The sequence below is a fragment of the Pseudomonas sp. IT-P258 genome, from assembly GCF_949767825.1.
Classification (GTDB): Bacteria; Pseudomonadota; Gammaproteobacteria; order Pseudomonadales; family Pseudomonadaceae; genus Aquipseudomonas; species Aquipseudomonas monachiensis.
In genome coordinates, this window is sequence record NZ_CATKPU010000054.1 from 57,672 (window position 1) to 173,014 (window position 115,343).

The window sequence follows — 115,343 nt, forward strand, 5'->3', positions numbered from 1 at the left end:
GCCGCCTGGACGTGCTGCCCACCGGTCGCAACTTCTATTCGGTGGACGTGCGCAACCTGCCGACCACCACGGCGTGGCGCATCGGGTTCCAGTCGGCCAACCTGATTCTCGAACGGCACCTGCAAGACCACGGCGATCATTTGCGCCAGCTCGGTCTGTCGGTGTGGGGCACCGCGACCATGCGCACCGGCGGCGATGACATCGCCCAGGCCATGGCGCTGATGGGCGTGCGTCCGGTGTGGGCCACCGGCAGCCAGCGGGTCGATGATTTCGAGATTCTGCCGTTGAGTTTGCTCGACCGTCCGCGGGTGGACGTGACCTTGCGCGTGTCCGGTTTCTTCCGCGATGCCTTTGCCAATCTGATTCGCTTGTTCGACGCGGCAGTGCAAGCGGTGGCCGACCTCGATGAACCGGATGACCTCAACCCGTTGGCGGCCAAGGTACGCGCCGAACGCGCAGCCTTGCTGCAGTCAGGGCTCGATGAAGTGGCTGCGCGGCGTCAGGCCGGCTGGCGGATTTTCGGGGCCAAACCCGGTGCCTACGGCGCGGGAGTGCAGGGCGCCATCGACGGTCGCCTGTGGCAGAGCCGCGAGGACCTGGCCGAGGTCTACCTCAACTGGGGCGGCTACGCTTACGGCGGGTCCGACGAAGGCACCGCCGCCCGTGAACAGTTCAGCCAGCGCCTGAGCCAGGTACAGGCGGTGCTGCAAAACCAGGATAACCGCGAGCACGATCTGCTCGACTCCAACGATTACTACCAGTTCCAGGGCGGCATGCTCGCGGCGGTGGAAAGCCTGAAAGGCGAGGCGGCGGCCAGCTATCATGGCGACCACAGCCAGCCGGACCTGCCGAAGATTCGCACCCTGAAGGAAGAGCTGAACCGGGTTATCCGCTCCCGGGCGGCCAATCCGAAGTGGCTCGAAGGCGTCAAGCGTCACGGCTACAAAGGTGCCTTCGAGATGGCCGCGACGGTCGACAACCTGTTCGCCTTCGATGCCACCACGCAGTTGATCGACGATCACCAGTACGCGTTGCTGGCCGATGCCTACTTGCTCGACCCGGACACCCGGGATTTTGTCCGTGAACACAACCCCCATGCCTTGCGCGACATGACCGAGCGCATGCTTGAGGCGCAACAACGGGGGATGTGGAAGGAGCCCGGCGAGTACCGCGAGGCGCTGGAAAATCTGTTGCTGGATATAGAAGAAGACGGCTAATCACCGCAAACCCTGTGGGATTGGGGCGCCAGTGAGATCATCGACCATGACCGAGATAAAACAATGACCGACACCCCGCATTTCCCGCTCTCCGCCGTGGTCGGCGCCGACGATTTGAAGCTGGCCCTGTACCTGACCGCCATCGACCCGAAAATCGGCGGCGTGCTGATCGAAGGCCCGCGGGGCATGGCCAAGTCGACCCTGGCCCGTGGTCTGGCGGACCTGCTGGCCAGCGGTCAGTTCGTCACCTTGCCGCTGGGCGCCACCGAGGAACGCCTGGTCGGCACCCTCGATCTCGACGCGGCGCTGGGCGAAGGTCGCGCACAGTTTTCCCCCGGTGTACTGGCCAAGGCTGACGGTGGCGTGCTCTATGTCGACGAGGTCAACCTGTTGCCCGATCACCTCGTCGACCTGCTGCTCGATGTGGCCGCCAGCGGCACCAATCTGGTGGAGCGTGACGGTATTTCCCATCGGCATTCGGCGAAGTTCGTGCTGATTGGCACCATGAACCCGGAAGAGGGTGAACTGCGTCCGCAATTGCTGGACCGTTTCGGCTTGAATGTCGCCCTTGGTGGCCACACCGCGCCGGTCGAGCGCGGTCAGATCATCCGCCGTCGCCTGGATTTCGACAGCGATCCGCAAGGTTTCTGCGCCGAATGGGAGTCCGCGCAGGCGTCTTTGCGCGAACGTTGCCAGAACGCACGCAACGCGCTGACAAACATTGCCCTCGACGATCAGGCGCTGGCGCACATCACCGAGCGCTGCTTTGCCGCCGGCGTCGATGGTTTGCGCGCCGACCTGGTCTGGCTGCGCGCCGCCCGGGCGCACGCCGCCTGGCGTGGGGCGAACGCCATCGCCGAGGAAGATATCGACGCCGTGGCCGAGTTTGCCTTGCGCCATCGTCGTCGCGAGCATTCACCGCCGGCACCTCAGCCATCCCAGGCTGCGCAACCCTCGGCGCCGCAGAACACCAACCCGAGCGAAGGGCAGGGCCAGTGGGGCGAGTTGCCTGCCCAGGCGCTGGCGGTCGGCGCACGACGTGAAGTGCCGAGCTGGCCAAAAAAGCCCTAGGCATTCGCCTTCGCCGCGACGCGGGGGCGAATGCCAGACCCCGGGCCGGGCGGCTGGACCACGGCAAACAGGGCAAGCGTCATGCAGCCCCCAACGGCTCGGTCAACTGGCCTGGCACATTGCTCAATGGCCGACCGCGTCAGTGCGAAGACCTGTTGTTTCACCTGCGCACTCGCTCGCCCCATGAACTGTGGCTGGTGATCGTTGATGCCTCCGCATCGACCCGCCGTCATCATGCATTGAGCGATGCCAAGGGGTTGCTGGCACAGCTGTTCGACGATGCCTATCGCCAGCGCGCCCGACTGGCTTTGCTCACGGCCAGCGGTGCAGTACCGAAGTGGCAGGTGCAGGGATTGAAGGCCTCGACCGGGTTGCGCCAGTGGCTCGAGGGTCTTGGTGCCGGTGGTGGTACGCCGTTGCTTGCGGCATTGGGCGAAGCCGGTCGATGGCTCGCCGCACGGCAAAAGCGTTTCCCGGCGGAGCAACAGCGGTTGCTGCTGGTGACCGATGGCCGGCTCAAGGACTGGTCGTTGTTGCCCGTGCTGGAGTGCCCGGGGCTGTTGATTGACATCGAGCGCGGGCCGATCCGGCTTGGGCGCAGCAGGGTGTTGGCGGCGCAGTTGCAGGCTGAGTATCGGCACATTGACGAGCTGCTTCCTGGCTGAATTCCGGGTTGCCTGGACTGGCCTCTTCGCGAGCAAGCCCGCTCCCACATTTGGAATGCGTTCCCCTGTGGGAGCGGGCTTGCTCGCGAAAGCGGTGGGTCAGTCACCATCCATTTCGGATCACTTACCCATCGCCTGCCGATACTGCCGGGTGCGCTTGCCAATGTATAACTGGTCGAGAATCAACGCCCATAGCGCCGAGACTTCAGGTCGGGTTTTGCGCCCACGGCTCAAGCGATGCAGCTGGAACTTGACCACCGCCATGCTCGCCAGCGCCACCAGGGGCTTGCGCTTCCAGCGGATTGGCGGCAGTTGCGGATGGCTGTCCTGGCCTTCGCGCCAGTGCTTGACCAAGTGCGGCTCAACGGCCAGCGCGGTGCCGATGCCGGCCATGGCAAGGCCGCTGTCGAGCACGTGTTCGACGATCGCCAAACGGCGGATCCCGCCAGTCACCATCACAGGCATGCGCGCCACGCTGGCCAGTTCACCGGCCATTTCCAGAAAGTACGCCTCCCGTGCCAGGGTCCGGCCGTCGCGCGCTTCGCCTTGCATGGCCGGTGCCTCGTAACTGCCGCCGGAGAGTTCCAGCAGGTCGATCGCTTGTTCGTTCAGCCACTGGATCACTTGCCGCGCATCCTCGGCATCGAAACCTCCGCGCTGGAAATCCGCCGAGTTGAGCTTTACCGACACACAAAATTGCGGCGACACCGCCTGGCGAACTGCCTCGACAACGGACAACAGCAGGCGCGCACGGTTTTCCAGGGAGCCACCCCACTGATCGGTGCGCCGATTGGTGAGCGGCGAAAGGAACTGGCTGAGCAGGTAGCCGTGGGCGGCGTGGATCTGCACACCGGTAAAACCGGCTTTCTCGGCCAGTGCGGCGCTGCTGGCGAAGCGTCGGATCACCTCCTGGATGTCGTCCTCGGTCATGGGCTTGGGTTCGGCGAACATCTTCGAGAATTGGCCCAGATCCAGCGCAACCGCCGACGGTGCCAGGGCTTGCTGGCCAAGGTTGGCCATGGTCTGGCGGCCAGGGTGGTTGAGCTGCACCCAGAAGTGCGCACCGCCGGCCCGGCCGACGCTAGCCCACTGGCGGAAGCGCTCCAGGTGGCGCTCGTCTTCCAGTGCTACACCACCGGGGCCGGTCATGGCGCGGCGGTCGATCATCACATTGCCGGTCAGCAACAAGCCGGCCTCGCCCTCGGCCCAGGCCTGATACAGGCGAAACAGCGCTTCATCGGGCACTTGCTCGGTATTGGCGAGGTTCTCTTCCATCGCGGCTTTGGCAATGCGATTGCCGATGGTCTGGCCGTTGGGCAAATTCAACGCTTGAAAGGGCGACATGCTTGACTCCTCGTAGTGATGAGCAGAGGCTAAGCTTAAAGTTAACTTTAATGTCAAGCAGGTAAACGAGGCCGCAATGAAGATTGGTGAATTGGCGCGGTTGAGCGGGTTGACCGCATCGCGAATTCGTTTTTACGAGTCTCAGGGGTTGATCCGCCAGGTCGAGCGCTCATCCAACGGTTATCGACGTTACTCGCAACAGGCGCTGCAAACCCTGCAAATCATCCAGTGCGCGCAGCAAGCGGGTTTCAGCCTGGAAGAACTCAGACAATTACTGCCGGATAATGTGACGGGCGCGTTCAAGCATGATGAGTTGATGGCCGGCCTGCACCGCAAGATCGAGCAGATCGAAGAGATGCAACGGCACCTGGCCCATAGCAAGGCGCAGTTGCTGGGCTGGATCGACACCATCCAGGCCCGGCCCGAAGGCATGAGCTGCGATGAAAATGCCGAGCGGGTGTTGACGTCATTCAAGCACTAGCCCGGTCGGGACCAGGGAGCAAGCCTGCTCGCGAATCGGATGGATCAGTTCATTGATGAAACGTATACCGATCTTTCCCGGTATGTTTTGACTCATACAAGGCCGCATCGGCCTTGATCAGCGCCTGGTTCAGTGTGTCCCCGTCGAGTACCCGGGCCAGGCCGATGCTGATGGTCACCGGGTGTCGAGTGGGTTGCTCGCGCACCACCCGACACAGTTCACCGGCCAGAGTCTCGACGTCTTCGCGGCGAACCCCGGCCAGGTAAATCGCGAACTCCTCGCCACCCAATCGCGCATATTCGTAGTGGGTCATCACCGACTTGATGTCCTGCGCAATGCGCTTGAGCACCTCATCGCCAATGTCGTGGCCGTAGACGTCGTTAACCTTCTTGAAGTTGTCGATGTCGATCATCGCCAGGTAGTGGTCGGTTTCCCGCGGCACGTTGTTCAATTGCAGGTTGGCGCGTGTCATGAACGAACGGCGATTGGGGATTTCGGTGAGCGTGTCGATGTAGGCCTGGTCCAGCAGCAGCTTGGACATGATGAAGTTGTAGAGCTTGGCCTTGCGCAGTGTCAGGAAGCTGTAGATGGTCAGGCCGCCGATAAATGTCGTGTAACTGAGGGCCATCACGCCCCCCAGTTCAAACTGTTCGATACCGGTGTGGTAGAAGGGGTTGAGAAACCACCAGGTCACCCATTGCGCGGCAAAGAATGACCAGCGGCTCAGCGGCAACACCGAAGCCGTGAACAGAGTGGTCGAGGCCGCCAGCAACAGCCAGGCCGGTTGGTGGTCGTTGCCCAGGCCTTCGATGAGCAGCCGCGTGCCGAAGGCAATGGTGAGCACAAACAGCAGGTTGAGTTTCTGGAAGTGCCGGGCGTCGCGGATGAACAGCAGAGTGATGAGGAGAATCGCGAAGACACCGAAAAACACCAGCGAACGCCAGGTGAATGGCTGCCCGCCGATGAAACTCAGGATCAGGTCGTAAGCAATCCAGACCACGATACTGGCGATGTAGATCAGCACGCAAAAGGTGTGCAGCCGTTCGAATTCATGCTGGAGAAACTCGGCCCTGAGCTCAGTCGGCGCCGATTTTTTCAGCACTTCTTCTTCAATGGTTTTGTACATCGCCGACCTTGCCGTTGTGCTGGTTGTCGAGAATCACCTTGCCCCAGGGGCGGTAGCGCAGGGAGAAAACCGATGTCGGGTGGCAACCCGGCGAAGAGGTTTGCGGGGCCATCGCTTCGGCACGGAAGGGTTGCCCGGCAGCGCTGACTTGCCGGAAGGCTTCCCTGACAATGCCGATGGAGCAGGGCAGTGCATTGGCGTAGCCATTGCGAATCAAGGGTGGCAAGCGTCCAGTGCCGGCACCGTCCTGCCACCACACCTGGATTCCGGCGTTCGCCAATTCTCCTAGCCATTGGCCATTTACTTGCGGCGCGAGTTTGCCGACGTTGAACACACTGATGTGCAATGGCGCATCGAGCTTGGCGGAAAAGTCCTTGAGCTGGCGTTGCAACCTTTGCCGGCGATCCAGTGCTAGAAAGTGCAGGTCATCCAGTTCCATGGGCAGATACCAGCCGCTGACCGGGAGTTTCCAGTCCTTGCGCAGCTTCTGCTGCCGGGCCAGCGACTGCCCCAGTTGCGTCTGCCAGTACGTTGCCAGCCCGGCACTGTCCAGCTCATTGATGCGTTGGTAATAGGCCGGGTCCATGTACAGGCCCAGCACCAGTTTCAGGCCCTGGGCCTGGGCCTGTTTCAGGCTGCCGGCGAGCCAGCCGTCGGCGCCGCCGAAGTCCGAATCGCCGTAGGCCGTCCACTGCACGATCACCGTGTGCACACCCTCGCGGGCGCTGTCCTGCCAGATCCGCTGCCATTGCGCCTGGCTCAGGTTGGCATCGACATTGAGCGGTTGATAGAAAATCCGCTCGTCGGCATGGGTCGCCGTGGTGCCCAGCAGCAGGCACAAAGCCAAAAGAAGTCGCTTCATCAGAAATTCAACTCCACGCCCAGCAGCACGCCGTTACCGCCGTCATACAGATTGCCGCCCAACGCTTGTTGATACTCGGTGCGTACTGTCAGGTGCGCGCGATAGGCGTTGTAAATGTCATCGTCGAACCACCATTGCCAACGCAGGCCCAGACCGGTGCGCAGGTCCTGGCGCCAGTCGTTGCTCGGGTCCTGGCTGGCGAATTCGAGGAAACCGTACGGCATGATCGTTTGTGCGCCGTTGAACGGCAGCTTCCAGGTGTGACCTTGCTGGAAGCGCGACAGCCATTGATGGTCGCCGGCCTTGGTCCACCACGCCGCGTCGAGGTAGAGGAAGCGCTCCTCCCAATCGCTTTCATCGACCCGCCAATCGTTGCGGAATCGACCCTGATCAAGGAACGACGCCGTTGTCCGCAGCAGGTAGTCGGTGGTGGTGTGGCCATCATCGCGGTGATCCTCGGCCTGATCGGATACCTTGTCGGGGACCAGCATCTGGCCGAGGCTCAGGCCATGGTTGTCCTGGTCATCGAACTGGCTTTGTTTGTAGATCTCGCCATAGAAGTTGATGTTGGCGGTGCCCCAGGGCTTGTAGCGCAGGCCGACGCCGGTGCCCAGGGATTCGGCATAGCTCGAGCGGCCCACGCCGCCAAGCAACACGCGGCCATAGACCGACAGCGTGCTGCCGGCGCGGCTGGGTTCATCGCCCAATGCGTGGTCCCACATGGCCAGTTGGACGTTCTGCGAACTGGAGCGTCGCTGCGTGCCGGTGCTCTGGTCAGGGCGCACGAAGTCGTTGGTCGATATCCCGGCCGGCGACCAGGTACTGGCGATGGTGACTGAGTCGCGACGGGACAGGCTTTCGTGAGCACGACGCTGGCGATAGCGCCGCGCTTCCATGCTGCCATCCTCGTCATCGGCGGCCACCGGGTTCTGCTCCAGGTCGATCACGCGTTCCAGTTCCTTGCGCGCCGAGGCGCTGTCTTCGACCTCGTCATAACGCCAGGCCAGTGTTTCGCCGAGGCGATAGTCTTCCGGGAAGTCCTGGGTGGCGCGTTGCAGGTACGGGATGGAACTGGCGCGTGCTGCCTTGGTCTCGGCACCGGCCAGGCGTACGCCGTAGTCGGCACGATAACGGGGGTTGTTCGGCTCGCGGCGCACCGCTTCGGCAAGCCATTCGGCACTTTGCTGCAGGTCGCCGGCCTTTTGCGCCGTGACCGAAGCCGCGTAGTAATGCTCGGCATCCGGTACCAGCTGCAGGGCGGAACGCTGGCGTTGCAGCGCGAGCGCGTGATCGCCCCGGGCATCGGCAATCGCCGCGCCCAACGTCCACTCATTGGCGCCACGGGTACGGCTTAGTTGCCAGTAGCGTTCGGCCGTTTGCGTGTCGCCGATATTCAGGGCGCCGCGGCTGGCAGTGAGGCGGGCATTGTCGCTGAGTTCGGCGTCCGGAATGCTGCGCCAGATGGCCAGGGCACCGGCCGAGTCTCCGGACGCTTCCAGGGCGTAGGCGAGTGGCAGGCGAGTGTTCGGGTCACCCATTTTTTCGGCGGTCTGGTAGTACACCACCGCTTCGCCGGGGCGCTCGGGCATTGCACAGCGGCCGAGGGCGCGGTAGTCGCCTGCGACTTGCGGGTGATCGCCAATCGCCTGTTGAACCGCGCCACACTGGCCGTTTTCCGCCAGTTGCGCCAGCAGCTGCCCGCGAGTGGCGGGGTCGACGCGGTTGAGCAACGAAACGATGCGTTGCTGTTGTGCCGCGGTTGGTGTCGATGCGGCATACAACCCCGCCAATCGTTGCAGCAGGGGCGTCGGCAGCTTGCCGCCGTGGCGGTCGAAGGCGCTTTCGAGCAACTGTTGCGCATGTTCCCGCTGGCCGGCTTTGAGCGCCAGGTAGGTCGCCTGATTCAGCGAGTTGAGGTTGCCGGTCTGCTGGTAGTGCCGCTCCCAGAATGCCGCCGCTTCGGTATCGTGATCCGATGCCTGGAGCAGTTCAGCGCGACGCTTGACCACGTCGGCGGTCTGCGGCTGGCTGGCGAGGTAGGCCATGACTTTGTCGTTGCGGCCTTCATCCCGCCAGACGTCGAGCAGCTGTTCGCGGCGTTGCGTGTCCCAGGGTTCCGGCAGACGGGTCGCTTGCAGCAGGTCGGTGGCTTGCAGGCGCTGGGCGAGGACCAGCCATGCTTGCGGATTTTCATCAGGCTGGCAACTTTTCAACTGGGTCAGCGCCGCTTGCGGATCACGACGTGACAGCCAGTCGGCGGTCTCCAGGCACGGCCGCTGCAACTCACCACTCAAGCGTTGTACCGTGGCGCTGTCGCCGGTTTGCCGCGCCAGTTCCCACAGGCGCTGGCGTTGCGCCGGATCGGCAAGATCGGCGGGCGGCAGCGATTGCATCCAGCGCTGCGCCTGCTGGACCTGGCCCATGGCAATCGCCCGGTCGACCATGGCCAGTCGGGTCTTGCGCGCGGCTTCCGCGCTTGGCGCCGTTTGCAGCAGTTGCTGCAAGGGTTGCTCGTCGAGGCGTTGCACGTAGGCGTTGGCCAGGCGTTGCCAGCTTTGGGCATCGAGTTGTTGTTTCGCGGCCAGGGGCGCCAGCTCCTTGATGGTGCTATCCCAATCGTGCAACTGCTCGGACCAGTTGGCCCGGGCCTGTTGCAGCGCTTGCTCATCACCCTTGGCTGGCAGTTGGGCCAGCCAGTCATGGGCCGAGGCCGCGCCACCGCGCTTGGCCAGGCTCGCACTGTAGGCCTGCCACAGGCGCACGCGATGCTCGATATTGCTGGAGGCGATCCATTGCTCCACCTGTTTTCTGTCTGGCGGATCCTGTTCGATCCAGGCCAGGCGCAGGTTGAGCAGGGCTTCGCTGTTGGCCGGGGTATCCTGCAGCGCTTGCACGGCGTCTTCGTAGCGTTGCTGCTTGACCAGCGATTGCACCAGCAGCGCCCGTGCTTCATCGTTTCCTGGTACTTGACCCAGCAGGTGACGCATCAGCCGTTCGACTTCCTTCCAGTTGCCGTTTTTCGCTTCGCGGTAACTGCGGTCCATATAGGGGTAACTGCGGAACTGATCGAAATCGGTCAGGGGTTCGGCTTGCACCCACGCCGGCGTGGTCAGGCAGAGCAACAGGCTACCGGCCATCAGGGTCTGGCGATGGACAGGCTTCATGCGGCCTCCCGGGCAATGCAGTAGGCAGCGTGCTGCTCACTCGCCTGATCGACCAAGGCCTGTTCGAGAATTTCCTGTGTGATCATGCCGCGTTCAATCAAGTGTTCACCTAGAGACATTTTTTCCGCATCGAAATCGATCAGTGCCTGATTGAACAGGGTTGGCGGCACCATGCCGCGTACTTGCAACAGATTGCCCAGCAACACCTGGTGATGGCTGATGCGCTCGATCAGGTCTTCGTCGTCCTGATTTTTTTCCAGCACCTCAAGCATCTGATGTACTTCTTCGCTTTGACGAGGGCTGGCGTACCAATAGCGGATCCCCAGTGTCACCCGGCCTTGCGGTGCAAGGCGGCAACGCACCTTGCGTTTCAGTTGACGGCTGATGGCTCCCAGGGACACCTGGCTCACCGGACCTTCGGAGGCCAGTACCAGGGTTTCGTTTTCCTCGCCGACCGGCAGCACGCCGTAGTGTGTGGCGATTTTGCGCGGCACCGCGTCGATCAGGCGTTTGTCGAGCTTGAACGGATTGAGTGGCGCCCATTCCAGGTCCAGTTGCTCGGCCAGGGCCTGCACCAGTTGCGTGGTGTCGATGTGCCCGCGCAGCAGCAACTCCTGACCCAGGCGTCGGCGCACCGGGTTGGTGATCGCGGCTTCGAGTTGATCTTCAGAAAGCAGGCCTTTTTCCACCAGTCGATGTCCCAGCGGGGTGCGCTGGGCCTCGGCCAGGGCCGGAAACTCATGGGTGGTCTTGTCCCAGGCGACGCGACGCGAATCGCCCATTTCCATCACCTGGCGCAAGGCCCGAAGGTTGGCGAAGAAATTGACGAAATTGCTCCACACCATCCGGGGGGCCGACAGCAGTCCTTCGCCCAGTCCGTAAAAACGGGTGACAAACCAACCGCGCTGGAATAGCCGATTGAGCAGCATGAAACCATTGAGCCAGAGCAGGCCCGCCAACAACGTGCTGTCAGAGAGGATCGAGGGGAACCGCCAGGCGTTCGGTGCGATTACTGTGACCAGCCACATCGCCAGCAACACCACCAGCAGTATGTTCACCAGGAAGCTCAACAGGTACGCAATCAGGCCACGGCGGTCGCGCCACAGAAAATAATTGAGCAGGCCTTTGCTGCTCCAGCCCAGATTCTTGGTGCCCTGGAACACAATGCCGACGATCCAGCGCGACTTCTGCCGGATCGCGTACTGCAAGTCCCGGGGAAAGTGCTCGCGCACGCAGATCACCTGGGAAAAGGCGCGATCCATGCCGAACACCCAGGGTTGTTCCAGTGCCAGTTTCGGATCGGTTACCGAATAGCGGGCAAAGATGCACTTCATGCCTTTTTGCTTGAGGCGGAAACCGATGTCGTAGTCTTCGGTCAGGCTCTGCACGTCGAAAGCGATACCGTCACCGTCCTCGAGCAGGGCACTGATGGCCTTACGGCTGAAGCAGGTGCCGACCCCGGCGCTGGGCACTTGCCCGGTCAGTGCTTCACGCACGATGACGTCCTTGCCATGGTTTTCGGCGAACTCGTCGACGTAGTGCCCGGCGGTGAAGCCATTCCATTGCGGCGCGTAGGGATAGACCGGAATCTGGATCAGGTCCTTGGCCGGCAGCAGGTAGTTGAACAGGCGCAACTCCATCGGCGAAATCACGTCCTCGGCATCGTGCAGGATGAAGCCGGCGAACTGGATCTTTGCGTCGTTTTCAAAGCGCAGGATGGCGTCGATCACGTTGTTCAGGCAGTCGGCCTTGCTGGTCGGGCCGGGGCGTGCGCACACCACTTTGTGCACATTGGGATAATGCCGGCACACCGCATCGACGTCGGCCTGGGTCTCGGCGTCGTTGGGGTAGGTGCCGACGAAAATCTGATAGTTCTCGTAGTCGATGGTCGAGGCGGCCAGGCGCGCCATTTCACCGACCACACCGACTTCGTTCCACGCCGGCACCATGATCGCCAGGGGTTTTTCGCCGATGGAGTACAGCCGTTGCTCATCGGCGCGATCGAATTTTTCATAGATCCGCCAGCGCCGGATCAGTTTGCGGGTCCAGTACACCAGGTCGATGAACAGGTCATCGAGCCCGAGCAGGAACATCAGCAGGGCTAGCGTAATCGCGAGGTATTTGAGTCCGAACAACACATAGGCAAAGAGGTCGACAAACACCAGGCTCATACGGCTTTACCCGCTGTACGGTGTTTGAGCCATACGCCGAGTCGATTGGCGATGCGTTCACTGGCGTGCCCGTCGCCATAAGGGCTGTGGACCCGGCTCATGCGCTCGAAAGTGGCCTCATCATCGAACAGCAGGCTCGACTCATTGACGATGCGGTCGGTATCGGTGCCCACCAGCACCACCGTTCCGCCTTCGAGCGCCGTTGGCCGCTCCGTGACATCGCGCAGCACCAACAACGGCTTGCCAATGGCCGGGGCTTCCTCCTGGATGCCGCCGGAGTCGGTGAGAATGAAATAAGCGCGGTCCATCAGCCAGACGAAGTGCTGGTAATCCTGCGGCGCCACCAGATAGATATTGGGTTTGTCCGAGAGGACGCTGTAGACCGCCTTTTGCACCTGCGGATTGAGGTGCACCGGGTAGACGAATTGCACGTCGGGATAACGTTCGGCGAGGATGGCCAGGGCCTGGCAGATGTTGCGAAAACCGCCGCCGAAGTTCTCCCGGCGATGCCCGGTGATCAGCACCATGCGCCGGTTGTCGTCGAGCACGGCCAGCGGCGAATCGGCGGCCGGGTGCCAGTGGACTTCCTGTTGGTGTTTGCGCATCCATACCAGCGCGTCGATCACCGTGTTACCGGTGACTTCGATGTTGGCCTTGGACACACCTTCGCGCAGCAGGTTGTCCTGGTTGATGAGGGTCGGTGCGAAATGCAGGTCGGCGATGACGCCGGTCAGGTGTCGGTTGGCTTCCTCCGGCCAGGGTGCGCGCAAGTTGCCGGTACGCAACCCCGCCTCGACGTGGCCGATGGGTATCTGGCGATTGAAGGCGGCGAGGGCGGCAATGAAGCTGGTGGTGGTATCGCCGTGCACCAGCACGATATCCGGATGCACCCGCTCGTAGGCTTTGTCGAGATGCCCCAGCAATTGTTCGGAGAGACCGTTGAGGGTCTGGCCCTGGGTCATCACCTGCAAGTCCTCATCAACCGTCAGTTCGAACGAGTCGAGGACCTGCTTGAGCATTTCCCGGTGCTGGCCCGTGGAGCAGATGTTCAGGGTGATACCCGGCCAATTGCGCAGAACCCGTGCCAATGGGGCCATCTTGATGGCCTCCGGACGCGTACCGAAAACCATCATGACTTTAAAAGACATCAACCCTCCTGGGACCGCGCACGCCGATTACGTCGCGGCTGCTAAAACCGGTTATTTCCTGGACATAGAATAAAGCAGCCGGATGGGCGGTTGTCCAATGAAGCTGCTCTGAGTCGCGGGTTTTGCTTCGAATGGGTTCATGAGCAGCCAATTGAGAACCTGATACCCATTGCTCTGATTGAAAACAAATTCCAATCTCCCTCACATTCCCTCCACATCCTGTGGCAAACTTTCTGCTCTCTATTCCGTTGTTGCACACCTAGTTCCGGTATAGCGGAATAAACACTTCCAGTCAGGAGAAACACTCATGAGCATTACTCGTTACGGCACCGGCAGCACCGCCGCTGGCGGTCAGCCTCGTCCATTCGCCCGCGCTGTCGAAGCCGATGGCTGGCTGCACGTGTCTGGCCAGGTGCCGGCGCTGGATGGCGAGATCGTTGTCGGTGGCATCGTCGAGCAGACCCACCAGGCCATGAAGAACCTGATCGCGATTCTCGAAGAGGCAGGTTTCGGCCTGGAAGATGTGGTGCGTGCCGGCGTGTGGCTGGAAGATCCACGGGATTTCACGAGTTTCAACAAGGTTTTCTCCGAGTACTTCAAGCCCGAACACGCACCAGCGCGGGCCTGCGTGCAGGCGAACATGATGGTCGACTGCAAGGTCGAGATTGACTGCATTGCGTACAAGAAGAAGGCTTGAGTCCGCGGTTGCTCTTGTAGGAGCTGCCGAAGGCTGCGATCTTCTGGCGTTTTTTGATGGGTGCAGCCAAGACCGGATCAAAAGATCGCAGCCTGCGGCAGCTCCTACGGGCGACTATGAATGGGAACCACTGAAATGACCGAAGACACCATCAAGCGCCGGGCACGCGGGCTGGACCGGGCGTTCGATATCCTCGATTTCCTCAAGGAGATCGGCCAGCCCCTGCGCCCGAACGACATCGCCAACGGCATCGGCAGCCCCAAATCCACGGTCTACGAACTGGTGGCCTCGCTGCTGGAGCGACGGATCCTGGAACCGGTGGGCAAGGACGGTCATGTCTACCTCGGTCGCCAGTTGTACTTTCTCGGGCAGGCACACCTGCGGCATTTCGACCTGACCCGCGAGGCCGATCATGCCTTGCAGGACATCGTCAGCCAGACCGGTGAAACGGCGCAGATGTGCCTGCTCAACGGGCGCAAGTACACCGTCGCGCTGATGAAGGAGGGGGAGCGGCATTTCCGTATTTCCTCGGACATCGGCGAAAACGCGCCCATCCCCTGGACCGCATCCGGGCGCCTGTTGCTGGCGCACCTGAGCGACCAGGCTATCGTCGACCTGATCGACCACGACGACTTCATCCTGCCCAATGGCGATCGCCTGGAACTTGCGCAGTTTCTCAAGGAAATCCGTCAGGCCGGTATCGATGGTTTCTTTTCCTTCGATAGCGTGGCCGATACTTTTACCCATTGCTTCGCCGCCCCGGTCAAAGACCCCGACGGCGTGGCCATCGCGACCCTGTGCATCGTCGCCCCACGGGCCGATGCCAAGAACAACTACAACGACTACCGCCGGGTGCTGATCGCAAGCGCCAACAGCCTGGCCCGTCGCATCAACGAATAACAGCGGCTACCTGCGGCCGCGTGAACGAGGAGTTCGACCATGTCTTCTGTCCCCAATACTGCCGCCGTGGAAAAAGGCACCGCGCTCAAGGGCGCCAGCCTGGTGCGTGACGTCAGCTTGCCTGCGCTGGTACTGCACCGCGATGCGCTGGAACACAACATTCGCTGGATGCAGGCGTTCGTCAGCGACAGCGGCGCGGAACTGGCGCCCCATGGCAAAACCAGCATGACCCCGGCGTTGTTCCGTCGCCAACTGGACGCCGGTGCCTGGGGTATCACCCTGGCCAGCGCCACGCAAACCCGGGCGGCCTACGCCCATGGGGTACGCCGGGTGCTGATGGCCAACCAGTTGGTCGGCACGCCGAACATGGCATTGATCGCCGACCTGCTGGCCGACCCGACGTTCGACTTCTATTGCATGGTCGATCACCCGGACAACGTCGCCGACCTCGGCGCTTATTTCGCCTCCCGTGGTATGCGCCTGAACGTCATGATCGAATACGGCGTGGTGGGTGGTCGTTGCGGTTGCCGCAGCGAGCAGCAAGTGCTGGATCTGGCCAAGGCCATCGGCGCACAACCGGCGCTGGCCCTGACCGGGATCGAAGGCTACGAAGGCGTGATCCATGGCGATCACGCGGTGACCGGCATTCGTGATTTCGCCGAGTCACTGGTGCGTCTGGCGGTGCAATTGCAGGACAACGCAGCCTTCGCCATTGCCAAGCCGATCATCACCGCGTCGGGGTCGGCCTGGTATGACCTGATTGCCGAGTCCTTTGAAGCACAGAACGCCGCCGGGCGCTTCCTCAGCGTACTGCGTCCCGGCAGCTACGTGGCTCATGACCATGGCATCTACAAGGAAGCGCAGTGTTGCGTGCTCGACCGTCGCAGCGACCTGCACGAGGGCCTGCGTTCGGCGCTGGAAGTGTGGGCGCATGTGCAGTCGCTGCCGGAGCCGGGGTTTGCGGTGATTGCCCTGGGTAAGCGCGACGTGGCCTACGACGCCGGTTTGCCGGTGCCATTGCTGCGTTACAAGGCAGGCACCGTGCCGGCCAAGGGCGATGATGTGGGCGCCTGCAAAGTGACCGCGGTGATGGACCAGCATGCGTTCATGAGCGTGGCGCCGGGGGTTGATCTGCGGGTGGGCGACATCATTTCGTTTGGTACCTCGCACCCGTGCCTGACGTTCGATAAATGGCGTATTGGCTGCCTGGTGGATGAGCAACTGAATGTCATCGAGACCATGGAAACCTGTTTCTAAGACTGAAACCCGCGGCGCGGCTTTCGCGAGCAAGGCCGCTCCCACAGGGTTTTGTGTACACCGAAGATCCAATGTGGGAGCGGGCTTGCTCGCGAAGAGGCCCTACCAGACAAAAGAGAAATCCGCGTATGAACACCATCAACACCCTGGGCCCCCACACTCCACGCATCGCCCTGATCGGCGAATGCATGATCGAGTTGCAGCATCGCGCCGACGGCAGCCTGCAACAAAGTTTCGGCGGCGACACCTTGAATACGGCGGTGTACCTGTCCCGGGAACTGGCAGAGGACGGCTGCGTGGACTACGTCACCGCCCTGGGCGATGACAGTTTCAGCGACGCGATGTGCCAGAGCTGGGCGGCGGAAAACATCGGCCTCACCATGGTTCAGCGCCTGCCCGGACGCCTGCCGGGCTTGTATTGCATCCAGACTGACGCCGCCGGTGAGCGACGTTTTCTGTACTGGCGCAATGAAGCGGCCGTCCGCGATTGCTTCACCACCCCGGCCGCCGCGCCGATCCTCGCGGCGCTGTCGGATTACGACGTGCTGTATTTCAGCGGCATTACCCTGGCGGTACTCGGCGAGCAAGGTCGGGAAAAACTGCTGGAAACCCTGATCGAAGCCCGCCAGCGCGATGCGCGGATCGTGTTCGACAACAACTACCGGCCACGGCTGTGGGCATCGGTCGAGGATGCACAAGCGGCGTATCGCTGCGTGCTGTCACATGTCGACCTGGCGTTGCTGACGGTGGAGGACGAACAGGCGTTGTTCGGTTATGCCGATTGTGACGCGGTGTTTGCCGCGTATGCGCAGATCGGTACGCCGGAAGTCGTGCTCAAGCGCGGTGCCCAGGCGTGCCTGATTCGTTGTGATGGTGAGTCATTCGAGGTGCCGGCGCAGAAGGTCGAGCGGGTGGTGGACACCACGGCGGCGGGGGATTCGTTCAGCGCGGCGTATCTGGCTTCGCGGCTCAAGGGCGGGAGTCCTGCGGACGCCGCCGAGGCCGGGCATCGGCTGGCGAGCCGGGTGATTCAGGTGCCGGGGGCGCTGATCCCAAGGGATTGATGCAAATTCTGTGGCGAGGGAGCTTGCTCCCGCTGGGTCGCGAAGCGGCCCTAAAACCTGCCAGCCATGATCTGCCTGATACACCGCATGCACGACATTTGCGACTGCCGCGCAGCCGAGCGGGAGCAAGCTCCCTCGCCACAGGGGTCTGACCAGCCATTCAATCCCGGTAAAACACCTGCACCAGGTGATACCCGAACTTGCTCTTGATCGGCCCATGCACCACCCGCAGGGGCTTCTTGAAGATCACCGCATCGATCACGCCGACCATCTGCCCCGGCCGCACCTCACCGAGATCGCCGCCGCGCTTGCCCGATGGGCAGGTCGAATACTTCTTGGCCAGCACATCGAATGCTTCACCCTTGGCGATACGTTGTTTGAGCTGCTCGGCTTCTTCCGAGGTTTTCACCAGAATATGGCGGGCTTGAGCTTTCATTGGCGGTACCTTGCAACGGTGGTGGCTATGTGGGTGGCAGCGGGGGCGCGCGATTATGCCTCAACTCAGTCCGGTTGACTGATCATCGTGCGAATCTTGTTGGCCAGCAGGTCGATGGAAAACGGCTTGGCCACCATGTCCATGCCTTCTTCGAGGAAACCCTGGCGCTCGGCGGCGATCTCGGCGTAACCGGTCATGAACAGCACTTTCAGTTCAGGACGATGCTGGCGGGCGATTTCCGCCAGTTGGCGGCCGTTCATGCCCGGTAAGCCAACGTCGGTCACCAGCAGGTCCACCCGCTGGTCCGACTCCAGCAGCGGCAGGGCGCCCTTGGCATCTTCGGCTTCATGGGCGCGGTAACCGAGCTCCTTGAGCAGGTCCAGCACCAGCATGCGCACCGCCGCATCGTCCTCGACCAGCATCACGGTTTCGCCGGCAATCGCCGCCGGTGCCTCGCTGATGACAGGCGACAAAACCTGTTCCGGTTCGGTTGAATGCAGGCGCGGCAGGTACAAGCGCACGCTGGTGCCCCGTCCGGGGAGGCTGAACAGGTTGACGTGGCCCCCCGTTTGCTGGGCAAAACCGTAAATCATCGACAAGCCCAGACCGGTGCCCTGGCCGATGGGCTTGGTGGTGAAGAACGGGTCGAATGCCTTGGCCAGCACCGAGGGCGTCATGCCGGTGCCGTTGTCGCTGACGGCAATCATCACGTAGTCGCCGGCCTTGACCGGTTCCAGGGTCGTGATGTCGCTGCCGTCGAGGTACACATTGGCGGTTTCAATCTGCAACTGGCCGCCATCGGGCATGGCGTCCCGGGCATTGATCACCAGGTTGAGCAGGGCGTTTTCCAGCTGGCTGACATCGGTGCTGACCCGCCAGATGTTCTCGGCCAGTTGCAGGTTGAGCTCGATGTTGTCGCCCTTGGTACGACTGAACAAGTCTACGAGCGAGTGAATCAAGTCGTTGGGGTTCAGCGGCTTGCGGTTGAGCGACTGACGTCGGGAAAACGCCAGCAGGCGATGGGTGAGGGCGGCGGCACGGTTGGCCGAGGACACGGCCGCTTCGGTGAATCGGCCGATCTCGCTGGTGCGGCCGTCGGCAATGTAGCGTTGCATAAGGTCGAGGCTGCCGATGATGCCGGTGAGCATGTTGTTGAAGTCATGGGCGATGCCGCCGGTAAGCTGGCCGACCGCTTCCATTTTCTGCGCATGGCGCAAGGCCTCTTCGGCACGCTCGCGCTCGAACATCTCGCTCTGCAAACGCTCGTTGGCCTCGGCCAATTGGCGGGTGCGGGCGGCAACCCGTTCTTCAAGGGTTTCGTTGAGGTTGCGCAGGGCTTCTTCGGTCTTTTTGCGTTCGGTTTCGTCGATCACGAAGATGTAGAAACCGTTCACCGCGCCATCCGCGCCGTGGCGTGGCAGGTAATTCATCAAGGCCTGGCGGATGCTGCCGTCGCGGTGCGGCGTGCTGATGCTGAAGCAGCAAGGCCGGCCGGACAGTGCCTCAGTGATGTACGGGGCGCGCAGTGCATAGGCTTGTTCGCCAATCACTTCAAGAATGGTCCGCCCGTAAAGCTCTTGCGGCGTCAGCCCATACCAGTCCAGGTACGCCGCATTGTTCAGGCGAAAGCGTTCTTCACGGTCGACGTAGCTGATCAGGATCGGCATGGCGTTGATGATCAGTTGCAGCTCGGTCTGGCTCTGGCGCAGGGCCTGTTCGGTGTGTTTGCGCTCGGTCAGGTCCAGCGCCGCGCCGAGGAAACGCATCGGCCGGCCATGGTGATCCTTGTAGCAGCGTCCGCGGGCGAATACCCAGCGCATCTGGCCGTCGGTTTGCAGCAGGCGATATTCCTCGGCGTATTCGCTGCCTTGGGTGATGCAATGCTTGATGCTGCGGGCGATCAGGGCACGGTCTTCGGGGTGTACGCCGTGCAGGTACTGACTGATCGGCAACTGACTGGCCATGGCCGGGTCGATGCCGTGCAACTGGGCAAAATGCGCATCGGCGATGAAACGGTCCTCGCTGATGTCCCAGTCCCAGGTGCCGACCGCATCGGTGGCGGCAAGGGCCAGTTGCAGGCGTTCCTCGGTTTCACGCTGGGCCTTGAGGCTGGCCGCCGAGCGCTGTTCGAGTTCGAGGGCGATGCGCCGGCGTTCGTTGGTTTCAATGGCGGTGACCAGGATCCCGGCCACTTCGGCACTTTCGTCGCGGATCGGGCTGTAGGTCAGGTCGAGCCAGAAGTCCGACTCCCGGTCCCCGCGTTGCAGGGTAAAGCGCTGCTCACTGTAGGTTCGCACCTGACCTTGCAAGACGGCGTTGTAGATCGGGTCGGTAAAGTCTTGCAACTCTGGCCAGATCAGGTGCGTCGGTTGTCCGAAAGCGTGTGGATGCTTGCTCCCGGCGAGCAGGGCGAAGCCGTCATTGTAGATCTGCGTCAGTTGCGGGCCCCATAGCAACAGCATCGGCATCGGTGAGTGAATGACGATGTCCACGGCGGTTCGCAGGCTTTGTGGCCAAGTGCTGGCAGCGCCCAGCGGGCTGCTGGCCCAGTCGATTCGGGCGATCAAGGCCTGGGCATCGCTGGCGGTTGGTGTTGCGTTCATCAAAGAGTCCTGCACGTGAGTCGCTTTGGCTGACGTCTATTCTTGCACAGGTGGTTGAAACTGGAGGATTCGTCGGCGCGAGTGGTTCAGAGACACCGATTCCACAGGGATTTGCGTGGTGCTTCAAGATTTGAGTTCGGGCCGGTCACGAAATTGCTCCAGCGCTTCGGGATTGGCCAGTGCATCAGTGTTCTTCACCTTCTGCCCATGCACCACATTGCGCACCGCCAACTCAACGACCTTGCCGCTGATGGTCCGGGGAATGTCCGTCACGGCAACAATTTTCGCCGGTACATGGCGCGGCGTGGTGTTGGCGCGAATCGTCTCGCGGATCTGCTGTCGCAGGGCTTCGTCCAGCTCGAGCCCGTCGCGCAAGCGTACGAACAGCACCACTCGCACGTCGTCCTGCCACTGCTGACCGATGGCCACGCTGTCGAGTACCTGGGGGACTTTCTCCACCTGACGATAGATTTCCGCCGTGCCGATGCGTACGCCACCGGGGTTGAGCACGGCATCGGAGCGACCGTGGATCATCATCCCGCCATGGGGCAATTGTTCGGCGTAATCCCCCTGGGCCCAGACGCCGGGGAACAGGCTGAAATAGGATTGGTGCAGTTTCTCGCCATCGGGGTCGTTCCACAGGCCAATGGGCATCGCCGGGAAATGCCGGGTGCAGACCAGTTCGCCCTTTTCACCAATCACCGGGTGGCCTTCGTCGTTCCACACTTCGACGGCCATGCCCAGGCTCTTGCCCATGATTTCGCCGCGGCGCACGGGCGACATCGGGTTGCCATTGACGAAGCACGAGACGATGTCGGTGCCGCCGGACATCGAGGCCAGGCACACATCAGCCTTAAAGTCCCGATAGACGTAGTCGTAACTCTGCGGCGACAGCGCCGAGCCGGTGCAGAGCAATGTCTTGAGGCTGCCCAGGTCATGACTTTCCCGGGGCTTGATACCGCTGCTTTCCAGGGTCGCGAGGTATTTGGGGCTGGTGCCGAAGACGCTGATGCATTCGTCGTCGATCAGGTCGATCAGGCGTTGCGGTTCGGGCTGGAACGGTGAGCCGTCGTACAGCACCACGGAGCTGCCTGTCGCCAGCGCCGACACTAGCCAGTTCCACATCATCCAGCCGCAGGTGGTGTAGTAGAACAGCCGTTCACCGGGGCCGAGATCGCCATGCAGACCGTGTTCCTTGACGTGTTGCAGCAACACGCCGCCGGTGCTGTGGATGATGCATTTGGGTACACCGGTGGTGCCGCTGGAGTAGAGGATGTACAGCGGATGGGCGAAAGGCACCGGGACGAAATCCGGTTCGCCGCCGGAGGTGTAGAAGTCGTCCCACAGCGTCACGTTGGCCTGGGTATGGAATTGTTCGATGTGTGCGTGTGGACGTGCGTAAGGCACGACGATCAGCTGTTGCAGCGACGGCAGGCGCTGGAGGATTTCGTTGACCTTGGCGGTCTGGTCGATCTCTTTGCCGGCATAGCGGTAGCCGGCGCAGGTCACCAGCACTTTCGGTTCGATCTGGCCGAAACGGTCAACCACCCCTTGGGTGCCGAAGTCCGGCGAAGAGCAGGACCAGACGGCGCCAAGGCTGGTGGTGGCGAGCATGGCCACCAGGGTCTGCCAGGTGTTGGGCATGCAGGCGGCGACCCGGTCGCCCACAACGACGCCGGAGGCGATCAAGCCATTCTGGAAGCCGGCGACCTGTTCGGCCAGTTCAGCCCAGGTCAAATGTTCACGCTGACCGTTTTCGCCGACGGCTATCACGGCAATCGCATCATCGCGACGCTGCAGCAGGTGTTCGGCAAAGTTCAGCGTTGCGCCGGGGAACCACTGGGCGCTGGGCATCCGCGGGCCTTCGAGCAGCACGGCGTCGGGTTGCTCGTGGAAGCGGATGTCGAAGAAGTCGACGATGGCCTGCCAGAAGTCCGGCCGTTGATCGATGGACCATTGGTGCAGGGTCGGGTAGTCGTCGATCTTGAGGTGATGCCGCTGATTGATGAAGCGCCGAAAGGCCTCCATGCGGGTCTTGCCAATGCGTTTGGCGTCGGGTTGCCAGAGGATGTCGGACATGGTTTGCCTCTTCTTTTTTAATGCCTTCGCACAGGTTGATGTGGAGCAGGCTCTTGTGGCGAGGGAGCTTGCTCCCGCTCGGCTGCGTAGCAGACGCAATCCAGGCAACCGGTTTTGCATGTGAGACTCATGGGGCGGCTTCGCCACCCAGCGGGAGCAAGCTCCCTCGCCACAAAAGCAAACGGTTGTTACTGCGCCAACCACCCACCATCAACATTCCACGCCGCGCCGCGTACCTGGCTGCCGGCTTCGCTGCACAAAAACAACACCAGTTCACCCAGTTGCGGCGGTGTCACGAACTCCAGCGATGGCTGCTTTTCAGCCAGCAGATCATGCTGCGCCTGCTGCGGATCAACCCCGCTGGCGGCACGATCATCAATCTGCTTTTGCACCAGTGGCGTCAATACCCAGCCTGGGCAGATCGCGTTGCAGGTGACCTGGGTGGTCGCGGTCTCCAGCGCGACCACTTTGGTCAGGCCGATCACCCCGTGCTTGGCGGCGACGTAAGCTGACTTGCCCACCGAACCGACCAGGCCATGCACCGAGGCAATGTTGATCACCCGACCCCAGCCCTTGGCGCGCATGCCCGGCAGGCTCAAGCGGGTGCTGTGGAACACCGACGACAGGTTGATGGCAATGATCGAATCCCAGCGCTCCACCGGGAACTCATCCACCGCTGCCACGTGTTGAATGCCTGCGTTGTTGACCAGAATGTCGACGCCGCCAAACTCACGTTCGGCGTAGGTGATCATGTCGGCAATTTGTGCCGGATCGCTGACATCGGCGGGGTGATGGCCGACCTTGCCGCCGAACTGTTGCACCTGGGCGATCACTTGGGAGGCATCGCCAAAGCCGTTGAGGATCAGGTTGGCCCCGGCCTTGGCCAGGCTGAGGGCGATCCCCAGGCCGATGCCGCTGGTGGAGCCGGTGACCAGTGCGGTCTTGCCCGAAAGAGTCGTCATGAATACCTCACACAATGCCAGTGGCGTAGAAAGTGCCGATCACCACGAAAACCGCCAGGGTCTTGATCAGCGTAATACAGAAAATGTCTTTGTAAGCCTCGCGGTGGGTCAGCCCGGTGACCGCCAGCAGGGTGATCACCGCGCCGTTGTGCGGCAAGGTGTCCATGCCGCCACTGGCCATCGCGGCAACCCGGTGCAGCACTTCCAGCGGAATGTTCGCCGCATGGGCGGCGCTGATGAACTGTTCGGACATCGCCGCCAGCGCGATGCTCATGCCGCCCGAGGCGGAACCGGTGATGCCGGCCAGCAGGGTCACGGTAATCGCTTCGTTGACCAGTGGGTTGGGAATGCTCTTGAGCCAGTCGGCCAGCACCAGAAAGCCCGGCAAGGATGCGATCACGGCACCGAAACCATATTCCGAGGCGGTGTTCATCGCCGCCAGCAATGCTCCGCTGACCGCACTTTTACTGCCCTCGGCGAGTTTGCTGCGAATCGCCTGGAAGCCAAACACCAGCACCATGAGGATGCCGACCAGCAAGGCTGCCTGTACCGCCCAGATCGCCGTGAGCTTGGCGATTTCCGTGGTCACCGGCGCGGCCATGCCCGGTAGCGCCAGGCTGTGGGTCTTGCCGTACACCTGGGGAATCCAGTGGGTGAACAACAGGTTCATGATGCCCACCGCCAGCAGTGGCGAGAGCGCCAGCCACGGGTTGGGCAGCTTGAGGTCGGCGGCGGTTTCCGGCTCGTTGCGCAGGTCCGAACCATAGCCTTCACCGGCACGCTGCGCCTTGTTGCGCTGGCGCTGGAGAAACAGCATGCCGGCGCAGAACACGAAGATCGTGCCGATCACACCTAGCCACGGCGCCGCCCAGGCGGTGGTGTTGAAGAAGGTGCTGGGGATGATGTTCTGGATTTGTGGCGTACCGGGCAGGGCGTCCATGGTGAACGAGAAGGCGCCCAGGGCAATGGTCGCCGGGATCAGTCGCTTGGGGATGTTGCTCTGGCGGAACATTTCAGCGGCAAACGGGTAGACCGCGAACACCACCACAAACAACGATACGCCGCCGTAGGTCAGCAGGGCACAGACCAGCACGATCACCAGCATCGCCTGACGGGTGCCGAGCAAGCGAATGGCCGCCGCGACGATGGAGCGCGAGAAACCGGACAGTTCGATCAGCTTGCCGAACACCGCACCGAGCAGGAACACCGGGAAATACAGTTTGATGAAGCCGACCATTTTTTCCATGAACACCCCGGTGAAAGCGGGGGCGACGGCAGACGGGTCAGTCAGCAGGACAGCGCCGAGGGCGGCAATCGGGGCAAAGAGGATAACGCTGTAGCCACGGTAGGCAGCCAGCATCAGCAGCGCGAGGGCTGCCAAGGCAATGATCACACTCATGGTGTGTCTCCTGGGTTGTTATTTTTGTTGGGTGAAGCCTGGTAGGAGAGGCGTATAGCGAGTTTTGTGCCAGATAGTTAAGTTGTTGAAATATAAGGATATATTTTCAGGTTGGCGGGCTTGTCGAGTAGATTTGTCTCTGTTCTGAGACTTGCATTGGCAGTGCTGGCCTCTTCGCGGGCAAGCCCGCTCCCACAGTTGACCGAGTTGATCAGTAGAGCGTCGTCTCCTGTGGGAGCGGGCTTGCTCGCGAAGGACTATCTAACAATGGAGATTAATGTCTCTTTATTGAGACTCCACGATCCCCAGCGCCACCATCTTTTTGTACAACGTCGACCGCCCAAGGCCCAATCGTGCTGCTGCATCAACCACCTTGCCCCCGCATTGCGCGAGGGTGGACTCAATCAGTTGCCGGTCAAATCGCTCTCGCGCCGCACTGAACGTCTCATGGGCGATCGGTTCGATGGTCAAGGGCGCCACGCGTTCCACCGGCGTGAACGTACCAATCGCCGCGCGGATATCTGCTGTCGTCAGGCGCAAGTCATCACTGAGCAACGCGGCCCGCTCCAGCACGTTGCGCAGCTCGCGGATGTTCCCCGGCCAGGCGTGTTGGCCCAACAGTTCCAGGGCTTCATGGTGAAGTTCATGCTGGCTGCGCAGTTCTTCGAGAATCGCTTCACTGAGCGCCGGCACGTCATCGAGGCGATCACGCAGGGGCGGAACCTGGATCGGCAGCACGTTGAGCCGGTAGTACAAGTCGGCGCGGAATTCGCCGCGTTTGATCGCGGCCTCAAGGTCCGTTGAGGTCGCGGCGATCACCCGCACATCGCTCTGGATCACTTCGTTGGAGCCCACCGGCTCGAATTCCTTTTCCTGCAACACCCGCAGCAGTTTGCTTTGCAGGGGCAGCGGCATGTCGCCGATTTCGTCGAGGAACAGCGTGCCGCCCTGGGCGATCTGCAATTTTCCGGCGCGGCCCTTGCGGTCGGCACCGGTAAACGCGCCCGGAGCGGTACCGAAGAATTCGGCCTCCAGCAGCGATTCGGGAATTGCCGCGCTGTTGATACTGACAAACGCCTTGTGCGCGCGGGGCGAAGCATTGTGGATCGCCTGGGCCAGCAGTTCCTTGCCGGTGCCGGTTTCGCCGAGCAGCAATACCGGCGATTCGGTGCTTGCACTGCGTCGGGCACGGCGTTTGACTTCGAGGCTGGCGGCGCTGGTGCCGATGAAGTGGGCGAAGTTGTATTTGGTCTGCCGCGCCCGCAGCAGCGAGCGGGTGGAGGCCAGTTCTTCCTGCATGTTCATGTAGCGCTTGAGCATTGGCGACAGGCTGCGCAGCTCGTCGAACAGGGCGAATCCGATGGCACCGATCACCACGCCGACATCGTCGTGAATCGGCAGGCGCATGACCACCAGCGGCTCTTTGGGGGTGTCTTGCATGTCCAGCAGAATCGGCCGGCCGGTGCGCACCACCTCACGCAGCAGGCTGCCGGGGATCACGCTTTCACAGGGCTTGCCGATCGCGACTTCGGCCGATTGCAGGCCGAAGCGCCGGGCGTAGCGCTCATTCATCCAGACGATGTTGGCATCGCGGTCGACAATCACCGTGCCCTCACTCGATTGCTCGATGATTTCGAACAACGAACGGATCGCCAGCAGGCGAACGCGCTGGTAGTCCTTGAGGCTTTCGGTGGTGTTCATCGGTATTGATCCTGATTGTGTTTTGCCTGTGCCGGCCTCTTCGCGAGCAAGCCCGCTCCCACAGGGGATTTGTGAACGACACAGATCGACTGTGGGAGCAGGCTTGCTCCGGGCGGCGTTCCGACGAAGGCCGCGCCTCGGTCCAACTTCATGCGACGGATTATGCCTGCCCCAACAGCGCCGCCGCCAACAGCTCCTTGGTGTACGGATGCTGCGGTGAGTCAAACACCTCATGGCTGGCGCCGCGTTCCACCACTTTGCCGTCCTTGATCACGATCATGTCGTGGGCCAGGGCGCGCACCACAGCCAGGTCATGGCTGATGAACAGATAGGTCAGCCCGTATTTTTCCTGAAGCTGACGGAGCAGGGCGACCACTTGTTTTTGCACCGTGCGGTCCAGCGCCGAGGTCGGTTCGTCGAGCAGGATCAACGCCGGCTTGAGCACCAGCGCCCGGGCGATGGCGATGCGTTGACGCTGGCCACCGGAGAACTCGTGGGGATAACGATGGCGACTTTGCGGGTCAAGACCGACTTCGTTCAGCGCCCGGATCACTTCGGCGTTGCATTCTTCTGTGCTCAACTGGCTGTGCACTTCCAGGCCCTCGCTGATGATCTGCGCGACCGACATTCGCGGGCTGAGGCTACCAAAGGGGTCCTGGAACACCACCTGCATCTTCTTGCGCCATGGCCGTAGCTGTTTTTGCGTCAGGCCATCCAGCGCCTGGCCCTGAAAGCGGATACCGCCTTCGGAGTCGAGCAAACGCAGGATCGCCTGGCCCAGGGTGGACTTGCCCGAACCGGATTCGCCGACGATGCCCAGGGTCTTGCCGCGCTGAATATTCAGGCTGATGCCATCGACGGCCCGCAGCCAGGTTTTGCGCTGGAACAGGCCACCACCGACGGCAAACCGCACCTGCAGGTTGTCCACCTCCAGTACGTTTTCGCGCTCGTCCCGGGGCAAGGCTTCGCCCTCGGGTTCGGCGTGCAGCAATACGCAGCTGTAAGGGTGCTTCGGCTCAGTGAAAAGGACTTCGCAAGGCGCCTGCTCGACGATTTCCCCGGCCTTCATTACGCACACGCGCTGGGCGATGCTGCGCACCAGATTGAGGTCATGACTGATCAGCAGCAGCGACATGCCCAGCCGCTGTTGCAGGGACTTGAGCAGCAGCAGGATCTTGCGTTGCACCGTCACATCCAGCGCGGTGGTCGGTTCATCGGCAATCAGCAGTTCCGGCTCGCACGCCAGGGCCATGGCGATCATCACCCGCTGGCGCTGCCCGCCGGACAATTGATGGGGATAGGCCTTGAGGCGCTCCTCGGGTTTCTGGATGCCTACCAGGTGCAGCAATTCGAGGATCCGCGCTTGCGCCGCCTTGCCCGCCAGGCCTTTGTGCACCAGCAAGGTTTCACCGATCTGTTTTTCGATGCTGTGCAGCGGGTTGAGGGAGGTCATCGGCTCCTGGAAGATCATCGCGATGCGATTGCCGCGCAGTTGTCGCAACTTGCCGGCATCGGCACCCACCAGTTCCTGGCCGCGATAGCGGATGCTGCCCGTCGTCTCGGACTCGGTTTGCGGCAGCAGTTGCAGGATCGAGTGGGCCGTCACCGACTTGCCCGAACCCGATTCGCCCACCAGCGCCAGGCATTCGCCGGGGCGGATGTCCAGGCACAGATTGCGCACCACGGTCTGGCCGCTGAAGGCCACGTTGAGGTCACGGATTTCGATCAGGTTGGTCATCTCTACATTCCGAATCAAGATCGAGGATCAAAAGCGTCGCGCAAGGCTTCGCCAATGAACACCAGTAAAGAAAGAATCAGCGCCAGGGTGAAGAACGCCGTCAGCCCCAGCCACGGAGCTTGCAGGTTCTGCTTGCCCTGGCCGATCAGTTCGCCCAGGGAAGCGCTGCCGGCAGGCATGCCGAAGCCGAGGAAGTCCAGCGCCGTCAGGGTGGAAATCGCCCCGGTGAGAATGAACGGCAAGTAGCTCAAGGTCGCGTTCATGGCGTTGGGCAGAATGTGCCGCACGATGACCTTGCGGTCGGTCAGGCCCAGCGCGCGCGCGGCCTTGACGTATTCCAGGTTGCGCCCGCGCAGGAACTCGGCGCGCACCACGTCCACCAGGGCCAGCCATGAAAACAGCGCCATGATCCCCAGCAGCCACCAGAAATTCGGCTCGACGAAGCCCGACAGGATGATCAGCAGGTACAGCACCGGCAACCCGGACCACACCTCCAGCAGACGCTGGCCGAGCAAGTCCACCCAGCCGCCGTAATAGCCTTGCAGGGCCCCGGCGGCAATGCCGATCAGGGCACTGACAAAGGTCAGCATCAAGGCAAACAGGATCGACACCCGGGCCCCGAAGATCACCCGGGCCAGAACGTCCCGCGCCTGGTCGTCGGTGCCCAGCCAATTGACGCTGGAGGGCGGGCTGGGGGCAGGTGTGTTCAGGTCGTAGTTGGGCGTGTCGTCACTGAACGGAATCGGTGGAAACAGCAACCAGCCGCCATCCTTCTTGATCAGTTTCTGCACGTAGTCGCTGCGGTAGTCGGCCTGGAACGGCAGCTGCCCACCGAACGCCTGTTCGGTGTGGCGCTTGAAGACCGGGAAGTACCATTGGCCCTGATAGCTGACCACCAGCGGTTTGTCGTTGGCGATCAGTTCGCCGCCCAGGGTCATCAGGAACAGACCGATAAACAGCCAGAGCGACCACCAGCCCCGACGGTTTTTCTTGAAACGCTCGAAGCGACGACGGGCCAGCGGTGAAAGCTTGAGCATCAGGCGTTCCTCGCGGCGAAGTCGATACGCGGGTCGACCAGGGTGTAGCAGAGGTCGCCGACCAGTTTTATCAGAAGGCCGAACAGGGTGAAGATGAACAGCGAGCCGAACACCACCGGATAGTCCCGCGATACCGCCGCTTCGTAGCTCATGCGGCCCAGGCCGTCGAGAGAGAAGATCACCTCGATCAGCAGGGAACCGGCAAAAAACACACTGATGAACGCCTGGGGAATGCCCGACACCACCAGCAGCATGGCGTTGCGGAACACGTGCCCGTAGAGCACCCGTCGTTCACTCAAGCCCTTGGCCCGGGCAGTGACCACGTACTGGCGGGTGATTTCATTGAGGAACGAGTTCTTGGTCAGGATGGTCAGTGTGGCGAAGCCGCCGATCACCAGCGAGGTTACCGGCAACACCAGGTGCCAGAAGTAGTCGGCCACCTTGCCAAGGGTCGACAGTGATTCGAAGTTGTCCGAGACCAGCCCGCGAACCGGAAACCAGTTCAGCGAAGTGCCGCCGGCAAAGACCACGATCAGGAACATCGCAAACAGGAACGCCGGCATGGCATAGCCGATGATGATCGCGGTACTGCTCCAGATGTCGAAATGGCTGCCATGGTGCACGGCCTTGCGGATGCCCAGGGGAATCGACACCAGGTAGGTGATCAGCGTCGCCCAGAGCCCGAGGGAGATGGTCACGGGCATTTTTTCGAGGATCAGGTCGGTGACGGTGGCGCCACGGAAGAAGCTCTTGCCGAAGTCCAGGCGCGCATAGCTGGTGAGCATCAGCCAGAGGCGTTCGTGTGCCGGCTTGTCGAAGCCGTACTGTTTTTCAATGTCCTTGATCAACTGCGGATCGAGCCCTCGGCTGGACCGGGACTTGCCGCTCATGGCTTCGCCGGAACTGCCACCAACCGCGGCGCCACCAATGCCTTGCAGGTGCGCAATGGCCTGTTCGACCGGCCCGCCTGGCGCGGCCTGGACGATGACAAAGTTGACCAGGAGAATGATCACCAGCGTCGGAATGATCAGCAGCAGGCGCCGCAATATGTAAGCCCACATCAGTGCGGCCCTCCGGGTTTGCCACGGCTGATACGCTCGGCCGTCATCTGTTGGTTGGTCAATGGCGTGGTGCTCATCTCCCACCAGCTTTCGATGGCTTCGTCATTGCTCGCTTGCTCGTTCGGGATACCAAAGCGGTTCCACCACACTGTCGAGGTACCCGGCGGGTAATAGTTGGGAATCCAGTAGTAATTCCATTGCAGTACCCGGTCCAGGGCATGGGCGTAGTGCAGCATGCCGGCCTGGGTATTGGCGCGGATCAGCCCGGTGATCAGGGTGTCCACCGCCGGGTTCTTCAATACCATGTAGTTGTTGGAGCCAGGGTCGGTGGCCGCCGCCGAACCGAAGTAATTGACCAGTTCGCCCCCCGGAGAGGTGGTGACCGGGTAGCCGGTGACGATCATGTCGTAGTCGCGGCTCATCAGGCGATTGACATACTGGGACGAGTCGATGCGGCGGATGTTCAGGTCGATGCCGATCTGTTTCAACGTGCGTTTATAGGGCAGCAGCAGGCGGTCCATGCCGTTCTGGCTGACCAGGAATGTGAAGGTCAGCGGCTCGCCGTCGGCATTGACCAATTGGTCGCCATCGGGTTTCCAGCCGGCCTCTTCGAGCAAGTCCAGGGCTTGCAACTGCTTGTCGCGAATCACGCCGCTGCCGTCGGTCTTCGGCGCTTCGAACACCTGCGTGAAGACTTCGTCGGGAATCTGCCCGCGCAGCGGTTCGAGAATCGCCAGTTCACCGGCATCCGGCAGTTGCCGGGCGGCGAGGTCGGTATTGGAAAAAAAGCTCTGCTGGCGGATGTACATGTCGCGCATCATCTGCCGGTTGCTCCACTCGAAGTCCCACAGCATCACCAGCGCCTGGCGCACGCGACGGTCCTGGAACATGGGCTTTTGCAGGTTGAACACAAAACCCTGGGCCGGCTGCGGCGCCTCGGTGGCGAGGTGGGCCTTTTGCAGGCGACCGTCGCTCAGGGCCGGGCTGTCGTAGCCGATGGAATAGCCGGTGGCGGAAAATTCGCGATTGTAGTCATAGGCGCCTCCGCGCAGGACCTGGCGCGCCACGTCGGTATCGCCGAAGTACTCGATGCTGAAATGATCGAAGTTGTACAGGCCGCGACTGACCGGCAGGTCCTTGCCCCACCAGTCGGGATTGCGCTCGAAGGTGATGCTGCGTCCCGAATCGATCTTGCCGACTTTATAGGGGCCGCTGCCCAACGGCGCTTCATAACCACCGCCACCTGCGAAATCGCGGCTCTTCCACCAGTGTTCGGGAAACACCGGCAAGGTCGCGATGTCCAGGGGCAGGGTGCGGTTTTCGTTGTTCTTGAAATCAAAGCGCACAGTCAGTGGCGATTCCACCTCGACGCCTTTGACGTCGGCGAACTGGGTGCGGTAGCGCAGGCTGCCCTGGGTCATCAGCAGGTCGAAGGTGTAGCGTACGTCTTGGGCAGTAATGGGTTTGCCATCGGCAAAACGCGCCTTGGGGTTGAGGTAAAAGCGCAGGGACAGGCCGTCCTCGGAGCGCTCCATCTTCTCGGCCACCAGGCCGTACACGGTGTAAGGCTCGTCCAGGGAGCGCTGGGCCAGCGGTGAATAGAGCAAACCGTCGACCTGTGTAACGCCGATGCCTTTGTCGATGTAGGGCAAGACATGGTCGAACTGACCGATTTCGATCGCCGAACGCCGCATCGTACCGCCCTTGGGGGCCTGCGGGTTGGTGTAGGCGAAATGACTGAAGCCGGTGGGGTATTTGGCCGGTTCGCCGTACACGGTCATTGCCTGTTGCGGTGCCGCATTCACACCCGAGACCCCCATCAGCAGGGCCACGGCCGTGAACAGCAAGGTAGGGAAAACCAGTCGCATTGTCAGCCTTAGAGCCGGGTAGTCGTTAACGACAATTTGTACGCTAGCGGCGCGTCCCTCGCCAGCCGTATTGCGCATCACAAACACAACGGCCCACCAATAGGCGGGCCGTCGTGTGAATACTCAGGCGTCGATCAGTCCTGACGGCTGGTCACTTCCAGCAGGTGGAAACCGAACTGGGTCTTGACCGGGCCCTGGACCACGTTGAGTGGTGCGCTGAAGACCACGGTGTCGAATTCCTTGACCATCTGGCCCGGCCCGAACGAACCCAGGTCACCGCCTTGGCGGCTGGATGGGCAGGTGGAGTTTGCCTTGGCAACTTCGGCGAAATCGGCGCCAGCCTCAATTTGGGCCTTGAGTTCGTTGCACTTGGCTTCGGAGGCAACAAGGATGTGACGGGCAGTGGCTTTAGCCATGGGAAAATACTCCTTTCAATACTCGATAAAGTGCTGAGCCTACCGGATTCAGTGAGCGATTTCTCCTCAAAGTTCCGTTCCACGGGGGATCCACGGCAGGTGGGTGCTCAAAGGCCGGCGTCCCGCAAGCGCCTGGCATGCTGGACATACAGATCAATCGGGTCGACACCCCTACGCAGTTGCCCGGTCGGTTGGCCAATGGAGTCCAGGTGATCCAGCGCATAGTCGGACCGGATAACCGTGCCCAGATGGGAGCTGAAGCGACCGACCAAACCGTCGTTCTGTTCGCTTTCCGTGACGAAATAACCGGAAAGGGCCCGGCAAAAGGCATTGAGCGGATCGAGCGCATAGCGCCCTTGTTCGAGAACATTCGCTGGCAGCACGCCGCTCCACGAGTAGTAACGAACACCGTTGACCTGTTCGCACCCCTTGCCACCCCAGGTGGTGGGCAGCCCTTGCGGGTATTTGTCGTTGAATGCGCCTACGCCTTCGGTGGTCAGCGCATTGAGGGCGGCAATGGCGTTTCGCGGTTGATACTGATTGTCGCTCAAGGTCGCGAGGAAGTCGGCGAACAGAGTCACCACCGTCTCGGCCACATGTTCCGGCAGGCATCCCGGTGTCAATGCCTTGCGCAGGAAGTCGGCCAGTTCCGAACCATGGTTCGGCCCGCTGACGGAGGTGACCGACGCCACGCTGTGTGGCGCAATCGCTGCGGCATAACGTGCGGCCAGTGCGCCCTGGCTATGGCCTATGAGGTTGACTTTGCGCGCACCGGTTCCTTCCATTACCCGCTCGATCTGTGCGAGCAATTGGTCTCCGCGTACCTCGTTGTCATGGATGGCCGACAAGTGGGGAACGAACACCCTGACTCCGGCGTTCCTCAGTGCCTGCCTGATGTCGTGAAAGAGCTCGAACTTGCCGATTTTTTCGAAGCCGAAAAGCCCGTGGACCAGCAGTATTGGGTAACGAGTGCTTGCATTCCTTTGCATGTTCATACCTTTACGCAGAAGTTCATTGGGACTGCATGGCGCTTCACTCTAAAACACTCGAGGTTGGCGCGATGTATGAAAAGTCCGCCGAAACTAGAGGAAAACGGAATAGAACAAGTGCGAATGCTCAAGAGCAGTTGAAGCCTTAGTCGGAATAGATCGAGGACTTTTCGCGGCAATCAGGTTGCTGCTGATCAAAGACCTACTTTGCATGTATCGATTTTCCGAGCAGGTCGGAGTGAGAGGCCGACATCACGACTGTTCGGCATGAGGTTAAATAGCCGTACGGAGCCGGCCACCTGTCCGGTGTTTATTCCAGGGAATGGAGCGAATGAATGACTGTTTATGAACCCGACACCTTGAATCTCGCCCAGCAACCATTGCCACCGCCGATCCTTGAGCAGGCGCAAAACGGCGTTCTCAATCCCTGTGAAAAAAAAGCCGTCATCAGGGTCCGGCCTTATCCAGGCATGACCTGCGGCGACAAATTGCTATTGAATTGGGCGGGGCTGGATGCCGATGGCCTTGCCTGCAATCACCAGGTGGCGCGTTTTGTCAGTGACGACCGGGTCGGCGAGGACATTATCTTTGCCGTGGGTAGCATGCATATCGAGGCGCTTGAGGGTGGTTCACTGGAAATCGGTTACTCACTCACCAGTACCCGATTGGCCGAGCCCGTGCATTCCCGTCGATTGCAGCTCAGTGTCGGTGATGTGCAGTGCGACCTGTTACCCGCGACGGTGAGCGATGCGGTGGGGAGAACGCTTGATCCGGATCGGGTGAAGGAAGGGGCGATCGTTACGATCAAACCCTATGCGCGCATGGCGGCGGGCGACTGGGTGTTGCTGACCTGGGCGGGTGTTTCGGTTGAAGCAAGTTTCAGTGATGCACTCAAGGTCGAGGCTTTCGCTGTGGGGGAGGAACTGTCGTTTTGGGTCAGTCCGGAGTGCATTGCGCTCAACCTGGGCTCCTCGGTGTCCGTCGACTATTGCGTCAAGCAGGCGGGGCAGGGGCCTCGTTATTCTGAAGTAACGGCACTGATGATTGGCATCCTGGAGCGGCGGCCGCTGCGAGCACCCACTGTGCTGGAAGCCAACGAGGGTTGGGTGGATCTGCAAGATGCGCAGGATGGCGTGTCTGTCGTCATCGAAAACCCCAAGGCTGAAAAAGGAGAACGGATTTGCCTGACATGCGACGGGGAGAAATTCAATCACTGTGACGACCGCGTAATAACCAGGGACATCGCGGGTGAGCCATTGGTGTTTATCGTTCCCTACCCGTTCTGGAGGGAACATCGAGATACTGCGATCCGTGTTTCCTGTTCAGTCGAGCGCCTTGACGGCACCCGTCAGCAATCGGGGGTGACACTGGTTCAGGTGCAGTCCCTGATGGGACATTGATTGCCATTTGCCCTCCAGTCTTTCCATGAAGGCTGGAGGGCGCACGGAGGATGGTGATTATCGGGCGTTGTTCGACGCTCGCAGTCGGTCTGCGGCTTCAAGTAACAGTTGTTCTGTGCCTCAAATACATCCTTGAACACGGCTTGCAATCGACCATGATTCGAGTCGGATCCCGAGTCTGGTCAGGTCGCTTTTTGCCTGGGCGACCGCGTGGTCAGTGTTCCGTGGCGATGTCCTATGAGGTTGACTTTGCGTGCACCAGTTCTTTCCAGTACCCGCTCGATCTGCGTAAGCAATTGATCATCAAGTACTTCGTTGTCATAAGTGGCTGATACGCAGGGAACGGACACCCTTGCTCCGGCGCTCCTCCGCGTCTACCTGGTGTCGTCAAAGACCTCGAACTTGCCGATTCATTCGACGCCGAAAAGTCGTGGGCCAGCAGTATTGAATACCAGGTGTTTGCATTCCTTTGCATATCGCACATCTTCGCAAACATTCGTGTGAGTGGTATTACGCCTAACTCTAAAGCCATTGACGGAAATGGGGTATACGAAAGTTTCATGAGTATTGAAGAAGACGGAAATCAGTAGGTACATTCGAATTTATGGACGGTCTTCGCCGAAATATCTCGACGTAATTCGTTTGGTAGAAAGTTGTAAAGCGCTAATTCCTACCACATCAATATCAATATTCCCTGTAGCACTTAGTGCTCTCCTGACATCACAAGATTTTTTTATGACGTTCAATAGGCCTCGTTCGATGTCGATTGTTGGATGGCGAACTTTCAATGGATTGATGGAGGAAGTTACACATGGCAGATGATGGATTTGTTCGAGGCGAAACTTACTACATTAAACCTACGCACATTGTTGCTGGGCGTCAGCAAACCTTCGGTCCTGGTGGTGGCGGTGGTTACAGCGGAAATAATGGTGGATGGGGGTTGCAGGACGGGCCACGTAGAGGGGAGGGAGGTCCAAGTGGAATTCGGGATATCGCGTTGCCAAACGTTATGGCCGAGTTTATGAACGAACAAGTCTACAGTCAGCAGCAGATTGATAATGAATACAATGCACGATTCAATACACTCATCACCGATACCGCGCGTGAATTGGAGGAAAGAAAAGTCGCTGCAAAAAGCGCTCAAGTTTTAGCACCCTCAGAATCTGCTGCCGTAGACCAACAGGTCACCCTGGAATTTATTGACTCAAAAAAGAAGCAATACATATCCATTGCGCCAAATATCTACGGCCTTTATGGTCAGAGTCCATTCTTTATGATGGGGGTGCTGCCGCGTCAGAAAATGCGTGAATTTCTGAACTCCGGTAGCGCCGACTCCCAAGCTCTCATGAGCCTGTATTCCATGTTTGACAACGTCTATAAATCTGCATTGGAGCTCAAAGCGCTTTCGCTCTCGGTGGATATTCTGGCTGGCAAACTTGCCGAGCTGGCTAACAGCAGAAGCCAAGCGGAGTCGGTTGTTCCTCTAGATGGCGCCGCATGGTTCGCTGTGCAGAATCAGCGACTTAGCATTATTGGTTTGGAACTGGATATTCACGCTCAGCAACTTCCCGAGTTTCTTCAAACAGAGCTCGTTGCTGCGGCAGGTTCCCTGACTGGCATGACCCAAACTCAAGTATTGTTACATTACAAGGCGACGCTAGAGCGTATGGCTTCGACCAAAATGGCAGAGATCAGACCTGTCGTTGCACCGCCTCCATTCAAAAGAGGTGGTGTAACCATCAATTTCACAGCGGCGAACCCGAAGATCAGTTCGCCATTGAGCAAGCCTGAATTAGAGGCTCTCAATGAGTTGGTTTATCTGCAAACCCACACCCCGATTGGGACAAAGTGGCTCAGCTACCACGACGCCTTGTTGAAGGCCGAATCTGCAAGACACCTGACTTCAACTTCAAGCGCCTTGGGCGGCTTGGCCGAGCGGTCGAATGAAGCTGAACAGATCCAGAGTGCAATCAAGTTTACCATGGATTTTTATAAGGAGGTGAGTGAGCGATTTGGTGTAAGAGCCGAGGCGCTGGCGAAAGAACTTTCGAAAAATGCCAAAGGGAAGACGATTCGTAATGCTGGTGAGGCAATAAAGGCTTTTGATCAGTATAAGAATGTTTTGAGCAAGAAGTTTGGAGTCAAGGACCGGGAAGCGATTGCTCGGGCTCTTGACGCTCTAGATAAAGATGTGATGTCTAAAAACCTGACGGCATTCGGTAAAGGTCTGAAGGCTATTGGTAACATCACTGATCTTTTCAGCTTGCTCGCTGAAGCGAAAACATCATCTAGGAGTGGTGATTGGGTGCCATTTTTTGTAAAAGTTGAGTCTTTAGTTGTGGGTAAGGGTGCAACCACTCTGGTAGCGTTCATGTTTGGCCTGACGGCCGCGACACCCTTGACTATTCTGGGATTTGCATTGCTAACGGCTGTGATGGGGGCATTGATTGATGATGCACTGGTGGGCAAGATCAACGACTACGTGATAAATCTCTGATGTGTAAAGGGGGTGGCAGCTTTCACCCCCTTTTTAATATCATGAATATCAAGTAAGTGCTGCCCAGTGGGATGGCGAAGACGAGGCAAAAAAATATAAAAAGTGCATTTATTCCTGTAGAGTCTCCCTTGATAAAAAAATCCTTTCTCCAGAACTCCGGTCCTGTCAGTTTGTAGGCGCTGGCGGTTGTAAAGTACCTAGAGAGTGGGTATAGCAATGTGCTGAGTAGCATAAGTGTGACAAGTTTAATGTCATGGTAAAAAAGGTTGTCATCAATATAAAAAGCAGCACTAGCTGTAATCAGGTACAGCGCGCTCAATAGTAAGTGTTTAGTGAAATATTTTTTATCCATCCTTGACCTCGTTACTGCTGATGATAATGCGCTGTGCCTGCTTGAATCGAGCTGGCGTTACTTTTTTCTTACTCTGTAGATTTGCTTCCATGCATAATCATTCAGATTTTTTTCGTCAGAACTCTTGTGCTTCAATCGTCGTCCAAAAGCATTCACGAATGCAGCATCTAAACGTTACAAATTGTACGGGGAGCGAGGAACTCAGCTTGCGCCGTAGAGGGCGCAAGGGAGCTCAACACCAGAGCGATTGTTAAGTGCGAATTTGTTTCCGCAATCTATCCGCTGCATCGCGCAACAACATTTCCGTCCCGGACCAGCCAAGGCAGCCATCCGTAACTGACACGCCATACTTCAGCGGTGAACTCAACGGCTGGCAGCCCTCGAACAAATGGCTCTCGATCATCATGCCGATCAGCGAACGATCACCTTGCAGGCGTTGTTCAAGTACATCCTGGAACACGGCTGGCTGGCGCAACGGGTCTTTGCCGCTGTTGGCGTGACTGCAATCGATCATGATTCGAGGCGGAATCCTGAGCTTGGTCAGGTCGCTGTTCACCTGGGCGACGCTGGCGCTGTCGTAGTTCGGCCCGCGATGGCCGCCGCGCAATACCAGGTGTGTGTCTGCATTGCCCGGGGTTTGAATGATCGCCGGATGTCCCTGGTTATCGACACCGAAATGGCGATGAGGATGAGCGGCGGAGCGCATGGCGTCGCTGGCGACACCGACACCGCCGTCTGTCCCGTTCTTGAACCCTACAGGCATGCCAAGGCCGCTGGCCATTTCCCGGTGGATCTGCGACTCCGTGGTCCGGGCGCCAATCGCCACCCAGCTCAACAGATCGTCGAAGTAGCCGGCGGCCATCGGTTGCAGCAGCTCAGTGGCAACGGGCAGGCCCAGGCGGAGCATTTCGCGCATCAGCTCGCGGGACAACGTCAGGCCGGCGGCCATGTCATCGCTGCCATTGAGGTGCGGGTCGTAGGCCAGGCCTTTCCAGCCAACCGTGGTGCGGGGTTTTTCCACGTAGGCACGCATCACCAGCAGCATTTCGTCGCTGACTTCGGCGGCGAGGCGGGCAAGATTACCGGCGTATTCGAGGGCTGACTTTGGATCGTGTATCGAGCAGGGGCCGACGATGACCAGCAGTCGGGAATCTTCACCGTTGAGGATCGCGCGAACCGCCTGGCGGTGGGCGGCGACTTGCCGGGTCAGGGCGTTGCCGAGGGGCAATTGCTGTTTGAGTTGCAATGAGCTGGGCAGGCGCAGGGTCAGCGCTTCATTGGCAGGGCTCATGGTGGACAGCGGCAGTGCGGAGACGGACGAGTTCATATTCAAGGCTTCCTGGGCTGGTGGCGGGTTCGTGCCCGCGCGCTCGGCCCTACTGGGGTGTTCGACAATTGGCCGGATTGGCTGCGTGTGTGTGCTTGCCACCTGTGGGTGACCGATCGGAGGCGGCAGGCTGTCCCGAGCGGAGGGTGGTAAATCGCCAGGCGGTAAAACTGTCGTAACGGTAATAAGTGGCGTAGTTCATGTTTTGAATCCTCTGAATGTCTGGTGTGTCGCTAAAAGTGTTGGGGCTGAAAAAACAAAACCCCCGGTCGGGAGGCCGACCGGGGGTTGAGAATTCTCTGGTGGCGACCCGTTTGAAGTGGGCGCCATGTGGGTATCAGGCGCGCCAGTGGCTAAACCAATACCCAAAATAAAAGCTGACCGGAGTACAACCGTCGTTCACCCGGGCAGCCGCAACCGAGCGCGGGGCGCTGGCGGTACGAAGCTGTAAGAGGGCGTTGAACATGGTCTGTCTCCGATGGATGGTCCGAGCTTACTAGAGGCCGGTACGCAGATTCAATCAGAAAATGCTATCGGCCAACGATGGCGCTTTCTATTGCTTGAGTGCCCCCACGGTTGTGACACACTTTGCGCTGCAACAACAATCCTATCGTCACAAGGACGCACATGACCCTCGCTGTGGAATTGGAATGATGGAGCGCCAATGGCGCCCGGCAACACCGGATGACTTGGAATTCGCCCGCGAACTGACCTGCAGAAACATGCTGCGTTACTACATTGAGCATGAACTGTTGTGGCAGGACGAAGCGTTTGACGTGGCCTGGGCCGGGCGGGACAACCGTTTGATTACATCGGACGACGGAGTGCTGGGCTATGTCAGCCTGAGTCGTGATGCCAGAGCCTTGTATATCCGCGAATTGCATATCGTCGACGCGTTTCGTGGGCAGGGCACTGGATCCTGGGTGATCGATCAGGCATCGGCTCTGGCGCGCCAGGAGCGGCGACCGGCATTGCGCCTGACGGTTTTCGAAAACAATCCGGCGCGAGCGTTGTACGAACGCAAGGGGTTGAGGGTGGTGGGCAAGGACGAATGTTTCCTGAGGATGCAGCTGGATATCCCCGGGCTGGATCGCTGCAACACGCTTGCGACAAGCCTTTCAAGATGAATTGAAACTTTTAATCTGACGCTTTCCGCTAGGTCTGCCAGAAGCTTTTTGCTAAGGTGTCTGGCAACCCAATAAGACCATATCACGAGGTGTCTGCTTGATTAGGGTGCTAGTAGTCGATGACCATGATCTCGTTCGTACAGGCATTACACGAATGCTGGCTGACATCGATGGCCTGCAAGTAGTCGGCCAGGCCGAGTCGGGTGAGGAATCCCTGATCAAGGCGCGCGAGCTGAAGCCCGATGTGGTGTTGATGGACGTCAAGATGCCGGGTATCGGCGGTCTTGAAGCCACTCGCAAATTATTGCGCAGTCACCCGGATATCAAGGTCGTCGCGGTGACTGTATGTGAAGAGGACCCGTTTCCTACACGGCTGTTGCAGGCCGGTGCGGCAGGTTACCTGACCAAGGGGGCAGGTTTGCCGGAAATGGTCCAGGCCATTCGACTGGTGTTTGCCGGGCAACGCTACATCAGCCCGCAAATTGCCCAGCAACTGGCGATCAAGTCCTTCCAGCCCACCAACGATTCGCCTTTCGATGCCCTGTCGGAGCGGGAAATCCAGATCGCGCTGATGATCGTCGGCTGCCAGAAAGTACAGATCATCTCCGACAAATTGTGCCTGTCGCCGAAAACCGTGAACACCTACCGTTACCGCATCTTCGAAAAGCTTTCGATCAGCAGTGATGTCGAGTTGACGCTGTTGGCGGTTCGTCATGGCATGGTCGACGCCAGCCTCTGAAAATGAACGACACCTTTGATCCGAGCGCCTTTCTGTCGACCGTTAGCGGGCGCCCCGGCGTGTACCGCATGTTCGACAGCGAAGCGCGGTTGCTCTACGTCGGCAAGGCGAAAAATCTCAAGAGTCGCCTGTCGAGTTACTTTCGAAAGACCGGGCTTGCCCCCAAGACCGCCGCGCTGGTAGCGCGTATCGCCCAGGTCGAGACGACGATCACCGCCAACGAAACCGAAGCCTTGCTGCTTGAGCAGACGCTGATCAAGGAATGGCGTCCGCCCTACAACATCCTGCTGCGCGACGATAAATCCTACCCCTACGTCTTTCTCTCCGACGGAGAGTTTCCGCGCCTGAGCATTCATCGCGGCGCGAAAAAGGCCAAGGGCAAATATTTCGGGCCTTATCCGAGTGCCGGCGCGATCCGCGAAAGCCTGAGCCTGCTGCAAAAGACGTTTTTCGTTCGCCAATGCGAAGACAGTTATTACAAGAACCGCACGCGCCCTTGCCTGCAATACCAGATCAAGCGTTGCAAGGCGCCCTGTGTCGGGCTGGTGGAGCCGCAGGTGTACGCCGAGGATGTCCGCCATTCGGTGATGTTTCTTGAAGGGCGCAGCAATGCACTGACTGACGAGTTGTCCGCCGGGATGGAAGAGGCGGCGATCAATCTCGAATTCGAACGGGCCGCGGAGTTGCGGGACCAGATTGCTTTACTGCGCCGGGTCCAGGATCAACAGAGCATGGAGGGCGGGACCGGGGACGTCGATGTGATTGCTGCCTTCGTCAACCCGGGTGGTGCCTGTGTTCACTTGATCAGCGTGCGGGGCGGTCGGGTACTGGGAAGCAAGAACTTCTTCCCTCAAGTCGGTATTGAAGAAGACGTTTCTGAAGTCATGGCCGCGTTTCTCGGCCAGTACTTCATCAGCAGCCCTGAACGCGACTTGCCCAGCGAGCTGATCGTCAACGTGGTCCACGATGACTTTCCCACGCTGATCGCCGCCATCGACGAATTACGCGGTCGGGAGCTGACCATCAGCCATCGCGTGCGGGGCACGCGGGCGCGCTGGCAGCAACTGGCGGTGACCAATGCCGAGCAGGCTCTGAGTGCGCGCCTGGCGAATCGTCAGCACATTACGGCGCGCTTTGATGCACTGGCCGAGGTGCTGAAGCTGGATGAGCCTCCACAGCGACTTGAGTGCTACGACATCAGTCACTCCAGCGGTGAGGCGACGGTGGCGTCGTGCGTGGTCTTCGGCCCCGAAGGTCCGATCAAGGCCGATTACCGCCGGTACAACATCGAGGGCGTTACGGCCGGCGATGATTATGCGGCGATGCATCAGGCGCTGACCCGACGCTTCAGCAAACTGAAGGACGGGGAGGGCAAGTTGCCGGATATCCTGCTGGTGGACGGCGGAAAAGGCCAGTTGTCCATGGCCCGCGACGTGCTCGATGAGCTGGCCGTGCCTGACCTGATTTTGCTGGGTGTGGCAAAAGGCGCGACGCGCAAGGCCGGTTTCGAAACCCTGTACCTGAACGACGCTGCACATGAGTTCACCTTGCGCGGCGATTCACCCGCGCTGCACCTGATCCAGCAGATTCGCGACGAAGCCCACCGGTTTGCCATTACCGGGCACCGAGCCCGACGTGGAAAAACCCGTCGGACGTCTACACTGGAAGGCGTCGCCGGCGTCGGACCCACACGTCGGCGTGACTTGTTGAAACATTTTGGTGGATTGCAGGAGCTGTCTCGTGCAAGCATCGAAGAAATTGCCAAAGCCCCCGGGATCAGTAAAAAGCTCGCAGAGTTGATTTATGCAAATCTGCACAGCGAGTAGAATGCCCCCTCACCTCGTAGCCAGTTGTGCCGATGAATATCCCTAATCTGATTACCGTTCTACGCGTTCTGCTCATACCGATCTTCATTTTGCTGTTCTACCTGCCTTACCAGTGGAGCTACATGGCCTCCGCCTCGGTCTTCGCATTCGCTGCGGCGACCGACTGGCTGGACGGGTACCTGGCGCGCCGCCTGGAACAAAGCACGCCGTTCGGGGCTTTCCTCGATCCGGTTGCCGACAAGCTGATGGTTGCGGTTGCATTGGTCCTGTTGGTGCAGGAACACGGAAACCTGTGGCTCACGCTGCCTGCCGCCGTGATCATCGGTCGCGAGATTGTCGTCTCGGCACTGCGCGAATGGATGGCCGAACTGGGCGCTCGTGCCCACGTCGCCGTATCGAACCTAGGCAAATGGAAAACCGCCGCGCAAATGCTGGCGCTGGTGATCCTGCTGGCCAATCCAAAGGATTTCAGTTTCTGGGTCTTGCTGGGCTACACCTTGTTGATGGTGTCGGCTGGCCTGACTTTGTGGTCGATGGTCCAGTACCTGCGGGCTGCCTGGCCACATCTGAAGACTGACGTTGAAAAGAAATAAAACTTTTTTGAATCAAGGGGTTGACGGGGCTTCTGGATTCTATAGAATGCGCCACACCAAGACGCGGGAATAGCTCAGTTGGTAGAGCACGACCTTGCCAAGGTCGGGGTCGCGAGTTCGAGTCTCGTTTCCCGCTCCAAGTTTGTACGCATTTGATGTCGCGCTACTGACAGCAAATGTTTTGAGGCCGAGTAGCAAAATGGTTATGCAGCGGATTGCAAATCCGCCTACGCCGGTTCGATTCCGACCTCGGCCTCCACTAATAAACAAGCTCCGTAGATCTATGATTTACGGAGCTTTTTTATTTGCAATAGCCTGCAAGATTTAGTCTTGAAAAGGGTATTTGCGAACTTGCTTCACTGGGGCGGGATGTATATATTTCCACCTCTGCTGCACAAGCGTCAGAACTGCCGGATCGTTATCTGGCAAAACCTGGACGCTTCACCGCGCTACCGCCCGAATGGCGAAACTGGTAGACGCATGGGACTTAAAATCCCCCGCTCGTAAGGGCGTGCCGGTTCGATTCCGGCTTCGGGCACCATGAATATCAAGGGCTTGCGTGAGATACCTCATGCAGGCCCTTAGTTTTTTCCGCAATCAAAATCCTTCCGCAATTCGCTACCGGCTTCCTCCCACGCGTCATAAAACCTGTTCCTGCCCACGCCAGTGGTCATCGTCTGTCCGGTATCACTGACGCCCATGACCGAAGCCAACCTGGTTCGGGTGCTGCAATCGCAGACCCGCCTGAATGTCAGCCTGTTGCGCTACGACACGATCGCCCAAGGCGCTGAGCAGGTGCAGGCGCGAATCGCTGAACTGAGGGCTCAAGGTGTCGGCATGGCCATCGCCGATGCCTTGTCGGACAGCGATCTGTACACCCTCGGTAGCGCCTGCGCCGATCTGCCGTTGTTGACGGGTGGTTCGGGGCTGGCCCTGGGCCTGCCGGAAAACTTCCGTCGCGTCGCCAAGTTGCGCGACCTCGACGCCTCGAAACTCCCGGTGGTGTCCGGTGGGGAAGTGGTGTTGGCCGGTAGTGCTTCGATCGCCACCAATGGGCAAGTGGCGGCCTGGCTCGAAGCTGTTCGTCCAGATTTGCGGATTGATCCGTTGGCCTTGGCGGCGAGGGAGCCGGTGGTGGCGCAAGCGTTTCACCCGTTTTGGCAACCGGCGCACGCCCCTGGCGTTGACGATTGCCGGCTTCATGGTCGGGTGGCGTATTCGGCAAGGTGCTGGTGGATACCGGAATCGGTGCCGTGGTCTCCGACATGCTGCGCACCTGGACGGTGATGACCACTTTGCTCGGTACCTTGGGTTTCTGTATTACCCTGCTGATCTGGCCCTTTGTCTAACCCTTTATTTCAGGAGCTACCATGCCTTGTTTTGCTGCCAATCTCAGCATGCTCTACCCGGAACATGAGTTTCTGGATCGTTTCGCCGCCGCTGCCTCTGACGGTTTCGAAGCGGTCGAATATCTGTTTCCCTACGACTACCGTGCTGAAGAACTCAAGCAACGCTTGAGCGACAACGGCCTGGTGCAGGCACTGTTCAACGCACCGCCCGGTGATTGGGCAGCGGGGGAGCGGGGCACGGTGTCGTTGCCGGGCCGGGAGAGTGAATTTCGTAGCGGTTTTGATCGTGCCCTGGACTACGCCAGCGTATTGGGCAATTTACGCATCCATGTCATGGCCGGGCTGTTGCCGTCGGAAAACGATCGCCCGCGGCATCACGGCGTGTACCTGGAGAACCTCGCCTACGCCACCACCCAGGCAGCCAAGGCAGGCGTCACCGTATTGCTCGAACCGATCAATACGCGAGACATGCCAGGCTTTTTCCTCAACCGCCAGGATCAGGCCCAGGCTATCTGCAAGGAAGTGGGCGCCAGTAACCTGAAGGTTCAGTTCGACTGCTACCACTGCCAAATCGTCGAGGGCGACCTGGCGACCAAACTGCGTCGCGACTTCGATGGTATCGGCCATATCCAGATCGCCGGGGTGCCGGATCGGCATGAACCGGACCTGGGGGAAGTCAATTATCCTTATCTGTTCGAGCTGATCGATCAGTTGGGTTATGACGGCTGGGTAGGGTGCGAGTATCGGCCTCGTGGCAATACGTCTGCCGGCTTGCAGTGGTTGCGCGACTGGAAGGTGCGCCAGGCGCTATAGAGGAAGGCTGGCCTGCACCCGGTCCCAGGGCGCTTTCATACTCAGGGCGCAGCTGCCGTAAAATTTCGACACGTTGCTTGAAACGGGCTTTACTGGAATAAGTCGTGCGGATTATCGAGGGCTGCATGTTCTCGGCAGCCAGTACTGGCTGGATGCCGAGTGCAAAACTACAACCGTCGAGGTTGAGGAGCAGTCCTTGCCCATGTCCCGGTTCCTCTGCGCCATGCTGTTCGCACTGCTGCTCGTTGGCTGCGCAACCACGCGCTTGCCCCACGAATTCAGCGAGGCGATACCCGCCAGCGATTCGGCGTTCGGGCGTTCGATCCAGGTTCAGGCCGCCGCACACGAGGGGCGCTCGGGTTTTCGCTTGCTGCCCAACAGCAGTGAAGCATTCCGGGCGCGCGCCGAGTTGATCCGCCATGCGCAGAAATCCGTCGATCTGCAGTACTACATCGTGCATAACGGTCTGAGCACCCGGGCGCTGGTGCGTGAAATGCTGCTGGCTGCCGATCGCGGCGTACGGATACGCATCTTGCTCGATGACACGGCCAGCGACGGCCAGGAAGAAGTCATTGCGACCCTGGCGGTGCACCCGAACATCCATATCCGCGTCTTCAATCCTTTGCATCTGGGGCGCAGTACCATGGTCACCCGAACCATGGGGCGTCTGCTTGATCTTTCCCAGCAACACCGACGCATGCACAACAAACTGTGGCTGGCCGACAACAGCGCAGCCATCGTCGGCGGACGCAACCTGGGGGACGAGTATTTCGACGCCAAGCCCGATCTCAACTTCACCGACATGGACCTGCTGTGCATCGGTCCGGTCGCCGAGCAGTTGGGACACAGCTTCGATCAGTACTGGAACAGCGCCTTGAGCCAGTCGATCAGTGACTTCCTGCTCAACAAGCCGACAGCACAAGACTTGCTCGAGAGCCGTCAACGCCTGGAGCAATCGCTGCAGACCTCACGTATCGAGAGCAAGGTGTTGTACAACCATCTCATGACCTACCAGACTCAGCCGCAATTCGAGACCTGGCGCAAGCAACTGATCTGGGCCCATAACAAGGCGATGTGGGACGCACCGAGCAAGGTCCTGGCCGACGGCGAGCCGGCACGCGCGCTATTGATGGCCACACAGCTGCGTCCTGAACTCGATGGCGTCAATAACGAGCTGATCATGATCTCGGCCTATTTCGTTCCGCAAAAGCCGGGCATGGACTATCTGCTGGGGCGTGCCGATGCCGGCGTCGATGTGCGCCTGCTGACCAACTCACTGGAAGCCACCGATGTGCCGGCTGTGCATGGCGGCTATGCACCGTATCGCAAGACTCTGCTCGAACATGGCGTGAAGCTCTATGAGCTGCGGCGCCAGCCGGACGATCCCGGCCGCAGTTCTTCGTTTGGCTTCAGTGGTGGCTCGGACTCCAGTCTGCACACCAAGGCCATGATCCTGGACAAGCAGAAAGTGTTCGTCGGCTCGTTCAATTTCGACCCGCGTTCAGTGTTCTGGAACACTGAAGTCGGAGTGCTGGTCGATAGTCCCGAACTGGCCGGCCAAGTGCGCCAGCTGGCGCTTGAGGGCATGGCGCCGGCCATGAGTTACCAGGCCCGACTGGAAAACGGCGAAGTCGTCTGGCTCACCGAGGATGACGGCCGCGAGCATACCTTGCGTAAGGAGCCCGGCAGCAAATGGCGTAGCTTCAAGGCCTGGCTCAGCGACAAGATCGGCCTGGAGAAAATGCTCTAGATCGAAACCCGGCGTACGGCCTCCGGCTGCAACACAACTAAATTCTGAGTAAGCGGAATTTTGAACTCCCGATCCAGAGGCCAACTCCTAACTCACAAGGCACTGTACACGACAACGATGTGGCGATGACCCACGAACAGCTGCATAGCCGCGAGCCCGGCGCGATATTCGAAACCAATCTTCCAGCGCGCCTGGACCGCTTACCGTGGGGCCGCTTTCACTCCCTGCTGGTGGTCGCGCTGGGCGTCACCTGGTTGCTCGACGGTCTGGAAGTGACCCTGGCGGGCTCGGTGTCCGGCGCGCTGAAAAACAGCCCCGTCCTGCGCATGAACAACTTCGATATTGGCCTGGCCGGCGGCATCTACATCGCCGGCGCAGTGCTCGGTGCCTTGCTGTTCGGCTGGCTGAACGATCGCCTGGGGCGGCGCAAGTTGTTCTTTGTAACTTTATGGCTGTATGTAGGCGCCACGGCGGCCACGGCGTTCTCGTTCAGCCTGGAAAGCTTCCTGCTGTTTCGCTTCCTCACGGGCATGGGCATCGGCGGCGAATACACGGCGATCAATTCGACCATCCAGGAATTTACCCCGGTACGCTATCGCGGCTGGGTCGACCTGAGCATCAACGGCACATTCTGGCTAGGTGCAGCACTGGGTGCCGGCGGGGCCATCGTCCTGCTGGATCCGCACGTGGTCGGTGGTGAGCTGGGCTGGCGCCTGTGCTTCGGCATTGGTGCCGCGTTGGGCCTGGTGATCCTGGTGATGCGCCTGTGGTTGCCGGAAAGCCCGCGCTGGCTGCTGGTCCATGGTCAGCGCGATAAGGCGCGACACATCGTCGAAGGTATCGAAGCGAGTCTGCGCGAACAAGGCCACGAACTGCCGGCGGTGACCAGCAAACCATTGCGCCTGCACGCGCGGGACCATACGCCGCTGGGGGAGGTCTTCCATACCCTGTTCGTCAGATTCAGCCGCCGCGCGCTGGTGGGGATGACCCTGCTGACCGCGCAGGCGTTCTTTTACAACGCGATATTCTTCACCTATGCGCTGGTGCTCACCGATTTTTACCAGGTGCCCGCCGAACAGGTCGGTTGGTACGTATTGCCCCTGGCACTGGGCAATTTTTGCGGACCGCTGCTGCTGGGGCGCCTGTTTGACGTGGTCGGCCGACGCGTGATGATCAGCTTCACTTATGCGACGTCCGGAATGTTGCTGGCGCTCAATGGCTACGCCTTCCAGCAGGGCTGGCTGGATGTCACCCAGCAAGCCGCGGCGTGGATGGTGATCTTCTTTTTCGCTTCGGCAGCGGCCAGTTCGGCTTACCTGACGGTGGCAGAAACCTTCCCGCTGGAAATCCGCGCCTTGGCCATCGCCGTGTTCTACGCGTTCGGCACTGGCCTGGGCGGCATCATCGGGCCGACGCTGTTTGGCCAACTGATTCAGACCCAGCAGCGCGGCAGTCTGTTGATTGGTTATCTGGCAGGCGCTGCACTAATGTGTGCGGCGGCGGCGGTGCAAGCGGTTTGGGGGGTGTCTGCCGAGCGTCGAGCGCTGGAACATGTGGCCAGGCCTTTGTCCCAGGCTGAGGATTGAGTGGGGGCGACTGTCCAAAGAGCCGTTTGAGAAAGCCGGCGCAAATCCAGAGGCAATTCACTCAAAAGGGTGACGCGGTCAAGCTGGATGTCTTCTGACATTTTTGCCTGCACCTGCCTGACTCAGGCTCCTTGCAGTAAACGGAGGGTACCTGTGCCCTTATTTTCGAGGGTATTGAATGAAACAAGGACAAGTTCTGCTGTTGGCTTTGTTGATGATGTTTTTAACGGGGTGCACGACTACGCCGCCAAAAGACCAAGGCAATCTCTGCAGTATCTACCGTGAGTATCCCGACTGGTATGAGGACTCGCTGCAAATGCAGAGCGAATATGGGACGCCCCTGCATGTGGCCATGGCGATCATGAAGCAGGAAAGCAGCTACGTGGCGGACGCATTGCCGCCTCGTGACTACCTGCTATGGGTCATCCCCTGGGGGCGAGTCAGTTCGGCCTACGGTTACGCGCAGGCTCAAGACCCGGTGTGGGGTGAGTACAGGGACAATACGGGCAACGGTGGTTCGCGTGACAGTTTCGACGACGCGATCATGTTTATCGGTTGGTACACCACGGGCACCCAACGTCAGCTCGGGATCTCCAAATGGGACACCTACAATCAGTACCTGGCTTATCACGAGGGGCGAGGGGGCTTCAGCCGCGATTCCTATCGCAGTAAACCGTGGCTGATGCAGGTTGCCCAGAAAGTGCAAAAGCAGTCAGAGATTTACAACGCGCAACTAAAAGTGTGTCGCCAAGAGTTGGAAGATGATCGTAGCGGGTGGTTTTAACGCATTTACGAAAAAAATCCCCGCACCTCCTGGGGGAAGGTGCGGGGCAATGTATTACACATGGTGAGGAAGGTCGGCCTCCTCAAATGCAGACTGGCTGTATTCGAAGCGTCCGTTAGAGGCACCACCTGTGAACCCCTTGGCCAACCTCCCTCGACGCATATTTAAAGCCGAGGGAGAGGAACGAGCGAAATCAATAATTATCAAAAGCAGATCAATCAATATGGATATGGCGTCGTGGATAGCTTCTCGGTGAGGGCATCGCGAGATTAAGCCAGTTCCAAAAGAAGTCTGTTGGTGCTGCCAGGCAAGGGGTGAGGTGCATTGATCCGGCCTTCCAGTCTGTTCACGAACGCGAGGGCTTCTGCGTAGCTGCGAAATTCAACGCACCACGCGTTCATCCATACATTCCAGCCTTCCGGCTTGCTCGCTTTCTCGATTTTTATCAGCATCCTGGAATCCCTCCATGTGGTGGTTAAGCTCACATTTAAAGCCAATAGAGGGGGGTGTTTGGAAATTAATAATTATCAAAAATGGATTTACGGCGGCGGGGGATTCAGACGTTGGAGCCGTGTTTGCGATCGATTGGGCATGCTCTAAACCAAGGGTTTGCAAGCGAAAGCATTGCAAACCCTTGTATGTTTCTGCGTCATTATTTCGATCTTGATCATGGTCGCCTGATGCTTCAGGGGGCCGGGTCTGCCTTGCGGCGATCGCTGCCGGCCGGGTTGCCGGTATCGATCAGCCTTCTTTCCAGCAGTACGTTTTCCAGGGCCTGGCGGTCTGACGGGTTCATCTGATGTTCTCGCTCCTTGAGTTCCAACAGGATCGGGGTCGACCACTGGCGGTAGGTTTGTTCAGCACTACGATTAAGTGACATGGGTTCCTCCTTAATCAGGCTCCTGCCAATAAGGCGCCGCACTTCGATACGCCCAAAAACCCTAGTCGACGAAGCGGGTTCCCGCCACTGCTTTACGTCGGACTGCCATTGCCCCAGATGCCCGTAGCGGCAGTGCGCTGTACGTAGTCGCCGAAGTCGCGCGCCGGGCGTCCCAGTGCCCGCTGTACGCCATCGGCCACGGGTGTGTTGCGCCCGTCCAGCACCGTCGTGAAGAGATACAACACCAGATCGATCAACGCCGGGGGAAGCTGTTCCTGTTCCATTGCCTGTCGATAGGCATCCGGCGGCACGGGCACGAATTCGATGTTGCGACCGGTGGCGCGGGCAATCTCGGTCACGGCTTGAGCAAAGGTCAACGCCCGAGGGCCGGTCAATTCATAGAGCTGGCCAGTGTGCCCGGGTTGAGTCAGTGCGGCGACGGCACACTCGGCGATGTCTTGCGCATCGACAAAGGGCTCGGCGACCTGGCCGATGGGGAGTGCGAGTTCACCTTGCACAATGGGTTCAAGAAAGTGTGCCTCGCTGAAATTCTGGCAGAACCAACTGGCCCGTAGAATTGTCCAGTCAATCCCGCTGTCCTGTACAACGCGTTCGGCCTGTTCGGCTTCCACTTCGCCACGTCCGGATAACAAGACCAGTTTGCGGACGCCGCTTTTCACCGCCAGGTCAGTGAACGCCTGGATGGTTTCAACGGCGCCAGGAACGGCAAGATCAGGTTGAAAGGAAATGTAGACGCGATGAACGCCATCGATCACGGCGTCCCAGGTCGATCGATCTTCCCAGTCGAAGGGAGGATTGGCGTCGCGGGAGCCCCGGCGAACGGGCAGGCCGGCGGCTTCGAGGCGTTGTGCGATGCGCCGTCCGGTTTTGCCGGTGGCGCCGAGGACCAGTGTGATTGGTTGGGCGGTTTTCATCGCGTTCATCTCCATCGGTTAATGTGAGTGATGCTCATGTTAAAAAAGATGATAGATGCTCATGTTTTACCGTCAACCCATCAGATCGAATTCCCCGACGTGTGGCATCTGTTGTTGGGCGCAGGGAGTGGCGATGCTAAGGTGAGCACATGTCACGTTTTTGATCGGGAATTCACTCGTGCGCAAAAAGCCCTCTGAAAACCTCGAACAGCCTGCTGCAGAAGCGGTTCGACGCAACCCCACGCAACAGCGCAGCCGCGATCGTCAGGAGCGGATTCTGGCCATGGCCACTCAATTGATCGCGGACAAGGGCAGCGACCAACTCAAGATGAGTGAAATCGCCGAGCGCTCCGAGATCTCGATCGGTTCCCTTTATCAATATTTTCCCGACAAGAGTTCCGTGATCCGCACGCTGGCCGAACGCTATAACGCTGAGAGCCGCCGTTGCATTGCAGAGGCAATGGCGGCCGTCGAGGACGCCCAGGGTTTGCAGGCCGCCTATTCGCAGTTGCTCGATCTGTATTACGAGATCGTGATGGCGACACCGGTGATGCGTGACATCTGGTCCGGCATGCAGGCCGACAAGCAGTTATTGCAGCTGGAGTTGAAGGAGAGTCGGGTTGCCGGAGCGCTGCTGTCCCAAGCGATGCTTCGCGTGTATCCCGACTGTGACGAACAACAGGTCGAGGAGTCCGCGTTTTTGATCTGGCACTTGGGCGAGGCAACCATGCGCTTGGCTGTCACTTGTGCACCCGATGAGGGACGAGCACTGGTCGAGGCGTTCAAGCGTATGTCCCTGCGCGAGATCATGGAGCCCGCGCGCAGGAACATCGATTCACCGTAAAAGCCTGGCGGTCGGTTCAGTTTCCCTAAACGAAGGGTTGACCGCCAAAACCGCGGGGCAGTCGTTGCAGGCCGGCCATCGCGGTCAGTCGCTCGGTCCAGGCTGAACGCCAGTCATTGGCGGTGTGCATGGCTTTGGCTTTGCGTGCTGCGCGGCGGGCAGCGTTGCGTTCAGCCTTGCGGGCCTCTTTGTAGGCGTCGGTGTTTCGGCAGCTTCGGCATTTAACCCGATTGAGTTCGCGGGTCGATACGAGGTTGCTGCCGTGGTGACCGCAGGCCAGGTGCCCGCTGACTTTGAAATGAGTGACCATTGGAACGTCTCCTTCGTGACGTGTGAGCGGTTGACTCCACGTGAGCGGGGACGTTCGATTGGTTTTGCGCAACAAAAATCCCGACACCAGGCCGGGTTGTGAGAAAAGCTGGAAATCCGGCAGGCAGCCAAAGATTCGCAGACGCACGGTCAACGATCATGCTGCCCGAATCGGGCCTGTCCTCGCGCTGCGAATCCGTGACGGATCATCTGAACCGTGGCAGAGGCGGGTCGACAGGCTTGAGAGACGACAGCGTGTGCCGGATCAGCGGCGTGTCCTTTTCGATGTCGTTCAGGCGATCACGAATTCTGAGGGCGGTAGGGTGTCCGCCTTGATGATCGACCCAGTCGGCGATTTCCTTGCAGGCGGCGGCCAGGCGGGCCTGACGGGAGTCCAGCAAGGTGAGCAGGGTGGTGATGGACTCTTTTTCGGACATGGGAGACACCTCCGTTCAAGAAACCTGTGTGTGGCAGCAAAAAGCCCGCCGGGAGCGAGCTTTCTGCCGAAAGGGTTACTGATCCTTCAGCCATTTCAGTATAGACCCGTTAAAAAAGGGTGACACCCCTCAACTTTGTCGGGCTGTCACTTGTGATTTAGCGTTCAACTGACGGCAAACACGCGCGGCGTCCTCTTCAACCTCGTAGCCATCTCCGATGAAGCCTTGGGTGCGGGTATCGGCGATGCGGTACCAAACCGCGGCATCCGGTGGCAGGTGGTCATTTTCACCGGCACGGCGGCCATGGATGATGATCTTGTTGCAACGCTTCACGACGAAAATGTCTTCCATGGCGTCTCCGCGGCGGATTCGTGTTCAGTTCAACTATAGAAGTCATTGCTGATCGTGCAAAAAATAGGCAGGTCAATTCGTCGGTTCAGGCGCTGCCAGCGTTCTCTCCAGAAAATTCGCCAGCCCGACTTCCGCGGCCGAGAGCCCCTTGCGCGCTCTCGGCCTGGGCAGTTGCGCCAAAGCCCCTAGAAGGAAACCATCTAGCACCGCCGGGTGGATATAGCACTTGCGGCACACCGTCGGGGTATTGCCCAGTTGCCTGGCAACGTCCTTGACCATCTCCACCAGGTGCCGTCGGGCGTCCATTTCAGGCTCCCAGCGACGCTTGCGCAGTATTGCCAGGGCCAGAACACTGCCGGCCCAGGTGCGGTAGTCCTTGGCGGTGAAATCGGCGCCGCTGAGCCTTTGCAAATAGCTGTTGATGTCGGATGAACTGACGGTGTGCCGGTCACCGTTTTCATCCAGATACTGAAACAGGTTCTGCCCGGGTATTTCCTGGCAGCGCCTGATGATCCGGGCCAGGCGCCGGTCTTTCACGGTGATCTGGTGTTCGACGCCACTTTTGCCGCGGAACTGGAACAGAATGGCACTGCCGTTGATCTCTACATGGCGGCTGCGCAGGGTCGTCAGGCCATAGGAGCGGTTGTCCCGGGCGTATTGGCTGTTACCGATGCGGATCAGCGTCGAGTCGAGCAGGGTAATGACAGTGGCCATGACTTTGTCGCGACTGAATCCCGGTTCCGTTAGCACGGCTTGCAATCGTTGGCGCAGTTTCGGCAGGGCCAGTCCGAATTCACGCAGGCGCAAATACTTGTCGGCGTCACGCACCTCTCGCCAGCGGGGGTGATAACGGTACTGCTTGCGACCCCGGGCATCGCGCCCGGTGGCCTGCAGATGCCCGCGTGGATCGGCGCAGATCCACACCTCGGTATAGGCGGGCGGCACCGCGAGGGAGTTGAGGCGCTTGATTGCGTCGGGGTCGGTGATGCGCTGGCCGGCCGGGTCGAAATAGGCGAATTTTCCGCGCAGTTTCCTGCGGGTAATGCCCGGCTGAGTGTCATCGACATAATGCAGGTCAGGTGGCAGTCCATCGGGCATGACAAGCGTCCTGGGCAAGGAGTCACGGAGCATTACAGCCATTGACCTCGCCCCGGTGCAGTCGTGCCTTCGGAGTTACGCCAGCACCGCGACCGCTTTTATTTGTGCCCAGAGTGGCTGGCCAGGATGAATGTTCAGTTGGTCACGGGAATAACGCGTGATCCGCGCAAGCAGCGGCGTGCCGGCGGCATCCAGGCGAACCAGCACGTGGGCGGCGTTGTCGGCGTTCATTTCACTGACCACGGTGACCGGCAGGCGATTGAGAATGCTGCTATGCCCGACATTGTCCAGGCTCAGGCTCACATCCCGCGCCTGGACCTTGCAGCGCAGCGCCTGGCCCACGTCCATTGGCGTATGCGGCACACGAATGTCGAGGGCGGTGTCGGGCAGTTGCAGGCTGAGCAATTGATAGCCGGCGTCATAGGCGCTGACGCGACCTTCGATCACCACACCGGCGTCATCCCCCATTGCCAACGGCAAGTCGAGGCGCGCCAGGGTCTGGCCGATCGGGCCGCTGGCCAGTGCCTTGCCGGTGCTGAGCAGCACGATATGGTCGGCCAGCCGCGCGACTTCATCCTGGGAATGGCTGACGTACAGCACCGGGATGTCGAGCTCGTCGTGCAGGCGTTGCAAGTAGGGCAGGATTTCACCTTTGCGTTGGGCATCCAGCGCCGCCAGGGGTTCGTCCATCAACAGCAGTTTCGGGCTGGTGAGCAAGGCGCGGGCGATGCCGACGCGCTGACGCTCGCCGCCCGAAAGGTGTTGCGGGTGCCGGTCCAGCAAATGACCGATGCCCAGCAATTCGGTGGCGTGGGCCATGTCGACCCGACGCTGTGGCTTGGGAATGCGCTTGAGGCCGAACTCGAGATTGGCCAGCACCGACAGATGGGGAAACAGGCTGGCTTCCTGGAACACGTAGCCCAGCGCGCGCTTGTGCGGCGCGACGAAGATCCGGTTGGCGCTATCTTGCCAGACTTCATTGTTGACCTGGATAAAGCCTTGATCGGCCCGCTCCAGGCCGGCGATGCAGCGTAGACAAGTGGTCTTGCCTGAACCGGAGTGGCCGTAAAGTGCCGTGACGCCACGGCCCGGCAGTTGCAGATCGACGTCCAGGGCGAATCCCGAATAACGCAGTTTCAGACGCATTTGAATCATCGATCAGCTCCAGCCCGCTTTGGTTTTACGGCTGGAATACAGCGCCAGCAGGACGACAAACGAGAACACCAGCATCGCCCCGGCCAGCCAATGGGCCTGGGCATACTCCATGGCTTCGACGTGGTCGTAGATCTGCACCGAGACCACGCGGGTCTTCTCGGGAATGTTGCCGCCGATCATCAGCACCACGCCAAACTCGCCGACGGTGTGGGCGAAACCGAGAATGGCCGCGGTAATGAAACCGGGGCGGGCCAGGGGCAGGGTCACGCTGAAAAAGCTGTCCCAGGGATTGGCCCGCAAGGTCGCGGCCACTTCGAGCGGGCGCGTGCCAATCGCGGAAAAAGCGTTTTGCAGCGGCTGGACCACAAATGGCATCGAATACAACACCGAACCGATGACCAGCCCCGCAAAACTGAACGTGAGGGTCCCAAGGCCCAGTGACTGGGTGAGCTGTCCAAGGAACCCGTGAGGGCCGAGAGCCAGCAACAGGTAAAAACCAATCACCGTCGGCGGCAGCACCAGGGGCAGGGCGACAATCGCCCCGACCGGGCCGCGCAACCAGGAGCGGGTGCGCGACAGCCATAACGCAATCGGAGTGCCGACAATCAGCAGGATGACGGTCGTCAGGGACGCCAGTTTCAGGGTCAGCCAGATGGCGGAAAGATCGCCACTCGATAGCGACATTTAGATTTCGTAACCGTAGGACTTGATGACAGCTGCCGCTTTCGGCCCCTTGAGGTAGTCAACCAGTGCCTTGGCGGCCGGGTTGTCCTTGCCCTTGTTGAGAATCACCGCATCCTGCTTGATCGGGTCGTGCAGGCTGGCGGGAACGATCCAGGCCGATCCGCTGGAGATCTTGCCGTCCTTGTAGATCTGCGACAAGGCGACAAAACCCAGCTCGGCGTTGCCGGTGGAAATGAACTGGTAGGCCTGGCTGATGTTCTGGCCTTCAACGATCTTGTCCTTGACCTTGTCGGTCAAGCCTTCTTTTGCCAGTACCTGGGTCGCCGCCAGGCCATAAGGCGCGGCTTTCGGGTTGGCGATGGACAGGTGTTGGTAGGCGTTCTTTTTCAGCACATCGCCCTTGGCATCGACGTAGCCTTCCTTGGCCGACCACAGCGCCAGGGTGCCGACCGCGTAGGTGAAGCGCGAGCCCTTGACGGAGTCGCCTTCGGCTTCAAGTTTTTTCGGGGTGCTGTCGTCTGCCGAGAGGAACACTTCGAACGGCGCACCGTTTTTGATCTGGGTGTAGAACTGGCCGGTGGCGCCAAAGGAGGCGACCAGTTTATGCCCGGTGTCTTTTTCGAAATCAGCGGCGATGGCCTGGATGGGCGCGGTGAAGTTGGAGGCGACCGCCACCTGGACTTCGTCCGCCTGGGCTGAGCCGAAGGCGAATGCGGCGAGAAGGCTCGCCAGGCAGGTCGGGGCAAAACGTGAGGCACGAATGAACATGAAACGGCTCCGTCAAAGGCAATTGCGGCAGGTTAATCGTTATGTACAAAAATATATAGCGAATTGCCTTTGAACGGAATGTGCTGGTGAAAAATTGTATACAATTTTAATGGAGCAGATGCTCAGAAGCGACCTGAGAGTCTCGCCAACCCTTCTTCAGCCAGCTTTCGAGTCAGTGCCTCGCTGGTCAAATCGACGCCGAGGGTAAATGCCTGACCGGCCCAGAGGTTGCTGAAATCCGCTTCACCTTTGGCCCGCAACGGCATCAGCGCGCCACCGGCAAGGGGGAAGGCCGGGGCCTTGGCGCTCATGGGGCCCAGTTCACGCATCACCCGATTGAGGATGCCCCGGGCCGGGCGACCGGTGAACACGTTGGTGACGGCTGTCTCGCTTTCCCTGGCGGTGCGCAACGCCTTGTGATGGGACGGGCTGACCTTGGCCTCTGGGGTGAACAGGTACGCCGTACCCACCTGCACCGCCGAAGCACCGAGCATGAAGGCAGCGGCGACGCCTCGGGCGTCAGCGATGCCGCCAGCGGCAATCACCGGCACTTTCACCGCATCGACGACTTGGGGCACCAGGGCGAAAGTCCCCACCTGACTGCTCAGGTCATCGCTGAGAAACATCCCGCGATGGCCCCCGGCCTCGTAGCCCATGGCAATGATTGCATCGCAACCGTGCTGCTCCAGCCACACGGCTTCTGCGACTGTGGTGGCTGAGGACAGCACCTTCGCACCCGTGGCCTTGACCCGGTCGAGCAGGGATTTTTCCGGCAAGCCAAAGTGAAAGCTCACCACTTGCGGGCGAAACGCTTCGACCACTTCGCAGGCCGCGTTATCGAACGGTGCCCGGTTGGACACCGGCGTCGGTGCATCGAAGTCGGCGCCGAGTTCCTGGTAGTAGGGTTGCAGCAGGTTTTTCCAGTCCTGTGCGCGTTGCTCATCCGCAGCAGGCGGCTGATGACAGAAGAAGTTGACGTTGATCGGGCGTCGGGTGTGTTGGCGGATGGTTTTGAGCTCTTCGCGCAGTTGATCGGTGCTGAGCATCGCCGCCGGCATCGAGCCCAGGCCGCCGGCATTGCAGGTGGCGATCACCATGGACGAGTTTGTGGCACCGGCCATCGGCCCCTGGATGATCGGCAGTTCGATCCCGAGCAGGTCAAGGATGCGGGTATCTGGCCATTGGTTCATGTGCTGTGTTCTCCGACGTTGAATCCGGGCAGGGGCGGTAGAACAGGATTTGTAACGCAACGACTGGCGCAAGGCCAGTCGTCTTTTCAGCGGGTAAGGCGTTAGCGTCGGTGGAAGCCGCCACCGCCGAAGGAGTGATACATGAACCGGGACGAGTCGTGATAACTGTTGAAGCGATCATTGCCGAAGGAGCGCGCATCGTACTCCCGGTTGAGATTCTGGACCTGAGCCGTGTTGGCCGAATCGAGACGGGTTGCTCCGCCCTGGACCATCGATTGCCAGCCGCTATCGGTCCTTTTGTAAACGTTGCCATCACGGCCGGCGTACACGTTGTCGCCGACATGCGCCATGCCGCCGTCGCGATCATGGATACCGCCGTACTGGGTGGTGTTGCCGGTATTGGGGTTGTAGATGGCCCCGCGATTGGCGGTGACCTGGGTGCCGGTGCGAACGTTGCCGGCGGTCACATGCTGGCCGGCGATGGCTCCGCCGTCCGGGCCGACGGCCATACCGCTGCGGCCCGCGGCATAGTTGCCGTTGTAAACGTTGTGTACCGCGCCGCGCTGGCCTGCCGCGGCGATGCCGGTACGCGAGTTGTAGGAGGCGCCAACCTGGCCGGCCCAGCGATTGCCGGTCCAGGCGTTGTAGCCGCCGCCGTAGCGGCTGACCGAAGCGCGGTCGCCCCATTGGCGGTAGATGTTGCCGGTCGTGCCGGCCCAGCCACCGGGGCCCCAGGCAACGGCGCCACCGTGATAGCCGTAAGCGGCACCGCCCCAAGGCATTGGCGCCGGGTACAGATGCGGCCCCCAGGCGTAACCCCAACCGTAATTGCCCCACCATGGATAGGCGCCCCAGCCCCAACCCACGGCGGCCGTGCTGCCGCCCCAACTCCAGCCGAAACCGAAGCCAAACGTCCAGCCCGTCCAGGGTGTGTAGCGAATCGCCACGCCAAAGCCATAGGTCACCGGTGGGCCGTACCAGACACTGCCCACCCACGGCGTATAGGGATAACCGGTGCCATACACCACCACACCGCTGTCAGGGTCCAGCGTCGAACCCTGGTAACCCGGCGTGTAACCGACGACGACCGTATCGCCACTGGCTTCGTAGACTTTCACGTAAGTGACGTAGTGCATTGGTGAGCTGGGCGGGATCGAATAGATCACCGCCGGTACCGAAGAGGCGACCGTCCAGGGGCCTTGCACCGAGGTGGCCACGAACCAGATGCCGTTCTCCACCGCGTACCAGCTTTGTGCATCGACCATGATGATCGGCATCGGGCTGTTGACCACGTATTGCAGGGGCGTGCCCTTGATGGCCTTGAGTTGCGGCTCGCCGTCAAAGGTTGGCTTGGTCATTTTGACCTGGCTTTTCTTGATCGCCGAGGTCTGTGGAATGGTCGCTGCAATCGCCGCTTCCTTGGCCTGCGGTGTTCCGGCCACCGAGGCCTTTACGTTCTCCTTGGGGCTGTCATCGGGAATGTTGGCGAAGTCCGCCGGCAACTGGTCTGCGCCTACAAAGGTCCAGGGGCCTTTCATGTCACTGGCACGGAACCAGCGACCCGAGATCAGCACGTAGCTGTCCTGGTCACCGATCTCCTTGAAAATATGCCCGGTGGTGTTGGTCACATACAGCAGTGTGGTGTTCTGGATCGGCTGCCATTGCGGCGCGCCGTCAGTGACGATCAACTCGGTCGGCACCGTGGCGATATGGATCTGCGGAATCGGCGGCTTGGCCAGCGTCGGTATCTTCTCCTTCGGATCGCTCTGGCCTGTCAGCAGGTCTACCTGTCGGCCCTGGATCGCAGCTTTCTTGGCCTTCTCCAGCTCGGCGGAGGGCGAGGGCAGTGGCGCATATTGTCCATCCAGATTGTCCGCTACCATCCAGCCATCGAACACGTGCAGGTAATGCTTGCCCTGTGCATCCTTGAGCAGCAACGGCCGGGTGTTGATCACTCGCTGCAGCGAGGTGCCATCAACGGGGCGATAGGCGGGTTCGCCATCGATGTACACCAGCAGCGCGGGCACCTCGGAGGAAATAATGGTCGGCGGGGTATTTTCCAGCGGCTCGCTGTTGGACTTCTGTTCGGCGGCGATGACACCGAGCGCGGCTTCGAGTTGGTCCAGGGAAATGGTTTTCGTGCGGTTCCCGGCGTCTTGCTTCACCGCGGCGACCCAGCTGTCAGCCTTGGTTGCGCTATCGGGGAAATCGGCCTTGGTGATGGTGTACTGATCGAGCGCCACCCAGCGCGTGGCCTTGTCGACCAGGGTGTGGGCGCTGAACTGCACGATGCCATAGGTGGCCTTGCCATCGGTGCTCGTGGCCTCCACTGCAGCCCGCGCGTGCAGGGTGTAACCGTCCCAGCTGTCCAGTTGCGGTTGGTAGATGGTCAATTTGGTGTCGCCGGCCGCCAGCACCTGTGGCCAGCTAGGGGCTGTCGGCGCCAGATTCCCGGGAGTTTGGGCGGGTGGCTCTGGTGTGGCCTGGACGCCGCTGAGCGGAATCATGCAGAGCATCAGTAAAACGGTGAGTAAACGCAGTTGAGGCATTGTCAGCTCCATCGACAAGACAGTTTGTTGCGGCACTTCAGGGTTGCGAAAAGCATAGCTGCCGTTAATCAAAACGCCCGGCGGTTTGCCTGATTGGCTTAAAGTCGGGTACGGCAATCCATTGCCATGTGTTATTTGAAATGCTCCACCAACCGACTGATTCCATTGAGAGGCCGTAATGTTCAAAGGTGTTTTGATCGACAAAGACGACAGCGGTTATCGGGCCACACTGCAAGAGATCCAGGACGATCAACTGCCCGAGGGCGACGTCACGGTGCGTGTTGCCTACAGCACGTTGAACTTCAAGGATGGCCTGGCGATCACCGGCAGCAGTCCGGTGGTGCGCAAATTCCCGATGGTGCCGGGCATCGACCTGGCCGGTGTCGTCGAAGCCAGCGGGCATCCGGACTACAAGGTTGGTGACCCGGTCCTGCTCAATGGCTGGGGTGTGGGCGAAGGGCATTGGGGGGGATTGGCGCAGAAAGCGCGCCTCAACGGTGACTGGCTGATCCCGCTACCCAAGGCGTTTACCGCGGCCCAGGCGATGGCCATCGGTACGGCGGGCTACACGGCCATGCTGTGCATCATGGCGCTTGAGCACAACGGCGTGACGCCCGAACAGGGCGAAGTTCTGGTGACCGGCGCCAACGGCGGCGTCGGCAGTTTCGCCATCGCCTTACTCAGCAGGCTCGGCTACCGGGTGGTCGCGTCCACCGGACGGACCTCGGAGCACGACTACCTGAAGCAACTGGGGGCCAGCGAAATCATCGATCGCGCCACCTTGTCCGAACCGGGCAAACCGTTGGCAAAGGAGCGCTGGGTGGCCGTGATCGACTCGGTCGGCAGCCACACCCTGGCCAACGCATGCGCCAGCACCAAGGCCAATGGCACCGTCGCGGCCTGCGGCCTGGCTCAGGGCATGGACTTTCCGGCATCCGTTGCGCCGTTCATCTTGCGCGGCGTGACCCTGGCCGGCATCAACAGCGTGACCCAGCCCAAAGCCAAGCGTGTGGCAGCCTGGAATCGCCTGGCCCGGGATCTGGACTTCAACCTGTTGCCGCTGATCAGTCACGAAATCGGCTTGAGCGAAGCCATTGAAGCCGCGCCACGCTTGCTGGCCGGGCAGTTGCGCGGGCGCGTGGTGGTGGATGTGAATCGTTGATCACTGCAACTCGCGCTCCAGCAACTGCCGTTTGCGCTCGACACCCCAGCGATAGCCCGACAGATTGCCATCGCTGCGCACCACGCGATGGCAAGGGATCGCCACCGCCAGGTTGTTTGCACCGCAGGCCTGGGCCACGGCGCGAACGGCTTTTGGTTGACCGATACGCTGGGCGACATCGGCGTAGCTGGCAGTGCTGCCCACGGGAATCTCCCGCAGCGCTTGCCAGACACGCTCCTGAAACGCCGTGCCGCGTACGTCCAGCGGCAAATCAAGGCCAATGGCCGGCGCCTCGATAAAGCCGACGACCCTGGCAATCAATTGCTCGAACTCATGATCGGCACCAATCAGATTGGCGCGGCGGAATTTGTCTTGCAGATCGCAGACCAGTTGATGCGGATCATCGCCCAGCAGGATCGCGCACACCCCGCGCTCACTCTGTGCCACCAGAATCGCGCCCAGCGAACACTGGCCGACAGCAAAACGAATGTCGTTGTTTTGACCGGCGGCGCGGTAGTCCCCGGGTTTCATTCCCAGCAACTGGTCTGCCGCTTCATAAAACCGGCTGTTGGAGTTGAAGCCGGCGTCATACAGGGCATCGGTCACCGAGCCGCCGTGCGCCAGGCGCTCGCGTACCTTGCGTGAACGATGGGCATCGGCGTAGCCCTTGGGCGTCAGGCCGGTGACGGCTTTGAATACGCGATGGAAGTGAAAGCTGCTCAGGCCCGCCGCCTCGGCCAATTCGCCCAGGGCAGGCAGCGTTTGCGCGCTTTCGATCTGGCGGCAAGCGGCGGCCACGGTGGCGGCATGTTGCGCGGCGAGTTCGCTCTGATCCTTCGTCGCGCGCTTGCTCTGACGATAACCCGCGGCCCGGGCCTGTTCGGCGCTGTCGAAGAATTCGACATTGTGGGGCTTGGGCAAGCGCGCGTGGCTGCTGGGATTGCAGTAGACGCCCGTGGTCTTCACGGCATAGACAAACTGCCCGTCAGCCTTGGGGTCGCGGGCGACCACGGCGGCCCAGCGCGGATCGTTTTCGATGGTGATCTTGGTCGATTGGGTTGTCATGGCGTCACGTCCATTGAGGGGTTGCCTGCACATTAACCATGGGGCAATTCCCACACACTCCGGCGCTTGCGGTCAAATTCGAAGTCTTTATCCGGCGGTACGGAAGGTGAAGTTGATACGTTGCTCGCCCAGTTTCGGATGATGGCCGTCCTTGATCGGCAGCACACCGTGATAACGCAGGCGATCCACGCCACCCCAGACCACGATGTCACCGTGGAGCAGGGGAACGCGCTGACTTTTGTCGCCACGTGCAAAGCCGCCGAACAGGAACATCGCCGGCAAGCCCAGGGATACCGATACGATGGGGGCGGCCCAGGAATGTTCGTCCTTGTCCTGATGCAATGACATTTTTGCCCCGGGGATGTATCGGTTGATCAGGCAGGAATCCGGTGCAAAATCGGCGAAACCCGCTGCCTGCGCCGCCGCTTGCGCCAGTTGGAAAAACACTTCAGGCATCATTGGCCAGGGCCGACCGGTCTGTGGATCGTCGCGGGTATACCGATAACCGCTGCGGTCAGTGGTCCAGCCGAATGTGCCACAACTGCTCAGGGCGACCGACATGGTGAAACCGCCGGGTGTGATCATTTGCCGAAACGGTGCGGCCGCCAGCACTGCTTCCAGGGCCGGCAGCAAACGCTCCAGCCAAGGTAGGGCGAAGCCTCTGAGCACGTAGGATTGTTCGCCGATCTGCTCGCGCCTGGGCTGTTGCTCGGGCTCCGCATCGGCAAACAGATCGAAAGTCAGCGGGTTCATAGGCTCATGACGCATCGTGAAAGATGATTCCAAGGGTATGCCGTTTGCCGCTGTGCAGGCGACTCACGCCGTGACGCAAGGTCACGCGGTAGTAACCGCGAGTCCCTTTGACCGGCCTTTGATTGACCGCAAAGATCACCCCGTCACCTTGCTTCAGGCCGATGACCATGGGGCGCGACTGCATTCGCGGGCGCTGTTCAGTCAGGACAAACTCGCCGCCGGTGAAGTCTTGATCCGGGTCTGACAGCAGGATCGCCACTTGCAGCGGGAAAACATGCTCACCGTATAGATCCTGATGCAAACAGTTGTAGTCCTGCGGCCCGTATTGCAGCAACAAGGGTGTCGGACGGTTCTGACCAGCGGCATGGCAGCGATCGAGGAAGGCTGGATGGGTTTCAGGAAAACGCTGCGGCAAGCCCATTTGTTCATGCCAGCGATTGGCGATGGGCACCAGTCGCGGGTAGAGCGCGGTGCGCAGGCGAGCCACCAGATCCGGCAACGGGTAGTTGAAATACTTGTACTCGCCTTGGCCGAACCCGTGGCGAGCCATCACTACATGGGAGCGAAACAGTTCGGTTCGAGGGTATAACGTGCTGACTTGCCCGCAAGCCTTGTGGCTCAGCAGTGACGGGATGACGGCATAACCGTCCCGATCAAGTTGCTGCTCCAGCCGGGGCCAGTCCAGCCGGTCCAGATATTGCTCGCTCATTGCCGGGCCTCTTGTCGTTGAGGTGGCCAGTCTGCAAGGCAAGGATGAAACTGGCACTCCGGTGCTTGCGGTCGAACTGCGAGGGGGAGGCGACGTCCATTGTCGCTCCGGACCGCTTTACAGCGCTTTGCTGACGCTGATGTCGCTGATGACGTCGCCCTGCCCATGAATGGCATCCAGCGCTGCCTTGGCCTCTTCCGGGGTGCCTTTTTCAAGCTGGGCAAACTCGAAGCGGCGCTCACCGTTGAGTTTGTATTTGATGACGTACTTGGTCGTTTGGGCCACGGTTGTATCTGCCTGTCTTGTGTTTCGGGTTCGCCGATCAGCTCAGTTTCGTGCTGGAGCGGCGAATGATTTTGATCGAGTGCGTCAGGGTGGGTTTACGCGTCACGCTGATAGCGCGGCGGTTGACGGTGTCGATCGTGATGTTCCAGAAGCCGGTGCTAGGGGCCGTGATGCGGGCCGGAAACGTGTCGAATGCACCACCGTGATAGGTGTGACGGCCGCCATTCTTGAAGCTGCGGAAGTTGGCGTCGTTCATCAAGCGGATGTTGCACATTTGGGAGCATTGAATGACGACGATGTCGTCTTCATTGAGGTGCTCGCGCTGATGGATAAATTTCATGAGGCGCCTCCAGAAGGGCTTTTTCTACAAAATCAAAACGATAGCATGGGCGATTGGCGCAGTTTATCAGCCCGAACGCCTTATTATCCCGCCGCCAGGACAATTAAAAACGCTTATTTCACATTTGATGAGCGATAAAGCAGTTTGTCTCGGAGAAAAATCGCAGTTGCGCTGTCCGACGGTCTTTATCGGAGGTTTAGTATGAAGTGGGGTTTGTGGTTGTTGCCGATGGCACTGACGATCAGTGGTTGCGCGAACGTCTCGGACATCAACGAGTCCTTGCCGACGATGAACGTGATTTCCGGCAAGAAGCCCCATGAATACGCGCAATGCCTGAGCGAAAAACTGGCCGATAGCCGTGGCGCCTTGCAGATCCAGCCATACAAGGATGGCTTGCGCGTGATCGTGCCGCTCAAGTTTTCCGCGGGGCCGTCGGCCGTGTTTGACATTGAAGAACGCTCTGGCGGCAGCAGTATCAAGCTGCACGAGAGCATGTCCAATGTCCCGGTGCGGCCAAAGGACGTACAGAATGCTGCCAACGAGTGCATTTCCGGCTGATAGACTGTCGACCATCAGCACCGATGCCGCCCAAGCCCTGCTTTGGCGGCATCGTTATTTCTGGAGTCGAATATGAAACGAGAGCAGGTCCGGGAGCGCCACGCAGAGGGTTTGATCTCTGCCACCCATGTGATTCAGAACCCGGCGGAGCTGGGGGAATGGATCGTGTTTTTCAAGAAAAGTGCCGGGCGCAGCTATTTCCTGGTGGATGACAATGATGAAGTCGAGTCCTTCAGCCGCCTGGATGATCTGATCGAGACCGTGCGCGGGCTTGGAATCAAATTCGCCGAAATCCACATGTAGGGCGCGGCGCCTTACTTGCAGATCACCACGACGTTGCGGCTCTTGTAGTTGCCGACGTCGGCGCCAAGGGTCTTTTCGCTCTCCTTGAGCGCGGGGGTGCCATCGGTCCCGACGATCTTGTAGCCGGTGCCCGCGCAGGACGCATCGGCCTTTTCGTAGCACGCAGCCCAGGAGTTGGCTTCCCCGGAGCAGTCGATCGATAGACCTTGCTCTCCATTGGCCAGGTAGGTCTGTTCCGACGTTGCGCAGCCGCTCAGGGCCAATACCGTCAGCAAAGGCAAAATTTTATTCATGGCTTGATCATCGTCAGGGGGGGTGGGCTATGGCTGAGACAGCGCCGGTATCAAAAGGTTATAGCCAAGGGCCACTTCTTTTTCATTATTCATAAAAAAGCCCTGCGCCATGGCAGGGCCTTTCGCAACGGGCGTCGATCAGCTCTTGTCCTTGGCGCGTCGCTTGGGTTCCGGGTGCTCCAGCTCCAGCACCGAGGCCACTTCGATTGCCAGGGCTTCGGAAGGGAAAGGCCCGGCGATATTTTCACCGGCGACACTGGCCACCCACCATTGGCCGTCCTTCTCCTGATTGATCAGAAATCCGTTGACGCTTTTTACTGCCGACATCTACTTGCCTCGTTGTCTGGTTCAATCGCGCCATGATACCGCCAAACGCACCCAAGGGGTGCCGATGGGCGTATGGTGATGGGTTCCGGGCGGTAGAAACCGTGCATTTGCGCAAGTCTCTGCTATGCATAAGAGGCTGCGCAGCGACCTGCGCACCCTCGCAGGGAACTATCGGCAAGAATATTTCTCTATGTTGGCATCGGTTAGCCAGCGCGGGGGCATTGTAAGGTGCACGCCGCCTGATTAGACTGCGCCGAAACTCGTACACACAGCCCTTTCAAGGACTTATATGATCAAGAAATGCTTGTTCCCAGCAGCCGGTTACGGTACTCGCTTCCTGCCAGCGACTAAAGCCATGCCCAAAGAAATGCTGCCGGTGGTGAACAAGCCACTGATCCAGTACGGCGTCGAAGAAGCACTGGATGCCGGCTTGACCGAAATCTCCATCGTCACCGGTCGCGGCAAGCGCGCCCTGGAAGACCACTTCGACATCAGCTACGAGCTGGAAAACCAGATCAAGGGCACCGACAAGGAGAAATACCTGGTCGGCATCCGCAAGCTGCTCGACGAGTGCTCGTTCTCCTACACCCGCCAGACCGAAATGAAAGGCCTGGGCCACGCGATCCTGACCGGCCGCCCACTGATCGGCGACGAACCGTTCGCCGTGGTACTGGCGGACGACTTGTGCGTCAATCTCGAAGGCGACGGCGTACTGACCCAGATGGTCAAGCTGTACAAGCAGTTCCGCTGCTCGATCGTGGCCATCCAGGAAGTCGATCCGTCAGAGACCAACAAGTACGGCGTAATCGCCGGCGAGATGATCCGCGACGACATCTACCGCGTACACAGCATGGTTGAAAAACCAAAGCCGGAAGACGCACCGTCGAACCTGGCCATCATCGGCCGCTACATCCTGACCCCGGACATCTTCGACCTGATCGAACAGACCGAGCCAGGCAAGGGCGGTGAAATCCAGATCACCGACGCCCTGATGAAACAGGCCCAGAACGGCTGCGTGATGGCCTACAAGTTCAAGGGCAAGCGTTTCGACTGCGGCGGCGCCGAAGGCTACATCGACGCGACCAACTTCTGCTTCGAGAACTTCTACAAGACGGGCAAGGCGTACTGATCGCCTGAGTTGCTCGTGTTGGAAATCGAACTTCGTTCTGTGTAAAAACACAGGTGAGGGATCAAGCAAACGCCCCGACTTCGTTCGGGGCGTTTGCTTTTTTTGCGGACTCAGTTACGCAGGAGAGCGAAAGGTAGGTATCGCCTGACAGCCATCGGTAGGACTTGCGAAAGAAAATCCTGATTTGTTAATTGCCGGCGAAAACAATGATTGTTGCAGCTAAAAACCGCTGTATTAAATGAAGTGTTCAAGAGCCGGTTTGCCCGACGTGACTGATGTCACGCCAAGGGCGCGCTTAAAGTCGCTGGGGTTTTATGAGGAGATGGAGTTTCGTGAATGGCGTTAACAGGAAGCGTGACCCTAAAACGGTGGTTGGCTTTAAGCGTTCTGATGCTGCCTGTACTACTGGTAACAATTGACAATACGGTGCTTGGATTCGCGTTGCCAAAGATTGCCGAGGTCCTGCGTCCGAGTGCTAGTCAGCAGCTGTGGATGATCGATGCTTATTCGCTGGTATTGGCGGGGTTGCTGGTGTCGATGGGCAGTCTGGGCGATCGAGTCGGTCATCGTAAGTTGTTGCTGGTCGGGTCCTTGGGTTTTGCGATTGTGTCGGTGCTAACCGCGTATTCCGATACCGCCCTGCAACTGATTGCCGGGCGAGCTTGTATGGGCGTTTTCGGTGCAATGCTGATGCCCTCGACATTGGCGTTGATACGTTCGGTGTTCGAGGACCGAGAAGAACGCAGGTTGGCAGTCGCGATCTGGGCAACGACATTGACAGTAGGTTCGGCACTCGGTCCTTTGGTGGGCGGTGTATTGCTGGAGTTCTTCAGTTGGGGGGCGATTTTCCTGTTGGCGGTGCCCGTGTTGGTGCCACTGCTGATATTGGGCCCAATGTTGTTGCCCGAATCCGAGCGAGATGCTTCAGGGCCGCTGGATCCGCTTAGCATCCTGCAATCGATGGTTGCCCTTGGTGCCATCGTTTATGGCATTAAACACAGCGCCAGTAATGGTATCGACTGGATGACGCTGACAGCGTTTGCAGTAGGCGCAGTTGCGGGCTGGATGTTTGTGCGTCGACAGTTACGTCTGCCAGTGCCGCTGATGGACCTGACTCTGTTCCGCAGTGGCACCTTTAGCGGCTCTGTCGCGATCAATTTGATGAGTCTCGCGTTTCTCGTCGGCTTCGTATTCTTTACCACTCAGTTCCTGCAGATCGTTCTTCAGATGTCGCCCTTGAGTGCTAGTCTCGCGTTGATTCCTGGTCAGGTCATGGCGATTGTAGTGGGGATGGCGGTCGTGCCTGTCGCACAGCGATTACAGGTGCATGTGCTGATACCGATTTTGATGGCGTTTGCTGGAGCGGCGTTTTTGCTGGTCGCCAGCATGGGCAGTAGCCTGACCGTTCTAGTGGTGGCTTTTGCCTTGCTGAACATTGGTGTGGGCGCGATCGCGACGGTGTCCAATGATGTGATTTTGTCAGCCGCACCACCGGCAAAGGCGGGCGCCGCGTCTGCCATTAGCGAAACGGCCTATGAAGTGGGTGTAGTTTTGGGGACGACAGTGCTCGGCGGAGTCGTCACCGCCTACTATCGTGGTGCATTGCAGCTTCCGGGGTTCCTGAGCGAAGTGCAGATGATGCTGGCGAGTGAGACGCTGTCTGGCGCCTATCATGTGGCGGCAGACTTGTCGGGTGATCAAGCAAGGGAATTGATGGCGCAGGCGGGAAGGGCATTCGAAGGTGGAATCGGTTTGGTTTCGTGGGTGACGTTCGGCTTGGCACTCATGGCGATTTTGATTGCTTGGCGCACTCTGCGGACATCGAAAACGCAATCTGCAGAGGAGCATTGATCGAAAACGAAGATTGGGCCGCGCATCGCACGGCCCGAGCATTTCAGCACAATGCTTGCTCAGCGGCCGTCCGCAGGTATGCTGTTGGCCTGCCGAGGAGATTGAAAATGGCCTACGATTTTGACCTTTATGTGATTGGTGCCGGTTCCGGTGGTGTGCGGGCTGCGCGGTTTGCCGCCGGGTTCGGCGCGAAAGTGGCCGTGGCCGAAAGCCGCTACCTGGGTGGGACCTGTGTGAACGTCGGCTGCGTGCCGAAAAAATTGCTGGTCTACGGTGCGCATTTCGCCGAAGACTTCGAGCAGGCTTCCGGTTTTGGCTGGAGCCTGGATGAAGCGCAGTTCGACTGGCCGACGTTGATCGCCAACAAGGACCGCGAGATCAATCGCCTCAATGGCATTTATCGTAACCTGCTGGTCAACAGCGGCGTGACCCTGCATGAAGGTCACGCGAAGATCGTCGACCCGCATCAGGTCGAGATCAATGGCGAGCGCTTCAGCGCCAAAAACATCCTGATCGCTACCGGTGGCTGGCCGCAGATTCCGGAGATTGCCGGGCACGAGCATGCCATCAGTTCCAATCAGGCGTTCTTCCTCAAAGAGCTGCCCAAGCGTGTGTTGGTGGTGGGCGGTGGCTACATTGCGGTCGAGTTCGCCGGGATCTTCCACGGCTTGGGCGCCAAGACCACGCTGCTGTATCGTGGCGAATTGTTCCTGCGCGGCTTCGACGGTTCCGTGCGCAAGCATTTGCAGGAAGAGTTGACCAAGCGCGGCATGGACCTGCAGTTCAATGCGGACATCGAGCGCATCGACAAGCAGGCCGATGGCAGCCTGAAGGTCACGCTCAAGGATGGTCGCCAGCTGGAAGCCGATTGCGTGTTCTACGCCACGGGGCGTCGTCCGATGCTGGACAATCTGGGCCTGGAAAACACCGGGGTCAAACTCGACAGCAAAGGCTTTGTCGAGGTCGATGAGCTGTATCAGACCGCCGAGCCGTCGATCCTGGCGCTGGGCGATGTGATCGGCCGTGTTCAGCTGACACCGGTGGCCCTGGCTGAAGGCATGGCGGTGGCGCGACGCCTGTTCAAGCCAGAGCAATATCGTCCGGTGGATTACAAGATGATCCCGACGGCGGTGTTCAGCCTGCCGAACATCGGCACTGTCGGTTTGACTGAAGAAGAGGCTCGCGAAGCCGGCCACGAGGTGCAAATCTTCGAAAGCCGCTTCCGGCCGATGAAGCTGACCCTGACCGAATGCCAGGAGCGCACGCTGATGAAGCTGGTGGTGGACGCCGGGACCGACAAGGTCCTGGGATGCCACATGGTCGGCCCGGAAGCTGGTGAAATCGTCCAGGGCCTGGCGATTGCCTTGAAGGCTGGCGCCACCAAGCGCGACTTCGACGAAACCATCGGGGTGCACCCGACGGCCGCCGAAGAGTTCGTCACCATGCGTACACCGGTCGCCGGTTAAGCGTCCTTCGCGGCGTCTGCCGCTGCCGCCAGGGTCGCGGCCAGACGTACGCGTTCTTCCAGATCCGCCCGGGTCTTGGCCAGATCCATTTCCAGTGACCTGTTGAGCTGCGACTGCTCATCGACGTTCTGTTTGAGTGCCTGGCTTTCCAGCAGAGCGACGCGCAGGCGTTCCTGGAGGAGGGTGCGCTCGCCGTCGACGCGGGTGGCCTGTTCCAGTAACTGATCCTGGCGGGTATTGCTTTGCTTGAGCTGTTCTTGCAGCAGACTCAGCTCGCGCAGGGTGCCGCGGTTTTCAGTCAGCAAGCGTTCGTTGTCGCGGTGCAACTGGGTGATTTCATCCTGGCGTACCAGCGCGCTTTGTTGTGCCTGGCGCAGTTCCATCTGCAGCTGTTGCACCTGGCCTTCGTGGCGACTCATTTCCTGTTCGCGTTGTTCCTTGACCGCATTGCGGTAGTGCTCCAGGGCATCGCGAGTGTGCAGGTGTTTTTCTTCAAGGGAGCGGATCTGCTCGTCCTTGTCCTTCAAGCGCAGTTCGAAATCGGCCAGTGCCTGGTTCATCCCGGCATTGCGGGTCTGCTCCGTTTGCAACAAGGCGCGGGTTTCTTGCAGGGCCTCGGATTCCTGGGTCAGCGCCAGGCTTTGAAATTCGTATTGCTGGTGCAGTTCGTTGTTGGCCTCTTGCGCTTCGCCGAGCTGGTTATCCAGCGCCTTGCGTTGTTCCTCGTACTGCGTGCGCGCCTGGTCGATGGGCTCTTGCGCCTGCTCCTTGAGTCTTTGTGCGAGCCGCGCCACCAGCGTCATCAGTTCGTCGTCGATCGGTTCTGTCGGCGCTTCGACGGGTTCGACCCTGTCATCGAGCTCCTTGAGGTAGCGATGAATCGTGGTTTTCGAGCCGGTATTGCCCATCTCGATCCGTACGGCATCGATGCTGGGGTTTTCGCCGCGGGCGAGGATCGCCAACCGAGCGGCTTGAACCACCGCTTTATTTACACCGCCGCGTGCCATGAGATCTCCCGGGTTTTGATGATGTGGTACGTACCACGTAAATACACATTGTACCATTCAATTCATAAAGTTAAATGCTGAATGAAACTGACACGGGATATACTGGTATTACCCCGTGTGATACACCCAATACCGGTTTTTGACCCGTCAAAGCGGTATGAATTCAAGAGTTGACCCCATGACAGAGCTGGATCGTTACCTGCAAGCCGCAACGCGTGACAACACCCGGCGTAGCTATCGGGCAGCCATCGAACACTTCGAAGTGACGTGGGGCGGTTTCCTGCCAGCCACCGGCGACAGCGTGGCGCGCTACCTGGTGGCCCATGCCGGGGTGTTGTCGATCAATACGCTGAAACTGCGTTTGTCGGCATTGGCGCAGTGGCACAACAGCCAGGGTTTTGCCGACCCCACCAAGGCGCCAGTGGTTCGCAAGGTGTTCAAGGGTATTCGCGCGCTGCACCCGGCCCAGGAAAAACAAGCCGAACCCTTGCAGCTTCGGCACCTGGAACAGGTGGTCAGTTGTCTGGAGCGAGAAGTGCAAGTCGCCAGGGCCGAGGGCGACCGACCGGGGTTGCTGCGGGCCCGGCGCGACATGGCCTTGATCCTGTTGGGCTTCTGGCGCGGCTTTCGCAGTGATGAGTTGTGTCGGCTTCAGGTGGAACACGTGCAGGCCAGCGCCGGTTCCGGCATCAGTCTCTATCTGCCGCGCAGCAAGAGTGATCGCGACAACCTCGGCAAGACCTATCAGGCGCCAGCCTTGCAACGCTTGTGTCCGGTGCAGGCTTATATCGACTGGATTGCCGAGGCGGCACTGGTGCGCGGGCCGGTGTTCCGTGGCATCGACCGCTGGGGGCATCTGGGCGAGGAGGGACTGCACGCCAACAGTGTAATTCCGTTATTGCGTCAGGCGTTGGCGCGGGCAGGTATCGCTGGCGAGCTCTACACCAGCCACTCCTTGCGTCGCGGTTTTGCTACCTGGGCGCATCAGAGTGGCTGGGATCTGAAGTCGCTGATGAGCTATGTGGGCTGGAAGGACATGAAGTCGGCCATGCGTTACATCGAAGCCAGTCCGTTCCTCGGCATGGCGCGCATCACGGAAAAGCCGGTGTCACCCTAGGGGGTGTTCTCAATTAGTTTCCCCTCCGCGCCGGGTCTGCTGTTGTGCAGGGCAAGGCGCGAGAAGCGCAGTTTGGTCATTCCAAATCAGCTTCGAGCAACACAGCCCTGCACAACAGCAGGCCCGGCCCTTCGGGTTGTGCCTTAAAGCTGGCCATGCTGCGTTGCAGGCCTTGGAAAGGGAACAACCATTCCCAGCGGCCTACGCCTTGCCTGGCCAGCTTTAAGGCGACAACGCGGAGGGGAAACTAATTGAGAACGCCCCCTAGATACCGTTTTCTTCTATTAATACCGCTGGCTAATAGCGAAAGCCAATCAGCGGCATCAGGTTTGCCAATGAGCCTTCCGTTCGTCGAGTGGGTAAAGTTCTCTCCATCAACTTCTTAACCCCTGACGGAGAGTCAACGATGCCTATCATCAACAGCCAAGTTAAACCGTTCAAAGCTGACGCATTCAAAAATGGCGACTTCGTAAAAGTCTCGGACGCTGACCTGAAAGGCAAGTGGTCTGTGGTGTTCTTCTACCCGGCCGACTTCACCTTCGTCTGCCCGACCGAACTGGAAGACCTGGCCGACAACTACGACGCGTTCCAGAAGCTGGGCGTCGAGATCTACAGCGTTTCCACCGACACCCATTTCGCCCACGCCGCCTGGCACAACACTTCGCCAGCCATCGGCAAGATCCAGTACACCATGATCGGCGACCCGACCCACGCCATCTCCCGCAACTTCGACGTGCTGATCGAAGAAGCTGGCCTGGCTGATCGTGGCACCTTCGTGATCAACCCTGAAGGCCAGATCAAGATCGTTGAACTGAACGACGGCGGTGTAGGCCGTGACGCTTCCGAGCTGCTGCGCAAGATCAAGGCTGCCCAGTACGTCGCCGCTCACCCAGGCCAGGTTTGCCCGGCCAAGTGGAAGGAAGGCGAGGCCACTCTGGCGCCGTCCCTGGACCTGGTCGGCAAGATCTAAGTCTGTGACGCGCTTCATCAGGGCGCACTTGCGCACCTTCTAAGCAAGCTGCACCGCCCAATAAAAACGCCCGGGCGAGATTCGCTCGGGCGTTTTTTTGCCTCAAGAATTCAAGGAAATCGCCCGTATGTTGGACACCAATCTTAAAGCCCAGTTGAAATCGTACCTGGAACGGGTCATCCAGCCGATCGAGATCGTTGCTTCTCTCGACGACGGTGCGAAATCCCGGGAAATGCTCGAACTGTTGAAAGACGTTGCCAGTCTTTCCACCCAGATTACCTTGCTCGATAACGGCGATGATGCACGCAAGCCGTCGTTCTCGATCAATCGCCCGGGAGCCGATATCAGCCTGCGTTTCGCCGGCATCCCGATGGGCCACGAATTCACTTCGTTGGTGTTGGCGCTGCTGCAGGTCGGCGGCCACCCGTCCAAGGCCAGTGTCGAAGTGATCGAACAGATCCGCTCGCTCAAGGGCGAGTTCACCTTCGAGACTTACTTCTCGCTGTCCTGCCAGAACTGCCCGGACGTGGTCCAGGCGCTGAACCTGATGGCGGTACTGAACCCGAACGTTCGCCATGTCGCCATCGACGGCGCGCTGTTCCAGGCTGAAGTCGATGAGCGCCAGATCATGGCGGTCCCCAGCATCTACCTCAACGGTGTGAACTTCGGTCAGGGCCGCATGGGCCTGGAAGAAATTCTCGCTAAAATCGACACCAGCGGCATCGAACGCCAGGCCGAGAAAATCAGCGCCAAGGAAACCTTTGATGTGCTGGTGGTCGGCGGTGGCCCGGCCGGTGCTTCGGCGGCGATCTACGCGGCCCGTAAAGGCATTCGTACCGGCGTCGCGGCTGAGCGTTTTGGTGGTCAGGTGCTGGACACCATGGCCATCGAGAACTTTATCTCGGTGCAGGAAACCGAAGGGCCGAAACTCGCCGTGGCCCTGGAAGAGCACGTCAAGCAGTACGACGTGGACATCATGAACCTGCAACGCGCAGACAAATTAATCACCGGCAAAGAAGGTGAGTTGCACGAAGTTCACTTCGCCAGCAGCGCGAAGCTCAAGGCCAGGACCGTGATCCTCGCAACCGGCGCACGGTGGCGTGAAATGAACGTGCCGGGCGAGCAGCAATACCGCAACAAAGGCGTTGCGTACTGCCCGCACTGTGACGGCCCGCTGTTCAAGGGCAAGCGCGTGGCGGTGATTGGCGGCGGCAACTCCGGCGTCGAAGCGGCCATCGACCTGGCCGGTATCGTGTCCCACGTCACGCTGCTGGAGTTCGACGTGCAGTTGCGCGCCGATGCGGTATTGCAGCGCAAGTTGCACAGCCTGCCGAACGTTACCGTGATCACCAGTGCGCAAACCACTGAAGTCACCGGCGACGGCCAGAAGGTCAACGGCCTGCGCTACAAGGATCGTCAGAGCGACGAATTGCGCAGTGTGGAGCTGGAAGGGATCTTTGTGCAGATCGGTCTGTTGCCCAACACCGATTGGCTCAAAGGCACCATCGAGTTGTCGCCCCGTGGTGAGATCATCGTCGACGCTCGCGGTGAAACCTCGGTACCGGGCGTGTTCGCCGCCGGCGACGTGACCACCGTGCCGTACAAGCAGATCGTGATTGCGCTGGGTGAGGGTGCCAAGGCTTCGTTGAGCGCCTTCGATCACTTGATCCGGACTTCCGCCCCGGCATAAAGCCTGGTGCTGAAAATAAAAAAACCATGATTGATCATGGTTTTTTTATGGATCAGAAGATCGCAGCCTGCGGCAGCTCCTACACCGATCTCTGTAGGAGCTGCCGCAGGCTGCGATCTTTTGATTCTGTTTTACAGCGGAGCCGGCTGAATGATCTCGACCCAGTAGGCGTCCGGGTCCTTGATGAACGCCAGGCTCTTCATGCGGCCATCGCTCAGGCGCTTCTGGAAATCGCAGCCCAGTGCTTCAAAGCGCTCGCAGGCGGCGACGATATCCGGTACCGAGATGCAGATGTGGCCGAAACCGCGTGGGTCGGTGTTGCCATTGTGGTAGGCGAACTCCGCATCGTGCTCGGTGCCGTGGTTGTGGGTCAGTTCCAGGATGCCGGGGATCGATTTCATCCACTCGGTGCGCGCGGCGGCGTCGGCCGGGATCTGGTTCTTATCCACCAGCGCCAGGAAATACAGGCTGAACTCGGCTTCCGGGAAGTCGCGTTTTTCCACCAGGGTAAAACCCAGGATGCGTGTGTAGAAGTCCAGGGATCTGGTGATGTCCTTGACCCGCAGCATGGTGTGGTTGAAAACAAACTTCTGCGTGGCGGCGTCCGGTTGGGCGGTGACGCCGGGGAAGGTGTTCAATTCGTGCAGGCTCATGGGCCCTCCGGGAAATATGTGGGCTAACGAATGGCGACAATGATACGCAAGGCTTCGGACATCACCAAACCCAAACAGTCGGCTATTGCCTGACAGGCGGCCTGGGCCCAGACTTTACCGCTTGATCCTTGAGTGCCCATTGCAATGATTCGATTTCGTAACCTGTTGTTCATCCTGCTGAGCGTGTTTTCGCTGGCTGGCGTTGCTCGCGCCGATGCGCCAGTAGTGACCTGGCCGGAAGGTTGGCAAGTCGAAGAAGTGCCTGAATCGGCGTCGGGGGTCAGTCGCCAGCGTGCGGTGAAAAATGATCGGGATGGATCGCCGCTCATGGTCATGGAGTTGACCATGAGCCCGGTGCAAAGCGATCACCAGGTAAACCTCGAGGGCGTATTGCTGGAGATGCGCAAGTCGGTTCAAAAAGACTTCTTTCAGGGCGGGTATCAAAGTGTCTGTACGCGCATTCATTCCACTACCTTGAGTCGATTGGCCGCGTTGGAAACAACCTGCACCATCACGCAAAACGGCCGGCATGTGCTTTCGCAAACATTGGTGGCCGCGGTGGATGCCGATAAGGCCTATGTTCTTTCCTACGCAGGGCAGGCCGAAGCTTATAAGGCGAGCCAGGATGAAATAGACGCAGCCCGTAACAGCTTGAAACTTTAGTCAGCGACAGTGCTTTTTCGATGCATGAAGAAAATTTTAGATATCCAAATGGATTAAGCACAAAGTTGGTGGCAGTCAGGTAATTGTGCGGTGTCCGCCCGGGGTTTTAGATGGCCCATGAAAAAGCCCTGCACGAGCAGGGCTTTTTTTGTTGCCGCGAGAGTTAGCCGCGCAGCCAGGAATCAACGGTGGCTGCACCGTACTGTTCTTTCCAGGCTTTCAGGCCGCGGTGGTTGCCGCCCTTGGTTTCAATCAGCTCGCCGGTGTGCGGGTTCTGATAAACCTTGACCACACGGGCACGGCGGGTTTTAGGTGCTGCCTGCTGCAGGCCGGATTTTGCCGGGTTAGGGTCGAGAATGGCGATGATGTCGCGCAGGCTCTTGCCATAGGTTTTCATCAAGCCCTGGAGCTTTTCTTCGAATTCGATTTCTTTCTTGAGCCCGGCATCGTTCTTCAGGGATTCCAACTGCTTGAGCTGTTCTTGAAGGGCCTTTTCGGCTGCACGAAATTCAGCGAGTCTGGACAATATCTTTACTCCAATAGTGTGTTTGGCTGATACCAACCGCAAACAAAGCTATAAGCCAAGAGCCTTGAAGCGACTCGGTGATAGTGGCTCACCTGCCAATTTAGCGCAGGCATGAAAAATTGTAGTAGTTAATTGGCCAAGAGTAAATCCTGTCTTTTTCTTCATGTAACGTCAGTAGTCTTTTGATTCAAAATGGTGCGGCTAATCGTTTGTTTTGGCGATTAAATCTGCGAGTTAATGGTCGCTTAATGCACTAATGAATTCCGCGCCGGGCATGGGTTTGCCGAACAGATAACCTTGCAGGAAGTTGACCTGATGAGCGCTCAGGTAATCACTCTGCTCGCGGGTTTCGACACCTTCGGCCACCAGGGCAAGGTCGAGTTTGACCGCCAGTTCGATGATGCTGTCAAGTAGGTGGCTAGTGAGTGTATCGATGCCGATCATGGCGACAAAACTCTGGTCGATTTTCAGGAAATCGACATTGAACTGCCTTAGGTAGCCAAGGCTCGAGTGGCCCGTGCCAAAGTCGTCGATGGCGATTTTCACGCCCAGTTCGCGGAGTTGCTCGAACAGTTGCAGGGTGATGGCCGTGGGCTCGATCAATTCGCGCTCGGTCAGTTCCAGTACCAGATGGATCGAGCCTGGTTCGAACGCATCGAGAAACTCGCGGCAATCCTTGACCAGTTCCAGGTCCTGGCAATGGCTCGCGGTGATGTTGATGCCAATGTGAAACGGCTTGTTGAAACTGGCCGATAGCGGTGCGAGCAGGGCGGCGGTTTGTCTCATCAGTGAGCGGGTCATCGGTACGATCAGCCCGGAGTGCTCGGCAAACGGAATGAACAGATCCGGACGCACCAGGCCTTCCTTTGGATGTTGCCAGCGCATCAGCACTTCAGCGCCGGACCAGCTTTTGTTGTCGCCCTGCACCACGGGCTGGAAATACGGAATGAACTCTTTAGCTTCCAGTGCCCGCTGCATTTCATAGGTGGGTGACGATGAGCGCTTTTGCAGGAAGTGACTGATTGCCCCGGCAATCACGCCGAAGAAAATCAGCAGGCTGAACAGCGGCGGATATTCGCTTCTCATGTAGCGCCAGGTTTCACCTTCGGGGAAACCGGCTTCCACGGCAAACGCATAGTGCCCGGAGGTCAGGCGACTTTGCGCAACGGGCAACTCAGGCGTAGCGCCGGTATGAAACTTGCCGTCGGCGGACAACCAGTTCGGGCCAACTTGCAGCAACAGCAAGGTCTTGCGGCCGATCAAACGCAGGATATTGCTCAAGTGATAACCATCGAGGGTCGTCAGCGCGCCTTTATTTCCTTCGCTCAGGCGGTACACCAGCAAGGCGGTGTTGGGCGTTACCTGATTGCCGCTCATGAGCCATAAGGCGCCCTGGGTGTAGTCACCGGGGTTGACCGTCTCCTGGTAGTCGCCGAACAGAGAGCTGCAATAGAGGTTGTTGTCCCACACCAGACTGGTGGAACGCACGAAGGGGCGGCGAGTGACCTGCTCGCGCAGGGCCAGTTTGACGTCACTGCAACTTTGCCCCGCCAGCGGCAGCAATTCACGAGCGGCCTGGGCATTGTTGTCGAGCATCAGGTCGAACTGGCGAATCGCTTCTTCGGCGGTTTGCTGGGTGTCTTGTTGGAGCGCACGCCCTGCTTGCATGTAAAGAATGGCGGCCCCCAGCAGCACCGGGAGCAAGCCACTGATCAGGGTGATCGCAATTTTTTTTCTGCGACTGCGGGTTTTGGTTTTCAACGGCATTCGCGAGTCCTGTCACGAAGAAGTAAGGCTCTCAATTGACGGCGGGGCAAACGCCTCCCATGAAGAGTTCGGGTACGGGCCATGATAGTTGGCCGTTGGCGGTTATGCCGCTCAATGCAAGTCAAGGCTTTCGGCCAGCTTGATAAAGGCCAGCGTCGCGGGTGATGCCTGGCGTCGATCGAGTACCGCCAGGCCGACCTGGCGCAACACGGCCGGCGACAGCGGTTTCTTCACCCAGCGGCGGTCAATCTGATCGGGCAATGAACCTTCGGCAACCACCGTTACCCCGTCGCCACGAGCGACGACATCCAGGGTGCTGATCAACTGCGAGCAGCGATAACGGATGTTGGGCGTCAGTCGGGCCGCTGTGAACAGGCGTGAAACCAGCTCCGAAGAACCGGCCTCGGTCAACACGAACGGGAAATCGCACAGGTTCTTCAGGCTCAAGCTGTCGTGATTCGCCAACGGGTGTCCAGCGGGCAGCAGCGCGACCATCTGGTCCTCAATCAACGGGACCGTGTCGAAACGCTCCTCGGGCAACACCACAAAGCCGATGTCGATCCGTCGTTCCTCCAGCCACTGGAGCACCTGGCGGTCAGGGCCTTCGTCGATATGCACCTCGATGCCGGGATGGGCGGCGCGGTACTGCTGCAGAATCAACGGCAGCAATTTGATCGACGAGGTCGGGCCGAAGGAGCCGATGCGCAGCGTGCCGCGTTTCATGCCCCGTGCATCGGCCGCTTCCTGGCGCAGGGTGTTGGCCAGGCCGAGCATCGCCCGGGCGCGCAGCAACAACTGCTGGCCAATGTCGCTCAGTTCGACCTGGGATTGATGCCGGCGCAACAGTTCGACACCCAACTCCAGTTCCAGGGACTTTAACGCATGGGAAACCGCCGATTGGGAAATACCCAGGCGATTGGCCGCAGCCGTGAAGCCGTGGAGTTCGGCCACCAGGGAGAAAATCTCCAGCTGAGTGAGGGTCATGAGTGTTTGCTCATTTTACGATGACTGGGTATTAGCCGAATGATACGGCATCTCTTCACTATCCGGTCCTGGAATCCATGACGATCTGTGAGCAAAGCCTGTCAAAACCCTCGGATCGGCCGGTGTATCTGAAACTGGCGGCGGTCACCATGGTGTGGGGTGGCACCTTCGTCGCCGGGCGCTATCTGGCCGTCGGCCTCAGTCCGCTACTGGCGGCCAGCCTGCGGTTTCTGCTGGCCAGCGTGGCGTTGCTGCTGTTTATACGCATGGCGCGGATACCGCTGGTCCGGCCCAGCCCCCGGCAATGGCTGCAATTGCTTTTGCTTGGCTTTTTCGGGATCTTCTTTTACAACCTGTGCTTCTTTTATGGCCTGCATTACATCAGCGCTTCACGGGCGTCCTTGATCGTGGCGCTGAACCCGGCGGTGATCGGCCTGGCTTCCTGGCTGTTGTTCAAGGAGCGCTTGAACCGGGCCAAAGTCGCCGGCATCGCGATCTGCATGACGGGCGCGAGCATGGTGATCGTCAGTCGCGACCCGCAACTACTGGCCGGCGGTGCCGGTGCCTGGCTCGGTGATCTGTTGATTTTCGGCTGTGTCCTTGGCTGGGGTGTCTACTCGCTGTTCTCCAAAGAACTGAATCACAGCCTGGGACCGGTACAAACCGTGACCTGGTCGATCCTGCTGGGCACCGGCATGCTCTGGGTCACCTGCATCGCGCGCGGTGAGGTGAGTGTCGCCGCCATCGCCCAGCTCGGTGCGCAGCAATGGTTGAGCCTTTTGTACCTGGGCGTGCTGGGTTCGGCGCTGGCGTACATCGGCTACTACGACGGCATCCGCAAGATCGGTGCGACCCGTTCCGGGGTGTTCATTGCCTTGAACCCGTTGACGGCGGTGATCCTCGGCGCGCTGCTGCTGGATGAGCCGCTGACGCTGGCCATGTGCCTGGGTGGCGGGTTGATACTGGCGGGGATTTTCCTCTGCAACAAACCCCTTGCGCGGGCATGGAAAAAGGGGATTTGATACAGAAGGCGGACAAATCGATTTACGCTGTGTAGAATCCGGTTACGCATACAATAATAATCGTCTTCTGGCAGCAGAAGCCTCGCCCGCAAGAGCCTTGGGTCGACAATGAAGATATTCGGGTTTCAACTGATCTACGGTGACTTTCTCGCCCGCAGTGTGCGGGGCATCTCCTGTGCGCCACCCACCGGTCTCAGCATTGTTTACAACTAACCTTTGTTAATTGATAAAAAATGATGAGGCGCCGACCATGGCAGATTTATACGAAAACCCAATGGGCCTGATGGGCTTTGAATTCATCGAGCTCGCATCGCCGACCCCGAACACCCTGGAGCCGATCTTCGAGATCATGGGTTTCACCAAGGTGGCGACCCACCGTTCCAAGGACGTGCACCTGTACCGCCAGGGCGCGATCAACCTGATCCTCAACAACGAACCTCACAGCGTGGCCTCGTACTTCGCGGCCGAGCACGGTCCGTCGGTGTGCGGCATGGCGTTTCGCGTCAAGGATTCGCAAAAAGCCTACAAGCGCGCCCTGGAACTCGGCGCCCAGCCGATCCACATCGAAACCGGCCCGATGGAACTGAACCTGCCGGCGATCAAAGGCATCGGTGGTGCGCCGCTGTACCTGATCGACCGTTTCGGCGAAGGCAGCTCGATCTATGACATCGACTTCGTGTTCATCGAAGGTGTGGACCGCCATCCGGTCGGCGCCGGCCTGAAGATCATCGATCACCTGACCCACAACGTGTATCGCGGTCGCATGGCCTACTGGGCCAACTTCTACGAGAAGCTGTTCAACTTCCGCGAAATCCGCTACTTCGACATCAAGGGCGAGTACACCGGCCTGACCTCCAAGGCCATGACCGCACCCGATGGCATGATCCGCATCCCGCTGAACGAAGAGTCGTCCAAGGGTGCCGGGCAGATCGAAGAGTTCCTGATGCAGTTCAACGGCGAGGGCATCCAGCACGTTGCGTTCCTGTCCGATGACCTGATCAAGACCTGGGACCACCTGAAAAGCATCGGCATGCGCTTCATGACCGCGCCGCCGGAAACCTACTACGAAATGCTCGAAGGCCGTTTGCCGAACCACGGCGAGCCGGTGGGGGAACTGCAGGCGCGAGGCATCTTGCTGGACGGATCGTCCGATTCGGGCGACAAGCGTCTGCTGCTGCAGATCTTCTCGGAAACCCTGATGGGGCCGGTGTTCTTCGAGTTCATCCAGCGCAAGGGCGACGACGGTTTCGGCGAAGGCAACTTCAAGGCGCTGTTCGAATCCATCGAGCGTGACCAGGTGCGTCGTGGTGTTTTGTCCACGGACTAAGCCGATGTAAAAAAACCGGTCGTTGACCGGTTTTTTTTGATCAAAAGATCGCAGCCTTCGGCAGCTCCTACAGGGAATGCAAACCATGTAGGAGCTGCCGAAGGCTGCGATCTTTTGCGTTAAGGCCTGCGCTGGCGTACCAGATGCTTGAACCCTTCGAACACCAGCACCAGCACCGCCATCCAGATCGGGATGTAGGTCAGCCATTCGCCAGCCTTGATGCTCTCTCCCAACAGCAACGCCACACCCAGCAGCAACACCGGTTCGACATAGCTCAACAAGCCGAACAGGCTGAACGGCAACAGGCGACTGGCAATGATATAGACCACCAGTGCCGATGCGCTGATCACGCCGAGCATGGGGATCAACAGCGACAACCATGGGTGCTGTTCAAACACACCAAAACCTTGCGCGCCGCTCTGGACGAACCAGAACGCCACCGGCAGGGTCAATGCCATGTCCAGCCACAAGCCACCGAGGTTGTCCGCCGCCAGCCGTTTGCGCAGGACGAAGTAGGCCGGATAACCCACGCAGACCAGCAAGGTCGCCCAGGAAAACCCACCGACCTGATACACCTCGTTGACCACCCCCAGGCAGGCGAATACCACGGCAACTTTTTGCAGATAGGACAGGCGTTCGCCGTAGGCCAGGCGACCGGTCAAGACCATGGTCAGCGGCAGCAGGAAATAGCCGAGGGATACATCAAGGCTGTAGCCGTTCAACGGCGCCCACATGAATAGCCACAATTGCACGCCGAGCAGGGCCGAGGAGGCGATCAACGCACCCATCAGTTTCGGATTGGCCATGGCGCGCCGAACGATCTCCACCACGCGTTTCCATTCCCCGGACACCACCATGAACACGGTCATGCACGGGACGGTCAGCAGCATGCGCCAACCGAAGATTTCCACGCCGCTCAAGGGGGTGAGCAGCGACGTGTAGTAATACATGACGGCAAACAGCACCGAGGCTGAAACCGATAGAGCGATACCTTTAGACAAGCTGTCCTCGCGTGATTTTGAGTGAGATTTAAACGGGCGCAGAGGATACGTGGTTTTTCAGGCGAATATTGACCGATCAATCAACACGGACCAACTGTGGGAGCGGCGGTGCGACGATTCGACTTGCTCGCGAAAGCGGTGGGTCAAACAACATTGATGTGGCTGACACTCCGCCTTCGCGAGCAAGCCCGCTCCCACATTGGTTTTCTATTTCTTCAGGTACTGCGCGGTGTACGCCCCGACACAAAATGGCTCACATCATTGAACCCCGGTGTCGACGCATGCCCCGGTGTCACCAGCGAATCGATGAACGCCTCATCCTCGGCCGTGATCTTCACCGCCTGCGCCTTAGTGTAGGCGTCCCATTGCTCCTCCGTGCGCGGCCCGACAATGGCCGAGGTCACGGCGCTGTTGTTCAGCACCCAGGCAATCGCGAACTCGACGATGCCGACGCCACGCTGCCGGGTGTATTGCTGGATCTGCTGGGCGATGTGCAAGGACTCGACTCGCCATTCGGTTTCCAGGATGCGTTTGTCCTGGCGTCCGGCACGGCTGTTGGCGTCCGGTTTCACATCCGGCGCGTACTTGCCGCTGAGCACTCCGCGCGCCAGCGGGCTGTAGGGCACCACGCCCAGACCGTAGTTGTGCGCCGCCGTGATCTGCTCGGTTTCAGCCTGGCGGTTGACGATGTTGTACAGCGGCTGGCTGATCACCGGCCGGTCAACCCCCAGTTTGTCGGCCACGCGGATGACTTCGGCGATGCGCCAGCCACGGTAGTTGGACAGGCCCCAATAGCGGATTTTGCCCTGGCGAATCAAATCGCCGATGGCCGAGATCGTGACTTCCAGCGGCGTATTGTGGTCTTCGCGGTGCAGGTAATAGATGTCGAGGTAGTCGGTGCCCAGGCGCGTCAGGCTGGCATCGATGCCGTTGAACAGGTGCTTGCGACTCAAGCCGCTGCGGTTGGGGACGCCATCCACGGGACCGAAGCCGACCTTGGTGGCCAGCACCCATTCATGGCGGCGGCTGGCGATGGCTTCGCCGACGATTTCTTCGGAACGGCCGTTGGTGTAGACGTCGGCGGTGTCGATGAAGTTGATGCCCTGGTCCCAGGCCTTGTCGATGATTCGCAGGGAATCTTCGGCGCTGGTCTGTTCGCCGAACATCATGGTGCCCAGGGTCAGGGTGGACACCTGCAGACCTGAATGACCCAGCGTGCGGTAGCTCATGAGCAAATCCTTTTACCAGTGGGAAAGGCTCAATCAGATACCAAAATTGTTGGACATGGCAAACGAAAAAGATCGCAGCCTGCGGCAGCTCCTACAGGCTGTATGTCATTGCTGTGTAGGAGCTGCCGCAGGCTGCGATCTTTTGATCTTCGCTGATTAGGCGCGCAAGGTACGGGTCATGCGCAACGCCAGCAGACTGCCGCCGACAATCACACCCGCCAACAGGTACAGCGCCGCATCGGTCGAGCCGGTGCTGTCCTTGACCCAACCCACCAGGTACGGGCTGAGGAAGCCGGCCATTTGCCCCATGGAGTTGATCAGCGCCAGGCCGCCAGCCGCGGCGCCCGCACTGAGCAGGGCGGTCGGCACCGGCCAGAACATCGGCAGGCCGGTGAGGGCGCCCATGGTGGCGATGGTCAGGCCGAGAATCGCGATGGCCGGGTTGGCGGCGAAGTTCACCGCGATCAGCAGCCCCAGCGCGCCCATCAGCATCGGCACCACCAGATGCCAGCGACGTTCCTGGCGCAGGTCCGCTGAACGGCCGACGATCAGCATGAACACCGCGGCCAGCAGGTACGGAATCGCACTGAGCCAGCCGATCACCAGGTTATCGCTGAAGCCCAGGTTCTTGATGATCGACGGCAGCCAGAAGTTGATCGCGTACACGCCACTCTGGATGCAGAAATAGATCAGGCCGAAGGCCCAGATCGCCGGGTTCCTGAACACCGCCAGCAGCGAATCGGTCGTGGTTTTCGGCTTGTTCGCCAGATCTTCGGCGTGGTCGGCTTCCAGTACCGAACGCTCGAACGGGGTCAGCCACTTGGCGTTGGCGTAGCTGTCGCTGAGCAGGAAGTAAGCCAGCGCACCGAGGATGACGGTGGGAATGCCTTGCAGCAGGAACATCCACTGCCAGCCGGCGAGACCGCCTTGGCCTGCGCCGAAGTGATTGAGAATCCAGCCGGAGAACGGGCTGCCGAGCAGGCCGGAGACCGGGATCGCCGACATGAACAGCGCCATGATGCGGCCACGGCGGAAGGTCGGGAACCACTGCGAGAGGTACAACACCACGCCCGGGAAGAACCCGGCTTCGGCCGCGCCGGTGAACAGGCGCAGGGTATAGAACTCGGTCGGCGTGGTGACGAACAGCAGGCAGGTCGACAGGGTGCCCCAGGTGATCATCATCAGCGCAATCCAGCGCCGTGGGCCGAATCTGGTCAACGCCAGGTTGCTTGGCACGCCGCACAGTACATAGCCGATAAAGAAGATGCCGGCGCCGAGGCCGTACACGGTTTCGCTGAACTTCAGCGCATCGAGCATCTGCAGTTTGGCAAATCCAACGTTTACCCGGTCGAGGTAGTTGAACAGGTAGCAGATGAAAATGAAGGGGATCAAGCGCAGGGTAATGCGCTTGTAGACGGCATTTTTGTCGTCAGCGATGGCGTCGGACGCTACGGCGCTCTGGGTCATGGCGGCTCTCTCTTTATTATGATTTTTTGCGATGCAAAGGGTAACGTTGATCGCCCAGAGAGTCTCGACCACCCCCAGGGTGGCTGTCTTTGTGCCTGAGCACAGGGTTTGCAACCAAGGCCTGTGCGGGTGAACAACCCGTTCCATCACTGTCTTCAAGGATCACTTGCATGTTTGAACTCGATCACGACCTGGCCCAGGACATCGTCGACCGGGCGATGGCTATCCTGCCGTACAACGTCAACGTCATGGACAGCCAGGGCTTGATCCTGGGCAGCGGCGAGCCGGATCGGGTCAACACCCGGCATGAAGGCGCGCAACTGGTTTTGGCCAATGGCCGGGTGGTGGAGATCGATGCGCAGACAGCGATTCATCTCAAGGGCGTGCAGCCGGGCATCAACCTGCCGCTGATGCTGGACCAGCGTCTGATCGGTGTATTGGGCATCACCGGCGAACCCGAGCAACTGCGCACCTACGCCGAACTGGTGCGCATGACCGCCGAGATGCTGGTGGGCCAGCGCAACCAGCAGGCCGAGCAACAATGGCGGCGCCAGCGCTGCGATGATCTGCTGGCGTTGTTGCTCAGCGAAGCCGGGGATGCGCCGCGACTGGTCGATGAAGCGCAGCAGTTGGGCCTCAAGCCCCAAATGACCCGGGTGCCGTACCTGTTCGAACTGGGACTTGAGCACGCGCCAGGGCAAACCGTCGAGGCCCTCAGCGCCTGGTTGACCAGCCGCCACCCCGACAGTTGGTGCGTGAGCTCGGCCAAGACCTCGTTGCTCTGGTGCCGGCCGGCAAGCCAGACGGTGGAGAACGAGCGCTTGCTGGACAAGCTCGACGGCCTGGGCTGGAACATCCTGCGCATTGCCGTGGGCGGGCAGGCCGATGGCCTTTCGGGCTTGCGGCGCTGCTATCGCCGGGTCGGTGACTTGCTGGCCTACGGGCGCGAGGTGTTGCCGCGCTCGCGATTGCTGACGCTCAACCGCTATCGGCTGCCGGTGATGCTCTGGCGCCACCGCAACGACGACGCCCTCGACGAACTGCTCAATCCGCTGCGCAAGGTCATTGCCAAGGACAACAACGGCCAGTTGCTGGCAACCCTGCGCAGCTGGTGTGAACACGACGGCCAGAGCCAGGCCTGCGCCGATGCACTGGGCATTCACCGCAACAGCCTGCGCTATCGCATGGAGCGGATTGCCGAGCTGAGCGGGGTTGATCCGTTGCGGCTCGACGGGATGCTCGCGCTGTATCTGGGGGTGCAACTGCTGCCCCAGACAGACACCCAACCATGAATCACGCAATTCCCCTGTGGGAGCGGGCTTGCTCGCGAAGAGGCCATCACATCCAACATCAATGCTGATTGACCCACCGCTTTCGCGAGCAAGCCCGCTCCCACAAAAGGCCGGTACTTTGTGGAAATGAACAATAATCCTCAACACCGCTTGTGCAGCGGCCCGGCGTTATTGTTCATGGCGGCTGGCAGCATGTGGGCATTGGAACTGGAGAATTCCCATGAAAATCGTGATCGCCCCCGATTCGTTCAAGGACAGCCTCAGCGCCCAAGGCGTGGCCGATGCCATTGCATTGGGATTGGCCCAGGTCTGGCCTGATGCGCAACTGATCAAATGCCCGATGGCCGACGGCGGGGAAGGGACTGTCGAGTCGATCCTGGCGGCGTGCGATGGCGAACTGCGCCGCAATGAGGTGCGCGGGCCTTTAGGGGCTACGGTGAATGCCGCTTGGGGCTGGTTGCCCGATAGCCACACCGCGATCATCGAAATGGCCGAAGCCAGCGGGTTGCAGTTGATCCCTCTGGCTCAGCGTGATGCATGCATCAGCAGCACCTTCGGGACCGGGCAATTGATCCGCGCCGCGCTGGATGCCGGTGCGCAACGGGTGATCCTGGCGATTGGCGGCAGTGCGACCAACGATGGTGGCGCCGGTGCAATGCAGGCGTTGGGCGTGAAATTGTTGGATGCCCAAAACCAATCCCTGCCGCCGGGCGGTTTGGCGTTGGCGCAATTGGCACGCATCGACCTCAGCAACATCGACCCGCGTTTGGCCGATGTGCGTTTCGACATTGCCGCAGATGTGAATAATCCACTGTGTGGGCCACACGGCGCCTCGGCGATTTTCGGTCCGCAAAAAGGTGCGTCGCCCGAGCAGGTCGAGCAATTGGATCGTGCCCTTGGACACTTTGCCGAACACTGCGCCAACGTGTTGGAAAAAGACGTGCGCGACGAGCCGGGCAGTGGCGCGGCGGGCGGTTTGGGGTTTGGGGCGAAGGCGTTTTTGGGGGCGCAATTCAAGGCCGGTGTCGAGGTGGTGGCCGAGCTGGTAGGCCTGGCTGATGCGGTAAAAAACGCCGATCTGGTGATCACCGGCGAGGGGCGTTTCGACGCACAAACCTTGCGCGGCAAGACGCCGTTTGGTGTGGCGCGCATTGCCCGGCAGCAGGGTGTGCCGGTCATCGTTATTGCCGGTACGCTGGGCGAGGGTTATCAGGCGTTGTACGAACATGGTATCGACGCCGCGTTCGCTTTGGCGAGCGGGCCGATGACCCTGGAGCAGGCCTGTGCCCAGGCGCCGCGTTTGCTGCAAGAGCGCGCGAGCGATGTGGCGCGGGTTTGGCGGGTGGCTGTTCGCCGTTAAAGCAAAAGATCGCAGCCTTCGGCAGCTCCTACAGGGAATCGCAATTCAAATGTAGGAGCTGCCGAAGGCTGCGATCTTTTGATCCTATGTACCTACCCCCGTGGATCAATCTGATCCAGCACCCGGTTCGCCGTGATCTCCGCCAGCATCACGCTGTTGGAAATCCCCAGCAGGGCATTGCGCGATCCACCGTCCAGATGATCCACCAACTGGTGGACCATCACGTCGACTGACGCCAGCGTTTCCACCAGATACACCATCAGGGTTTCGGCCGTGGCTTCTGGGTTCACGGTGAACAGTGAACCGGGAGTACGCGGCGTGGCTTTGATGTCGGCAATCGAGGGGAAGTGAAAGGCGAGGGCACGTTCGGCGGCCTCGTTGAGTTTTTTTGAATCGGGTTCATAGGGGGATGTCGGATCGGTGTCCGGCGGGTTTGGCGTTACTTTGAACATATGCTGAGTTGTCCTAATGATGTGTCAACCCTCCGGCTGCTAAACGAAGAGGGTGGCAACTGCACGCAGGTTAGCAGACCGGAAACTCAGCAATCCGGCGCGCTCGAGAGCGCCCTGCGTACAGCTACCATCAAGCACAGGCAACAAAAAGACCTGCATGACAGATGCACGCACAACTGAGTTAACACAGGCTGCTAAACCCGATCACTGACAATCAGTGACGCGAATCAAGTTACCGATGGCCCCCCAGGCGCACAAGCCGGCGGATTCTGGCGTAACCGTAGGCAATGGCGCAAGGTCTTGTAGCTTGCATGAAGTAACCTTAAACACCTTTAAACAGGCGCCCGTGGCTGGCTTGTTTCGCGATTTGAGATAGGGTTGAGGCAAGGAATACGCGCCACAGGAGAACGCCATGCGCTACTCAGCCTTGACCCAACGAATCGCCGGTGACGGAGCGGCGGCCTGGCAGATTCACGATCGAGCGCTGGCGCTGCGCGAGCAGGGTGTCGATGTCTTGCTGCTGTCGATCGGCGACCCGGATTTCGACACCCCACAACCCATCGTCCAGGCCGCGATTGGCAGTTTGCTGGCCGGCGACACGCATTACCCGGCGGTGCGCGGCAGCCAGGGCTTGCGCGACAGCATCGCCCGGCATCATCGCCAGCGCAGCGGCCAGGCAGTGGATGCGAGGCACGTGATCGTCTTCCCCGGGGCGCAGTGCGCGGTGTATTCGGTGGTGCAATGCCTGCTCGATCCGGGGGACGAAGTGCTCGTCGCCGAACCGATGTACGTGACCTACGAAGGCGTGTTCGGCGCCTGCGGGGCGAAAGTGGTGCCGGTACCGGTGCGTTCGCAGAACGGCTTTCGAGTCGATCCGGCGGATGTCGCGGCACTGATCACGCCGAACACCCGCGCGATGTTGCTCAACAGCCCGAACAACCCCTCCGGCGCCAACCTGCCGCTGACGACCTGGAAAGCACTGGCCGAATTGTGCATTCGCCATGACCTGTGGTTGATCAGCGACGAGGTCTACAGCGAACTGCTGTTCGAGGGCGAACACATCAGCCCCGCGAGCTTGCCGGGCATGGCCGAACGCACGGCGACGATCAATAGCCTGTCGAAGTCCCACGCCATGAGTGGCTGGCGGGTGGGGTGGGTGATCGGGCCGCAAACGCTGTGTGAACATTTGGTGAATCTGTCGTTGTGCATGCTGTTCGGCATTCCGGATTTCATCCAGAACGCCGCGCAGTTGGCGCTGGATGAAAACCTGCCGCAGGTGGCGCTGATGCGTGAGGAATATCGCCAGCGTCGCGACCTGGTGTGCGCCAGCCTGGATCTGTGCCCTGGCATCCGGGCGATTCGCCCCGATGGCGGGATGTTCGTGATGGTCGACGTGCGTCAGACCGGGTTGTCGGCCCAGCATTTTGCCGAGCGATTGCTGGACGGCTATGGCGTGTCGGTGCTGGCGGGCGAAGCCTTCGGGCCGAGTGCGGCGGGGCATATTCGCCTCGGCCTGGTGGTGGACCAACTGAAGCTGGCGGACGCCTGCCGACGTATTTCCTTGTGTGTGACGGACTTGCTCGAGGGGCGGCGGGCCTGAGGTTTTTCACCCCGGCCTGAGCGCTGAACGTGCGATCCAACCCCGTCTGAACCTGTTCCAGCCGTGCAAAAAAAGTGCGGATACCTGTCAACTTTGACAGTATCGCGTTGCTAAAAACTGCCGTTTAATTCGCTCAAGGTCCAGTTACCGAGCAGAGCGAAGGGACAGTGCTGCGCTTACCCGATGTCTCGATCTGCCAGACAGGCTTGGTGGCCATTGCGTGCGCAAAGGTCGAAGTGTTGTTCATGGGAGAACGATGTCATGGCGAGTTACGGCAGCAAGCAAATATTACCCGCATGGAGTCAACGCGAACCTGGGCGCAATGGGCCATTGGAGTTCGTCAAACCGGATGTCAGTACCGTAACGCTGCCTGGAAACCCGCCAGGCCTCTTCCCTCGGGCTTCACTGGATGCCGGAATCCTGTTGCAGGTTACAGCCTGGGCGACACTTCCACCTGATGGTGAAACCGAAACCGTGACACTTCAGATTGCGCGGGTCGGCAGTGATGAATACGAAGATGTTGCGAGTGTCAACTACACCGAAGGTACGTCCTCTTTCCCTTTGCCGATCACCCTCCCGGCTGACTTTCTGTTGAAAGATGAAAACGAGGGGGCATTCAAGATCCGTTATCAACATGTTAACTGGGTTGGGACGCCTGCCGAGTCGGAGGATGTTCCGGTCTTTATCGACAAGACCCCGCCTAACGGTACAGCGGCACCTGGCAAGATTACATTTTCAATTACGCCGCCCTTCACCGAGAACAATCTTGCCGGGTTGACGGACGTTGATGGCACCATCCCCACCTGGACAGGGGCAGCGGAAGGTGACCAGGTGGCCTTTGCCTGGATGAAGGACCGGTTGCCCGAAGACCCGGATTTAATCGTACCAATTGGTGTGGTCGAGTTGGGGGCGGACCGAAAGGTGAAGTTCCCGGTTGCCCTCATTCGCTCACTGGGTGACGGTGGGTTCTGTGGTGGCTATACCATTTTCGACAAGGCGGGTAACCGCAGCAGGATTTCGTTGTATGACTTGATCCCTGTCGCGCTCGGCACCCTTCCGCCATTGCCCTATCCAGCACCGAGTGTGCCGGAAGCGGTCCCCAAAGGTTATGTCGATCGAAACGACGCGCTCCAGGGCGTTCACGTCGAGTTCCCCAGCATCCTGCATGCGAAAAGTACCGATGAGGTCGAGATCATTTGGGATGGGGTAGCGTTGGCTTATCGCACACCGATCGGTTCCAACCCGGGTAGTACCATCAGTATCGGAGTGAACTGGGAGCACATGCGTGATCGGTACGGCGCCGCGACAGGGGCTGTTTCCACCCCCATTGCATACAAGTTGTACCGCGGCATACTCGAACTGGGCGGCGAGTCCGGCACGGTGATGGTCAACTTCGAAACCACAGGTCCTGGCAACCCCGATCCGTGGCCCGGCAACCCGTTGTTGCTGCCGCTGGATGTGTTTGGTAAGTCAAACGTTGCCAACAAATTGGTTGCCAGCGATGAGGACGAGCTCATCGAAGCGGTGATCGAACTGGTCGCTCCCATTGCCGATGACGACGAATATCAGGTGCTGTGGAATGGCGTTCCTATTGGCGCACCCTACGTCATTGATACCACCAGCGATAATGCTGGCGATGAGATTCCAATCGAACTGGATTGGGACGTGATCCGCCGGCAAGGCAACAATGCGAAAATGCCGGTGACGTATTCCTTGTCCAATCCTGCCATCGCCAACCCTCAAGGGCCCAAGAACCCAACCGAGGTTGAAATCGAGTTCCTGACGGTGGACTTGCCGGTTGCCGAGCCACAAAACCTCGTCGGCACAACCACCAAACGATTGACCTGTCTCTCGCTGCATACAGAGGCCGGCAAGATGGGCTTTCAATATCGGATTCCGCCTAGCGACTATCTCAAGGCAGGGATGATGGTTGAGGTCGAGTGGAAGGCTTACACCACATACGCCTCTCCAGTACCGGTTACAGCCGCTGGCAAGAGAGCCACGCTGGGTCCGGTCACGGCCGATCAGGAGGTGAATGGCTTGATGTGGTTGATCGAGCCTTATGACACTCATCTGCTGCCGACCTGGGGAGGCCCCACTGATCAGGAAGGTAAGGGCGAAGTGATTTACACCCTTGAAGTCGACGGTGTAGCCGTCCCATCGCCAGCATCAGACACACGGGTGGTGCTCTCGGCGGGATCGGGAACTTGTCTCATTCCGTAAATTGAAAACGGGCAGGAGCAAACCCTCGGTGGTCCGTGTCATGGGACACGGACCCCTCGCGCTGGTTTGGCGATGGGCGTCGAAACTGACGGGAAAAATCCTACAAGATCTTAAGGGAACTCCCGCATTTCAATCAGTTGTTACTGGATATTCTGCGTCGTCTTTGTAGGTCGGGTCATCATAGCCTGTAGGGTTGATCCGGGCTTTCTTCGTCCAGAAATCATGGAGCCTGTTATGGCTGGCACGCGTTTGTTCACCTTGAGCCCCCTGTCTCAAATCTTGAGATTGTTGTCCATCGCTCCGCTGATGTTGCTTGGCGAGCATGCTGTATCAGCGACTCGCACGATCAATGCAACAACACTTGATATTGATGGCAGCGCTGCGTATGACAGTTATCGATTGATCAATGCCGCCACGTTGAATGCCAACGGCGCCCGGACACAAGACATTCGAGTCAGCAGTGGTTCCAACTTGAACCTGACCGGCAGTCAAGTGCAGGGCACCGGAAACAACAACGGCGTTCATCTGGATGCAGGCACCGCCACCATTACCGGCAGCGCCATCAGTGCCGAGCGGGTCGGCCTGGCGCTCAGTCACGATGCCGCCAACACCAGGGGCTCTGTCGTGCAAGTGAGTGGTAGCACCATCACCGGTGGGCAAAGCGGTGCTTCGGTCAATGCCATGAGCACACTGACACTGACCGGCAGTACAGTGACGGGGGGCAGCGCAGCGGGCTTGCGTTTGTTCAATGGCACGGTCAATGCCAATGACAGCACCATTGTCGGTGGCAAGAACGGTGTTCAAATCAATTTCGATCCGGCGATCAATGCTCCCGGCACACTGAATCTGAATGGCTCTCACGTCATCGGGCGCAACGGCTCGGCCATTATTGTCGATACCCTGAACGCCGGGACTGTATCGGCCGATATCGCTGTACTCAATGGCTCGACCCTGACGGGCAGCAATGGCGTACTGATGGAAGTCGTCAGCGGCGCTGAAGGTAATCTGCGTGTAGGCAACAGTCATCTGGTCGGCGATATCGTTGCCGATGGCAGCAGCACCGCCAATGTAACCCTGGAAAACTTCGCAACCCTGACCGGACGCCTGGAAAACGTGCAGAACCTGGCGGTCAACAGTGATGCCCGATGGATAATGGTCGGCGATGGCAGTGTTGAAAACCTGGCCATGAATGGCGGCGGCGTACAGTTCGGCAACCCTGGGGAATTCTTCAAGCTCTCTGTGGGAACGTTGTCGGGCGAGGGCGGTACGTTCTACATGCACCACGACTTCACCACCGGCCAGATCGATACCCTTACAGTCACCGGCAACGCCAGCGGCAACCATGTGATCGCGCTCGACAGCAGCGGCACTGAACCGCGGGCACCGGCATCGACCGCCGTCGTTCATATCGGCTCGGGGGATGCAACGTTCAAACTGGCCGGCGGTGCCGTCGACCTCGGTGCGTTTTCCTACGACCTGATCAAGCAGGGCGAAAACGACTGGTATCTGAATACGGCTACAAAAACCATCAGCCCGGGCACCCAATCGGTGATGGCGCTGTTCAATGCCGCGCCTACTGTCTGGTACGGAGAACTCAGCACTTTGCGCAGTCGCATGGGCGAAGTGCGCATGGACAACGGCAAGGCCGGTGGCTGGATTCGGGCGTACGGCAACAAGTTCGATGTCAGTGCCAGTTCCGGTGTGGCCTACCAGCAAACCCAGCAGGGGCTGTCGTTCGGTGCCGATGCCCCCTTGCCGATGGGTGACGGCCAGTGGTTGGTGGGACTGCTGGGTGGTTACAGCAAGTCCGACCTGGACATGACCCGTGGCACCAGTGGCACGGTTGATAGCTACTACCTGGGCGCCTACACCACCTGGCTGGATGAGCCGAGCGGGTACTATTTCGACGGCGTGCTCAAGTTCAACCGCTTCCAGAATGAATCCGACGTGCGACTCAGCGACGGCACAAAAGCCAAAGGTGACTACAACAACAATGGTGTCGGTGCGTCGCTCGAATTCGGCCGACATATCAAGTTGGCTGACGACTACTTTATCGAGCCCTATACCCAACTGTCGGGTGTAGTCGTTCAGGGCGCCAGTTACACCCTGGACAACGGCTTGTCCGCTGAGGGCGATCGCGCACGCTCCTTGCTCGGCAAGGTCGGTGCCACCGCCGGACGCAATTTCAACCTGGGTGAAGGCAAAGTCGTGCAACCGTACCTGCGGGCGGCTTATGTGCACGAGTTCGCTGAGAACAACGATGTTGAGGTCAATAACAACCCGTTCAAATCCGATCTTTCCGGCTCCCGTGGTGAGCTGGGAGCGGGGATCGCCATGACCCTGAGAGGCAAGGTCTCAGTGCACGCCGATTTTGATTACAGCAACGGCAATAAAATCGAGCAGCCTTGGGGTTTCAACCTTGGTGCGCGTTACAGCTGGTAATTAAACTTCTGAAGTAGCCAGCAATTACTGTCGAGTGCTGTCATTGATGACGGTACTTGGCGCTCCCGAAAACGGAGCTGAGTGTTGATTGCGCTCGGGGCTCTTTGACTCTGTGAGTCTCCAGCGCTTGTCACCCGGCGCAGGAGATATCCATGTCATCAGAGCAAACCGTTGTGCCGCTGCCGCCACCGACCACAGACCCTGCGCCCTTGAGCAATATCGAAGGCGGGGAAACCAATCTGTTGCACCGAACGGCCTGGAGTGATTCGAGCAATCCACTCAAGGTGTGTTTCGATCCATGGGATAACTCGCAACCGTCCGAGAAGGATCCGGAGTCAATCCAGATCCTCCTCAACGACGTTGAAATCACTCGCAAGGAATGGACGGCGCCTATCCATCCCGACGATCTTTATGTTGCCATCAGTGCAGACAAGCTCCCCTCGGGTGTACACGAACTTCGCTATATCGTGACGATCTGGAGTGGAACGCCTCATGAGTCGGATCCGGTCACCATCACCATCGATAAAACCCCGCCTGTAGTCGCGACGTCCAGCAAGCTGGTTTTCCCTTCCGATGTACTTCCGCCCAACGCCATTACCGCCGCCTACCTGGCCGACCTGCGCATCAGGATCAGGTGCTGGCAACCGTGCCCGATTACTCCGTGAAAAAAGTAGGTGACGTGATCACCTGGTATTGGGAGCTGTCTCCCGGCGGCCGGGAAGTGGCAGGCTCGAAGACGCTTGCGCTCAGTGATGTGGGGCAGCCGGTGCAGGTCAGCTTTGCGGGGGATTTGCTTCGCAAGGCCAATGGCGTTTTTTATGCGACTTATCGGGTAAGTGACCGAGCTGGAAACGAGTCTGTTCTGTCCGTGGACGAAAAGCTGGATGTCAATATCCGCCCACCCATCCCGCGCAAGTTTCCAACCGTCAGGCAGGCGGACAGCACACCGGCAGGCACGGGGATATTGAACCCGTTCAGGGGGACGGCCGGGGTGACCGTGGTGGTGGAAGCATCGGAAGTCGATCCGACGGAAGCGGTGCGGGTTGACTTTATCGGTCTGGGTGGAGAGGAGGGTATCGGTTCGGTGACGGACGTAAGCCCCACTACGTCGGGTGGCCTGGAATTCGCCATTGCGGCGCCTGTCGTTGCCGCCAACATCCCCGTCAGTGGTGATGGGCGCAAGGTCGAAATCTGGTACTGGGCCGGTCATGACCCCCAACATTCAGCGACGTATACGCTGACCATCAGCGAGTTATCCGCCGATGCGCTCGGCTCGATCGAATGCCCCGAGGCTCAGATCGGCTCGCCGGCGACGCTCTCCAAGAGCAAGGTTGCGTCCGACGGCGCCAATATCGAAATCGAGGAGTGGGCTTATCACGAAAGCCAGCATCGAATAAACGTATGGGCAATGGCTTCCGGAGTTCGCACGGATTTCCTGAAGGATGCGCCGGCACCGCTCAATGACAAGGGGATGTTCACCACATCCCTACCCAAGGACTACGTCGCGCCGTTGCCGCTCAACGGCACTTTTACCCTGTATGCCAGCGTCAGCTTTGACCAGGGACATAGCTATCGTACCTTCAAGCCAATGTCGATGAAGCTGGTCACGTGACCATCCACCTCCCTCGTTCCCCGGCAGCAGGACCTGCCGGGCGAGCAGGGTTATTTGTAGGTGATGGTAAAGGCTAGCGATGCGTCCGCCGACCCCGGCGAGACATCGGCCGTTGCGCCGGTCTGATAGTAGAGGGCGTTGAACTCCAGCAGCATGCCGCCGCTGGCCGGAATGGTGCCCTGCATCACATCGGTGTTCAGCATGACAGGCGTGGTGGCATCTCGTCCCAGTATCTGGATGCCGACACCCTTTGCGGTTGAGCCGCTGCCGAGGCTGAACAGGCCCAGGTTCGCATCGATTGTCGTCGAGCCGGCCATGGGCTCCAGGCGAATGTGCGCGGTGGTCACCGTGCCGCCCGGCAGCGGGTCGGAAATACACGAATTCAATGCAATGCTGAAGGGCACCGGATCGGTCGTGTCGCCTTGGCCGGTAAACTGCGCCGTCGACCAATCCCCCAGTTTCACCGGGTCGGCACTCACCGGGTTGGCCGATAACGTGCATTCGGCCTGGGTAACCGAACCGCTCAACGCCAGGCTAAAAGCATCGGGGATATCGCTGAAGGACGCCTTGACCAATTCATGGCCGGTATCCAGCGGCTGTACGCCCTTGCCGATCGGCCCGGTTTTGATCAGTGTCACGACGCCTCTCAATAGTGTGTGTTGCAAAGTAAAAGGCGTATTGAAATCGATGTAGCCACTGAAGGGCACCGAGCTGTCGGGGCCGCTGATTTTCCAGTAGCCGGGCGTAATGCCGTCGTATGGACTGCCAAGGCTGATTTGAGCCGCAACCCCGGCAATGTTGGTTTGCAGTAAGGCGCCCAATGTCCGTCTGCCATTTTTTATCGGCACAGGGCCGGGTACCGGGGCAGCCGCCGAGTCGGCATTGAATGTCAGGCGGGTCAATCCGTCAGTCATGCAGTGGATGGACAATCCGCCACCGGTTACGGTGAAGGGCTGGTCAACCGGGCCTATGGGGTCGCCCACCTGGGCATCTCTGGGGATGTACAGCGAACCCACGTTGGCCACGTAGCGAATAGGCCCGGCGCTGCCGCCCCAACTGCAGGAGCCGGCGGCGTGAGCGTCCTCGAGCGGCATGAGCCCAATGGCGGTTAACGCGAGCAACAGGCCTGGAAGTATTCTGATCGACATACGGTGTTTTATCCTGGCAAAAAAACCACCCGCTGCACCAAGAGGTGCATCGAGCAGGGGTAGGCGAAGGCTTTGGTCAGCGGCACGTCAGGTCTTGAACCCGATAGCCCTGGTCCAGGGGCATATTCTTGACATCAGCGTGCAGCCGGCATTGCTCGGTAGCCGCATTCCCCCAACGCACATCGAAGGTTTGCTGGCCATCGACGGTGCCCAACAGCACTTGGCCGGCCTGGCCGACAACCCCGAGTACTTCGCCAGCGGCGTTGCTGACCTGTGCACCGAACGGCAGCGGTGCGCCCTGGCTGTCACGTGTGGTCAGTAAAAGCCTTTGTACGGTTCGGGCAGGGAAGGTCGCTTTGACCACAGCACCTCGACGGGGTACGACCTGGGTCACGCCGTTTTCGATCTCGACATTCGGATCAAGCTGATTGGTGTCCAGAATCACCCGGTTGACCCGATAAGGCTGCAAGTAAGGAATCAAGGCATAACCACGATCGTTGGTCTTGGCACTCGAAGCGTTCAACAGGCCGACATCGGCGATACCAGGCACATAGGCCAGGCCGCTGGTTTCACCCAGGTAGGGGCCGAATTCGATACCCTCGGCGTGGGCCAACAGTGCGCCAGTGGCGTTGACCGAGAGGTTGTTGTAGTCAGTGCCTTGAGTGATACCTGCGCCGACGCTGGCGAAAGCAGTCTGATAACCCACTGCCAGTTCGGCGGTCTGTTGATGCTGTTCGTTGTTGGACAACGACGCCCGATAGTTGAGTCGATCTCCCTCGCTGCGCCCCGACAGGGATGCCCGTTCATTCATTGATCCACGACTTTCGCGCAGGTCGAATGTGGCGGTCGTCGAGTTCCCGAAGTCCAGCGGGAAGGAAACGCTCAAGCCCAGTTGCCGGTCATTGGACTGCTCATCGTTCAGCGACTGCGAAGCGTAGAGGCTGTAGTTGATCGACTTGTAACGACTGTTGAAGTTGAACTGGAACTGACGTTGCTGATAATCGGATTGCCAGAAATCTTCCTGGGATAACGTCAGGCTCAGCGAGCTGTCGCTAGCAATATTCTGAAACACCGAGGCTTCGAGCAGGCTGCGTCGACTGCCACGAAAACGCTGGTCGGCACTACGTTCACGCACCGCTTCGGTGAAGTCCCGATACCCTTCGGTGGAGTAGCGATAGCCGGCAAAGCGCAGGTTGGTGCGGGTCTCGAAGGTCTTGCCGTATTTGATGGCGTAGCTCATGCCCTGGACATTGCGGCTACTGTTCGTTGAGTCGATGTCGGCCGAGGAGCGTGTGACATCGAGCGAGAGCGCACCGAGGGAACCAAAGTTCCTGCCGACGCCGAACGTACCAGCGCGATAGAATTCATTGGCCATCAACCCGCCATACAGCGTCGAATTCCATCCCGTGCCGGTGGCGAGGGTGCCTTGCCACAGCGAGGTATCATCGGTGGACGACGAGGCGGCGTTGTAACGGCCCAGGCTGGTGCTGTAGCGCCAGACGCCTTCACGCAACAGGTTGCTGAGCGTTGCGTAAGGTTGGGTGAATCGCCGCACCTGACCATCGGCTTCGGTCAGGATGATTTCCAGTTCACCACTGCCACCGCCGATGGTGAGGTCATCGATTTCATAGGGACCCGGGCTGACGTAGCTGGAATAAATCGGATAACCGTTCTGACGAATTTCCAATCGGGCCCGGGTCTGCGCAACGCCGCGCACAATCGGTGCATAGTGCTGCTGAGAGTCGGGCAGCATGCTCATGTCAGAAGCCACCTGAATGCCCTTGATCGGCACACTCTTGAATACGTCACAAGGCGTAAACGTCTCGCCCACGGTCAATTGTGAGTGCATGCCCGGCAGATCACGTTGCACATAGGTATAGGCGCGGGTCCAGCTTCGCTCGCCCTGTGCGTCGCTGCGAAAGGCATTGTTACTGCGCAAGCGCCAGGCACCCAGGTTCAAGCCACTGTTGAGGAACAGGTCCTGGCTGCTGTTGTGGCCTGACGGGTTGCGGCCCTGTTGCGCAGAGACCTGATAATTGATGAACGCCGAGTTGATGCCGTAGTCCCAGCGTTGCGGGTCGACATAGCCGACGACATCCCGGCGCATGGCAATTTGCGGAATGGAGAGGGAAAGCAGCAGTTGCCCGCCGTGCAGTTCGATCAACGCGCCGGGCACCAGGCGCGGCAGATCAACACAGGCATCGGTCAGCGATTCAGTCTCGGCCAGGCTATCGAGCCGGATACCCATGTCCAGCAGTAGTTGCCGTGAAAGACAAGGTGAAAGCCCGTCGCCCTGGGCATTGGCGGTGAACTCTATTTCTCGCTGGTCGAAAAAACTGCGATTGACTTCGATACTGACAAGGTAGCGTCCCGGTGCCAGATCCTGGTTCGCGGAAAGGGTTTTCAAGGCCAGTGCGCCAGCATCGCTGGCATGGTTGTCCAGCTGTCGCATGAACGTCGATTGAAACTCCACGGGCGCATCCGCCAGGGCCGATTTGTTGCCCAGCAGCACTGATCCTGCGCCGGTAAATACGAAAACGTGGAGCAAACGCTGCGCCACGGGCATGCGCCGCTGTGTGTAGAAAGGCATGGTGAGCGTCCGCAAAATTAAGGATCAAGGCCGACCGGCAGCGTCATGGGGGTTGTGTAGCCGCCGTAGTCGGTGATCACGGAAAAGTTCACTTGCATGCCTGGCGCGGGTTTGAGGCCATCGAGTTCAAAGTCCTGGGTCGCCATGGGGGCGGCCATGGGCGTTTCCTTGAGCGTGATGGTCTTGCCGTTGGCGCGCAGTTCGATACGCACGAAAGACACATGGAACGGGCTGGGATTGCTCACTTGCAGGCGAGGTTTGCCATCGATGTGCTGGATCGACCAGCGCAAGTCCTGCAACCGGTCCAGCGGCTTGCTTTTGATTTCAACCGGGCGATAGAACAGCTTGATGCGTGTGCGAAGTGCAATGTTCAACTGGTTGGCATCGCCGGCCTCGAGTTGCGGCAACTCCTGGACATTGAAGTAGAACAGTGACTCGCGGTCTTTGGGCAATGTATTGGGCAGCCCGTTGATCTGCACTTGTTGCTCTTTGTTGGCATTCAAGCGAAACAGTGGCGGGGAGGCGATAAACGGCACCGCAGTGGATTGGTCGTCTGCCGCGGTATTGACCCAGGTTTGTACGGCAAACGGTTTATTGCTTGGGTTTGAAATGTTTAGCGATACATTGCGCTTGTCGCTGTCAAATACCACCCGGGTACTGCTGATCGTTAATGCGGCGTGGCTGTCTGCAACCCATGTAGTCAAAACTCAAAACAGCGCGCAGGAGAAAATCCCACACCTGACCCGGTCGGGATATTTATTGAAACCAAACATAATAAAAAGAACCCTGTATCGAAACGTTGCCTGTAAACAACGGGCCATCAGACCCGTTGCTCTACAACTGGCGCGTGTGATCAGTTGATGTGGAGTGTGAACTCGACATCGGAATCGGCAGGGCCGGGTATTACGGTGGCGGCGGTGGCGATGTACATGGCGGTAAAGTCCATGAGCGTCGGGTTGGTTTCGTCCAGCTGGTAGATGACGGAGGTGTCACCGTTTTCAATGAAGCTGCCACTCGCGTCCTTGATGGCCACGGCAACGCCTTTTGCCGGGGTACCGGTCGGCTTGAGGCCGTAGTGGTTGCCACCGCCGCCGTATACCGAGTTGAAGGTGATGGTGGCGTCGAGCTTGGCGGGGTCCAGCACGCAAGCGGAGCCTGGGGTCACGCGCATCTGGAAGGCGCGCTCACCGGCCACGGTATTGATACCTTTGAAGTCAGTGGAATCGACCCAGCCCAGGGACACCAGATTGCTGACGTTGCCGCTATCAGGGTTGACGATTTCAATGGGGCAGGTAGCGCTGTTGATATTACCGGTGAAGTTGATACGGCCATCGGCGGCGAAGGCCGAAGTGGCGGCCAGACCCATGCCAAGTGCCAGGGGTAGTGCGAACAAAGATGTCTTCATGTAACAAAAATCCTTAGGTTGTTAGTCCGGCGGTTGTAGCGCGAGACAGTGCCGGAATTGCTCACGATGATGTGAGTTGAGGAAGGTGGTGTTGTCTCGGCGGCGGGAGTTTAGATGGGTGGGTGGGGCGGGGGATATGAGAGAACTCTCAGTATTGTGTAGATGGTGTTTTAAGGTGTGTAGTGTTTGAGGAAAGAAAAAGGCCCCCTCTCGAAAGAGGGAGCCAGTCGGTTTTTGTGTTTAGTTAAAGTTGTTTCATTATGTGCTCGGTGATCGAATGTTATTCACCATGGTGCTGATATCGTCAGTTCCCATGGTAGGCTTAACGTCAGCTTGCGCATTAACATCATATCTTGGAGTCGTATTTTTTGTATGAAGTTCTTCCCATCCCCACTGACTGTTACTGCCTCTGCCCTGACCCTGAGACGTACTAGGCACTGGATCAGCCTCGCGAGGTATTTGTGTAGTTTTGGGGCGTCTAGGTGGAGAGACCGTCGTTGCTGGCGGACTTGCACTCGCACCTGGAGCCCCCGGCTGTCCAGGACGTCCTTCCATTCCCGCTGGCCCGGTATCGCCACGAGGCCCTCGAGGCCCTGCATCTCCTTTAGGCCCTGTATCTCCTCTAGGTCCTGTATCTCCTCTAGGCCCTGTAGGTCCTGGATCTCCTTTAGGTCCCCTAACTGCGCCACCATCAGGTCCATCCGGCAAGCTGGCAGTACGCCCATTCCTCGCCGATGGACGACCACGCGCCTTACCAATCCATTTGCCAAGGCCTTTTCGAATCGCTTGTGTGAATGCGGCGGTAAGTCCCAGGTCCAACGAACCCGCGATCAAGGCAGTCCTCCCGCTACTCTCGCGAACCTGCAATTTTTTGTCATTCAAGGCCCTCGCGCCTTCGTAAAAGGTGTAGCCGGAGAGGGCAGCCGTAGCGCTAAAAGTTATACCAGTCGAAATGATGGCTGCCGCGCCAACCGGAGGCGCAACAAATATCAACACGGCGCTGGCCACTAAAGCTGCAGCGGCAAAAATCGTGCCCAAAAGACCTTCTATATTAACTCCTCGGTTGGCATGCCCTGTCGGATCGACAAAGTTGATCGGGTCCCCCGCGCAGTACACATAAGGGTTGATCCCGCCGGCACCGAACGGGCTTAACGAATCGGGGCTATGAAAGCGCATCAGCGTCGGGTTGTAGGCCCGATAGCCCCGGCCCAGCAGGTACCAGCCACTGAGTTCGTCACGCACTTCACCATTGAAACCCAGCAGGCATTTCAAGTCGTCGTCCGGGTTGCGTTCGCCATAGGCGCCATAGACCGCTTTTTGCAGTCCATCCTTTCCACCTTCCGCCAGCACACTGTTTTTGACGTCTGTCATCAGCAGCAGTGTTTGTTCCGGGTCGTTTTGCTCCTGCTGACCCAGAGGCTGGTCGTCGAGGTACAGGTAATCAATCTTCCTGTCGCCCTGTTCGGTGCGGCTCAGGCGATCATCCTGATAAAAACGCAACGTTTCAGCTTGTGCGCCCCGGGTCACGCCCAGAAGATGGTTATGGGCGTCGTAGCGGTACTGGCTGACGTCCTTGCCGTTGCTATCGGTGACGCGCAGCAAACGGCCCTGGGTGTCGTAGTGCAGGGTCTGGCCGTTTTCGTCGTGCAGCAGATTACCGTCCGCGTCGTAGTCGAATTTGCAACTCGACGGGTAGTCGCTGTGGCTGTGGGTGACTTCCACCAATTGACATGGGTCGTCCTCGGCAAAATAGCTGATGGCGTCGTCTCGTGTACCGTCGTCAAACAGCGTGTACACACCGGTCACATTGTCCAGCGCATCAAAATCGAACAACTGCTCCTTGATGGCGTTTTTATAGCGATCCCGGGGCAGGGCAGTGCCATCACAGTTGTAGGCGGTCAGGCGCCCGCGCTGGTCATAACCGAAGGTCTCGTGCAGTTCGCACTGGTCATCCACTTGCAAGTGGCGAACCAGCAACTTGCCGTCGTCGCGGTAGGTCTGGGTGATGGTTTGCTGCGGGTGACCGTCAAGCGCCATCGCGCGGCTGACTTCCCGGCCCTGGTCGTCATAGGCCAGTTCGGTGGTGATGGTTTGCCCGGTGTGGGTGTTACAGGTTGTGGTTTTGTACACTCGCCCCAGATTGTCGTACTCGAAAGTCGCGACCAACCAGCCTTGAGTGAGGCTCTTGAGCCGGGCCTTCTCGTCATAGGCGTAGGTGCAGGTCAATCCTTCGACATCCAGGCGGGTCAGCGGGCGCCCGGTCAGGGTGTAGGTGTAAAGGCTTTCCCATTGTTTGCGGGAATGCTTGTCTTTCCATAACTCCTTGAGCAACTGGCCGCTGCTGTTGTAGTTGAAGGTCAACTCGCCCTGAGTGTTTTGCGACAAGGTCAGTTGCGCACTCTGCGGATCGTAGTTGAAGCTCGACTGCTCGTCCGGGGCAATACTGCCAACCGGCGTGCCCACCAGGCCCGGTGTGTATTCGTAGGTGATTTTTTTGCCACTGGCGGTGATCGCCGTGCTGACCTGAGACTCGCCACCTCGATATTCGAACGACTGAAGACGCGGCCCGACTTTCAACGTGGTCCGGCGTTCCAGGCCATCAAAAGTCTGGGTGCCTACGCTGACCGGTTTTGCATTGACGACCACCTGAAGGTCAATAGGCAGCTCATCGCCACTGTGGTCGGCGTAAATGCGGCGCACTTGGGTGTAGTCGGGCAGTGTCGTGGACTGCAGCCGGGCGAACAGATCGAACTCGAAGCGGGTGGACTCGCCCATTTCGTCGATTTGCTCAACGCAGTTGCCCAAACCGTCATACAGATACTCACGCGAGCTGACGACCTTGTCCTGTGCGTCCAGCGCCTCGATCTTGTCTTCCTTGCCAAACAGGTTGAGCGTCGCGCGACGTTTACCACTGACCGTGATCGGGGCCACGGTACTTTCGGTCCAGCTGCGCAGGGTTTGTGTGGTGGGGTCGACTTCGGTCACCTCTGCCACGCCATCGGCGCCGATAATTTTGCATTCCTGGCCCCAGGCGTCGTATTGACGGTGGCTGGTCAAGGGTTTGTCGACGGCGCCTTCCCAATCGGTGGTGGTCTCGCTGATCAATTGTCCAAGGTTGTTGTAGGTCGCGTTGTAGGTTTCGCGAAACGCCTGGGGGTCTCCGCCGAGGGCATCGGCGTCCTGGCGTTCGACTTTGATCACGCGATTGTAGCCGTCGAGGTAGGTGATGGTTTCTACGCCCTTGATGTCCCTGGCGCTTTGTTTCGCCTGTTGACCCTCGCCGCCATTGGTCAGTGTGTAGGTGTAGGTACGGCTGGCCTTGTAGTTCTCGGAGTCTGGGGCGACGATTTCCTCGATCACTCGCCCGAGCCGGTCATACTCGAAGGCGACTTTTACGTCACTGTCATCCTGGGTGAGTAGCTTGAAACCGTTGAGCAACGAGTGCTCCTGGGTGATGGTTTTGCGTATTGGCGTGTCCGGTTTGTCATCGCATCCAATCAACTCACTGTCCGTACGCATGACCATTGTCCCTGTGCGGGCATTGCGGGTGATGCCGTAGCTGTACAGGGTGGTGGTCAAGGTCTCGGCAAGGCCATGCAACGTTTGCGTCATCTTGCAAATGAGGCCATGGGTCAGCGGATCTTGTGGTGTATTGAGGTAGTCATGGCGAATGTTCCGTAGCTGCGTTGCTACACGACCGTCGACCATGTGCAGCAGCGTTTCATCGCGCAGTACCAGCCATAGCCCGGAATCGCCAAGGCCTGGCTCGGCCGTGTAGGTATAACGGGTTTGCAGGGTCGGGGCCTGGCCGTAAGCGGACCGGGCGGGGGTGACCGTCTTGCTCTTGAGGGTGCGCACAAACCCTTGCGGGTCAGCCGGGCAGTCATCACCCTCGCCTTCGGCCTTGTACCACTCGCTGGTTTCGGTCACGCCATTGGCGTTGACCTGGGTCAGCAGGTTGCCGAAGTCGTCGAAGGTGGTGGTGACGATTTCCGTATGCCGGGGCAGCGTGGCGCTGACGAGGCGCCAGGTCTGGGTAACCTTTTTCGGCAGTTGGCAGTAGGGTTTCTGGTCCTTGAAGTCCAGGGCGGAATCGATGTGGTATTCGGTGTCGGTGGTCTGCAGGGTGTTTTTCGCAGGGTCGCTGCTGTACTGGGTGATTTGCTCCTGCGTCATCAGGTGAAAGCGGTTATACACCCGCTTGGTTTCACGGACCGCCTTGCCCGCCAAGGCGTCCCAGAGGATTTCCCGGGTTTCGTACTCGTACGCCGAGCGCACTTTGTACAGGTTGTCCAGGCCATCGTCGCTCCACGACAGGCCGCTGCCGAAGCCCAGGAAGTTATGGTCCCGGGCATCGTACTCGTAGCGGGTTTCGATGGCGGGCTGGCCAAAACCGGGGTCGCGCTTGTGGCTCGCCACCCGCGGCAGGGTGCGCCCGGCCTGGCCGGGAAAATAATGCGCGCGGCTGGCATAGGTGACGGTTTCATGGCCGCCGGTGGGGGTGTAGACGTCTTTGAGGCAGGTCAGGCCGTTCTGGGCAACGTAGTCGAAACGCCAGCAGGCTTTGTCGTCGGTCGGCAGGACCAGGGTCTCGCTCTCGCCACCGATAATGCTCATCTGGAACAGCGCTTCGAAGGCACTGCCGGGGTGCAGCGTGATCTTCAACAGGTTGGTGGTGCGCTCCAGGCTGAGCAACGCGGTGCTGTCGGTAGCGTTGGTGATACGACTGAGCAGCGGTTCGGTGCCAAAGGGCACATACTCGAGCGTGACACCGTGGCCCTGGGGCGAGAACATCTGCACCGGCAGCGCGACCTCGCCCTGGCCGACCTCGAGGATCTCCACCAGCCCGGCCTTGTGCTCGACGCGATAACGCTTGTTGCCCAGGTCATGGAAATGAAAGGAATCGATTTTCTGTTCCGGAATCACCGGGCCATTGGGCCCGCCGAGGATGACCTTGAAGGTTTCACCGGTATACAACGACAGCACGCCGTTGGTGGGGTTGAACTGCGACAGTTGCAAGTTCCAGCCCTTGCCGAAACCGCTGTCGGCGGCATTGAGCGGGTTGAAGTTCAGTTGCAGCGGAACGACCGGGCCGCACAGGTTGTTGGCTTTCAATTCAGGCAGTGAAATGGCACAGGTGTATTGCCCGGTGCGCGGATCGACCTGGCTTTGAATGAAGTCCGTGAAATTGAACGCGTTGGAATGTATCGAGGTGGACGTGCTCATGAAAGGCGCCTCGTTATTTGGCGGGAATGCAAAAAAGTCAGAGCTATTTCAGTGGGTGATTAATTAACGGGCTGGGAACGTTCAATATAAACGCAGCTGATTTGCTCATCCCAATCTTGGTTGCCAAAGTCACTCCCTTCCCACTGCGCTTCGACTCGAATGTATCTTTTTGCAATCAAGTCGCCTTCCTTTCTTTTTTTGAAGTCATTGAAGTTCATTGTCGGTGTCGGCGGGTTTGGAGGGGTGCTCCAGTCTGTGGGTTGTTTGACTGTCTTGAGTTTTACAAAGAAGTTGTCTTTGGTTTGTGCATCACTACAACTTTCGTTATCGAAGAACTGAATGTATGTTGCCGAGGGGACATTTTCGAGTGTAAAGCTGGCCATCAGATTGTTTTCGCAACTTTGGCCAGGCTGTTCGAAACCGAAGGCCTGTTTGGTCTCCGGAACAGACAAAGTGCATTTTTTTTCGCCTTTTGAGTTGAAGAACACAATGTCGCCATAGTTAGCCTTGGTTTCAGATTGTTGGCTGTTTTCACCTGATGCCGCGGCAACAGAATTTGCCCCGTAAAGTGCAAGGCATACACAAGCGGTCACCCTCAATAGTGATAGATAAGGCTTCATTATCGATTAACTCCGACAGGTTCATGGAAGACACGTACGGTCTACTTCCTCCCGACTTTAGCACCGGTTGCGAGTTTGACAACCTAGCAGTTCTGCTAGTACCCAGGGTCGTTTATCAGGTGTAAAACGTGGGTCGACACTCAAGTTTTCTGACGGCTTTAAATGCCGATTTTGTTATTCATGTTATTGAACTGTGCAGGAGTAATACTATGGCAGCGGGTGATTTAGACGCGCCGATCATTCCACTTTTGATCAACGGTACAATTGATCCGGAAGCGTTGAACGGCGACCCATTTTGTACTTTCGCCAGGTATACCAATCCCGCGCTGGGTGATGGCCTTTATCAGAGCTGGCTCGGGTTGGCAGAAGATGGCACTCCGGTAGATCACGGGGACTCCAGGATCGATGTAGACCCGCAATCGGGTCAGACCGAGTTCCCGATGCCGGTCCCCAATCACACCGTGCTAGCGCTGAACAAGGGCCAGGTGTTCTATTCGTTTTTTCTGGAGCGTGCCGACGGAACTCCGAGGGAAGAGTCCAAGCGAATCCATTTCGGTATTGGCAGGCATGGCTTGTTATCCGCGCCGCAGATAAAAGAGTCCCATGACCTCCAGCTGGATCCGGACGCGATTGACGGCAATATGACCATCGCGGTGGTCCCCTATACCGTTATGTCCAACGGTGACGTGGTCAGGGTTATCTGGGAAGGCAAGCGTGCTGATGGCAGTGATGGCCCCATTGTCAATATTCCCCCCAAGACCTTGAGCGATACCGATACCGACCCGAGCAACAACCCCGGTCAGGTATTGAGCTGGACCGTGCCCAGAACCAGCGCCGCAGCGCTGCGAGGGGGCAAGATCACGCTGCGTTACGAGATTACCTATGCCTCGTCCATGCTCGCCGAAACGATATCGGCCGAACGGACCTTCCTGGTGACACCGTCTTCCGCGCCGGAACTACCTGTGGCCAGCGTCAAGGACCTGACCGGTGGCGAGATCAATCCCGGCCAGTTTCCCGATGGCATCCGTGTGGTCGTTCCGGTGTATCCGGGTATTCGTGTCGGTGATGAAGTGTTGGTGTACGGCACGCGCACCGGCTCGGGCAGTGGCCCGAACAAAAATACCATCCAGTATTTGAAGATCGACCTCTCCAATATCGAAACCGGCAGGATTGAAGTCCCCATCGCGGCGCAATGGCTGCTGGACAATCGTGGTGGCACCGTCAGCCTGCGTTATCAGTATGCGCGGCCCGACGCCGCCGGTTCCGGTGTCGCATTGGAACTGAGCATTCGCGAACCTCTCGTACTGCCGACACCGACGGTTGATCACAGCGTGGTCACCAATGGGCGTGAAGAGCTGAATCCAGGCGTGGCTATCAGTGGTGCCTACATCACGATTCCGGCTGCCGCCACCATTGTCGATGGCGATGAAGTCACGGCCCACTGGAAAGGTTTTGGAGCGACGGGCAGTTATGAAACAACGGTACACAGCCAACTTAACCCCATGAAGTTTCGGGTGCCACCCGAAGTGCTTCCGGCGAACTTCGGTAAAACGGTCGAAGTGACTTACCAGGTTGCAGGCCAGGACGCCGAACCTCCCTTGCAATTGTTTATTCGAAACATCACCAGTCATTCCGGCATTGAGTGTGACAAAGCCCAGATCGGATCGCCGGCAACGCTCAGTTTGTCGGATATTCCACCGGAAGGTGCCCTGTTGAGCGTGGAAACCTGGATGTTCATATCGACTGAGCAAATAGTGCGTTTATGGTTGACCGCTCCCGGCATTACGGGGCGCGACATTATTGCCGCACGTGAGGTAAAACCCGAGGAAACCGCCGGCGGCGTCAAGGCCAGGTTGTTGAGAGCGGACCTGGCCGATATTGCTATTAACGACACATTAACCTTGAGAGTCAGCGTGAGCTTTGATAGTGGGCACTCGACCATCAATTTTAACAGGCCGCTATCGCTGAAGCTTCTGGCTTAAGAGCACAAGCGTTATTTATTTGAGGTGCTCAGACATGAGTAAGATGACATTGACGCAGTTGGTCGGCGAGATGCAGGGTAAATCCATGACCTATGGTTGGGATGCCTTGACATTATACGATCAACGCAAGGCTAACGAATTGCTGTTTCAACTCTACGTTGAGCGGTTCAATACCGCCGATGGTTTTATCGAGCCTGTCAGTTTTCAGGCGAGTTGGGGGGATGGTTCTTATAAAGAACATGTATTCAATTTGAAACTGAGTGCGCCACGATTGTCGTTCGAAAGCTCGGACCCCAGTCTGGCTGCGCGGGCACGACTGACCATGGATATGGTCGGCGGGATGATTGTCAGTACTAAAAAAAATACAGGCGGTGCTGTTTCTGTCTCGAAGATGCTCAAAGTGCTTCCGGTAGGTGGCCCCCAGTTATGGATGGATCAACCGGTAACCAAAGGAGACGTCAGTGACCTGGGTGATGTCGTGATTGACATCAAGAATGCCGATACTTTCAAGGCGAACTTTGTAGTTGGCGACTTGGCCCAGGACGACGTAGGCAGACGTTTCAAGTTGTACTTTGATGAAAAGGTGAAGGATGATCAGAAGATTTTCCCGCTCGGGCGACTGACGGGCGATCTGAATGGTGTATTGACGCCTAAAAGTTTTGAAATCAGGACCATGAAGTCCGACCCTCAGGCCGTACTGGGAGATGAGGCCTACGGCGATGGCGCTGTCATGATGTTCATCACCTTGACGGGCGGCGAGGACAGCGAGACTTTTCCGAATGCCAATTCGACCTATCTGATTCCGTCGGATGAAGGCGGCACCAAATATACCGGGGCGATGCTGCTGTCGAGCCGGGTGCTTTTCGACAGGATCATGCGGGGGCCGGCAACATCGGATATCGGGAATGACATTACTTTCCTGGAGTATACGCCGGAAAATGGCGGTGGGCAGGATGTGGGCTGGAGTTTAATAGGTGCTACCGGTGGCGTTGAGAAAGAGTTTATTTATGACTATAGAATTCGCGACGATGACTTCGGTGCTAGGTTTCAGACGACGCTACATACCCGTTTCAATAATGATGAAGGCGGGCCGGCCCTGACGATAAAGGGGGAGGGCGGATATATTGAGTTTTCCTGGAATAAAAGCTACAGCCTCCCATTCAGTCGTGTTATTTATTGGGCATGGCCGAACAACCCAGGGTGGGATTATGGTGATCTCGATTTTCTCTCGAAATACAACGTCAAATTTGACGTGGTGTTGAATAAGGAAACGGGCGTCGTCAGTTTCAATCGCAACACGAATAGCTCTCAATTTTTGCTGGATATGAAAGGTTATGACTATTTACCTGATATAGGGGACGTGACTACCTATTTGGTACCCCAAATCAGAGCGTATTTTCATCCTTATGTCTATGAGCCACTCAAAGAACTGACGACTCCTACCCTGGATACATTCCTTGTGCGGAACTTATTGTTCCCCGGGCATAACGCCTTGCAACTAACCGACGCCTTTGTCCCTGGAGATCTGGCGGTTTTCGGTCAAATCGATCCGCTGCGCACGACCACCACTGTTTCGCCAATGAACTCGACAATCGAGGCCGGCAGTAAATTGCAATTTACCTTGTCGCCCATGCCCAGCGACGTGCAATGGAGCGTAAAGGATGTCGACGGCAATATCGCTCAACCCGGGGTGATCAGTACCACCGGTGAATACACGGCGCCGTCGGCGGGCAGTCTGGTCGATGGTTTTGTCGCGGTGATGGTCACTGCCCAAGGGACGCTCAATGGTGCGCCGGTCAAGAGCTCGGCTCTGGTCTCGGTAATGCATGGCGTCATCGTGGCCAACCCGTTATATGCCAGCTGTGAAACAGGCAAAACAATGACCCTGACTGCGCAATCGCTGGACCAGAAACCACTGCAGTGGAGCATCTTGACACCGCAATGGGGATCGACGGTAAGTATAGACCCAACAGATCCGAACCAATATCTGTATACCGCCGGGACGAACATGGACGTCGATACGCCTTTCCCGATCGATAAAATCGAGATCAAGGATCCAACGACTGGAGCTGTCTCTCATATCGCCTTGATGATTGAGAAAGTGCTGACACCGGCCCCCATGGTGCTGGCCAGTTCAAGCGATCTTCCGGGTGGGAAGGCGCACTTTCAGTTGATGGGAGAAGCTGGACCTATTGTCCCCGCTCCTGGAGTTGTAGCTCTGACCTGGAGCAAACTTTCAGGGGATGGAGATTTCGATGCCACTACCGGGATATATACCGAGCCGGACAAGGTCGATCCGGGTGGGTTTGTTGTTCTGTCCGGCACTGCACATATTATTCCTGCCAGCATGAAGATACACGGTCAAATCGTCATTCCATTGCCCTTGAGTAAATACGCGGAACTGATTGAAGCCGTCGATCATACCGTTCGCAGTGCCTAATTATTAAATTGTCAATTAAGTCGGGTGCATTATGTCAAATTATTCGTTAGTTGAACTTACAAACAGAATGCAAGGTAAATCGATCACCCTCGGCTGGGACGCCGTGGTGTTCATGAATCGGGTCAAAGTCAACAGCTTGATGGAGCAGCAATACATTACGCGCTTCAATCAGGACAGTTTCATGAAGCAAATCTTTGGTGCGCCGGCGATGACACCGGATGGTGCCGAGGTACTTGAGTTGAGTGGGTTGATTCTGAGCCAGCCTCGCTTGAGTTTCGAGAAGGCCTCGCTGCGTGATTCCCGAGTGACCGCGACCATGGATATTGTGTCGGGCACGGTTTCCTATGTGCGCAAGGGAAGCAACCAGGTCCCGGGGGCCATTCTTTACAGCTATGTGGTGAGCGCCCATCAAGGGTACACCGTCACCATGGACATCGACCTCGCCGCCAGTAAGGGCACGGTCAATGAACAAGGCCAGGTGACTGTCGATATAGGTGACGGGTACAACTGCCGTTGCAACCTGGTGAATGAAGAGAAATCGCAAGAGTTGCTGGGTGACTTTTTCAAGGCGCTGTTCCTTGAGCAGAAACCCGAGGACCGGGTTTACACCTTGGGCATGCTGGACTTGCGCGACGTCGATTTGCTGGCACCGCGTTCATTCATGATCCGCACCATGGCCACCGAGGAAGGAAAGTTACGCACATCCGACGACTACGGTGAGGGCGCGGTGGTGCTGTTGGTCAGGACCAAGGGGAATCCACAAGAGGGGAATGACCCGGCGGAAGGCGCTCTGGATTATTTGATTCCCAATGATCGGGATGCGCAGGGCAAGGCCATTTATTCGGGGGCTTTGGTGTTGGCCAGTCGGGTGGTGTTTGATTGGTATATTCAAAACGCCATAGAAACGCTGGGCGGAAATGGTTTGAAGTTTGAACGCCTGTCTGATTCAGATCACGTTGCGCGTAGTTTAATAGCGATAGCAGGTACATTTAATTTTGATGGGTTCCAATTTGATTGGGTTGGTCCGCACGTATTGAGAAATAATGGGCCTCTCTTCATGAATATGTATAATTCCAATAGTGAAGAAGCGCTTAAAGTGTGTTCCGACGGGAAATCGATCTCCATTTCCTGGGTGTCTAGAAATGCTCTTCCGTTCCATTATCATCATAATCTTTTATGGCCTTGGCCAGACAAGGATGTTTATTATGATGCCTATGGAATGCCGAAGATAAACGTACTCATGACACCTGTTCTCGAAGAAAGAACTAATAAAGTTTCCTTTGTGCGTGAGTCTGAGTATTTACTTCAGTTCAATGGGATCTGGGAACCCAGTGATAACCCTTCAACTAATCCTTTCCCAACACGGGTACAGAATAGTCTTGACGAAATACTCACGCCATTAATTCTTGATGAGCTTGAGACGTTCGCAGAGCTAGTAATCCCCGAAATCAACGTCCTGGCCATCAGCAACCTGCTCTTCCCCGAACGCAACGCCTTGCAACTGACCGAAGCACGACTGCCCGGTGACCTGGCGCTTTTCGGGCACATCGACCCGAAAGAAACCACGTTCACCCTCGATCCGCTGATGCCGGTGATCAAGGCCGGTGAGAAACAAACCTTCACCATCCGCCAACTGGGCATCAAGGCCGCAGATGTCACCTGGAGCGTACGCAGTGTCGACGGTGCCCGGGCCCTGGGCAGCATCGACGCCGGTGGCGAGTACACGGCGCCGGAGGTTCAGTTGCTCGAAAGCACGGCGGCGCGCAATGTGGTGACCGCCACTTACACAGACCCGGCCACCGGTAACGAGGTGACCGCCTCGGCATTGGTTACCGTAGCGTTGGCCGGCGTGGTGGTGACGCCTTCGATGGCGCAGATTGATATGACGGACAGTGCCGCGACAACGGTCACGCTGAAGGCAACCACCCTGGGGGCCGGCACGCTGAAGTGGTCGTTACGTGGCAATCAGGGCTCCTTGAGCGCCAATCAGGGGCGCGAAGTGACCTATACACGACCACAGACGCCACCCTCGGACACCCTGGAAACAGTGCTGATTGATGTTGAGGACAGTCTCACTGGTGACAAGGCCATTGCCACGGTGCTGTTGCTCAATGGGAGTTTTTCACTGGCGATTACCCCGGCCTTCGTTCCCGGCGTACGGGCTAATGGCCGCGCATTTTTTAAAGGCCCCGAGGACGCTTCGCTTAAGTGGTCGGTGGTCGCGGGAGAAGGTCAGGTCAATCCCGATACAGGTGAGTTCACGGCACCAAGCGTGATCACGCAACCTTATAGCGTAGTGAAAGGAACCTTGGCCGGGGTGGTTTCCGGCTACAGTATCATTCACCTGAACAACCACGCCCAGCAGTCGGACTGGTTCGCCGTCGACACGTTTGATTTTACGGTGGAGACCATGCCAACCCGGGTCTGGGCCAATGGTTTGCAACAGGCCAGGGTCGTGGTTCGATTCAGTCCTACGGACTATACAGGG

95 protein-coding genes, 3 tRNA genes and 1 pseudogene (2 of these 99 cut by a window edge) are annotated in these 115,343 nt (G+C 59.1%); 46 read left to right on the plus strand and 53 right to left on the minus strand.

Going from position 1 to position 115,343, the window contains the following annotated elements; translation table 11 throughout:
- The 3 genes from cobN to ACM6G4_RS18900 all read left to right on the plus strand — a co-directional run.
- Positions 1–1,217 carry the 3' end of a cobaltochelatase subunit CobN gene (cobN, locus tag ACM6G4_RS18890; protein WP_414914327.1) on the plus strand. It extends 2,629 nt beyond the left edge of the window, so the window shows 1,217 of its 3,846 coding nt (coding positions 2,630–3,846); its start codon lies off the left edge, out of view; it ends in the stop codon at positions 1,215–1,217.
- Positions 1,218–1,280: 63 nt separating this feature from the next.
- A complete protein-coding gene (locus ACM6G4_RS18895) occupies positions 1,281–2,288 on the plus strand; it encodes an ATP-binding protein (RefSeq protein ID WP_223542773.1) in 1,008 nt (335 codons plus the stop codon).
- A gap of 119 nt (positions 2,289–2,407) precedes the next feature.
- A complete protein-coding gene (locus tag ACM6G4_RS18900; RefSeq protein ID WP_317850385.1) occupies positions 2,408–2,953 on the plus strand; it encodes a vWA domain-containing protein in 546 nt (181 codons plus the stop codon).
- Positions 2,954–3,073: 120 nt separating this feature from the next.
- Here ACM6G4_RS18900 and ACM6G4_RS18905 read toward each other — a convergent pair whose 3' ends face one another.
- Positions 3,074–4,297 carry an NADH:flavin oxidoreductase/NADH oxidase family protein gene (locus ACM6G4_RS18905; RefSeq protein ID WP_414914328.1) on the minus strand — a complete coding sequence of 408 codons (1,224 nt, stop codon included), beginning with the start codon at positions 4,295–4,297 and terminating at the stop codon, positions 3,074–3,076.
- A gap of 76 nt (positions 4,298–4,373) precedes the next feature.
- Here ACM6G4_RS18905 and ACM6G4_RS18910 point away from each other — a divergent pair, with 76 nt between their 5' ends.
- Entirely contained in the window at positions 4,374–4,778 is a 405-nt protein-coding gene (locus ACM6G4_RS18910) for a MerR family transcriptional regulator (protein WP_414914329.1), read from the plus strand.
- 49 nt (positions 4,779–4,827) lie between these two features.
- Here the strand turns inward: ACM6G4_RS18910 and ACM6G4_RS18915 are convergent, their stop codons facing one another.
- The 5 genes from ACM6G4_RS18915 to wecB are packed head-to-tail and all read right to left on the minus strand — an operon-like array spanning position 4,828 to position 13,249.
- Complete coding sequence (locus ACM6G4_RS18915) at positions 4,828–5,904, minus strand: diguanylate cyclase domain-containing protein (protein WP_414914330.1); 1,077 nt, start codon at positions 5,902–5,904, stop codon at positions 4,828–4,830.
- Positions 5,888–6,766 (minus strand): DUF4434 family protein, encoded by an 879-nt coding sequence (locus tag ACM6G4_RS18920; protein ID WP_414914331.1) that lies wholly within the window; start codon positions 6,764–6,766, stop codon positions 5,888–5,890. Before ACM6G4_RS18920 ends, ACM6G4_RS18915 begins: the two co-directional genes overlap by 17 nt.
- Positions 6,766–9,930, minus strand: a complete 3,165-nt coding sequence (locus ACM6G4_RS18925) for an NfrA family protein (protein ID WP_414914332.1) — start codon at positions 9,928–9,930, stop codon at positions 6,766–6,768. The genes ACM6G4_RS18920 and ACM6G4_RS18925 overlap by 1 nt, the downstream gene beginning before the upstream one ends.
- The gene (gene nrfB, locus ACM6G4_RS18930; protein ID WP_414914333.1) at positions 9,927–12,101 is read right to left on the minus strand and encodes a cyclic di-3',5'-guanylate-activated glycosyltransferase NrfB; all 2,175 of its coding nucleotides are present in this window, start codon (positions 12,099–12,101) and stop codon (positions 9,927–9,929) included. The genes ACM6G4_RS18925 and nrfB overlap by 4 nt, the downstream gene beginning before the upstream one ends.
- Positions 12,098–13,249 carry a non-hydrolyzing UDP-N-acetylglucosamine 2-epimerase gene (gene wecB, locus ACM6G4_RS18935; RefSeq protein ID WP_056724417.1) on the minus strand — a complete coding sequence of 384 codons (1,152 nt, stop codon included), beginning with the start codon at positions 13,247–13,249 and terminating at the stop codon, positions 12,098–12,100. Before wecB ends, nrfB begins: the two co-directional genes overlap by 4 nt.
- Before the next feature lie 307 nt (positions 13,250–13,556).
- Here wecB and ACM6G4_RS18940 point away from each other — a divergent pair, with 307 nt between their 5' ends.
- From ACM6G4_RS18940 to ACM6G4_RS18955, 4 genes are all read left to right on the plus strand, one after another.
- Positions 13,557–13,946, plus strand: coding sequence for a RidA family protein (locus ACM6G4_RS18940; RefSeq protein ID WP_414914334.1), 390 nt, complete (start codon positions 13,557–13,559; stop codon positions 13,944–13,946).
- Between the two features lie 135 nt (positions 13,947–14,081).
- Positions 14,082–14,846: an IclR family transcriptional regulator gene (locus tag ACM6G4_RS18945; protein ID WP_056724421.1), complete on the plus strand. Its 765-nt coding sequence runs from the start codon at positions 14,082–14,084 to the stop codon at positions 14,844–14,846.
- A 39-nt stretch (positions 14,847–14,885) separates the two neighbouring features.
- Complete coding sequence (locus ACM6G4_RS18950) at positions 14,886–16,103, plus strand: amino acid deaminase (RefSeq protein ID WP_414914335.1); 1,218 nt, start codon at positions 14,886–14,888, stop codon at positions 16,101–16,103.
- 128 nt (positions 16,104–16,231) lie between these two features.
- On the plus strand, positions 16,232–17,167 hold the full coding sequence (locus ACM6G4_RS18955; protein ID WP_414914336.1) for a sugar kinase: 936 nt from the start codon (positions 16,232–16,234) through the stop codon (positions 17,165–17,167).
- A 160-nt stretch (positions 17,168–17,327) separates the two neighbouring features.
- Here the strand turns inward: ACM6G4_RS18955 and ACM6G4_RS18960 are convergent, their stop codons facing one another.
- The 12 genes from ACM6G4_RS18960 to ACM6G4_RS19015 all read right to left on the minus strand — a co-directional run bounded on the left by ACM6G4_RS18960 (position 17,328) and on the right by ACM6G4_RS19015 (position 33,456).
- Positions 17,328–17,603 carry a peptidylprolyl isomerase gene (locus ACM6G4_RS18960; RefSeq protein ID WP_007898282.1) on the minus strand — a complete coding sequence of 92 codons (276 nt, stop codon included), beginning with the start codon at positions 17,601–17,603 and terminating at the stop codon, positions 17,328–17,330.
- Positions 17,604–17,668: 65 nt separating this feature from the next.
- The gene (locus tag ACM6G4_RS18965; protein WP_414914337.1) at positions 17,669–20,206 is read right to left on the minus strand and encodes a PAS domain-containing protein; all 2,538 of its coding nucleotides are present in this window, start codon (positions 20,204–20,206) and stop codon (positions 17,669–17,671) included.
- A 123-nt stretch (positions 20,207–20,329) separates the two neighbouring features.
- A complete protein-coding gene (locus ACM6G4_RS18970) occupies positions 20,330–22,285 on the minus strand; it encodes an acetoacetate--CoA ligase (RefSeq protein WP_414914338.1) in 1,956 nt (651 codons plus the stop codon).
- 188 nt (positions 22,286–22,473) lie between these two features.
- On the minus strand, positions 22,474–23,247 hold the full coding sequence (locus tag ACM6G4_RS18975; RefSeq protein WP_056724432.1) for a 3-hydroxybutyrate dehydrogenase: 774 nt from the start codon (positions 23,245–23,247) through the stop codon (positions 22,474–22,476).
- 7 nt (positions 23,248–23,254) lie between these two features.
- The gene (locus ACM6G4_RS18980; RefSeq protein WP_007974692.1) at positions 23,255–24,646 is read right to left on the minus strand and encodes a GntP family permease; all 1,392 of its coding nucleotides are present in this window, start codon (positions 24,644–24,646) and stop codon (positions 23,255–23,257) included.
- A gap of 285 nt (positions 24,647–24,931) precedes the next feature.
- Complete coding sequence (locus ACM6G4_RS18985) at positions 24,932–26,347, minus strand: sigma-54 interaction domain-containing protein (protein ID WP_414914339.1); 1,416 nt, start codon at positions 26,345–26,347, stop codon at positions 24,932–24,934.
- A 160-nt stretch (positions 26,348–26,507) separates the two neighbouring features.
- Positions 26,508–28,085 carry an ABC transporter ATP-binding protein gene (locus ACM6G4_RS18990; RefSeq protein ID WP_414914340.1) on the minus strand — a complete coding sequence of 526 codons (1,578 nt, stop codon included), beginning with the start codon at positions 28,083–28,085 and terminating at the stop codon, positions 26,508–26,510.
- Between the two features lie 14 nt (positions 28,086–28,099).
- A complete protein-coding gene (locus ACM6G4_RS18995; protein WP_056724439.1) occupies positions 28,100–29,122 on the minus strand; it encodes an ABC transporter permease in 1,023 nt (340 codons plus the stop codon).
- On the minus strand, positions 29,122–30,183 hold the full coding sequence (locus tag ACM6G4_RS19000) for a microcin C ABC transporter permease YejB (RefSeq protein ID WP_056724441.1): 1,062 nt from the start codon (positions 30,181–30,183) through the stop codon (positions 29,122–29,124). Before ACM6G4_RS19000 ends, ACM6G4_RS18995 begins: the two co-directional genes overlap by 1 nt.
- The gene (locus ACM6G4_RS19005) at positions 30,183–32,051 is read right to left on the minus strand and encodes an extracellular solute-binding protein (protein ID WP_414914341.1); all 1,869 of its coding nucleotides are present in this window, start codon (positions 32,049–32,051) and stop codon (positions 30,183–30,185) included. The genes ACM6G4_RS19000 and ACM6G4_RS19005 overlap by 1 nt, the downstream gene beginning before the upstream one ends.
- Before the next feature lie 134 nt (positions 32,052–32,185).
- The gene (locus ACM6G4_RS19010) at positions 32,186–32,467 is read right to left on the minus strand and encodes a peptidylprolyl isomerase (protein ID WP_008051985.1); all 282 of its coding nucleotides are present in this window, start codon (positions 32,465–32,467) and stop codon (positions 32,186–32,188) included.
- A gap of 107 nt (positions 32,468–32,574) precedes the next feature.
- Positions 32,575–33,456, minus strand: coding sequence for an esterase/lipase family protein (locus ACM6G4_RS19015; protein WP_414914342.1), 882 nt, complete (start codon positions 33,454–33,456; stop codon positions 32,575–32,577).
- Between the two features lie 335 nt (positions 33,457–33,791).
- On the opposite strand from ACM6G4_RS19015, the gene ACM6G4_RS19020 reads away from it, so the two are divergent.
- Both ACM6G4_RS19020 and ACM6G4_RS19025 read left to right on the plus strand, forming a co-directional pair.
- Entirely contained in the window at positions 33,792–34,856 is a 1,065-nt protein-coding gene (locus ACM6G4_RS19020) for a hypothetical protein (RefSeq protein WP_414914343.1), read from the plus strand.
- Positions 34,857–35,667: 811 nt separating this feature from the next.
- Positions 35,668–37,353 carry a colicin-like pore-forming protein gene (locus ACM6G4_RS19025; protein WP_414914344.1) on the plus strand — a complete coding sequence of 562 codons (1,686 nt, stop codon included), beginning with the start codon at positions 35,668–35,670 and terminating at the stop codon, positions 37,351–37,353.
- 602 nt (positions 37,354–37,955) lie between these two features.
- Here the strand turns inward: ACM6G4_RS19025 and ACM6G4_RS19030 are convergent.
- Positions 37,956–39,032 carry a 3-deoxy-7-phosphoheptulonate synthase gene (locus ACM6G4_RS19030; protein ID WP_414914345.1) on the minus strand — a complete coding sequence of 359 codons (1,077 nt, stop codon included), beginning with the start codon at positions 39,030–39,032 and terminating at the stop codon, positions 37,956–37,958.
- A gap of 653 nt (positions 39,033–39,685) precedes the next feature.
- On the opposite strand from ACM6G4_RS19030, the gene ACM6G4_RS19035 reads away from it, so the two are divergent.
- The 12 genes and pseudogenes from ACM6G4_RS19035 (at position 39,686) to ACM6G4_RS19090 (ending at position 49,599) form a co-directional block, all read left to right on the plus strand.
- Positions 39,686–40,159, plus strand: coding sequence for a GNAT family N-acetyltransferase (locus ACM6G4_RS19035; RefSeq protein ID WP_414914495.1), 474 nt, complete (start codon positions 39,686–39,688; stop codon positions 40,157–40,159).
- A 97-nt stretch (positions 40,160–40,256) separates the two neighbouring features.
- On the plus strand, positions 40,257–40,898 hold the full coding sequence (uvrY, locus tag ACM6G4_RS19040) for a UvrY/SirA/GacA family response regulator transcription factor (protein WP_032829778.1): 642 nt from the start codon (positions 40,257–40,259) through the stop codon (positions 40,896–40,898).
- 2 nt (positions 40,899–40,900) lie between these two features.
- A complete protein-coding gene (gene uvrC / locus ACM6G4_RS19045) occupies positions 40,901–42,724 on the plus strand; it encodes an excinuclease ABC subunit UvrC (RefSeq protein ID WP_056724454.1) in 1,824 nt (607 codons plus the stop codon).
- A 32-nt stretch (positions 42,725–42,756) separates the two neighbouring features.
- On the plus strand, positions 42,757–43,317 hold the full coding sequence (gene pgsA, locus ACM6G4_RS19050; RefSeq protein WP_008051977.1) for a CDP-diacylglycerol--glycerol-3-phosphate 3-phosphatidyltransferase: 561 nt from the start codon (positions 42,757–42,759) through the stop codon (positions 43,315–43,317).
- Between the two features lie 63 nt (positions 43,318–43,380).
- A tRNA-Gly gene (locus ACM6G4_RS19055) sits at positions 43,381–43,456 on the plus strand.
- 46 nt (positions 43,457–43,502) lie between these two features.
- Positions 43,503–43,576 (plus strand) — tRNA-Cys (locus tag ACM6G4_RS19060).
- Between the two features lie 195 nt (positions 43,577–43,771).
- Positions 43,772–43,858 (plus strand) — tRNA-Leu (locus ACM6G4_RS19065).
- 149 nt (positions 43,859–44,007) lie between these two features.
- Positions 44,008–44,463 (plus strand): annotated as a pseudogene (locus ACM6G4_RS19070) (four-carbon acid sugar kinase family protein); the annotation flags it as partial.
- A 224-nt stretch (positions 44,464–44,687) separates the two neighbouring features.
- A complete protein-coding gene (otnI, locus tag ACM6G4_RS19075) occupies positions 44,688–45,479 on the plus strand; it encodes a 2-oxo-tetronate isomerase (RefSeq protein ID WP_414914346.1) in 792 nt (263 codons plus the stop codon).
- A 202-nt stretch (positions 45,480–45,681) separates the two neighbouring features.
- On the plus strand, positions 45,682–47,229 hold the full coding sequence (locus tag ACM6G4_RS19080; RefSeq protein ID WP_414914347.1) for a phospholipase D-like domain-containing protein: 1,548 nt from the start codon (positions 45,682–45,684) through the stop codon (positions 47,227–47,229).
- A 125-nt stretch (positions 47,230–47,354) separates the two neighbouring features.
- Positions 47,355–48,815: an MFS transporter gene (locus ACM6G4_RS19085; protein WP_414914348.1), complete on the plus strand. Its 1,461-nt coding sequence runs from the start codon at positions 47,355–47,357 to the stop codon at positions 48,813–48,815.
- A 178-nt stretch (positions 48,816–48,993) separates the two neighbouring features.
- Complete coding sequence (locus tag ACM6G4_RS19090; protein ID WP_414914349.1) at positions 48,994–49,599, plus strand: hypothetical protein; 606 nt, start codon at positions 48,994–48,996, stop codon at positions 49,597–49,599.
- Between the two features lie 269 nt (positions 49,600–49,868).
- Here ACM6G4_RS19090 and ACM6G4_RS19095 read toward each other — a convergent pair whose 3' ends face one another.
- From ACM6G4_RS19095 to ACM6G4_RS19105, 3 genes are all read right to left on the minus strand, one after another.
- On the minus strand, positions 49,869–50,051 hold the full coding sequence (locus tag ACM6G4_RS19095; protein ID WP_056724468.1) for a hypothetical protein: 183 nt from the start codon (positions 50,049–50,051) through the stop codon (positions 49,869–49,871).
- A 233-nt stretch (positions 50,052–50,284) separates the two neighbouring features.
- On the minus strand, positions 50,285–50,479 hold the full coding sequence (locus ACM6G4_RS19100) for a hypothetical protein (RefSeq protein WP_056724469.1): 195 nt from the start codon (positions 50,477–50,479) through the stop codon (positions 50,285–50,287).
- Positions 50,480–50,571: 92 nt separating this feature from the next.
- Positions 50,572–51,414, minus strand: a complete 843-nt coding sequence (locus ACM6G4_RS19105; protein ID WP_414914350.1) for an NAD(P)H-binding protein — start codon at positions 51,412–51,414, stop codon at positions 50,572–50,574.
- Between the two features lie 178 nt (positions 51,415–51,592).
- Here ACM6G4_RS19105 and ACM6G4_RS19110 point away from each other — a divergent pair, with 178 nt between their 5' ends.
- A complete protein-coding gene (locus tag ACM6G4_RS19110) occupies positions 51,593–52,258 on the plus strand; it encodes a TetR/AcrR family transcriptional regulator (RefSeq protein WP_056724473.1) in 666 nt (221 codons plus the stop codon).
- Positions 52,259–52,283: 25 nt separating this feature from the next.
- Here ACM6G4_RS19110 and ACM6G4_RS19115 read toward each other — a convergent pair whose 3' ends face one another.
- From ACM6G4_RS19115 to ACM6G4_RS19155, 9 genes are all read right to left on the minus strand, one after another.
- On the minus strand, positions 52,284–52,568 hold the full coding sequence (locus tag ACM6G4_RS19115; protein WP_056724474.1) for a hypothetical protein: 285 nt from the start codon (positions 52,566–52,568) through the stop codon (positions 52,284–52,286).
- A 205-nt stretch (positions 52,569–52,773) separates the two neighbouring features.
- Entirely contained in the window at positions 52,774–53,004 is a 231-nt protein-coding gene (locus ACM6G4_RS19120) for a hypothetical protein (RefSeq protein ID WP_056724476.1), read from the minus strand.
- 129 nt (positions 53,005–53,133) lie between these two features.
- On the minus strand, positions 53,134–53,355 hold the full coding sequence (locus ACM6G4_RS19125) for a hypothetical protein (protein WP_056724478.1): 222 nt from the start codon (positions 53,353–53,355) through the stop codon (positions 53,134–53,136).
- Between the two features lie 72 nt (positions 53,356–53,427).
- Positions 53,428–54,453: a DNA topoisomerase IB gene (locus ACM6G4_RS19130; RefSeq protein ID WP_414914351.1), complete on the minus strand. Its 1,026-nt coding sequence runs from the start codon at positions 54,451–54,453 to the stop codon at positions 53,428–53,430.
- Between the two features lie 75 nt (positions 54,454–54,528).
- Entirely contained in the window at positions 54,529–55,608 is a 1,080-nt protein-coding gene (gene modC, locus ACM6G4_RS19135) for a molybdenum ABC transporter ATP-binding protein (protein WP_414914352.1), read from the minus strand.
- A gap of 3 nt (positions 55,609–55,611) precedes the next feature.
- Positions 55,612–56,292 (minus strand): molybdate ABC transporter permease subunit, encoded by a 681-nt coding sequence (gene modB, locus ACM6G4_RS19140; protein WP_414914353.1) that lies wholly within the window; start codon positions 56,290–56,292, stop codon positions 55,612–55,614.
- Positions 56,293–57,060 (minus strand): molybdate ABC transporter substrate-binding protein, encoded by a 768-nt coding sequence (gene modA, locus ACM6G4_RS19145; protein ID WP_414914354.1) that lies wholly within the window; start codon positions 57,058–57,060, stop codon positions 56,293–56,295.
- 122 nt (positions 57,061–57,182) lie between these two features.
- Positions 57,183–58,250: an NAD(P)H-dependent flavin oxidoreductase gene (locus ACM6G4_RS19150; protein WP_056724485.1), complete on the minus strand. Its 1,068-nt coding sequence runs from the start codon at positions 58,248–58,250 to the stop codon at positions 57,183–57,185.
- Between the two features lie 101 nt (positions 58,251–58,351).
- Positions 58,352–60,799, minus strand: coding sequence for an autotransporter (locus tag ACM6G4_RS19155; RefSeq protein WP_414914355.1), 2,448 nt, complete (start codon positions 60,797–60,799; stop codon positions 58,352–58,354).
- 178 nt (positions 60,800–60,977) lie between these two features.
- Between ACM6G4_RS19155 and ACM6G4_RS19160 the strand changes: the two genes are divergently transcribed.
- Complete coding sequence (locus ACM6G4_RS19160) at positions 60,978–61,961, plus strand: MDR family oxidoreductase (protein ID WP_414914356.1); 984 nt, start codon at positions 60,978–60,980, stop codon at positions 61,959–61,961.
- Here ACM6G4_RS19160 and ada read toward each other — a convergent pair whose 3' ends face one another.
- The 5 genes from ada to ACM6G4_RS19185 all read right to left on the minus strand — a co-directional run bounded on the left by ada (position 61,962) and on the right by ACM6G4_RS19185 (position 65,113).
- Positions 61,962–63,026 (minus strand): bifunctional DNA-binding transcriptional regulator/O6-methylguanine-DNA methyltransferase Ada, encoded by a 1,065-nt coding sequence (gene ada / locus ACM6G4_RS19165; RefSeq protein ID WP_414914357.1) that lies wholly within the window; start codon positions 63,024–63,026, stop codon positions 61,962–61,964. It abuts the gene before it with no gap.
- A gap of 87 nt (positions 63,027–63,113) precedes the next feature.
- Positions 63,114–63,794 (minus strand): DNA oxidative demethylase AlkB, encoded by a 681-nt coding sequence (gene alkB / locus ACM6G4_RS19170; protein WP_414914358.1) that lies wholly within the window; start codon positions 63,792–63,794, stop codon positions 63,114–63,116.
- The gene (locus ACM6G4_RS19175; protein ID WP_414914359.1) at positions 63,784–64,488 is read right to left on the minus strand and encodes a 2OG-Fe(II) oxygenase; all 705 of its coding nucleotides are present in this window, start codon (positions 64,486–64,488) and stop codon (positions 63,784–63,786) included. The genes alkB and ACM6G4_RS19175 overlap by 11 nt, the downstream gene beginning before the upstream one ends.
- Positions 64,489–64,605: 117 nt before the next feature.
- Positions 64,606–64,773, minus strand: a complete 168-nt coding sequence (locus ACM6G4_RS19180) for a hypothetical protein (protein WP_177336470.1) — start codon at positions 64,771–64,773, stop codon at positions 64,606–64,608.
- Positions 64,774–64,810: 37 nt separating this feature from the next.
- Positions 64,811–65,113, minus strand: a complete 303-nt coding sequence (locus tag ACM6G4_RS19185; RefSeq protein WP_007912251.1) for a DUF1883 domain-containing protein — start codon at positions 65,111–65,113, stop codon at positions 64,811–64,813.
- Between ACM6G4_RS19185 and ACM6G4_RS19190 the strand changes: the two genes are divergently transcribed.
- The 3 genes from ACM6G4_RS19190 to ACM6G4_RS19200 all read left to right on the plus strand — a co-directional run bounded on the left by ACM6G4_RS19190 (position 65,112) and on the right by ACM6G4_RS19200 (position 65,974).
- Positions 65,112–65,318: a hypothetical protein gene (locus ACM6G4_RS19190; RefSeq protein WP_414914360.1), complete on the plus strand. Its 207-nt coding sequence runs from the start codon at positions 65,112–65,114 to the stop codon at positions 65,316–65,318. The two genes, ACM6G4_RS19185 and ACM6G4_RS19190, sit on opposite strands and share 2 nt — an antisense overlap.
- Positions 65,315–65,671 carry a hypothetical protein gene (locus ACM6G4_RS19195; RefSeq protein WP_056724495.1) on the plus strand — a complete coding sequence of 119 codons (357 nt, stop codon included), beginning with the start codon at positions 65,315–65,317 and terminating at the stop codon, positions 65,669–65,671. Before ACM6G4_RS19190 ends, ACM6G4_RS19195 begins: the two co-directional genes overlap by 4 nt.
- A gap of 72 nt (positions 65,672–65,743) precedes the next feature.
- Positions 65,744–65,974 carry a hypothetical protein gene (locus ACM6G4_RS19200; protein ID WP_056724496.1) on the plus strand — a complete coding sequence of 77 codons (231 nt, stop codon included), beginning with the start codon at positions 65,744–65,746 and terminating at the stop codon, positions 65,972–65,974.
- Positions 65,975–65,985: 11 nt separating this feature from the next.
- Here ACM6G4_RS19200 and ACM6G4_RS19205 read toward each other — a convergent pair whose 3' ends face one another.
- Positions 65,986–66,267 (minus strand): hypothetical protein, encoded by a 282-nt coding sequence (locus ACM6G4_RS19205; RefSeq protein WP_046038393.1) that lies wholly within the window; start codon positions 66,265–66,267, stop codon positions 65,986–65,988.
- A gap of 138 nt (positions 66,268–66,405) precedes the next feature.
- On the minus strand, positions 66,406–66,594 hold the full coding sequence (locus ACM6G4_RS19210) for a hypothetical protein (RefSeq protein WP_056724498.1): 189 nt from the start codon (positions 66,592–66,594) through the stop codon (positions 66,406–66,408).
- Between the two features lie 289 nt (positions 66,595–66,883).
- On the opposite strand from ACM6G4_RS19210, the gene galU reads away from it, so the two are divergent.
- The 3 genes from galU to gorA all read left to right on the plus strand — a co-directional run bounded on the left by galU (position 66,884) and on the right by gorA (position 71,040).
- On the plus strand, positions 66,884–67,723 hold the full coding sequence (gene galU / locus ACM6G4_RS19215; protein ID WP_056724500.1) for a UTP--glucose-1-phosphate uridylyltransferase GalU: 840 nt from the start codon (positions 66,884–66,886) through the stop codon (positions 67,721–67,723).
- Between the two features lie 336 nt (positions 67,724–68,059).
- The gene (locus ACM6G4_RS19220) at positions 68,060–69,574 is read left to right on the plus strand and encodes an MFS transporter (protein ID WP_414914361.1); all 1,515 of its coding nucleotides are present in this window, start codon (positions 68,060–68,062) and stop codon (positions 69,572–69,574) included.
- A 107-nt stretch (positions 69,575–69,681) separates the two neighbouring features.
- Positions 69,682–71,040: a glutathione-disulfide reductase gene (gene gorA, locus ACM6G4_RS19225; protein WP_414914362.1), complete on the plus strand. Its 1,359-nt coding sequence runs from the start codon at positions 69,682–69,684 to the stop codon at positions 71,038–71,040.
- Here the strand turns inward: gorA and ACM6G4_RS19230 are convergent.
- Positions 71,037–72,047 (minus strand): DNA-binding protein, encoded by a 1,011-nt coding sequence (locus ACM6G4_RS19230; protein WP_414914363.1) that lies wholly within the window; start codon positions 72,045–72,047, stop codon positions 71,037–71,039. The two genes, gorA and ACM6G4_RS19230, sit on opposite strands and share 4 nt — an antisense overlap.
- Before the next feature lie 178 nt (positions 72,048–72,225).
- Between ACM6G4_RS19230 and ACM6G4_RS19235 the strand changes: the two genes are divergently transcribed.
- The 3 genes from ACM6G4_RS19235 (at position 72,226) to ahpF (ending at position 75,824) form a co-directional block, all read left to right on the plus strand.
- Positions 72,226–73,164, plus strand: a complete 939-nt coding sequence (locus ACM6G4_RS19235; protein WP_414914364.1) for a site-specific integrase — start codon at positions 72,226–72,228, stop codon at positions 73,162–73,164.
- Positions 73,165–73,570: 406 nt separating this feature from the next.
- Positions 73,571–74,134 carry an alkyl hydroperoxide reductase subunit C gene (ahpC, locus tag ACM6G4_RS19240; RefSeq protein ID WP_007975937.1) on the plus strand — a complete coding sequence of 188 codons (564 nt, stop codon included), beginning with the start codon at positions 73,571–73,573 and terminating at the stop codon, positions 74,132–74,134.
- Between the two features lie 127 nt (positions 74,135–74,261).
- Positions 74,262–75,824 (plus strand): alkyl hydroperoxide reductase subunit F, encoded by a 1,563-nt coding sequence (gene ahpF / locus ACM6G4_RS19245; protein WP_414914365.1) that lies wholly within the window; start codon positions 74,262–74,264, stop codon positions 75,822–75,824.
- Positions 75,825–75,955: 131 nt separating this feature from the next.
- On the opposite strand, the gene gloA is transcribed toward ahpF, so the two are convergent.
- Positions 75,956–76,477, minus strand: coding sequence for a lactoylglutathione lyase (gloA, locus tag ACM6G4_RS19250; protein ID WP_056724511.1), 522 nt, complete (start codon positions 76,475–76,477; stop codon positions 75,956–75,958).
- Between the two features lie 144 nt (positions 76,478–76,621).
- Between gloA and ACM6G4_RS19255 the strand changes: the two genes are divergently transcribed.
- Positions 76,622–77,140 carry a DUF4946 domain-containing protein gene (locus ACM6G4_RS19255; protein ID WP_056724513.1) on the plus strand — a complete coding sequence of 173 codons (519 nt, stop codon included), beginning with the start codon at positions 76,622–76,624 and terminating at the stop codon, positions 77,138–77,140.
- A 163-nt stretch (positions 77,141–77,303) separates the two neighbouring features.
- Here ACM6G4_RS19255 and ACM6G4_RS19260 read toward each other — a convergent pair whose 3' ends face one another.
- From ACM6G4_RS19260 to ACM6G4_RS19270, 3 genes are all read right to left on the minus strand, one after another.
- Positions 77,304–77,666: a histone-like nucleoid-structuring protein, MvaT/MvaU family gene (locus ACM6G4_RS19260; RefSeq protein WP_008065377.1), complete on the minus strand. Its 363-nt coding sequence runs from the start codon at positions 77,664–77,666 to the stop codon at positions 77,304–77,306.
- Between the two features lie 234 nt (positions 77,667–77,900).
- Positions 77,901–79,433, minus strand: a complete 1,533-nt coding sequence (locus ACM6G4_RS19265; protein ID WP_056724514.1) for an EAL domain-containing protein — start codon at positions 79,431–79,433, stop codon at positions 77,901–77,903.
- A gap of 111 nt (positions 79,434–79,544) precedes the next feature.
- On the minus strand, positions 79,545–80,417 hold the full coding sequence (locus ACM6G4_RS19270; protein WP_056724516.1) for a LysR family transcriptional regulator: 873 nt from the start codon (positions 80,415–80,417) through the stop codon (positions 79,545–79,547).
- Between the two features lie 77 nt (positions 80,418–80,494).
- Here ACM6G4_RS19270 and ACM6G4_RS19275 point away from each other — a divergent pair, with 77 nt between their 5' ends.
- Together ACM6G4_RS19275 and hppD are read left to right on the plus strand one after the other, a co-directional pair.
- The gene (locus tag ACM6G4_RS19275; protein WP_414914366.1) at positions 80,495–81,439 is read left to right on the plus strand and encodes a DMT family transporter; all 945 of its coding nucleotides are present in this window, start codon (positions 80,495–80,497) and stop codon (positions 81,437–81,439) included.
- Between the two features lie 250 nt (positions 81,440–81,689).
- Positions 81,690–82,766, plus strand: coding sequence for a 4-hydroxyphenylpyruvate dioxygenase (gene hppD, locus ACM6G4_RS19280; protein ID WP_056724520.1), 1,077 nt, complete (start codon positions 81,690–81,692; stop codon positions 82,764–82,766).
- 119 nt (positions 82,767–82,885) lie between these two features.
- Here hppD and rarD read toward each other — a convergent pair whose 3' ends face one another.
- From rarD to ACM6G4_RS19295, 3 genes are all read right to left on the minus strand, one after another.
- The gene (gene rarD / locus ACM6G4_RS19285) at positions 82,886–83,767 is read right to left on the minus strand and encodes an EamA family transporter RarD (protein ID WP_056724522.1); all 882 of its coding nucleotides are present in this window, start codon (positions 83,765–83,767) and stop codon (positions 82,886–82,888) included.
- Positions 83,768–83,982: 215 nt separating this feature from the next.
- On the minus strand, positions 83,983–84,996 hold the full coding sequence (locus ACM6G4_RS19290; protein WP_414914367.1) for an aldo/keto reductase: 1,014 nt from the start codon (positions 84,994–84,996) through the stop codon (positions 83,983–83,985).
- A 156-nt stretch (positions 84,997–85,152) separates the two neighbouring features.
- Positions 85,153–86,463, minus strand: coding sequence for an MFS transporter (locus tag ACM6G4_RS19295; protein WP_414914368.1), 1,311 nt, complete (start codon positions 86,461–86,463; stop codon positions 85,153–85,155).
- A 170-nt stretch (positions 86,464–86,633) separates the two neighbouring features.
- Here ACM6G4_RS19295 and ACM6G4_RS19300 point away from each other — a divergent pair, with 170 nt between their 5' ends.
- Together ACM6G4_RS19300 and ACM6G4_RS19305 are read left to right on the plus strand one after the other, a co-directional pair.
- Positions 86,634–87,755, plus strand: coding sequence for a sugar diacid recognition domain-containing protein (locus ACM6G4_RS19300; RefSeq protein ID WP_056724528.1), 1,122 nt, complete (start codon positions 86,634–86,636; stop codon positions 87,753–87,755).
- Positions 87,756–87,975: 220 nt separating this feature from the next.
- Positions 87,976–89,115 carry a glycerate kinase gene (locus ACM6G4_RS19305; protein ID WP_414914369.1) on the plus strand — a complete coding sequence of 380 codons (1,140 nt, stop codon included), beginning with the start codon at positions 87,976–87,978 and terminating at the stop codon, positions 89,113–89,115.
- A gap of 92 nt (positions 89,116–89,207) precedes the next feature.
- Here the strand turns inward: ACM6G4_RS19305 and ACM6G4_RS19310 are convergent, their stop codons facing one another.
- On the minus strand, positions 89,208–89,567 hold the full coding sequence (locus ACM6G4_RS19310; protein WP_414914370.1) for a DUF6124 family protein: 360 nt from the start codon (positions 89,565–89,567) through the stop codon (positions 89,208–89,210).
- A 412-nt stretch (positions 89,568–89,979) separates the two neighbouring features.
- Here ACM6G4_RS19310 and ACM6G4_RS19315 point away from each other — a divergent pair, with 412 nt between their 5' ends.
- From ACM6G4_RS19315 to ACM6G4_RS19335, 5 genes are all read left to right on the plus strand, one after another.
- Entirely contained in the window at positions 89,980–91,167 is a 1,188-nt protein-coding gene (locus ACM6G4_RS19315) for a pyridoxal phosphate-dependent aminotransferase (RefSeq protein WP_414914371.1), read from the plus strand.
- 261 nt (positions 91,168–91,428) lie between these two features.
- Complete coding sequence (locus ACM6G4_RS19320; RefSeq protein ID WP_414914372.1) at positions 91,429–93,390, plus strand: hypothetical protein; 1,962 nt, start codon at positions 91,429–91,431, stop codon at positions 93,388–93,390.
- 234 nt (positions 93,391–93,624) lie between these two features.
- Positions 93,625–95,832 (plus strand): autotransporter outer membrane beta-barrel domain-containing protein, encoded by a 2,208-nt coding sequence (locus ACM6G4_RS19325; RefSeq protein WP_414914373.1) that lies wholly within the window; start codon positions 93,625–93,627, stop codon positions 95,830–95,832.
- Between the two features lie 152 nt (positions 95,833–95,984).
- The gene (locus tag ACM6G4_RS19330) at positions 95,985–96,497 is read left to right on the plus strand and encodes a hypothetical protein (RefSeq protein ID WP_414914374.1); all 513 of its coding nucleotides are present in this window, start codon (positions 95,985–95,987) and stop codon (positions 96,495–96,497) included.
- Complete coding sequence (locus ACM6G4_RS19335; protein WP_414914375.1) at positions 96,479–97,444, plus strand: hypothetical protein; 966 nt, start codon at positions 96,479–96,481, stop codon at positions 97,442–97,444. The genes ACM6G4_RS19330 and ACM6G4_RS19335 overlap by 19 nt, the downstream gene beginning before the upstream one ends.
- A gap of 50 nt (positions 97,445–97,494) precedes the next feature.
- Here the strand turns inward: ACM6G4_RS19335 and ACM6G4_RS19340 are convergent, their stop codons facing one another.
- From ACM6G4_RS19340 to ACM6G4_RS19365, 6 genes are all read right to left on the minus strand, one after another.
- Positions 97,495–98,592: a fimbrial protein gene (locus tag ACM6G4_RS19340; RefSeq protein ID WP_414914376.1), complete on the minus strand. Its 1,098-nt coding sequence runs from the start codon at positions 98,590–98,592 to the stop codon at positions 97,495–97,497.
- A 76-nt stretch (positions 98,593–98,668) separates the two neighbouring features.
- Positions 98,669–101,182 carry a fimbria/pilus outer membrane usher protein gene (locus tag ACM6G4_RS19345; RefSeq protein WP_414914377.1) on the minus strand — a complete coding sequence of 838 codons (2,514 nt, stop codon included), beginning with the start codon at positions 101,180–101,182 and terminating at the stop codon, positions 98,669–98,671.
- 17 nt (positions 101,183–101,199) lie between these two features.
- The gene (locus ACM6G4_RS19350; protein ID WP_414914378.1) at positions 101,200–101,886 is read right to left on the minus strand and encodes a molecular chaperone; all 687 of its coding nucleotides are present in this window, start codon (positions 101,884–101,886) and stop codon (positions 101,200–101,202) included.
- A gap of 149 nt (positions 101,887–102,035) precedes the next feature.
- A complete protein-coding gene (locus tag ACM6G4_RS19355) occupies positions 102,036–102,587 on the minus strand; it encodes a fimbrial protein (RefSeq protein ID WP_414914379.1) in 552 nt (183 codons plus the stop codon).
- A 258-nt stretch (positions 102,588–102,845) separates the two neighbouring features.
- Positions 102,846–107,813: an RHS repeat-associated core domain-containing protein gene (locus ACM6G4_RS19360; protein ID WP_414914380.1), complete on the minus strand. Its 4,968-nt coding sequence runs from the start codon at positions 107,811–107,813 to the stop codon at positions 102,846–102,848.
- A 59-nt stretch (positions 107,814–107,872) separates the two neighbouring features.
- Positions 107,873–108,433 (minus strand): hypothetical protein, encoded by a 561-nt coding sequence (locus tag ACM6G4_RS19365; RefSeq protein ID WP_414914381.1) that lies wholly within the window; start codon positions 108,431–108,433, stop codon positions 107,873–107,875.
- Positions 108,434–108,642: 209 nt separating this feature from the next.
- Here ACM6G4_RS19365 and ACM6G4_RS19370 point away from each other — a divergent pair, with 209 nt between their 5' ends.
- The 3 genes in view from ACM6G4_RS19370 to ACM6G4_RS19380 are tightly spaced (at most 34 nt apart) and all read left to right on the plus strand, a layout consistent with a single transcriptional unit that may run on beyond the window.
- Positions 108,643–110,415, plus strand: coding sequence for a hypothetical protein (locus ACM6G4_RS19370; RefSeq protein WP_414914382.1), 1,773 nt, complete (start codon positions 108,643–108,645; stop codon positions 110,413–110,415).
- A 34-nt stretch (positions 110,416–110,449) separates the two neighbouring features.
- Positions 110,450–112,855: a hypothetical protein gene (locus ACM6G4_RS19375; protein ID WP_414914383.1), complete on the plus strand. Its 2,406-nt coding sequence runs from the start codon at positions 110,450–110,452 to the stop codon at positions 112,853–112,855.
- A gap of 31 nt (positions 112,856–112,886) precedes the next feature.
- Positions 112,887–115,343 carry the 5' portion of a hypothetical protein gene (locus tag ACM6G4_RS19380; protein WP_414914384.1) on the plus strand. It continues 909 nt past the right edge of the window, so the window shows 2,457 of its 3,366 coding nt (coding positions 1–2,457); it begins with the start codon at positions 112,887–112,889; the stop codon falls past the right edge of the window.

Excerpts from the sequence above, each read along its gene's own strand:
- ACM6G4_RS19130 (WP_414914351.1), bottom strand. The coding sequence starts at position 54,453 with ATGCCCGATGGACTGCCACCTGACCTGCATTATGTCGATGACACTCAG.
- ACM6G4_RS19210 (WP_056724498.1), bottom strand. The coding sequence starts at position 66,594 with ATGTCGGCAGTAAAAAGCGTCAACGGATTTCTGATCAATCAGGAGAAG.
- ACM6G4_RS19185 (WP_007912251.1), bottom strand. The coding sequence starts at position 65,113 with ATGAAATTTATCCATCAGCGCGAGCACCTCAATGAAGACGACATCGTC.
- ACM6G4_RS19360 (WP_414914380.1), bottom strand. The coding sequence starts at position 107,813 with ATGAGCACGTCCACCTCGATACATTCCAACGCGTTCAATTTCACGGAC.
- ACM6G4_RS18955 (WP_414914336.1), top strand. The coding sequence starts at position 16,232 with ATGAACACCATCAACACCCTGGGCCCCCACACTCCACGCATCGCCCTG.
- modB (WP_414914353.1), bottom strand. The coding sequence starts at position 56,292 with ATGTCGCTATCGAGTGGCGATCTTTCCGCCATCTGGCTGACCCTGAAA.
- ACM6G4_RS19090 (WP_414914349.1), top strand. The coding sequence starts at position 48,994 with ATGAAACAAGGACAAGTTCTGCTGTTGGCTTTGTTGATGATGTTTTTA.
- ACM6G4_RS18990 (WP_414914340.1), bottom strand. The coding sequence starts at position 28,085 with ATGACCAACCTGATCGAAATCCGTGACCTCAACGTGGCCTTCAGCGGC.
- ACM6G4_RS19305 (WP_414914369.1), top strand. The coding sequence starts at position 87,976 with ATGAAAATCGTGATCGCCCCCGATTCGTTCAAGGACAGCCTCAGCGCC.
- ACM6G4_RS19270 (WP_056724516.1), bottom strand. The coding sequence starts at position 80,417 with ATGACCCTCACTCAGCTGGAGATTTTCTCCCTGGTGGCCGAACTCCAC.
- ACM6G4_RS18965 (WP_414914337.1), bottom strand. The coding sequence starts at position 20,206 with ATGAACGCAACACCAACCGCCAGCGATGCCCAGGCCTTGATCGCCCGA.
- ACM6G4_RS19100 (WP_056724469.1), bottom strand. The coding sequence starts at position 50,479 with ATGTCACTTAATCGTAGTGCTGAACAAACCTACCGCCAGTGGTCGACC.
- ACM6G4_RS19200 (WP_056724496.1), top strand. The coding sequence starts at position 65,744 with ATGAAACGAGAGCAGGTCCGGGAGCGCCACGCAGAGGGTTTGATCTCT.
- ACM6G4_RS19115 (WP_056724474.1), bottom strand. The coding sequence starts at position 52,568 with ATGGTCACTCATTTCAAAGTCAGCGGGCACCTGGCCTGCGGTCACCAC.
- ACM6G4_RS19195 (WP_056724495.1), top strand. The coding sequence starts at position 65,315 with ATGAAGTGGGGTTTGTGGTTGTTGCCGATGGCACTGACGATCAGTGGT.
- ACM6G4_RS19220 (WP_414914361.1), top strand. The coding sequence starts at position 68,060 with ATGGCGTTAACAGGAAGCGTGACCCTAAAACGGTGGTTGGCTTTAAGC.
- ahpC (WP_007975937.1), top strand. The coding sequence starts at position 73,571 with ATGCCTATCATCAACAGCCAAGTTAAACCGTTCAAAGCTGACGCATTC.
- alkB (WP_414914358.1), bottom strand. The coding sequence starts at position 63,794 with ATGCGTCATGAGCCTATGAACCCGCTGACTTTCGATCTGTTTGCCGAT.
- ACM6G4_RS19290 (WP_414914367.1), bottom strand. The coding sequence starts at position 84,996 with ATGAGCTACCGCACGCTGGGTCATTCAGGTCTGCAGGTGTCCACCCTG.
- ACM6G4_RS19015 (WP_414914342.1), bottom strand. The coding sequence starts at position 33,456 with ATGCAAAGGAATGCAAGCACTCGTTACCCAATACTGCTGGTCCACGGG.
- ACM6G4_RS18910 (WP_414914329.1), top strand. The coding sequence starts at position 4,374 with ATGAAGATTGGTGAATTGGCGCGGTTGAGCGGGTTGACCGCATCGCGA.
- ACM6G4_RS19085 (WP_414914348.1), top strand. The coding sequence starts at position 47,355 with ATGACCCACGAACAGCTGCATAGCCGCGAGCCCGGCGCGATATTCGAA.
- ACM6G4_RS19365 (WP_414914381.1), bottom strand. The coding sequence starts at position 108,433 with ATGAAGCCTTATCTATCACTATTGAGGGTGACCGCTTGTGTATGCCTT.
- ACM6G4_RS19330 (WP_414914374.1), top strand. The coding sequence starts at position 95,985 with ATGTCATCAGAGCAAACCGTTGTGCCGCTGCCGCCACCGACCACAGAC.
- ACM6G4_RS19125 (WP_056724478.1), bottom strand. The coding sequence starts at position 53,355 with ATGGAAGACATTTTCGTCGTGAAGCGTTGCAACAAGATCATCATCCAT.
- ACM6G4_RS19010 (WP_008051985.1), bottom strand. The coding sequence starts at position 32,467 with ATGGCTAAAGCCACTGCCCGTCACATCCTTGTTGCCTCCGAAGCCAAG.
- ACM6G4_RS18950 (WP_414914335.1), top strand. The coding sequence starts at position 14,886 with ATGTCTTCTGTCCCCAATACTGCCGCCGTGGAAAAAGGCACCGCGCTC.
- ACM6G4_RS18915 (WP_414914330.1), bottom strand. The coding sequence starts at position 5,904 with ATGTACAAAACCATTGAAGAAGAAGTGCTGAAAAAATCGGCGCCGACT.
- ACM6G4_RS19235 (WP_414914364.1), top strand. The coding sequence starts at position 72,226 with ATGACAGAGCTGGATCGTTACCTGCAAGCCGCAACGCGTGACAACACC.
- wecB (WP_056724417.1), bottom strand. The coding sequence starts at position 13,249 with ATGTCTTTTAAAGTCATGATGGTTTTCGGTACGCGTCCGGAGGCCATC.
- ACM6G4_RS18980 (WP_007974692.1), bottom strand. The coding sequence starts at position 24,646 with ATGAGTGTGATCATTGCCTTGGCAGCCCTCGCGCTGCTGATGCTGGCT.
- ACM6G4_RS19005 (WP_414914341.1), bottom strand. The coding sequence starts at position 32,051 with ATGCGACTGGTTTTCCCTACCTTGCTGTTCACGGCCGTGGCCCTGCTG.
- ACM6G4_RS19340 (WP_414914376.1), bottom strand. The coding sequence starts at position 98,592 with ATGTCGATCAGAATACTTCCAGGCCTGTTGCTCGCGTTAACCGCCATT.
- ACM6G4_RS18960 (WP_007898282.1), bottom strand. The coding sequence starts at position 17,603 with ATGAAAGCTCAAGCCCGCCATATTCTGGTGAAAACCTCGGAAGAAGCC.
- hppD (WP_056724520.1), top strand. The coding sequence starts at position 81,690 with ATGGCAGATTTATACGAAAACCCAATGGGCCTGATGGGCTTTGAATTC.
- ACM6G4_RS18905 (WP_414914328.1), bottom strand. The coding sequence starts at position 4,297 with ATGTCGCCCTTTCAAGCGTTGAATTTGCCCAACGGCCAGACCATCGGC.
- ahpF (WP_414914365.1), top strand. The coding sequence starts at position 74,262 with ATGTTGGACACCAATCTTAAAGCCCAGTTGAAATCGTACCTGGAACGG.
- ACM6G4_RS19310 (WP_414914370.1), bottom strand. The coding sequence starts at position 89,567 with ATGTTCAAAGTAACGCCAAACCCGCCGGACACCGATCCGACATCCCCC.
- ada (WP_414914357.1), bottom strand. The coding sequence starts at position 63,026 with ATGACAACCCAATCGACCAAGATCACCATCGAAAACGATCCGCGCTGG.
- ACM6G4_RS19230 (WP_414914363.1), bottom strand. The coding sequence starts at position 72,047 with ATGGCACGCGGCGGTGTAAATAAAGCGGTGGTTCAAGCCGCTCGGTTG.
- modA (WP_414914354.1), bottom strand. The coding sequence starts at position 57,060 with ATGTTCATTCGTGCCTCACGTTTTGCCCCGACCTGCCTGGCGAGCCTT.
- ACM6G4_RS19120 (WP_056724476.1), bottom strand. The coding sequence starts at position 53,004 with ATGTCCGAAAAAGAGTCCATCACCACCCTGCTCACCTTGCTGGACTCC.
- ACM6G4_RS19315 (WP_414914371.1), top strand. The coding sequence starts at position 89,980 with ATGCGCTACTCAGCCTTGACCCAACGAATCGCCGGTGACGGAGCGGCG.
- ACM6G4_RS19300 (WP_056724528.1), top strand. The coding sequence starts at position 86,634 with ATGTTTGAACTCGATCACGACCTGGCCCAGGACATCGTCGACCGGGCG.
- ACM6G4_RS18920 (WP_414914331.1), bottom strand. The coding sequence starts at position 6,766 with ATGAAGCGACTTCTTTTGGCTTTGTGCCTGCTGCTGGGCACCACGGCG.
- ACM6G4_RS18940 (WP_414914334.1), top strand. The coding sequence starts at position 13,557 with ATGAGCATTACTCGTTACGGCACCGGCAGCACCGCCGCTGGCGGTCAG.
- ACM6G4_RS19275 (WP_414914366.1), top strand. The coding sequence starts at position 80,495 with ATGACGATCTGTGAGCAAAGCCTGTCAAAACCCTCGGATCGGCCGGTG.
- ACM6G4_RS19080 (WP_414914347.1), top strand. The coding sequence starts at position 45,682 with ATGTCCCGGTTCCTCTGCGCCATGCTGTTCGCACTGCTGCTCGTTGGC.
- ACM6G4_RS19355 (WP_414914379.1), bottom strand. The coding sequence starts at position 102,587 with ATGAAGACATCTTTGTTCGCACTACCCCTGGCACTTGGCATGGGTCTG.
- modC (WP_414914352.1), bottom strand. The coding sequence starts at position 55,608 with ATGATTCAAATGCGTCTGAAACTGCGTTATTCGGGATTCGCCCTGGAC.
- ACM6G4_RS19175 (WP_414914359.1), bottom strand. The coding sequence starts at position 64,488 with ATGAGCGAGCAATATCTGGACCGGCTGGACTGGCCCCGGCTGGAGCAG.
- ACM6G4_RS18895 (WP_223542773.1), top strand. The coding sequence starts at position 1,281 with ATGACCGACACCCCGCATTTCCCGCTCTCCGCCGTGGTCGGCGCCGAC.
- ACM6G4_RS19095 (WP_056724468.1), bottom strand. The coding sequence starts at position 50,051 with ATGCTGATAAAAATCGAGAAAGCGAGCAAGCCGGAAGGCTGGAATGTA.
- ACM6G4_RS19375 (WP_414914383.1), top strand. The coding sequence starts at position 110,450 with ATGAGTAAGATGACATTGACGCAGTTGGTCGGCGAGATGCAGGGTAAA.
- ACM6G4_RS19155 (WP_414914355.1), bottom strand. The coding sequence starts at position 60,799 with ATGCCTCAACTGCGTTTACTCACCGTTTTACTGATGCTCTGCATGATT.
- ACM6G4_RS18975 (WP_056724432.1), bottom strand. The coding sequence starts at position 23,247 with ATGACGACTCTTTCGGGCAAGACCGCACTGGTCACCGGCTCCACCAGC.
- ACM6G4_RS18995 (WP_056724439.1), bottom strand. The coding sequence starts at position 29,122 with ATGCTCAAGCTTTCACCGCTGGCCCGTCGTCGCTTCGAGCGTTTCAAG.
- ACM6G4_RS19205 (WP_046038393.1), bottom strand. The coding sequence starts at position 66,267 with ATGAATAAAATTTTGCCTTTGCTGACGGTATTGGCCCTGAGCGGCTGC.
- ACM6G4_RS18925 (WP_414914332.1), bottom strand. The coding sequence starts at position 9,930 with ATGAAGCCTGTCCATCGCCAGACCCTGATGGCCGGTAGCCTGTTGCTC.
- ACM6G4_RS19320 (WP_414914372.1), top strand. The coding sequence starts at position 91,429 with ATGGCGAGTTACGGCAGCAAGCAAATATTACCCGCATGGAGTCAACGC.
- ACM6G4_RS18945 (WP_056724421.1), top strand. The coding sequence starts at position 14,082 with ATGACCGAAGACACCATCAAGCGCCGGGCACGCGGGCTGGACCGGGCG.
- ACM6G4_RS19255 (WP_056724513.1), top strand. The coding sequence starts at position 76,622 with ATGATTCGATTTCGTAACCTGTTGTTCATCCTGCTGAGCGTGTTTTCG.
- ACM6G4_RS18985 (WP_414914339.1), bottom strand. The coding sequence starts at position 26,347 with ATGAACACCACCGAAAGCCTCAAGGACTACCAGCGCGTTCGCCTGCTG.
- gloA (WP_056724511.1), bottom strand. The coding sequence starts at position 76,477 with ATGAGCCTGCACGAATTGAACACCTTCCCCGGCGTCACCGCCCAACCG.
- otnI (WP_414914346.1), top strand. The coding sequence starts at position 44,688 with ATGCCTTGTTTTGCTGCCAATCTCAGCATGCTCTACCCGGAACATGAG.
- uvrC (WP_056724454.1), top strand. The coding sequence starts at position 40,901 with ATGAACGACACCTTTGATCCGAGCGCCTTTCTGTCGACCGTTAGCGGG.
- ACM6G4_RS19030 (WP_414914345.1), bottom strand. The coding sequence starts at position 39,032 with ATGAACTCGTCCGTCTCCGCACTGCCGCTGTCCACCATGAGCCCTGCC.
- ACM6G4_RS19370 (WP_414914382.1), top strand. The coding sequence starts at position 108,643 with ATGGCAGCGGGTGATTTAGACGCGCCGATCATTCCACTTTTGATCAAC.
- galU (WP_056724500.1), top strand. The coding sequence starts at position 66,884 with ATGATCAAGAAATGCTTGTTCCCAGCAGCCGGTTACGGTACTCGCTTC.
- gorA (WP_414914362.1), top strand. The coding sequence starts at position 69,682 with ATGGCCTACGATTTTGACCTTTATGTGATTGGTGCCGGTTCCGGTGGT.
- ACM6G4_RS19345 (WP_414914377.1), bottom strand. The coding sequence starts at position 101,182 with ATGCCTTTCTACACACAGCGGCGCATGCCCGTGGCGCAGCGTTTGCTC.
- ACM6G4_RS19160 (WP_414914356.1), top strand. The coding sequence starts at position 60,978 with ATGTTCAAAGGTGTTTTGATCGACAAAGACGACAGCGGTTATCGGGCC.
- pgsA (WP_008051977.1), top strand. The coding sequence starts at position 42,757 with ATGAATATCCCTAATCTGATTACCGTTCTACGCGTTCTGCTCATACCG.
- ACM6G4_RS19265 (WP_056724514.1), bottom strand. The coding sequence starts at position 79,433 with ATGCCGTTGAAAACCAAAACCCGCAGTCGCAGAAAAAAAATTGCGATC.
- ACM6G4_RS19190 (WP_414914360.1), top strand. The coding sequence starts at position 65,112 with ATGAGGCGCCTCCAGAAGGGCTTTTTCTACAAAATCAAAACGATAGCA.
- ACM6G4_RS19035 (WP_414914495.1), top strand. The coding sequence starts at position 39,686 with ATGGAGCGCCAATGGCGCCCGGCAACACCGGATGACTTGGAATTCGCC.
- ACM6G4_RS19020 (WP_414914343.1), top strand. The coding sequence starts at position 33,792 with ATGACTGTTTATGAACCCGACACCTTGAATCTCGCCCAGCAACCATTG.
- ACM6G4_RS19025 (WP_414914344.1), top strand. The coding sequence starts at position 35,668 with ATGGCAGATGATGGATTTGTTCGAGGCGAAACTTACTACATTAAACCT.
- ACM6G4_RS19325 (WP_414914373.1), top strand. The coding sequence starts at position 93,625 with ATGGCTGGCACGCGTTTGTTCACCTTGAGCCCCCTGTCTCAAATCTTG.
- ACM6G4_RS19000 (WP_056724441.1), bottom strand. The coding sequence starts at position 30,183 with ATGTGGGCTTACATATTGCGGCGCCTGCTGCTGATCATTCCGACGCTG.
- ACM6G4_RS19295 (WP_414914368.1), bottom strand. The coding sequence starts at position 86,463 with ATGACCCAGAGCGCCGTAGCGTCCGACGCCATCGCTGACGACAAAAAT.
- nrfB (WP_414914333.1), bottom strand. The coding sequence starts at position 12,101 with ATGAGCCTGGTGTTTGTCGACCTCTTTGCCTATGTGTTGTTCGGACTC.
- ACM6G4_RS19150 (WP_056724485.1), bottom strand. The coding sequence starts at position 58,250 with ATGAACCAATGGCCAGATACCCGCATCCTTGACCTGCTCGGGATCGAA.
- ACM6G4_RS19105 (WP_414914350.1), bottom strand. The coding sequence starts at position 51,414 with ATGAAAACCGCCCAACCAATCACACTGGTCCTCGGCGCCACCGGCAAA.
- ACM6G4_RS18970 (WP_414914338.1), bottom strand. The coding sequence starts at position 22,285 with ATGTCCGACATCCTCTGGCAACCCGACGCCAAACGCATTGGCAAGACC.